We start from the raw sequence: 112,547 nt of genomic DNA, 5'->3' as shown, positions 1-112,547 counted from the left end.
CGAGGCGCCGTTCGTCCTCGGTGCGCAGCGCGTCGGCCTGCTGGGCGGCGGTGTGGGCCCGTTCCTCGGTGTCGCGGTCCACGTGTCCGTCGACCTTGCGCGCGGGCGCCGGGTGCTCGGTGGCGCCGCAGACCGCGCAGGGCTCCCCGGTGGTGAGGTGGGCGGCGAGTTCGGCGGCGATGCCGTTCAGGCGCTGTTCCTTGAGGTCGAGCCAGTGGGCGCGGGCGTCGAGGGCGCGCTGTCCGGAGTCGCGCACCCGCTGCTGGGCCTGCTCCAGGTCTGCGGCCAGCTGGTCCCGGGTGCGGGCGGCGGCGAGGCGCCCCCGCATGGGGTCGCGCCGGACGGCGAGCTGTTCGGCGCGGGTGGCGGCCTCCTGGGCGGAGTCGACGCGCGTCTGCAGCGCCGTGCGCGTGGTGTCCCAGTCTCCGAGCCAGGCGTCGGCCTCGCGGAGCACGTCCTCGTCGGCGCGCTCCTGCCGGTCGAGTCCGGCCCGCTCCTCGACCAGGCCGGCGAGCCGCCGCTCGGCGCGCCGGGCCGCGTCGAGGCCGCCCAGCTCCTCTGCGGCCCGGCGGGCGGCGGAGGCGAGTCCGGTGACGCCCGCGTCGGCGTGGGAGTCGGGCAGCATGCCCCGCGCGCGTGCCTCGGCGGCGGCGGCCCTCAGGTGCTCCTCCTCGGCGGCCTCCCGCAGCTCCAGCGCGGGCGCGACGGCCTCCGCCTTCCGGCCCCGCGCCATGCGTTCCTGTGCCGCCTGGTGGTCACCGGCCCGCTCCTGGAGGCGCTCGGCGCGCCGCCGCGCCTCACCGAACCTGCCCTGCAGCCGGGCGAGTTCGCGAGTCTCGTCCAGGGCGCGGCGGGCGCCGGCGTGGGCGGACTCGGCGGCGGCGAGCCGGCTGTGCGCGACGGCGAGGCGTTCGCGGGCGGTGCTCCGGGCGACGGCGGCGGCGCCGAGCACGGCCTCGGCCAGGCCCGGGTCACCGGGGGCCAGCTCGGGCAGCTCCATGGCGTCGCCGGACTCCTGCTGCATGCGGTGGGCGTCGGCGAGCAGTGCCGCGTCGCCCTCGCGTACGCGTGCCTCGGTGGCCCGGCGGCGTTCGGCGAGGCGCTTCTCGACGTCGGCGAAGCGCTGGGTGTCGAAGAGGCGGCCCAGCAGCCGGCCGCGGGCCTCGGCGTCGGCGCGCAGGAAGCGGGCGAAGTCGCCCTGGGGCAGCAGCACGACCTGGCAGAACTGCTCGCGGCTCATGCCGAGCAGCTGGGTGATCTCCTCGCCGATCTCCTGGTGGGAGCGGCTGAGGTCCTTCCAGGCGCCGGCCGCGCCGTCGTACTCGCGCAGCCAGGTCTGGGCCTTGTCGACCGTGGTGCCCTTGCCGCGCAGTTTGGCCCGCTCCCACGGCGGCTGCCGGGTGACCTCCAGCCGCCGTCCGGCGACGGCGAGTTCGAGGCGGACCTCGGTGCGGACGCCCGGCGCGGCGTGGTCGCTGCGCAGGGTCATGCCCTGGCCGCTCTGGCGGGCGCCGGGGACGGAGCCGTAGAGGGCGTAGCAGACGGCGTCCAGGACGGAGGTCTTGCCCGCGCCCGTGGGGCCGTGCAGCAGGAAGAGCCCGGCGGCGGACAGCGCGTCGAAGTCGACGGTCTGGGAGCCGCCGAAGGGCCCGAAGGCGGTGATGTCGAGCCGGTGCAGCCTCACCGCGCCACCTCCCGTACGGCCTCGCCCGCGCGCACGGCGTCGAAGGCCTCGCGCAGCACGGCCGCCTCCCGCTCGTCGGGCCCGGCGCCGCGCACATGGGCGACGAAGTCCTCGGCGATCTGCTGGTCGCCGCGGCCCGCGAGGCGGCGGGCGTAGGACACCTCGGGGTCGTCGGGGGCGCGCTCCGGGGCGAAGAGCAGGCTGAGGGTGTGCGGGAAGCGCTCGATGAGCCGGGCCATCGGGTCGGCCGGGCGGACCGGGTCGGTGAGGGTGGCCTCGACCCAGGCGTCCTCGTGCTCCGCGAGGTGCGGGTCGGCGAGGAGGTCCTCCAGGGTGCCCCGGAGGCGGGCCAGCGGGCGCGGCACCGGGCAGTCGACGCGCTCGGCGGTGACGGAGCCGTCGGCGGCGAGGTCGACCAGCCACATGCTCTTGCGGTGGCCGGCCTCGGAGAAGGAGTACGCGAGCGGGGAGCCGGAGTAGCGCACGCGCTCGGTGAGGGTCTGGCAGCCGTGCAGGTGGCCGAGCGCGGCGTAGTCGACGCCGTCGAAGACTCCGGCGGGCACGGCGGCGACTCCGCCGACGGTGATGTCCCGCTCGCTGTCGCTCACCTGCCCACCGGTGACGAAGGCGTGGGCGAGGACCACGGAGCGGGTGCCCGGCGCGCGTGTGGCGAGGTCGGCGCGGACGCGGTCCATCGCGGCGCCCAGCACGGCCTCGTGGCCGGCCCTGTCCACCGCGAACTCGTCCTTCACCAGGGCCGGTTCGAGGTACGGCAGCCCGTAGAAGGCGACGTCGCCGTGGGCGTCCGGCAGGACCACCGGGGTGCCGACGGCGGACGGCTCGGTGCGCAGGTGGATGCCCGCGCGGTCGATGAGTCCGGCGCCGACTCCGAGGCGGCGGGCCGAGTCGTGGTTGCCCGAGATCATGACCGTGGGCACACCGAGGTCCGCGAGGCGGTGCAGGGCGTCGTCGAACAGCTCGACCGCGGCGAGCGGGGGCACCGCGCGGTCGTACACGTCCCCCGACACGACGACCGCGTCCACCGCGCGCTCGCGCACGGTGGTGACGAGGTGGCCGATGAACCCGGCCTGGGCCCCGAGCATGTTCACCCGGTGGAAGGCCCGGCCGAGGTGCCAGTCGGACGTGTGCAGCAGTCTCATGATCCCCGAGACTAACGGCCGGGTCTGACATCACGGGCGGTTACTCCCGTATCAGCCCGTCATGACCGGCCCCCCGGCTGGCCGTTATGCCTGATTCCTTTTAATTGTCGGGAATCTCCTCAGGGTTGTGTCAGACATCTCCGTAGGCTTCGCCGCCCAGCTCGAAGCCCGCCGTGCCCGCCGTCACATCGGCGAGCCAGCCGCGGAAGGCGTCCACGTCGGCGTCCGGCAGGCCGATCTCGATGGTGACGGCCTCGCCGTAGCGGACGTCCCGTACTTCGCGGCCGGTGGCGCGCAGATCGTTCTGGACCTTGCCCGCGCGCTGGTGGTCGACGGTCACGGTGGCCAGCCGGAAGCGGCGCCGGGTGATCGTGCCGAGCACGTCCAGGGCCTCGCCCACGGCGCCGCCGTAGGCGCGGATCAGTCCGCCGGCGCCGAGCTTGACGCCGCCGTAGTAGCGGGTGACTACGGCGACGGCGTAGCGCATGTCGCGGCGCAGCAGCATCTGCAGCATGGGGACGCCGGCCGTACCGCCCGGTTCACCGTCGTCGCTGGCCTTCTGCACGGAGGCGTCGGCGCCGATGACGTACGCCCAGCAGTTGTGGCTGGCGTCGGCGTGCTCCTTGCGGACGGCGGCGACGAAGTCCTGCGCCTCCCGCTCGGTGGCGGCCGGGGCGAGGGCGCACAGGAAGCGGGAGCGGTTGATCTCGGTCTCGTGCACGCCCGTGCGGGCGACCGTGCGGTACTCGTCCTGCATCCCGCCAGCCTATGCGGAGTGCGGAGCGGCGCTGACCAGGGCCGCTACGGCTTCCTGCCGCGCGGCACGGTGAACCAGGTCAGCAGGGCGGCACCCGGGGCGAGGGCCGGCCAGCCGGTGCCGTACCAGGCGAGGAGGGCGACCGCGGACGTCGGGAACTTGGCCCGCACCCGGTCCAGCGTGTCGTCCAGACCGTCCCCGGCCAGTTCCAGGACCAGCTCCCCGAGTCCCGGGTTGTGTCCGACCAGCAGCAGCGTCTCCACCTCGCGCGGCACCTCCCGCACGATCTCCAGCAGCTCCGGCACGTCCGCCGCGTACAACCGCGGGTCGTGTCGCACGGGCGGCGGGGTGCCCCATTCGGCGGAGGCGAGCTCCCAGGTGCGGCGGGCGCGTACGGCGGTGGAGCACAGGGCGAGGTCGGGCAGGCAGTCGGCCTCGGCGAGGGCGCGGCCCGCGGCCGGGGCGTCCCGCAGGCCGCGCGGCGCGAGCGGTCTGCGGTGGTCCTCGACGCCCTCGGGCCAGGCGGACTTGGCGTGCCGCAGCACCACCAGCCGGCGCAGCGGGCGCGCCCCCGCCCGCTGGGTCACGCGAGCGTCCCGAGGTCGCGGGCGAGGTCCAGGGCGAGCAGCCGGTCGGCGTAGGCGAACGTCTCGAACCGGGCGCCGTCGGGCAGGTCGGGGGCGCTCTCGACGTCCCCGAGCACGTCCAGTACCCCGGGCAGGTCGAGGTCGTCCTCCCAGGCGTCCCGCAGCCGCCCGCGCACCGCCTCGGGCACCGGCCGGGAGGGCTGCCGCGCCCACCCGGCGACCGCCCGCCGCCAGCGCTCCAGCCGCCGTCCGGCCTCGGCCAGCACCACGGGGTCCAGCCTCACGGCCTCCCCCCGCGGCACGGCGAGCAACGCCAGCCGCAGCGCGGCGGGGTCGCCGAGCAGCGCGCCCAGCGGAGGCCGGGAACCGGGGAGACCCGCCCGAGAACCGCCCCCCGCACCCACGGCCTCATCGACCACCGGACCGACACCCGACCCATCCCCCGAACCCGCCGCCACGCCGGGCCCTCTGGCCCCGGCGTCCCCCGGTCCCGCTCCACCGGCCCCATCGGCCACCCGCCCGGCACCCGGCTCACCACCCGAGCCCCTCGGCGCCTCCACACTCCGCGCCCTGTCCGCCGACCCACGACCCGGCCCCGCCGCCACGCCGGACCGACCGGCCTCGGCATCACCCGGCGCCACCCCACCGGCCCCATCGGCCACCCGCCCGGCACCCGGCTCACCGCCCGAGCCCCTCGGCGCCTCCGCACCGCGCGCCCCGTCCGCCGGGCGATCCGCCTCCGGACCGGCACCCTCCGTATGCACCGTCCGGTGTCCGGGCTCCTTCGCCGTGCCTCGGTGGTCCGAGGAGGCGGCGTTGCCGTCGTGGGGGGCCGCTTCGTGCCACGTGGCCGGGGCCACCGTTGCGAGGGGGCCCGCGCCCGGGGGGACGGTGGTCGCCTGGTCGACGACGTGGATGGCCTGGGACTCGCCGAGGCCGGAGGCGAGGTCGCGGCCGTCCTCGAAGGGGCGGATCGCGAGGGTCGTCGCGGCGGCCCGGAGTTCCGGCTGGTCGCAGGAGGCGGCGAGGGTCGTCCAGACCGGCGTGCCGCCCAGTTCCAGCGCGCGGACCAGCAGGTCGGCGGTGAGCAGCACGCGCAGCGCCGTGAGGTCGAGACCCGAGGCGTGGGCCTCGATGCGGGTCAGGCCGCGCCGGGCGGGCGCGGCGGCGACGGGCTCACCGGTTCGGGCGTCGAGGATGCGCAGCACGGGGCGAGCGTAGGCGGCCCGGCGGCCGTACGCAGGCACCTTGCGCCGATTCCGGTCACCGTGGCGGGGTAGGGGGGCCGGGAATCAGCACCAGCGGGGGTGCTGTTGCCCGGACGACACTCCCCCGCGCAGCCCGAGGAGGCGGCCGTGTACGGCGACGAAGCGACGATCCGCAGGATCCTGACCGAGCTGGGTGACACCTGGGCCGTGGTCGGCCTGTCCGCCAACCGGAGCCGGGCCGCCTACGGCGTGGCGCAGGTGCTCCAGCGGTACGGCAAGCGGATCGTACCGGTGCACCCCAAGGCCGAGACGGTGCACGGCGAGCGCGGCTACGCGACCCTCGCGGACATCCCCTTCGACGTCGACGTGGTGGACGTCTTCGTCAACAGCTCACTGGCGGGCGCGGTGGCCGACGAGGCCGTCGCGAGCGGCGCGAAGGCGGTCTGGTTCCAGCTCGGTGTCGTCGACGAGGACGCCCAGGGACGGGTCCGCGCGGCGGGTCTCGACATGGTCATGGACCGCTGCCCGGCGATCGAAATTCCCCTCTTGACCTAGTGTCACTCCTTCTTCATCACAATTCGCCGCTGAATATTGACATTCGGGTTGGGCATCTGACCTGTGCAAAACCTGTCCCCAAGACCTACAAGATCCTAGGTCAAGATTTGGTAAGCAGTCTTTTGCCGACACGGAAAGCGTTCCTAGCCTGTGGCCTCCTTCCCCGTTAAACCTGCGTTTACGATCTGAGAGGCCCCTTGACATGGCGAAAGTCGACCAGGCTGCACCGGTAGCCACAAGCGACACCGGTGGTGGCCTGCGCCGAGACGTCGGACTCATCGGTCTGATGTGGGCCTCGGTGGGCTCCATCATCGGCTCCGGCTGGCTCTTCGGGGCCGAGAAGGCGGTCGTCGCGGCCGGCCCCGCTGCGATCATCTCGTGGGTGATCGGCGCGGTGGCCATCGTGCTGCTCGCGCTCGTGCACGCCGAGCTCGGCGGCATGTTCCCCGTCGCCGGCGGCACCGCGCGCTACCCGCACTACGCCTTCGGCGGCCTGGCCGGCATGTCGTTCGGCTGGTTCTCGTGGCTGCAGGCCGCGACGGTGGCCCCGATCGAGGTCGAGGCCATGATCGGCTACGCCAAGCACTGGCACTTCGCCGACGGCCTGCAGAACACCAACGGCACGCTCACCACCAGCGGCATCGTCGTCGCGGTGGTCCTGATGGCCGTGTTCGTCGCGGTCAACTTCCTCGGCGTCCGCATCCTCGCGCACACCAACAGCGCCGCCACCTGGTGGAAGATCGCGGTCCCGCTCGCGGCGATCTTCATCATCGCGATCGGCAACTTCCACCCGGGCAACTTCACCTCCGAGGGCTTCGCGCCGTTCGGCGCCAAGGGTGTCCTCACCGCGATCAGCTCCAGCGGCATCATCTTCGCGCTGCTCGGCTTCGAGCAGGCGATCCAGCTGGCCGGCGAGAGCCGCAACCCCAAGCGTGACCTGCCGCGCGCCACGCTCGGCTCCGTCGCCATCGGCTCCGTGATCTACCTCCTGCTCCAGATCGTGTTCATCGGCGCCCTGCCGCACGCCTCCTTCGCGAAGGGCTGGGCGAACCTGGCCTACGCCGGCATCAGCGGCCCCTGGGCGGGTCTCGCCACGCTGTGCGGCCTGGGCTGGCTCGCCTGGGTGCTGTACGCCGACGCGATCATCTCCCCCGGTGGCACCGGCCTGATCTACACCACCGCCACCTCCCGCATCTCCTACGGTCTGGCCAAGAACGGCTACGCGCCGAAGGTGTTCGCCAAGACGGACTCGCGCGGTGTGCCGTGGTTCGGCCTCGCGATCTCCTTCGTGACCGGCATCGTCTGCTTCCTGCCCTTCCCGAGCTGGCAGACCCTGGTCAGCTTCATCACCTCGGCGAGCGTGCTGATGTACGCGGGCGCCCCGCTGGCCTACGGCGTGTTCGCGGACCGGCTGCCGAACCACGAGCGTCCGTACCGGCTGCCCTTCGGCAAGTTCATCTCCCCGCTGTCCTTCGTGGTCGCCAACCTGATCATCTTCTGGTCCGGCTGGGACACCCTGTGGCGCCTGGGCTGCGCGATCCTGATCGGCTACGTGCTGCTCGGCTCCTACGCCGCCTACGCGATCCGCAAGGGCCTGCCCAACGCGCCGCGACTGGACTTCAAGGCCGCGCAGTGGCTGCTCCCCTACCTGGTGGGCATCGGCGTGATCTCCTACCTGAGCACCTTCGGCGGTACCGGTGACCTGCCGCTGTGGTGGGACATGCTGGTCGTGGCCGTGTTCTCGCTCGGCATCTACTACTGGGCCAAGGCGACCGCCTCCAAGGCCGAGCAGATCGAGCGCGACATCGACGAGGTCGTCGTCACCGACGCCCCGGCGCACTGATCCGCTCCACCCCGTGGTGTCCCGTCAGCCGGTCTGCGGCTGACGGGACACCGTCATAATGCGGGGATGATCTCCCCTTCCCCCCACCCCGTCCCCGCGCCCGGGGAGCGCCGCACGGTCGTCGTCGTGGGCGCCGGTCCCGCCGGGCTCACCGTCGCCAACATCCTGCGGGCCGCCTCCGTCGACTGCGTGGTCCTGGAGACCGGGAGCAGGCGGTTCATCGAGACCCGGCAGAGAGCCGGCGTCATCGAGGACTGGGCGGTGCGCGAACTCGTCCGGCGCGGACTGGCCGGGCGGCTGCCGGCGCGCGCGGAGGCCCACACCGCGTGCGAGTTCCGCTTCGACGGCGAACGCCACCGCTTCTCCTACGGCGACCTGACCGGCAGCCGCCACCATGTCTACCCGCAGCCCCTGCTGGTCACGGATCTGGTGCGCGAGTACGCCGACGTGCGCGGCGGCGACATCCGCTTCGGCGTGCGCGACGTGCGGCTGCACGACCCGGACTCGGAGCGCCCGGCGGTGTCGTACCTCTGCCCGGACACGGGAGAGCGGCGGCTGGTGCGCTGCGACTACGTCGCGGGCTGCGACGGGGCGCGCGGGGTGACCCGGGACGCGCTGACGGCGCAGGGGGCGTGGATCGCGCGGCAGGACGACGGCATCGGCTGGCTGGCGCTGCTCGCCGAGACGCCGCCGTCGTCGGACTGCGTCCTGTTCGGTGTCCATCCGCGCGGCTTCGCCGGGCACATGGCCCGCAGCCCCGAGGTGACCCGCTTCTACCTCCAGTGCCCGCCCGGCGACGATCCGGGGAACTGGCCGCACGACCGGGTCTGGGCCGAACTGCGGGAACGTCTCGGCGCCGCCGGGGCACCGCCGCTCACCGAGGGGCGGCTGATCGAGAAGCGCGTGCTGGTCATGCACCACTACGTCGTCGAGCCCCTGGCGCGCGGGCGGCTGTTCCTGGCGGGCGACGCCGGCCACCTGGTCGCGCCGATCGCGGCCAAGGGCATGAACCTCGCCCTGCACGACGCCTTCCTGCTCGGTGACGCGCTAGCGGCGCGGGTGACGCGGGATGACGGCGGCGGCCTGGACGGCTACTCGCAGGCGGCCCTGCGCCGGGTGTGGGACTACCAGGAGTTCTCGCAGTGGCTGTCGGACATCTACCACGGCCTCGCGTCGGACGACGCCTTCCGCGCGGGCACCACCCGGGCGCGGCTGCGGCGGCTGTTCACCTCGCCGGCCGCCGCGGCGGCCTTCGCCGAGCAGTACCTGGGCACGGCCCCCGCCTACTGATCTCCCGTCGGCCGCTCGGCGAGGCGGTGGTCGGCCGTCTTCAGCGCCTCCTCGACGAGCCTGCGCAGATGCCCGTGCGGCAGTGAGTAGATCACCCGGCGGCCCTCCTTGCGGGTGTCGACCAGCCCGGCGAGCCGCAGCCGGGCCAGGTGCTGGCTGACGGCCGGGCGGGCGGCGCCGCATGCCCCGGTCAGCGTGGTGACGTCGGCCTCCCCCGCCGTCAGCGCGTGCAGCAGCGCGAGGCGGGTGCGGTCGCCGAGCAGCGACAGGAGTTCGGCGGCGAGCGCGAACTGCTCCTCGCCCGGGTTGCGCGGGTGCGCATGGTGCGCAGGTGACAGGTGCATGCGTGCGCTCATACGCACATAATGGGCCCGTGGACGCCAGGCGTCCACTCCCGCACGACGGAAGGGCAGACCCGTGAGCGAGCACCACGAGCACCGGCCGCACCGACACCCGCACGACCACGCTCCGGGCCGCGTGGGGCACCGGCTCGCGCATCTGCTCACCCCGCACTCCCACGAGACCGCAGACAAGCTCGACCCCGCGCTGGAGTCCTCGGCGCAGGGGATGCGCGCCCTGTGGGTGTCGCTGGCCGTGCTGGGCGCGACGGCCCTGACGCAGGCGGCCGTGGTGGCCGTCTCCGGGTCGGTCGCGCTGCTCGGCGACACGGTGCACAACGCCGCCGACGCCCTGACCGCCGTGCCCCTCGGCATCGCCTTCGTGTTGGGGCGGCGGGCGGCGACCCGGCGGTTCACCTACGGCTACGGGCGCGCCGAGGACCTCGCGGGGCTGGTGATCGTGCTGACGATCGCGGCCTCGGCGGCCTTCGCCGCGTGGGCGGCCGCCGGACGGCTGCTCGATCCGCGTCCGGTCGACCACGTGCCGGCGGTGGCCCTGGCCGCGCTGGTGGGCTTCGCCGGCAACGAGTGGGTGGCCCGGTACCGGATCCGGGTGGGCCGCCGGATCGGCTCGGCCGCGCTCGTCGCCGACGGGCTGCACGCCCGGACCGACGGTTTCACCTCGCTGGCCGTGCTGGTCGGCGCCGGCGGCTCGGCGCTCGGGTGGCGACCGGCCGACCCCGTCGTGGGGCTGGCGATCACGGCCGCGATCGCGCTGGTGCTGCGGGACGCGGCGCGGGAGGTGTTCCGCCGGATGCTGGACGCCGTCGACCCGGCGCTGGTCGACCGGGCCGAGCGGGCGGTGCGTACGGTGCCCGGGGTGCGCGAGGTGGGCGAGCTGCGGCTGCGCTGGATCGGGCACCGGCTGCGGGCCGAACTGGCGGTGGTGGTGGACGGCGAGGCGACGGTGCGGCAGGCGCACGCGATCGCCGTCGACACCGAGCACGCCCTGCTGCACGCCCTGCCGGGGCTGACGGCCGCCCTGGTGCACGCCGATCCGGCACCGGCGCCCGGCGAGACGGATCCCCACCTGGCGCTGGCCCATCACCTCACGGCGTGAGCGTCACGCCCAGCCCGTCCAGCACCACGGACCCCGGCAGCTCGGCGAAGACCTTGCCCGGCACCAGCAGCTTGCCGCGCCGGCGTCCGCTGCCGACCAGGACATAGGGGTGGTCGAGGACGGCCGGGTCCACCAGCAGGGGCCAGCCCTCGGGCAGTCCGATCGGAGTGATGCCGCCGTACTCCATGCCGGTCTCGCCGGTCGCGGTCTCCATCGAGGCGAAGGAGGCCTTGCGGACGCCGAGGTGGCGGCGGACGACGCCGTTGACGTCGACCCGGGTGGTGGAGAGCGCGAGGCACGCGGCGAGCGTGGTCTCGCCGCCCCGCCGGCCCGCGACGACCACGCAGTTCGCCGAGCACTCCAGCAGGTCGCGGCCGTAGTGCTCCACGAAGACGGCGGTGTCGGCCCAGCGCGGGTCGGTCTCGACGTAGAGGACGCGGTCGGTGGGGATCCCGCCCAGCCGGTGGCGTACGGCGTCGGCGACCGGAGCGCTCAGTTCGTCCAGGCAGTCCGGGACCGGGATGGCGGTGTCGAAGTCTCCGATGGGTGCGCGCATGCCCGCACGCTAACAAAGCGCGCTCGCCCACCGGGGCCCGCTCACTGCACGGGCGGTACGGAGACGGCCATCATCATCTCCATCGGGGCGTCGCCGAGATTGCGGTAGACGTGCGGGATGTTCGCCTCGAAGGAGGCGCTCGCGCCGGTCGGGACGAGGTGGTCCTCGCCGTCGACGGTGAGCGTCAGCTCGCCCGCCGTGACATGGACCAGCTCGACGGTGCCGGCCGGGTGCGGCTCCGACGGGCTCTGCTCGCCCGGCATCAGCCGCCAGTCCCAGATCTCCAGCGGGCCGGGGGCCTCCGTGCCGGCCAGCAGGCGGCTGTAGCTGCCGGCCTCGGTGTCCCACAGCCGCACCGCCCGCTCGGCGGGGACGACGCGTACCCGGGGGCCTCGCTCGTAGTCGAGCAGGGTGGTGACGCTGACCCCGAGCGCGTCACCGATCTTGACGACCGTGCCGATGCTCGGGTTGGTGCGGGCCTGCTCGATCTGGATGAGCATCCCGCGGCTGACGCCGGCCCGGGCGGCGAGCACGTCCAGGGTGAAGCCGCGCACCGAGCGCCAGTGCCTGACATTGCGCGCCAGGGACTGGGTCAGCAGTTCGAGGTCCGACACGTTCCGTCCAAAAGCCGAGATGGGACACTATTCTGAATGACACGGTCCAGTTCACTGGACTACGGTGAAGCACACCCGTTCGTGCAACAAACTGTACTGCGAGGCACCGTGACCGCCTTCTTCGCCCTGACCACCAGTCTCCTGTGGGGACTGGCCGACTTCGGCGGCGGGCTGCTGACACGGCGCACCCCGGCGCTGACGGTGGTGGTCGTCTCGCAGGCGATCGCGGCGGCCGTACTGGGCGCGATCGTCCTCGCCACGGGCGGCTGGAGCGAGGCCGGGCCCCGGCTGTGGTTCGCGTTCGCCGCGGGCCTCGCCGGACCGGTGGCGCTGCTCTCCTTCTACAAGGCCCTGGCGCTCGGCCCCATGGGGGTCGTCTCGCCGCTCGCCACGCTCAGCGTGGCCGTCCCGGTCTGCGTGGGCCTGGTCCTCGGCGAGCGCCCGGGACCGCTCCAGCTCGCCGGCATCGCGATCGCCGTCACCGGGGTGGTCCTCGCGGGCGGGCCCCAGCTGCGGGGCGCGCCCGTGCAGCGGCGCACGATCCTGCTGACGCTGGTCGCCGCACTCGGTTTCGGCACGGTGTTCGCCCTGATCGCCGAGGCCTCGACCGATGTCACCGGGCTGTTCCTGGCGCTGTTCGTGCAGCGCCTGACGAGCGTGGCGGTGGGCGGGGCGGCGCTCGCCGTCTCGGTCCGGCGCGGCGGCACCGCCGCGCCGGAGCGCGGTTTCCCGTACGCCTCGCTGCCCGCGCTGGCCTTCGTCGGCCTCGCCGACGTGGCGGCCAACGGTACGTACGCGGTCGCCGCCCAGCACGGCCCGGTCACCGTCGCGGCCGTATTGGCCTCGCTGTACCCGGTGGTGACCGCGCTGGCCGCCCGGGGCTTCCTCAGCGAGCGGCTGCGCGCGATCCAGGCGGCGGGCGCCGGGCTCGCCCTGCTGGGCACGCTGCTGCTGGCGACCGGCTGACCCCTGCCCGGACCCGGACTCAGCCCTCGGGCTCCAGCGCGGCCAGCCGGGCCACCGTCTCCTCGTCCAGGTCCGCCAGCGCCCGCAACTGCTCCGGTGTCGTCCCGTCCGGTATCGGCACCGGCGCGGGGGTCCTGAGCGGCGGCTGCCAGCCCTCGTCGGGGGTCCAGCGCCGTACGACCCGGGCGGGCGCCCCGGCCACCACGGCGTGGTCGGGGACCGTGCCCCGCACCACCGCACCGGCCGCCACCACGACGTTCCGGCCGATCCGCGCGCCCGGCAGGATCACCGCGCCGGTGCCGATCCAGCAGCCCGGGCCGATCTCCACCGGCTCCATCCGGGGCCACTGCCTGCCGATGGGCTCGTGCGGGTCGTCGTAGGAGTGGTTGGTGGAGGTGACGTAGACGTACGGCCCGAAGTAGCAGTCCCTGCCGATGGTCACCGTCGTGTCCGCGATGACATGGCTGCCGCGGCCGAGGACGACCCCGTCGCCGATGCGCAGGATCGGGTCCGGGCCGAGGTCCAGGTCGGGCATCAGACCGGCGGTCAGGGTGACCTGCTCGCCGATGATGCAGCAGGAGCCGAGCCGGATCCAGGGCTCGCCGAAGACCGTGCCGAGCGGGAAGGCGAGCCGGGTGGCCTCGCCGATCGAGCCGAAGCGGAAACGGCCGGGGTTCTCGGCCGTCACGGAACCCGCGCGCTGCGCCCAGGCCCAGCCCGTGTGGACGGCGCGCTGCGCCAGGCGGCGTCGCCAGGACGAGAACGTGTTCTTGGGCTTCGGCACGGGCTCACGTTACTCACCGGTCGGCGCCGGCAAGAGGCCGGGCCGCTGTGATCTTCGCCCCAGGGCGTGTCGTACCGTGCGGGGAACTACGCACGCGAGGAGACGGTGATGACGCAGCAGGCGCTGATCATGGGTATCGGCGGCAGGGAGCCCCAGGTCGATCCGGAGGCGTTCGTGGCGCCCACGGCCTCGGTGATCGGCGACGTCACGCTGCGTGCGGGGGCCAGTGTCTGGTACGGGGCGGTCGTGCGCGGTGACGTCGAGCGGATCACCGTCGGTGCGGACGCGAACGTGCAGGACAACGTCACGCTGCACGCGGATCCCGGGTTCCCCGTGACGATCGGTGAGCGGGTGTCGATCGGGCACAACGCGGTGGTGCACGGGGCGACGGTGGAGGACGACTGCCTGGTCGGGATGGGGGCCACCGTGCTGAACGGTGCCGTGATCGGGGCCGGTTCCCTGGTCGCCGCTCAGGCCCTGGTGCCGCAGGGGATGGTGGTGCCGCCGGGGTCCCTCGTGGCGGGGGTTCCGGCGAAGGTGCGCAGGGAGCTGTCGGAGGAGGAGCGGCAGGGGGTCACCCTCAACGGCACGTTGTACGCGGAGCTGGCGAAGACCCACCGGGATCTGCACCGGTAGGGGCGCTGCGCGGGTCCCCGCGCCCTCGGGCGGCTCAGTCGCCCGCGCCCACCGGCTCCGCTTCCGGCCGGCTCTCCTGGGCCTTCTTCGCCTTGCGCTTCACGACCAGCATCGAGGCGACGCCGATCAGGACCGCCGCCGCGAGGCCCACGTACGAGAACTTCTTCAGCCAGCCCTCGGCCACGACACCGACGTAGTAGACGACGGCCGTCGTGCCGCCCGCCCAGCAGATGCCGCCGAGCACGTTGGCGATCAGGAACTTCCAGTACGGCATCCGCAGGACACCCGCGAGGGGGCCGGCGAAGATCCGCAGGAGGGCGATGAAACGGCCGAAGAAGACGGCCCACATGCCCCACTTCTGGAAGGACCGCTCGGCGGTGGCCACATGGCCCTCGCTGAAGTGCTTCGGGAACTTCGCGCCCGCCCAGGCCAGCAGCGGGCGCCCGCCCTTGCGGCCGATCGCGTAGCCGATGGAGTCGCCGATCACCGCCCCGGCCGTCGCGCAGGCGCCGAGGACGAACGGGTTGATGTCCGAGTGCTGGGAGGACATGAGCGCCGCCGAGACCAGGACGATCTCGCCCGGCAGCGGGATGCCCAGGCTCTCCACACCGATCACCAGGGCGACCGCGGCGTAGACGGCGACCGCGGGCACCGAGTCGAGCCATTCCTGGACGTGCACCGCCGGTTCCTCCCCTGTCGTCTGTCCCTGACCGGGCGCCGCATGCGAAGCGCGTCCCAAGGGAAGGCTACCTGGTCGGCGGTGAACGGCGGCTTGCGCGCACCTGCCCGGCGGCACCGTCCCGCCCTCGGCCATTGGGTTTTCGGACACCCCGGTGTCACACGGGAGGGGAAGGCTCCCCGCGGTTTCGCCCGCCCCGCCTCCCCCAGGTCCCCGCCGCGGGACCCGCTGCGGAAGGACGACGTCCCCGTGTCCTCACTCACCCCGTCCCCGTCGCTCTCCCCCTCCGGCTCCCTCGCCGCTCCCCCCTGCCCCGGTGCCCCGCCCGCGGCCCCGGCCCGGCCCGCGCCGCTGATGTCCGCCCGGCCCGTGCGGCTGTTCCTCTGCCTGGCCCCGCTGCTGCTCGCCGGCGGCTGGGCCGCCGCCAACCGGCCCGTCCTGTACGCGGGTGTACGGCGGCTGGTCTCGGCCGACCCGGGCTGGCTGCTCGCCGGGGCCGGATGCACCTGTCTGAGCTGGGTGGCGGCCTCCTGCGTCCGGCAGGGCGCCCTGCCGGACCGGCTGCCCCCGGGGCTGCTGCTGGCGTCGCAGTTCGCCGCCGGTGCCGCGAACCACGCACTGCCCGGCGGGCTCGGCGCCCATGCCGTCACCGTGCGCTTCCTGAGGGCGCGCGGGGTGCCGCTGGACCGGGCGACCGCGTCGATCGGCCTGTACTCGCTGGCGAAGTCGTCCGCGAAGACGGTGGTGCTGCTCGTGTTCCTGGCGGCCTCCCCGGCGTGGCGGCGCCTCGGCGATCTGGTCCCGGACGAGCGGCTGCTGGTGCCGGTGGCCGCGGGCGCGGGCGGGGTGGTCGCGGGGGCGGGGGTGCTGGTGACCTTCGTACGGCCGGTGCGGCGGCCGGTGACCGGCTTGGTGCGCACCGCCCTCGGCGACGCGCGGGAGGTGCACACGCGGCCCGGCCGGGTGCTCGCGCTGTGGGGCGGGGCCGTCGCGATGCCGCTGGTGCAGGCGGGCACCCTGGTCTGCGTCGGGGCCTCGCTGGGGCTCGGGCTGCCCTGGGAGCAGGTCGTGCTCGCCTATCTGGCGGCGGGCACGGCCGTGGGCGCCGTGCCCGCGCCCGGCGGGCTCGCGGTGGACGCGGCGCTGGTGTGGACGCTGGCCGCCTTCGGCTCGCAGCCGGCGGTGGCGACCGCGACCGTGATCGGCTACCGGCTGCTGACCGACTGGCTGCCGCTGCTGCCGGGCGCCCTGGTGCTGTCGGCGCTGATCCGGGCCAAGGTGCTGTGAGCGCCGGTCAGGTGCGGCGGGCGACCAGCCGGTAGGCGTTGCACAGGCCGAGGCGGTGGGCGAGCGCCCGCGGGGCCAGGCGGTCGAGCAGGGTGGCCGTGAGGAGCACGGGCACCCCGGCGAGGAGGAGCGCGGTGCGCAGGCTCCGCCGGAGCGCGCCGGGCGGCTCGGGGAGCCAGGGGGCGTCCTCGGGCGGGGCGATGTGGTCCAGGGCCAGCCAGACGGCGGCGAGCAGGTCGACCGGATCGTGCGGTTCGGTGTGCTGCTCCGCGACCACCGTGAAGCCGAGAACGGTGAGCCGGCGGCGCAGGTTGGCGACCGGCATGAGGTGCAGATGCTGCGGCTGGAGCCAGGGCAGCCACCAGCGGCCGAGGAGACGGGCGTAGCGGCTGGCCGGGTCGGGCACCTCGATCAGCAGGTGGCCGCCGGGGCGTACGACCTCGTGGGCGGCGCGGAGTTCACGGTCGGGGTCGGTGCTGTGCTCCAAGTAGTGGAACATGCTCACCACGTCGTAGCGGGCGGTGAGTTCAGGGGCGAGGCTGGGGAAGGCGCCGCGGTGGGCGTGGTCCACGCGGCCCTCGCGGGCGGCGAGTTCGACGCCGTCGGTGAAGTCGAGTCCGTCGAAGGAGGTGCCGGGCAGCACGCCGCGGGCGGCCGCGCAGAAGTGGCCGTGGCCGGTGCCGACGTCCAGCCACGTCTTCGGGGCCGGATCGTGCGGCAGCATGGCCTCGGCGCGGCCCCGGTACATGGACGTACGGCGGCCGAAGGTGCCGCTCATCCGCTGCTCACCGAGGCCGTCGTAGAAGTCCCGGTAGTAGAACTCCAGCCCCTCCTCGGTCAGTTGGGGGTTCTGGAAGACGTGGCCGCAGTCGGTGCAGCGGTCCAGGGTGAAGCGGCCCGGCTTGTGCTGGAGCAGGTCGGTGGTGCTCAGGCGCCGGGTGAGCCGGTCCGAGCCGCACCAGGGGCAGGTGGTGCGCCGGGGGCCGAGGAAGCGGTCGGTGCCGGCGGCGAGGTCGGCCTGGTAGGCGGGGCGCAGGGCGCCGATACGGTCGGTCTGCTCTCTGTCGTCGCTCATCGGCTCTCCGCGTTCGGGGCGTTCGTCGGCTCTGCGCCGCTGCAGGGGTTGATCGGCCCGGCTGTGCCGCCGTGGTTCATCGGCGCTGCTCTGCCGCAGGGGTTCACCGGCTCGGCTCCGCCGCGGGGGGCAGGGGCGCGGGAGTTCATCGGCCGCTCCCCGCCGCCAGTCGTTCGAGGTGTGCCGCCGCGGCCGGGGCGCCGCCCGCCGTACGGAACGCGGTGCGGATCCGGGCGGCGGCGGCCCGGTGGGCGGGTTCGTGCAGGACGGTGTCGAGGGCCGCGCCCAGCCGGGCCGCGGTGACCCGGCCGAACCTGACCCGCAGGCCCGCTCCCGCGTCCACGACCTGGGCGGCCACCACCGGCTGGTCGTCCCGGATCGGGGCGACGACGAGCGGGACGCCGTGCCACAGCGCCTCGCACACGGTGTTGTGCCCGGCGTGGCAGATCACCGCGTCCATCCGTTCCAGCAGGGCGAGTTGGGGCACGGACGGCAGGATCAGCGCGTCCTTGTCGCCCGCGACGACGGGGAGCGCCCCGCCTGGGTCGGCGAGCACCGCCTGGACCCGGTCGGCGCGTTCCCGCAGGGCGGCGAGGCACTCGGCGAGGAAGCGGCCGCCGGCGTCGGCGTTGGCCGTGCCCAGGGTGACCAGGACCTTCGCCCGGCCGGGGTCGAGCCGGTCCCAGGGGAAGCGGGGCCCGTCGGGACGGCCCGCGAGGGAAGGGCCGACGTAGTGCACGTGCGGCGCCGACGGGGCCTGCGGGCCGACCAGTTCGGGCGTGCTGAAGACCAGCAGGAGATGCGGCGAGAAGCGCGGGTCGGCGGTGCCGGACGGGTCGCCGACGCGGGCGCGCAGTTCGGTCAGGCGCTGCCGCAGCCACTCGGCGACCTTGGGCAGGCCGTCGTAGGCGCCGCTGAACTCGGCCGAGGTGGTCGCGGAGGTGGCCCAGGGCAGGCCGAGGCGCTCGGCCACCAGGGCGCCGGCGAAGGCCTGCTGGTCGGCCACGACCACGTCCGGCCGGAACTCCGCGACGGCCGCGCGGACGCCCGGGGCCATCTCCTCGGCCAGGGGCAGGAGGTACCACTCCCACAGGAACCTCAGCGCCTCGGCGCCCCGCAGGTCCGGCGGCCGTACGGCGCCCTCGGCGCCCGGCACCGGGCCCGCGCAGGGGAACACCACGGCCTCGTCGCCGGCGAGCCGGCACACCAGCGCGGGGTCGGCGCAGGACCAGGCCACCCGGTGGCCGCGGGCGGCGAGCCGGGCGGCGACCCCGACGGCCGGGTTGATGTGCCCGGTCAGCGGCGGGACGACGAAGAGGAAGGCGCTCACCGGACGCCCGCCCCCGTCCGGATCAGGTCCAGGATGTGCCCGCCGACGGCGCCGGGCGCCTCCACCAGCACCGAGTGCTCGTGTCCCGGCAGCACGACCGGCCGGAAGTCCGCCAGCCGTGCCTGCTGCAGCGGCACCAGGTCCACCAGGTCGGAGTCACCGCCGTACACGCCGAGGACCGGGCAGCGTACGGCCCTGATCTGGTCCTCGGTGAGCACCCGGCTGGCGGGCACGTCCCGGCCGAGGGTGGTCTCGCGGGCGAGCCGGGCCGCGCCCTTGGCGAGGCGGGCGCTGTGGTGGCCGCGGTGGGCGGTGATCCAGGCGAGCGTCTCGGGCTCGTTGTGCGCGAGTTCGGTCACCACCCGGCGCAGGATGCGGCCCAGTTTGGCCGCCCAGGCGGGCGTCGCGGGCTCGGACTCGACGAGGGTGAGGGTGGCGGCACGCTCGGGGTGGCGCACCGCGTAGCCGAAGGCGATGGTGCCGCCGTAGGAGTTGCCGACCAGGTGCACGGGCCCGGTGACGCCCAGCCCGTCGAGGAGCGCCGTCAGGTCGTCGATGTTGTGGTCCAGGGTGTAGCCCTGCGCGGGGCGCTCGCTGCGGCCGTGCCCGCGCAGGTCGTACATGACCACGTCGAGGCCGGCCGCCGCGAAGGCGGGGGCGACGGTGAAGTAGTAGCTGGCCAGGCTGTCGGTGAGCAGTCCGTGCACCAGGACGACCGTGGCGTGCGGGGCGCGGCCGCCGGCGGGGCGCATGCGCTGGACGTGCAGCCGGACGCCACCGGTGTCGAGCATCGCCATGGCTCAGCCCGCCTGCGAGGTCTTCAGGCTCCACACCACGTACTCCACGAGGCGGCCGACGGTCAGCTCGATGATCTCGTCGAACTCCATCCCGGCCAGGAACTCGGCGAGGTTGACCCGGCCTCCGTAGCGTTCCTCCAGCAGGCCGGCCAGGGTGACGAGGTCGATGCTCTCCAGTTCGAGGTCGCGGTTGAAGCTGGTCGACATGCCGATCACCGCGTCGTCGTCGCCGTACTCGGCCAGCACCTCGCGGAGCATGCCGCTGATGTCGGTGAGCACGGTGTCGGCGGTGGGCTGCGCGGGGGCCGGCTGGGTCGGGTTCATCGGGCGTACTCCTCGGCTGCGTCTCGGGGTTGTCCGTCGTCGGCTCCCGGTCCCGTCGTCCAGGCCACCACGTAGGTGCGCCTGGGCAGGGCGGGGGGACTGGTCTCGGGCGCGCAGTGCACGGTGTAGGCGGGTTCCAGACGGCCGGAGACCAGCAGCCGGCTGCCGTCCGCGGCGGCCTCCAGCACGGCGAAGTCCCTCGGCCGGCCGCCGAATCCGACGCCCTCGGCCTTGGCGACCGCTTCCTTGGCCGCCCAGAAACGGGTGAACCACAGCGCCTGTGGGTCGGCGCCGTCCTCCACCCGGGCGCCGAGCAGCCGCAGTTCGGCCGGGCCGAGCGCGGTGGCGAGGGTCGCCGGGTCGCGCTCGGTGACCTCCTCGATGTCGATACCGGGTCCGGGACCCGGCCCGTGCGGCCGTACGATCGCCACGCCCGCCTCGGCCCGGTGGGCGAGCGAGACGTCCAGCGGGGGCAGGGCACGGCCGTGCACCCCGGTGACGTAGGGGCGGCCGAGTCCGTCGTTGTGGACCCGGATCTCCGCCGGGAAGACGGGGCCTTCGCCGTGCCGCCAGAGCCACTGCCGTACGGCGTCCTTGACGGCGATCCGGCCGAGCAGCCACTGCCGGCGGCCGCGCGGCGGGCGTTCGGCGTACTCGGCGCGCTCGGCACGGCCCAGCGAGTTGCGCATGATCAGCTCGCGGGAGGCGAGGTCGGGCCAGCGCTCGTGCAGCAGCGCCCAGCCGCCGGGGCGGGCCGTGGAGAGGGTGTGACGCTCGGGGAAGCGTTCGACGGGCCGGGTCGTCGGGTCGTTGTCGAAGCGGCGGTCCTGCCAGCCGTCGATGACGGCCCACACCCGGCCGCCGACGGTCAGTTCCGCGTCCGCCTCCAGCACGGTGTCCGTGAGGGAGGTGATCCGCACCAGGCAGTCGACCCGTGTGCCGGGCGCGGGGTGCGGGCCGTGGAACCTCGTCCGCCGCATCTGCACCGGGAAGACGACGGTGCGTTCGGTACGGGTCGCCATGATCCAGTAGCCGAGCAGCTGGCCCACGTTGTCCAGCAGGGCGCCCGGTGCGGCGGGCGCGGTGATCACGCCGCGGATGTGCCGCTCGCCGATCGCGGTGAGGTCGGTGAGGCCCTGGAACCCCGGGCCGTGGAACATCCAGCGGTCGCGGTAGAGCTGGGCCGCGGTGTGCTCGGGGACGCGCTCGGGCGCGTCCGGGCGCGGGCTCGGCGGAGGTGGTGCCGGGTGGTGCGGAGCGAGTTCGACCACCGCGCGGGCCGTCGGGCCGAAGGCGACGGTGACGCGGTCGGGATGATCCGGGTCCGGTACGACCGTGACCGGCACGTCGACGGCCGGTACGGCGGTCAGCCACCGGTGGAAACGGGCGCCGTGCACCCCGACCGCCCGCAGCCCGGGCGCGGCCGCCTCCGCCGCGTCCGTCATGTGCCGCACGATCGTGGTCGCCGGCACCACCGGCCAGCGGTCCTCGACCTCCGGCCAGCCGTCCCGCTGCGGGAAGAAGCAGTGATCCATGAGGTGGGGCATGGCTCGGGGGGAGATGTGGAGGGTGGTGGTCGTGGCGGGGGTGACGGTCGTGGCGGGGGTCGTGGGGTCGGGCGGGGTCGGGGTGGTCGGGCGCGTACCGGTGGCGGCGGTCGGGCGCGTCCCGGCGCCGCTGGGGGGAGGGAGCGTGGCGGGGGCGGGCGGGTTGCCCCCGGTGGGGCCGGTCGCGCGGGGCGTGGCGAGGTCCGTCGGGCGGGGCGCGGTCGCGGGCGGGAGGCGGCGGTGGCTCGCCGCGATCAGTTCGGCCGCCGTGTCCGCGGTGTCCCGCAGGAGGGCGGTCAGCTCGGCGGCGGCCGGGGAGCGGGTGGCGAGGTCGTCGAGGGTGGGCCGACCGGAGGGGGCGGGGCGACCGGAGGGGGCGGGGTGCGCGGCCGACGGTCCGCGCCGCAGTTCGGCGCGCAGTTCGTCGAGGACGGGTCCGTCCAGCGAGACCAGCGCGGCGCCCAGGTCCAGGGGGACGGGCGGGAACTCGGGGGCCGCCGGGACCGCGTGGGTCGCGGCTGCCGCGGGAGATGCCGGGAAGCCGGACGCTGTCGCCCGAGCCGACGCGGAGACCGGGGAGCGCGGTGATGCGGCGGGCGCCGTAAGGGACTTGGGCGTTGTCGCCCGAGCCGCTGGAGCCGTCGAGTCGGCCTCGGACGCCGGCCGACCCGGTGCCGTGCCCGGGACCGCCTCGAAGCCGGACCGCGTGCCGGACGGCGTCGCGGAGTCCGGGCGGGCCGGCGCGGTCGGCCGAGACGGCGGGGACGGCAGCGGTATCGCCGGGGCGACCGTCGCACCCGCCGTCCACAACGCCGTTGCCAAGCGCCGCAGTTGGGGCATGCCTCCATGGTGTGGCGAGGTGGCGGCGACGGAGAGGTGGTCGCGGTCGCCGAGGGTGTCGTCGATCAGGGAGGTGAGGCGGCCCGGGCCGGCCTGGACGAAGACGCGGTGGCCTTCGGCGTACAGCCCCTCGGTCAGCTCGCGGAAGCGGACCGGCTCCAGCAGGTGCCGCACGAACAGCTCGCGCACCCCGGACTCGGCCCGGGGGAACGGCGCCGCGGTCGTCCCCGACCAGACCGGCACGGTCGGCTGATGGAGCCGGAAGCGGTCCGCGGCCTCCTTGATGGGGGCCAGGTACGGTTCGAGCATCGGCGTGTGGAAGCCGGACCGGAACGGCAGCACCTGGCAGATCACACCCTGGGCGCGTAAGGACCGTACGAACTCCTCGACCGCCGTGCCGGGGCCGCAGACCATGGACTGGCGGGGCGCGTTGTCATGGGAGAGCACGATCCCGGAGTCCGCCCAGTCGGCGGCGAGCGCCGCCCGGACCTGGCCGGCGGAGGTGCCGAGGGCGGCGAAGGCGAGCCCGGGGACGGCCACCGTGTCGGGGTCGAACTCCGCCATGAAGGCGTCCACCTGGTCCGCCGAGTACAGCCCGGCCGCCGCCATGGCCGTCCACTCGCCGACGCTGTGCCCCGCGACCGCGTCCGGCACGATGCCCATCCGGCGCAGCGCGCGGTCCAGCAGCCGGCCCACGCCGACGACGTCGAGACCGTGCCGCCCGACGTCTGCGGCGCTGGTCCGCGTGCCGGTGCCGGAGAGCGGCGGCAGGCCGAAGTGGGCCGCCACGTCATCGGTGTGCGGCGGGGTGAAGTCGCCCTCCAGGCCGGGGAAGACGAACGCCAGCCTGCCCCCGGTCCGACCGAGCAGCGGGCCGGGCCGCCACCAGACGTCGCTGCGGCCCTGCCACGCGCGACCGCCCTTCCCGGCCACCCGGCGTGCCAGGGCGAGCCGTTTCGCGGTCGGCTCCACGATCCCGAGGCGTACCGGCCCCGCGTCGCCGTGCGCCCGCCCGGGATCGAGCCCGGCCGCGAGCACGGCCGGATCCTCGACCGCCAGCAACGCCGCCATCCGGTCCACGCTGTCGGCCGCGAGCAGAAGGATCCGCTCGGGTTCGCGGACGAGGAGAGGGCGCCGACGGGTCTCGGCGCCGGGGCCACACCCCGGGCCGGCGGCAGCGCGCGAGGCCGCCACGGACACGGGTACGGAGCCGACGACATGGGCCGCGAGGGGGGCCGGGCCCGGATCGAGGTCGAGCCCGCGCCCGGGATCGGCGGCACCGGCGGGTCCGGACGCGGCGACCGCGTGGGCACCCGGCGCCTCCTCCAGGACGACATGGGCGTTGATCCCGCCGAAGCCGAAGGCGTTCACGGCGGCGCGGCGGGCCGGCCGGTGGGGGGCGCGGGGCCAGGGGCGGGCCCGGTCCAGGGTGCGGAAGCGGGTGGCGGCGAGGCCCGGGTGGGGGTCGTCGCAGTGCAGGGTGGGCAGGAGCGTGGCGTGGTGCAGGGCGAGCGCCGTCTTGACCAGGCCGGCCACTCCGGCGGCCGGCATGGTGTGGCCGATCATCGACTTCACCGAGCCGAGGACCGGCCGTTCGCCGTCCCCGTCGGCCGTGCCGGGCCCGAACACTTCGGTGAGCGTGGTGAGTTCGGCCGCGTCACCGGCGGGCGTCGCGGTGCCGTGGGCCTCCAGCAGGCCGATGGAGTGCGGTGCGGCGGGGTCGAGTCCCGCGGCCCGCCAGGCCTGGCGCACGGCGCGCGCCTGGCCGCCGGGGTCGGGGTTGACGAGCCCCGCCGTACGGCCGTCGCTGGCCACGCCCGTGCCGCGGATCACGGCGTAGACGCGGTCGCCGTCGCGTTCGGCGTCCACGAGGCGTTTCAGTACGACGACTCCGGTTCCCTCGCCGATGAGGATGCCGTCGGCGTCCCGGTGGAAGGGCCGGATGCGCTGGCTCGGCGACAGGGCGCGCAGCTGGGAGAAGACGCTCCACAGGGTGATGTCGTGGCAGTGGTGCACTCCCCCGGCGAGCATCATGTCGCAGCGCCCGGAGGTGAGTTCGGTGACCGCCTGGTCGACGGCGACCAGGGAGGACGCGCAGGCCGCGTCGACGGTGTAGGCGGGGCCGCGCAGGTCCAGCCGGTTGGCGATGCGGGACGCGGCGAGGTTCGGGACCAGGCCGATCGCGGACTCGGGGCGGTCCGGGCCGAGCCGCTCGGTGAACGCGTCGCGGATCCGGTCGAGTTGGGAGGCCGCCAGGTCCGGCAGCAACTCGCCGAGCGTGCGCACGAGCTGGCCCGCCGTACGGACCCGCTGGTCGAGCCGGACCAGGCCGGGGGTGAGGTATCCGCCCCGGCCGAGGGCCACTCCGATCCGGTCCCGCGGCGGAAGCCGTTCGCTCCCGCCCGCGTCGGCGAGGGCGGCCGCGGCCACGTCGAGGGCGATCAGCTGGTCGGGCTCGGTGCCCGCCACGGAGGCGGGCATGATGCCGTAGCGGGTGACCTCGACCTCGGCCGGGCCGTCCACGAAGCCGCCGCGCCGGCAGTACACCTGGTCGGGGGCGGCGGGCCCGGTGGCCGCCCCGGGCCGGTAGTAGTCGGCGTCCCAGCGGTCCGCGGGCACGTCGCCGATCGCGTCGACGCCGTCCCGGAGGTTGTGCCAGTAGGCGTCGAGTCCGCGGGCGCCCGGCAGCAGCACCGCCATCCCGACGATGGCGACGGGCAGTTGTTCCGTCATGTCACCGGTCCGACGCGGTGTAGACGACGGCGCGGGCCGCCGGGTCGCCCCAGGCGAGTTCCCGGAGCAAAGCCGCGGTGCCCTCGTCCGGGTCGATCATCCCCACCCCGCGGCGGGCGTACTCGCGGCCGAGTTCCGCGCCGACCATGCCGGTGTGGAGGCCGGACGGCGCCCAGGGTCCCCAGTGCACGGTGAGGGCGCGGTGCCCGGTGCGGGCGGACCAGTCGGCGCCGAGCACGGCCAGCGCGTCGTTCGCGGCGGCGTAGTCGGCCTGGCCGCGGTTGCCGAGGACGGCGGCGACGCTGCCGAACAGCACGGTGAACGCGGGCGCGGCGGGCAGGTCGTCGAGGGCGGCGAACAGGGCGGTGGCCCCGGTCGTCTTCGTGCCGTACACCCGCTGGAAGGAGTCGGCGGTCTTCTCCGCGATCAGCCGGTCCTCGATCACTCCGGCGGCGAAGACGACCCCGTCCAGCCGGCCCTGCTCGGCGTGGATCTCCTTGACCGCCTGGAGCACCGCGTCCCGGTCCCGGAAGTCGACCGAGCGGTAGCGGGCCGTGCTGCCGAGGGCGGTGAGTTCGGCGAGGGTCGCGCTGATCTCGCGCTGGGCGAGCAGGAGTTGGACGCTCCGGTTGATCTCGGCGGGTTTTGGCGCGCCGGGGCCGGCCGCGAGGGCCGCCCGGAGTTCGGCGGCGGTGCGGGCGGCGGCGGTCCGCGGTGGTTCGGGCGCGGTGCCGGCGGGCGTGCGGCCGAGCAGTTCGACGCGGCAGCGGCAGGCGCCGGCCAGTGTGGCCGCGAACCGGGCGGTGATACCCCGGGCGCCCCCGACGAGCAGCACCACGGAGTCCCGGTCGAGCCCGAGCGCGGCCGCCTCGGCGGCGCCCACCCCGGCGGGTCCCGCGCCGGTGCCGCCGAGCGGTCCGAGGGGCGCGGGCACCAGTTCGAGAGCCTGCCTGAGCCCCTGGGCGGTCCGCAGGACGACCGGGGCGGGTGCCGGTGCGCCCAGCTCGGCGAGCACGGCGTCGGCCACGGCCGCCGGGGTGGTGTCGCCGACGGCCACGACCCGCGCGAGGACGTCGGGGTACTCGTGGCCGACGGTGCGGAACAGCCCGTCGAGTCCGGCCGCGCGCAGTGCCCCGGGGCCGTCGGCGGCGCGCACGGCCAGCAGCCGGGCGGTGCCGCGGGCGAGCGCCGCCCGGAGCACCGGGAAGGCGTCCGGCAGCACCGGGAGGTCGGGGCCCGGCAGCGCGCCCAGGTACACCACTGCGTCGACCGTGCCGTCGGCCGCGCCGAGCACGTACCCCTGGTCGAGGAGCACGGCGTCGGCACTCTGGGCGGCGAGCCGCGCCGCCAGTTCAGCCGCCGCTCCCCCGCCGGACCCGAGCAGCGCGAACCGCTTCCCGGACAGGTCCGCGACGGTGCCGGGACCCGCGTCCGGAAGCGGCACGGGCCGCAGCTCGCCGCGCCGGGGAGCCACGCCGGCGGACACGAGGTCGCCCGCCTCGGCCCGCTCCTCGGTCCGCGCGCCGGCGTCCGCGTGCTCCGTGCCCAGCCGCGCGGTCAGCCACCGCGTCACCGCGGCCGCCGTGCGCGCCTTGGTCAGGTCCTCCAGCTCCGCGTCGTCCAGGAGGTCGGCGCCGCCGGACATGCCGAGGCGCTTGGCGAGTTCGCCCGCTATCTCGGCCCGTTTGATCGAGTCGATGCTCAGGTCCGCCTCCAGGTCGAGGTCGGGCTCGATCATGTCGACGGGGTAGCCGGTGCGTTCGCTGATGATCTCCAGGACGGCCCGCGCCACGTCGTGCACGGGCTCGGCGGGTGCGGCCGACGGCGCCACGGGCGCCTGCGTCCCGGGGTCCGCCACCGGTACGGCGTCCGCCGCGGGCAGGGCGGCGGGCGCGGGCGGCGGCACGGCGGCGACGGGGGCCGCCGGATTCCCGCCGAAATAGGTGAGCAACACGTCCCGTTGGGCGGCGATCATCTCCCTGCCGGTGCGCAGGAACTCGGTGATCAGCGCGTCCCGGTCGGCCGGGGCGTCGTACGGCTGGTCGGTCGTCACGGACCTCTCCACGACTCGTCGGGCCGGTGCGAGGGCACCGGAGAGCAGGGCTCCGTCGGCGGTGCGGACGAGGTGTCCGTCGACCGTCCAGCCGGGCCGGACGGGCGCCGGGGTGCGCAGCGCGTCGACGGCGTCGCGGCCCTGGAGGAGCCAGGCGGTGCGCACCGGCAGCCCTGCCACGGCGAGTCGGGCGAGTGCGTCGAGCCAGCCGGGCAGTCCGCTGCCGGCCCCGGGTTCGCAGGCGACCGCGCGGTGCGGGCGGTCGCCGAGGATCTGCCCGACGAGCCGGGTGAGGACGGTGCCCGGGCCCGCCTCGACGAAGATCCGCGCTCCGGACTCGTACATCGCCTCGATCTGCGCGGCGAACACGACCGGCGCGCCGATCTGGGCGGCGAGTTCGGCGCGCACCGCGTCGGGTTCCTGCGGGTACGGGGCGGCGGTGCGGTTGGCCCAGACCGGGAACTCGGGCGGGCGGACCGGCTTGTCCGCGAGGACCTTGGCGAACCGTTTCCCCGCCGGGGCCACCAGCGGGCTGTGGAAGGCGCAGGCCACGGGGACGCGCCGGGCGCCGAGACCGGCCGCGCGCAGCAGTCGTACGGCGGTGTCGACGTCCACCGTGGGGCCGGAGATCACCGTCTGCTCCGGCGAGTTGAGGTTGGCGACGACCACGGAGCCGGGCGCCCCGGCCGTGCGCAGGGTGTGTTCGACCTCCTCGGCGGAGCCTCCGACGGCGGCCATCGTGCCCGGGTCGTCGCCCGCCGCCGCCAGGATCGCGGCGGCCCGCTCCCCGCTCAGTTCCGGCAGGGTCTCGGGGTCGAGGGCACCGGCCGCGGCGAGGGCGGCCAGTTCGCCGTAGCTGTGTCCGGCGGCCAGGTCGGGGTGGACGCCCGCGGCGGTGAGGAACGCGTGGGCGGCGAGGCCAGTGGCGCCGAGCGCGGGCTGGGCGGCCCGGGTGTCGGTGAGGGCGGCCCGGCGGCGCTCGCGGGCGGTGTCGTCGAAGGCGGCCGGCGGGTGGACGACGTCGGCGTGGGCCGGGTCCAGATGGTGGCGCAGCTCGGGCAGGGCGACCAGGAGGTCGGCGAGCATGCCGGTCCGCTGGCTGCCCTGGCCGGGGAAGAGGAAGGCCACCTTGCCGTCGACCGGGTCCGCGAGGTGGATCCCGGCGGCCGGATCGTGCTCCCCGGCGAGCAATCGCCTTAGCCTCGCGGCCAGTTCCTCGGTGTCCCGGGCGACGACGGCCGCCCGCACCGGTTCGTGGGAGGTGTCGGCGCGACGCGCCGCGGCGAGGGCGAGGTCGCGCAGGCGCCAGGGGTGTCCGTCGGTCTCGGCGGCACGGAGGATCCCGGTCGCCTCCAGGTGCGCCGCCGCCGTGTCCCGGCCCCGGAAGAGGAACAGTTCGGCGGGCCAGGCGTCCAGGGCCTGCCGGGGCGGTACGGCGTTCTCGTGGGCGGCGAGCACGGCGTGGAAGTTGGTGCCGCCGAAGCCGAACGCGCTGACCCCGGCGAGGCGCCGCGCGGCCGGCGCGGTCCAGGGCCGGGCGCCGGTGTGGAAGGCGAACGGGCTGCCGTCCTCCGTCCAGGCCGGGTCGGGCCGCTCCAGGTGCAGGGTGGGCGGTGTGACCCCGGTGTACAGCGCGAGGGTCGCCTTGATCAGGCCGGCCAGCCCCGCGGCGCACTTGGTGTGCCCGATCTGCGACTTGACCGAGCCGAGCGCGCAGCCGCCGGTCCGGGCGCCCGCATCGGTGAACACCTCGCCGAGCACGGCGAGTTCGGTGCGGTCACCGACGACGGTGCCGGTGCCGTGCGCCTCGACGAGGCCGACCTGGGCGGGTGAGACCCCGGCGTTGCGGTAGGCGCGCAGCAGGGCGGCCCGCTGGCCTTCGGGGCGGGGCGCGGTCAGGCCGAGGGAGCGGCCGTCGCTGGCGGAGCCGAGGCCCTTGACCACGCCGTAGACGCGGTCGCCCGCGCGTTCGGCGTCCGCGAGGCGTTTGAGGACCACGCAGGCCACGCCCTCGCCGAGGGCGATGCCGTCGGCGCCGGCGTCGAAGGCCCGGGAGCGTCCGGTCGGGGAGAGCGCGTGGACGGAGGAGAACAGCACGTAGTCGTTGATGCCGTTGTGCAGGTCGGCGCCTCCGCACAGGACCACGTCGCTGGTGCCGGAGACGAGTTCCTTGCAGGCCACGTCGAGGGCGGCGAGCGAGGAGGCGCACGCGGCGTCGACGGTGTAGTTGGCGCCGCCGAGGTCGAGGCGGTTGGCGATCCGGCCGGAGATGACGTTGGCGAGCATGCCGGGGAAGGAGTCCTCGGTCAGCCGGGGCAGTTGCCCGTCCAGTCCGTCGGGCACGGTGCCGTAGTACGACGGGAGCACGGCGCGCAGGGTGACGGCGTTGGCCAGGTCGCTGCCCGCCTCGGCACCGAAGACGACGGAGGTGCGCGAGCGGTCGAACTCCCTTCCCCGTTCGCCGTACCCGGCGTCCTCCAGCGCTCGTCGGGCCGCTTCGAGGGACAGCAGCTGGACGGGTTCGATGCTGCCGAGGGAGGCGGGCGGGATGCCGTAGCGCAGCGGGTCGAAGGGGATGGGGGGCAGGAAGCCGCCCCACTTGGAGGCGGTGCTCCCGGCGGTGTGGTGCACCTCGGGGTCCCAGCGGTCGGGCGGGACCTCGGTGACCGCGTCGCGTCCGGCGACGATGTTCGCCCAGAAGGTGGCGAGGTCGGGGGCCTGCGGGAACATGCAGGCCATGCCGACGATCGCGATGTCGAGCGGCGCGGGCGGCTCCGGTTCGGGCTCGGGGCGGGGGCCGGGCCGCGGCGTGCGGGCCGCGAGGAAGTCGGCGGCGCCGTCGGTCACCGAGCGGTGCAGGGCGGCCACGGTGGTGGGTGCGGAGCGCAGGACGGCGACCTCGCCCGCCATGAACATCCCGTCCGCGAGCTGCCGTTGCTCGCCGACGGCACGCAACTCGCCGTCACCGGAGCGCTCGACGCCCTTGCTGGCGATGCGCAGCCGGCCCACGTTGAGACGTTCCAGCGTCTCCCACACCTCGCGGTCGGGCACGCCGCCCGACCGCAACTCGGCTTCCCTTTCCCGGTAGTCGAGCGTGAAGGGGCTGGGCAGGCACCGGGTCGCGTGGCCCGGCGCCGTCTCCAGCAGGGCGGTGGCGGTGGCGGTGAGGACCTGCCGCTGGAAGAGCGGCTGGATGGCGCCGTGGGCGACGGCCTCGTCGGTGAACAGGTAGGCGGTGCCCATCAGGACGCCGATCGCGGCCCCCCGGTCGGTGAGCGGCGCGGCCAGGGCGGCGACCATCGCCGCGGAGCGCTCGTCGTGTATGCCGCCCGCGAAGAACACCTCCAGCCGTGCTGCCGTCCCGTCGTCGGCGTCGGCCAGGAAGTCCTCGAGTACGGCGAGTTGGGCCTCCCACAGCGGGAACGAGGCCCGGGGGCCGACGTGCCCGCCGCACTCGGAGCCCTCGAAGACGAACCTGCGCGCGCCGGCCTCCAGGAACTGCCTCAGCAGCCCCGGCGAGGGGACGTGCAGGAAGGTGCGGATCCCGGCCTGCTCCAGCGCCTCGGCCTGGGCCGGGCGCCCGCCCGCGATGATCGCGTGCGTGGGCCGCAGCTCCCGTACGGCCTCCAGCTGGGCGTTCCTGACGTCCTCGGGCGCGAAGCCGAGCACGCCCACGCCCCAGGGCCGCCCGTCCAGCACGGCCCGCGCCTCGGTCAGCATCGCCCGGGTCCGCGCGCCGTCGGCCAGGGCCAGCGCCAGGAAGGGCAGCGCCCCGTCCTCGGCGACGGCGGCGGCGAACCCCGCCTGGTCGCTGACCCGCGTCATCGGCCCCTGAGCCACCGGCAACCGCGTCCCGAGCGCCCGGCTCATGGCACCACCGGCCCGCAGCGCCCGCCCGGGCCCTTCCGCGCGGCCGGCACCGGGATCGGCGGACGCCGTTGGTCCCTCGGCGGGTCCGGCCGGTGCCTCCTCCGTGGGCGCCTGCCGGACGGCCGCCGAGAGTTCGCGCAGCACACCGCGTACGTCGCCCCAGCGGTCGGCGAACCGGGCGGCCAGGAAGCCGTCCTGGCCGACGGGGAGCAGGTCGTGGCGGAGGTCCCGGGCGCCGAGGAGCGGGGCGACCGCCTCGGGATCGTCGGCCGGGGGCTGTGGCGCGTCGGGGCCGCGTCGCCGCAGGACCCGGTGCCCGCCCAGCACCACCGTCTCCGATCCGTCCAGGGACCGCAGCGCCGCCCGGACCGCCTCGGGCAACCGCGACTCGGGCAGCAGGGCGAGTTGGCTGTCGAGGACGACACCGGCGGCCCCGCCCGCGACGGCGGCCGCGGCCGTACGGGGGCCGACGCCGCCGCAGGCCCAGACGGGCGTACCGGCCAACTCCTCGTCTTCCAGTAGCTGTTGGAGCAGGACGAAGGTGCTCAGCTCGCCGATCCGGCCGCCGCTCTCCGTACCCCGGGCGATCAGCCCGTGCGCTCCGGCGCGCACGGCTGCCCGGGCCTGCCCGAGGTCGGTGACCTCCGTCAGCACCCGGTGCTCGCCGGTCAGTTCGGCGACGCTCCACGGCGCGTCGCGGGCGAGGACGACGGTGCCGGGTGCGCCGCCGAGTTCCGTGGGGGTGAGAACGCAGCGTCCGGTGACCCGTACGCCGAACGGTCCCGGGGCGGCCCGTCTCAGCCGGGCCAGTTCCTGGCGGGATCTTCGGTCGCCGGTACCGAGGTCGAGGACGCCGAGTCCGCCGGCACCGGTGGCTGCGGCGGCTAGGCCTGCGTCGGGTTCTCCGAAGGGGGTGATGCACAGGATCAGGTCGTGGGCGCGCACAGGCGAGGTCATGAGGCTCCGACACAGGGCGAGAGAAGCACGGTGGGGGGTTTGTGCGGCGGGACGCTCTGGTGCGAGGGCACCGGAAACTAGCGAGGGCCTACTCACGGGTCAATAACGTCGCGCTCTTTTCGCGTGCCGTGGCCGTGATTCGGCCAGGCCACCGAATTCCCCGCAAGCGGCGCGAAAAGCGGCGATTCCCGTCAGCGGGGAAAGGGCGCGCTCACCCGGGAACACGCCCCACACCGCCATAAGCCACTCAAAGCGAGCGGGTGCTTCACCGCTCACTCATCCGCCCGCAACGCGCCGGGACAATCGGACCGCGTCTGTAAATTCCGCATGACTTCGGCCCCGTGGCTCGAACACGGGCCGCCCGATTCGCCCCACCTCACGGCCGGATGCGGGGCCGCTCCGCGGAGGGACCCCGCACCGGCCGACCGCCGGCGACAGCCGCCCCGGAGACGACGGCGCGGATCACCGCCAGGCGACGCACGGACGACCGCCGGACCGGAGCCCGCCGACTCCCCCGGGACCGGCGACCGCCGCACAACAGACCTCGCCAACCCCGCGAACCGACACCCCCCCCCGGACCCGCGACCGCCGTACAACAGACCCGCTAACCCCGCGAACCGACACCCGCCGGACCGGAGACCGCCGTTCGGCCCGGGGCGCCGAGGAGTGTCGCCTTGGACGCCGTGGCGCGAAGCCCCGGCGCACCCGGCTCGCGGAGGGCCGTCGCCCCGGTGGTGGCGGCGTGGATCAGCGGCGAGTCCAGCGCGCCGGCGACCGGCACGGCGACATGGCGTACCGCGTCCACCGCCCGCGCCGCGGCGCCGGACAGCGCGGGTCCGGCCGGTGCCCGTTCACCGGGAGCGGCGACCTGGGCGATGTGTGTCTCGCCGTAGCCGCCGGGCAGCCCCGGCTCGTCGGGGCCGTCATCGACGCCACCCGGCCGCCCGGGCGTCGTCCCGGCTCCCCCGGGGGAGGGCCCCGGCGATCCCGCGTCCGGCGGGCCGGGCGCCGCCGTGGGATGCGGCCGGCCGTCCGCGTCCGGCTCCAGCACCCACCGCTGGGCCGGTGTGCCGTCGCGGGCGACCACCTCCACCCGCGCGCCAGGACCACCGGACGCGGGGGCGACGGCGAGGCCCTTGACCCCGCGCGGCAGGAGCTCGCCTTGCAGGGTGAGGTCGTACGACACCTCCCCGGCGTGGACGAGACAGCCGTCCAGCACGACGTTCTTCGAGCCGGGGTCGGCCGCGAGGCAGAGGGCGGGGTCGGCGGCGCTGCGCAGCAGTCCGTCGTCCCGGTACGACCACTGCTGCGAGGGGGCGGAGGAGCACGCCGCCAGCCGGACGCCCGCACCCGCCGCGACCCGTCCGCCGCGCACGTCCAGGCAGCGCCCGGAGACGAGCGCGCGCAGGCTGCCGTGGGCGATCTCGGCGGGTTCGCCCACCGAGGCGGCGGACGGGGTGGTCGCGTGCCGCGAGCCGGTGCCGTGCGGGTGGGTGGTGTGGCCGGCCGGGGCGCCCCAGGTGGCGCCGGGCACGGGGACACCGTTGTCGTCGGACCAGCTCCTGGCGACGAGCACCGTGGCGAGCAGCGCGAGCGTGGTCAGGCCGGCACCGACGAGCACGGCCGTGCGGTGCCGCCTCTGCGGCCCGGTGCGGTCCCGGCGCCCCGCCCCGGTGCGGTGGCGGCGCTCCGGCCCGATGCGGTGCCGGCGCTCCGCCCCGATGCGGTGCCGACCGCCGGTCACGCGGTGCGCCGGTTCCGGCGGGGGCGGTGGCCACTCCTCCGCGGCGCCGCGGCCCGGGCGCGAGTCCAGGTAGCGGCGGGCGCCCCAGCCGAGCACGGCCTCGGCGAGCAGCAGGGCCGAACCGCCCTCGATCCGGCCGAGTTGGTCGGCGGCGTGGCGGCAGTGCGGACACCCCGCCAGGTGCTGTCGCACGTCGGGCAGCAGATGCCCGCCGCGGCGCAGAGGAACGTCGAGGAGCCGGTTGTAGAAACGGCATTCCCTGGAGGGGGCGAGTTCCCGGTGGGCGCGTACGCAGCCCGCGCGGAATTGCTCGCGGGCCTGTTCCAGGGCGGCCGTCGCAACGGCCGCGTCGATCCCCAGCAGACCAGCGGGTATGTTTATGGGTTCGGCTTCGACCTCGGCATGCCAGAGAAGGCATTGGGAGGCGCCGGGCAGGGCCCGGAAAGCGCGTTCGGCGAGCCGTAGCCTTTCCGGTGTGCCGGGGTTCGTGGCGCGCAGACCGCGACCGCCGGTGGTTTTGCGCAATTCCGGCAGCGCGACGCGGGCCGCGTCGTCCGCGGCCCAGGAGCGGACGATGTCGCGGACGGCCACCAGCAGTTGTGGGCGCAGGGCGCCGCCGAGGACTCCGCGCCCGGCACGGCCGAGCACCTCGTGGAAGGCGGCGACGGCCACCAGCTGGGCGGCCTGTCCCGCGGCGGCCAGGCAGACGACGGCGTGGTCGCGCGTGGCCCGCCAGTGCCGGGCCAGCAGCAGGGCCACGGCGTGATGGCGGGTGTCGTCGGGGCCGTTCAGCCGGGCGAGGAGGGAGCGGTCGGACTCCCCGGCCGGGCCGGGGCGGGGCGGGTACGGCGGGCGTGGGGGGTGGGGGGACTGCACGGAACCATTTCCTTTCCAGGCGCAGGAGGCATGCGAAATGGCTTGTGCCGGAAAGCAGTGCCTGGCGGTGCGTACCTGATGGGCCGGCCGTGCCGCGCGACGCCGGCCATTGCCCTCCCGCGGGGGAGGCTCACTTTCGCACACGGCCCTCACGGGAAACAAGAAGTTGGATTGACACGACGTCACCATCGATCAATTGCAGAAGAGTTACCGGCGGTATCCATATGTACGTGCGAATCCACGGTCGCAGAATGAATCAACTCGTGTACACAGAGGGAGGATGGGCGCACAGGATCTCCAACTTCCCGGCACCGACTGCCGGTCCGCACCCGCACGGGGCCGCCGCGGGCGCGGGCGCGCCCGGCCGCACGGGCCGGAACATGCGAAAGGAGGGGCCCTCAGGGGCCCCTCCTCGCGTCTTTTCGGCTCAGCCGTTCGGGCGCAGGGTCCACAGGACGGTCATCTCGCCCGTCACGGCACCGTCCGCGCGCCGGATCTCGATCGTCACCGGGAACTCGGGACGCTGCCCCGCGTCCAGTTCGGCGACGACCTCGGCGGCCGGCCGGCCCAGGGTCGCGGTCGCGGTGACGGCGCCCATCGCCAGCTTCTTGTAGGCGATCTCGGCACGCACGGCCAGCGGCACCGCGCGCGAGAGCTGGTCCCCGAAGGCGGCCAGCACGATCGCGCCACTGGCCGACTCCCCGAGCGTGAACATCGCACCGGCGTGCGGCCCGCCCACGTGGTTGTGGTACTCGCCCTGGTCCGGCAGGGACACCACGGCCTGGTCCGGAGTGGTCTCGAGGAACTCCAGGTTCAGCGTCCGGGCCATGGGCACGGTGGCGGCGAGCATCTCGCCGATCGACATCTGGTCTGCGCTCATGGCCGCCATGTTACTCACGAGTAGAAGCCCCTGACCAGAACACGACGGCAACGCTTCTCCCACACTTCTTCTCCGTTTCGCTACGACCCTGACGAGGACCGGTGACCGAAACGTGTCCACGGCCGCACTAGGGTTACTGGCCATGTGGCCAGATCAGCAGCCGCCAGGGGGCGCGCAGAACCCGCAGCAGAACCCGTACCAGCAGCCGGGTTACCAGCAGCAGAATCCGTACCAGCAGCCCGGATACCAGCAGTATCCGGGGGCCGGTCCGCACGGGCAGCAGCCGCAGTGGGGGCAGCAGCCCCCCACCGTGCCCATGTCCCAGCCTCCGAAGGGCGGTGGTGACCGCACCAAGCTGATCGCGATCATCGCGGCCGCGGCGGTCGTGGTCGCCGCGGGTGTGACCGGTTTCCTGGTCCTCGGCGGCTCCAAGGACGACAAGGCGGACAGCGGCAAGGGCGGACAGCACCCGAGCCGGTCGCCGGCGCAGTCGCCCTCGGCCACCTCGTCCACGACCGACAACCCGCGCGCCGCCGGCAGCGAGAAGCCGACCGTCGCGGGCTGGAAGGTCGTGGTGAACCCCAAGTGGGGCATCGCCTACGACGTGCCCGCCGTCTGGACCGTCCAGTCCCCCACCCTCGAGATCGGGTTCGAGGACGACAAGTCCAGCGACGGCAAGCCCATCATCGTGATGTCGGGCACGGCCGAGGACCAGCCCAAGTGGTGCTCCTCGGACGACGACAAGGACGGCCGGCTCAGCGACACCGCGCTGGCGGCGGTGGGCTCCAAGGGCGCCAGCGGCGCCAAGAACACGGACCAGATCGCGGTCAACACGCCCGCCTGGTGGGTCTACGGCGGCTACACCCAGCCGGACAAGAAGAGCATCACCTTCGACAAGAAGGCCACCCCCTTCACCACCGCGTCCGGCATCAAGGGCAGCTACGCCTGGGCCCGGTCGACCGGCACGCCCAGCAAGGGCAAGTGCGCGAGCGACGGCAAGGCGCTCACCTTCGGCTTCCAGAACTCGGTCCACGACTACGTGTCGTTCGACTTCTACGGCGCCAAGGGTGTCAAGGGCGAGGTCCCCGAGGCGACGGTCATGAAGATCCTCAGCACGGTCCGGCTGCACGGCACGCCGACCTCCGACTGACGCGGGACCCCCGGGGGGCGTCTCACCCGTGCCGGGTGAGGCGCCCCCCGCTTCGTGCGCGCAACCTGATCGGGTGGGGAGGAATCCGACTACCGGGGCCGTGATGGAGAAGCGACAATGACCCAGCACATGTACCTGGCGTACGACTACCCCTTGCTCAGCGCCTTCTGGACCATGCTGTGGTTCGCTCTGTGGATCCTGTGGTTCTTCCTGCTGTTCAGGATCGTCCTCGACATCTTCCGCGACGACGATCTCGGCGGCTGGAGCAAGGCCGGCTGGCTGACCTTCGTCGTCGTACTGCCCTTCCTGGGTGTCCTGGTCTACCTCATCGCCCGCGGCAAGGACATGGGCCGGCGTGAGGTGGCGCAGGCGAGGGCGCAGCAGAAGGAGTTCGACTCCTACGTCCGCGAGACGGCGGGCGCCGGGCGGCCCAGCAGCGCCGACGACCTGGCGAGGCTCTCCGAGCTGCGCGCGCACGGCGACATCACCGAGGAGGAGTTCGCCCGCGCGAAGCAACTCGTCCTCAGCGGCAGCCACCAGAGAGTGTGAGGACCGGTGGCGTGGGAGCGGCGGCCGGCCGCGGGACGCCCGCGGCCTGGGCCCGGCTGGCGCTCCTCGCCCTGCTGGGCAGCGTGCTCGCGCTGCTCGTCGCTGCCGGGCCGAGAGGCCTGCTCTGGGTGGTGATCGCGCTGGCGGGCGTGGCCGCGACGGCCGCCGGGCTCTGGTGTGTCCTCGCCCACTTCGGGGTGCTGCGGGCCGTGGGCGCGCTCCTGGTGGTGTGCGTCCCGCTCACGGTCCTGGCCCTCTTCGCCGCGTACGGCATGCTGGTGCCGGCCTGTGTCTCGTTCGGTCTGTGGGTGCTGGCGCTGACGGCCGCGCGGATCGCCGTGACCCCTGACAGGGCCGCCGGGCGCGGTGGGGCGCCCCGTCCGGTCGCCGCCGCGCGGCATCCGTGGGTGGTGATGAACCCGCGCTCCGGCGGGGGCAAGGTGGACCGCTTCCAGCTGGCCGGGAAGGCGGAGGCGGCGGGTGTCCGGGTCGTCGTGCTGGATCCGGCGCGGCACCAGGACGTGGCGGAACTGGCCCGGCGCGCGGTGGCCGAAGGAGCGGATCTGCTGGGTGTGGCAGGCGGGGACGGCACCCAGGCTCTGGTCGCCGAGGTCGCGGCCAGGCACGATGTGCCCTTCGTGGTGATCCCCGCGGGGACGCGCAACCACTTCGCCCTCGACCTCGGGCTCGACCGCGACGACCCGGCGGCCGCCCTGGAGGCGTTCACCGATGCCCTGGAGTTCCGGGTCGACCTGGGGTTCGCGGCCGACCGGGTGTTCGTGAACAACGCCTCCTTCGGGACCTACGCCGAAGTGGTCGCCGACCCGGGGTACCGGGACGGGAAGCTGCGTACGACGCTCCAGGCGCTGCCCGGCCTGCTCGGTCCCGAGGCGCCGAGGCTGCGGATCCGCGCGGGCGGGACGCGCGCCGAGGGCCTGCAGGCCGTGCTCGTCAGCAACAACCCGTACCGGCCCGTCGTCGACTCGGCCCATCCCGGGCTGCGGGAACGCCTGGACTCCGGACGGCTGGGCGTGCTCTGCGTCCGCATCGACGACTCCGCCCAGGCGGCCCGGCTGCCGGCACCGCTGCTGATCGGCCGGCGGTCACCGTCCCTGACCCGGCTGACGGCCGGCGAGGTCGTGGTGGAGGCCGACGGGGACACCGTCGCGGTCGGCATCGACGGGGAGTCCGTCGTACTGCCCGCTCCGGTGGTCTGCCGGGTGGCGCCCGCGGCGCTGCGCGTCCGTGTCCCCCGCCACCGCCCGGGCACACCGCCGAACCGGCCCCCCGCCGACTGGCGCCACGTGATGCGGCTGGCCCTGACCCCTCCCACCCGGCAGCGGACCCCGGCGGCCCACTGACGGACACGGCTCACCGCGCGTCGGACCACTGAGCGCTCTCTTCACGGGCCGCGTCCCTCCCGTGCGGCCGGTCCGGCGGCCGGGCGGCGTCACCGTCGTACGGAGGGACCGCCGTTCCATCGGGCGAGGTACTTACCCAGCTCCCAGAGCGCCAGCAGGGCGAGCGGGGGCAGCAGCGTCCAGCCGAACTCCGCCAGGTCGAGGCGGGTCGTCCCGAGCAGCCTGCGGAACCCGTCCAGCTGGGTCACCAGGACCGCGAGGGCGAACTCGACGAACATGGCCCAGTTCATCTGCTTGCTGTCGAAGCTCGCGGTGGTGAGCACGGTCCCGGTCTCGCTGCGGCACTCCAGCGCGGCCACGATCAGGCAGAGCGCGAAGGTCGTGAAGGCCATCGACTGACCCACCGCCACGCTGCCGTAGCGCGTCTCGCCGAGCCTGATCAGGATGAGCAGGCAGATGGTGATCACCAGTCCGGAGAGTCCGACCGTGACCATCACGCCCCTGGTCATCACGGGTGTACCGCGGTGCCGGGGCCGGCGGGCCATGAGTCCGGGGCTCTGCCGGTCGAAGCCGAGCGCGAAGCCGAAGGCGGCGTTCACGAAGAAGTGGATCCACAGCACCTGCGCCGGGGTGAACGGCTCTCCGGCCGCGATGTCGAACACCGCCGCGCCGAGGAACGTCAGCACGAAGACCACGAGGAGGACGAGGACGAAGCGGATGTACTTGGTGAGGTTGTCGTAGATCTTGCGGCCCTGCTCGACGGCGAAGACGATCGTGGCGAAGTTGTCGTCGGTCAGCACCATGCGCCCGGCGTTCTTGGCGACCTCGGTGCCGGAGCCCATGGCGATCCCGATGTCGGCGGCCTTGATCGCCGGGGCGTCGTTGACGCCGTCGCCGGTCATGGCCACCACCCGGCCCCGCTTCTTCAGGGTGTCGGCGAGCAGCACCTTGTGCTCGGGGGCGACCCGGCCGACGACGCCGATGCCGTCGATCCTGGCGAGCCGCTCCTCCTCAGGGAGCGCGGCGAAGTCCGCGCCGAGCACGGCCTCCCCCTCGATCCCCAGCTGCCGCGCGATGGCCGCGCCGGTCACGATGTCGTCCCCGGTGACCATCCGCACCCGGATGTGCGCGGCCTGCGCGTCGGCCACCGCGGCCCGCGACTCGGGACGCGGCGGGTCGACCATCCCGACCAGGCTCGTCATCTGCAGCTCGGTGACATGGCCGAGCAGGTCGCCCTCCGGGTCGAAGGCGGCGGGGTCGAGGTCGCGCTGCGCGGCGGCCATCACGCGCAGGCCCTCCCGGCCCATCCGCTCCACGTGTTCCTGCGCCCGCCCCCGCAGACCGGCGTCCCACGGCACGGAGGTGCCGTGCGACAGCGCGGTGGCGGCCCGCGCCATCATCGCGGGCGCCGCCCCCTTCACGAAGCAGCGCACGACGGGGCGGCCCGTGACGTCCGTGGCCGCGTTGAAGGTGGCCATCAGCTTGTACGAGGGGTCGAAGGGCAGCGTGGCCAGCCTCGGCAGCCGGGCCCGGGTGGCCTCGATGTCCAGTCCGGCCTTGTGCCCGAGCACCAGCAGGGCGCCCTCCGTGGGATCGCCGACGACCCGGCCGTCCACCAGCCGGCCGTCGTTGGCGACGAGGTACGGGAGGATCGCGCTCTCCATGTCCGGCGCGCTGCCGACCGCGTGGTGGATGGTGCCCTCCAGGCCGTATCCGGTGCCGGAGACGGTGTACCGGTCGCCCGGATCGATCACTTCCACGACGGTCATCTGGTTCATGGTGAGCGTGCCGGTCTTGTCGGAGTTGATCGCCGAGGTGAATCCCAGCGACTCCACCGAAGGCAGGTCCTTCACGATCGCCTCGCGCCGCGCCAGGTCGACGGCGCCGATGGACAGGATCGTCTGCGTCACGGTCGGCAGGGCCTCCGGGATGGCGGCGATGGCCAGCGAGACGGCGCTCACGAACAGCGCGTCCCACGCCGTGCCCCGGCCGCGCCCCAGGACGAACATCACGATCATCGTCAGCCCGGCCGTGGCCGTGATCCACACGGTCAGCCGGTCCATCTCCTGCGCCAGCGGCGAGGCCTCGCGGGGCGTGGCGGACAGCATCCCGGAGATGCGCCCGAGTTCCGTGCGGGCGCCGGTGGCCGTCACGATCACCGTGCCGCTGCCGTGGGTGACGGGGGTGTTCATGAACGCCATGTTCCGGCGGTCCCCGGGGGACAGATCGGTGCCGGTCAGCGTCCCGGACTCCTTCGCCGCCGGCACGCTCTCCCCGGTCAGCGCCGACTCGTCGATCTGCAGGGCGCTGGCCGTCACGATCCGGCCGTCGGCCGGCACCTCGTCCCCCGCGGAGATAAGCACCACGTCGCCGACGACCACCTTCTCGGCCGGGATCTCGGACTCGGTGCCGTCCCTGCGCACCCGGGCGGTGGCCTTCAGCATCGACTTGAGCGCGTTCATGGCGCTCTCCGCCTTGCCCTCCTGCCGCATCCCGACGACCGCGTTGAGGACGGTCAGGCAGAGCAGCAGCACCCCGGTGCTCCACTCCTTGATCACGAGGGACACCACGGCGGCGCTGACCAGGACCAGCTGCATGTAGCTGCGGTACTGGACGAGCCAGCGGCGCCAGCCGGGCACGGGCCGCTCCTCCGGCAGCGCGTTCGGGCCGTCCGCCCGCAGCAGCTCCTCGGCCCGGGCCGAGGACAGTCCCGTCGCCGGGTCCACGCCGAACGCGGCGGCCACGTCCTCGGGGGGCAGCGCGTACCACGTCCGGCCGTCCGTCGCTCCCCCGTGCGGGGTGTCTGTCTGCGCGGTCATGGATGGTGCCTCCGTTCGAGCCGTCCGGCTGTGATCGGCTGCCCGCGTGCCGCGTCCCGTTCAGCGCCGGGGCCGGAAGGGGCGGAGCAGGTCATGGCCCGCCTGGACCATGCCGTAGCTGCTCTCCGGCACTTCGTGCCACGCTCCCGGGAGGTCGCCCAGCGGCTCGGAGACGACCAGGCGTGTCTCGTCCGATATCTCGCGCAGGAACGCGGCGTCCGGGTGGAGCGCGCGCAGGGAGTCGACCCTGGTGCTGAAGTACAGCGACCGCGACGCGCCCTCGCTGGAGTAGCGGAAGGCCCACAGCCGCTCACCGTCGGCGACCGCGACGGTCATCTGGAGGGGGTGCCGCACGCCGTGCGCCTCGCCCGTCTCCTCGATCAGGCCGGCCATGCGCTCCACGGCTCCGGGCGGGTCCTCCGTGAGCCCGAACGTGAGCGCGAGGTGGAACATCAGCTCGGAGTCGGTGGAACCCTCGATGTCCGGGTAGAGGCCGGGGTCGACGGCCAGGGCGAGGTCACGTCTGAGCCGGTCGAAGTCGTTGATCATCCCGTTGTGCATCCACAGCCAGCGGTCCCTCCGGAAGGGATGGCAGTTGGTCTGCTGTACGGCCGTTCCGGTCGTGGCCCTGATGTGGGCGAAGAACAGGCCCGAGCGGACGTGGTGGGCGACCTCCCGCAGGTTCTGGTTGTTCCAGGCCGGGCCGACGTCCCGCAGCACTGCCGGGGTGATCAGGTCCGGGGTGTACCACCCGACCCCGAATCCGTCGCCGTTGGTCGTCTCCACGCCCATGCGGGAGTGCAGACTCTGGTCGATCAGACTGTGCTCGGGCTGGAACAGGACCTGGCTGAGCAGCACAGGCGTACCCGAGTAGGCGATCCAGCGGCACATGTGCGAACCCACCTCCCTCCGGCGGAGGACGGCGACCGTGTGACGCGGATCGGGAGGATCGTTTCCGCCGCTGCACTCGAGACGGGTCCCGACAGCCGGGCGGCGCGTGCGGACGCGGCGGAGCGGATGCCGCGGCTGCTGTCCGTACGAGCCACTACAAGTATGGTCTGCACGGCTGCCCACGGCACGCCCAGCCTTTCGGGAGGGGCCCTCGTGGAGCCGCGGCGCACCGGCGCGTCCGGCACCCCACCCCGCCGGGCCCGGCCACGCCGCTCCGGGCGGATCAGCCGATGCCGAACGCCCCGCCGGGCGGCACGGGCGACGGCACGGCGTCCGCGTCCTCGACGGGTCGCGCGGAACCGGTGAACTCCCGCACGGCCTCGCCGTGTTCGATCCGGGCGGGGAAGGCGTCCGCCGCGACCCTGCGGGCGAGCGCGGCGACGTCGAGCGGCCGGTGGGAGGCGAGCAGCACCGCGTTGCCGAACCGGCGGCCGCGCAGCACGCCCGGCTCGGCGATCAGCGCCAGCTCCTCGAAGACCTCGGCGAACGTGGCCAGTTGGGACCGCAGGAAGGGGAACGGCGCCGCGTCGGCGAGGTTGGCCAGATAGACACCGTCGGGCCGCAGGACCCGCTCGGCCTCGCGGGCGTAGGCGAGCGTGGTGAGGTGGGCGGGCACCCGGGAGCCGCCGAAGACGTCCCCGATCAGCACGTCGGCGAGGTCGTCCGGCGCGGCCTCCAGCCAGGCCCGGGCGTCGGCGGGATGCAGCCTGACACCCGAGTCCTCCGGCAGCGGCAGATACTCGGCGACCAGCTCCAGCAGCCCCCGGTCGGCCTCGACGACGTCCTGCCGGGAGCCCGGCCGGGTCGCGGCCACGTACCGCGGGAGCGTCAGCGCGCCCCCGCCCAGGTGCACCACGGCCAGCGCCCGCCCCGGCTCCGCCAGCGTGTCCAGCACGTGTCCCAGCCGCCGCGTGTACTCGAACTCCAGGTGCGTCGGCTCGTCCAGGTCCACGTACGACTGGGGCGCCCCGTCGACCGTCAGCAGCCAGGCCCGCTCCCGGTCGACGTCGGGCATCAGCTTGGCGGTCCCGTGATCGGTGGCACGCGTGACGGGTATCGATTCACTCACCCGACCATTGTGGGCACCGGCCGCCCTCCGCCGACACGGGGCGGCCCCGGAACCCGACACCGGCCGACGATGCCGCCCCGGCCGCCCCCACTCCTGGCGACGCCGGCCGCGGCACGCGGGGAGCCGGCCACTCCGAACCCAGCAGCCACCACACCCCCGAGACACGCGTCGCCGCACGCGGGGACGGCCGGCCTCCACGAGCCGGCCGTCCCCATGCGCCCTCCCCCGCTACTCCACGGCCGTCACGGTCCCCGCTCCGACGGTCCTGCCGCCCTCGCGGACGGCGAACCCGAGCCCCGGCTCCAGCGGTACCTCGCGCCCCAGTTCGACGGTCATCTCCACCGTCTCCCCAGGGCGGGCGACGGCCGCCACGCCGAGGTCGACATCGCCCACCACGTCCGCCGTGCGGATGTAGAACTGCGGCCGGTAGCCGGTGGCGATCGGCGTGCTGCGACCCCGTTCGCGCTCGGAGAGCAGGTACACCCGCGCGGAGAACCGCCGGGCGGGCACCACGCTCCCGGGCGCCGCGACGACGTGCCCGCGCCGGACCGCGTCGCGCGGCACCCCGCGCAGCAGCACCGCCACGTTGTCCCCGGCCTGCGCCTCCTCCATCGGCTTGCCGAAGGTCTCCAGCCCCGTGACGACCGTCTCGATCTCCGCGCCGAGCACCGAGACCCGGTCCCCCAGGCGGAGCGTCCCGCGCTCCACGGCGCCCGTGACGACGGTGCCCCGGCCGGTGATGGTGAGCACGTTCTCCACCGGCAGCAGGAACGGCGCGTCCAGATACCGCTCCGGCATCGGCACGTACGTGTCCACCGCGTCGAGCAGCGCCTCGACGGACGCCGTCCAGCGCGGGTCGCCGTCCAGGGCCCCGAGTCCCGAGACCCGTACGACGGGCACGGCGTCCCCCGGGTAGCCCTGCGCGGTGAGCAGCTCGCGCACCTCCAGCTCGACCAGGTCGGTCAGCTCCTCGTCGCCCGCGTCGGCCTTGTTGAGGGCCACGACGACGTGGTCGACGCCCACCTGACGGGCGAGCAGCACGTGCTCGGCGGTCTGCGGCATGATCCCGTCGAGCGCGGAGACGACGAGGATCGCCCCGTCGAGCTGCGCGGCGCCGGTGACCATGTTCTTGACGTAGTCGGCGTGGCCCGGCATGTCCACGTGGGCGTAGTGCCGGGTGTCGGTCTCGTACTCGACGTGCGCGATGTTGATGGTGATGCCGCGGGCGGCCTCCTCCGGAGCGCGGTCGATGCGGTCGAACGGCACGAAGGTGCCGGTGCCGCGCTCGGCGAGGACCTTGGTGATGGCGGCGGTCAACGTGGTCTTGCCGTGGTCGACATGACCCATGGTGCCGATGTTCAGGTGCGGCTTGGTGCGCACGTAGGCCGTTTTGGACATGGCTGTACCTCGAAGCCTCTGCTGTCGTGAGGGAACGCGGGACCCCGGGGGACTGGCCGACCCTCCCCCTGCGGGGTCCGCCGGACGATCCGGAGAGGGTCAGCTTCGGGCGCCGTCGACAGCGGCCGGGAGAGCGGGCACGGCAGCCTTCGGCGCATCCGCGACTGCGGATGCTGCCAGGAGGAAGGCGTACCGGAACATGTCGTCGATCATCGCCGACGGACCGTTCGGAGTCGAATGGTTTTCCGCGCGGCCGGGTTCAGGCCCCGATGTTCTTCAGCGCCTCACGGACCGTCAGCGGCGCGAACCGGCCCCGCTCCCGCGCCAGGAAGGACCGTACGGCTTCCGGATCGGTCTTGGCGTACTCGCGCAGGCACCAGCCGATGGCCTTGCGGATGAAGAAGTCAGGGTGGCCCGACTGGTGCAGGCAGTAGGCGAACAGGCGCTCCTGGTCGGTGCGTTCCTTGTACCGCAGCTGGTGGAGCAGCGCGGTGCGGGCCACCCAGAGGTTCTCGTCGAGGATCCACCGGTCCATCTCGGCGGCCGGCGCCGGGTCAGCGGCGGCCAGGGCCCCCACGACGTGCGCGGCGAGCAGGTCGACGGTGTCCCACCAGGGGACCGTGGTGACGAGGTGGCGCACCACCGGCAGGAAGTCCGGGGAGCAGCGGCCGACATGCCGGCGAAGGTAGTCGACGGCGAAGTAGTGGTACTCGCGTTCGGGCAGCGCCCAGCAGCGCAGGGCCAGCGCGGTGCAGTCGGACTGGTCGGGGCGGGGCGTGCCCGCCAGCACGGTCCGGGACAGGGCCCGGCGGTCCGGGGTCGGGATGCCCAGGAAGGGTGCGACGTCCTTCATGTACGCCCGCATCGCCGCCGCCCGCCCCGGGTCGGCGGCGGCCCCGTACACGGTGGTCAGCCGCGCCAGCAGGGCCTCGGCGAGGGCGCTGCGCGGCACCTCCGGCGGCGCAGGCTCCGTGACGGTCATGAGACGTACCATACGGCGATCACACCCGTGCGTCGGTTAGTGTCTCCGGATGCCCGATGCCACCAACCGCTCCGGGGGCACCGCGACGGTCTCCGCCCCGGTCGTCGCCGCGGAGCCGGCCGGATCCGCGGCCGTGTCCCTCCCGGCCCTGCCCGGCTCGGGGTTCGGCGCTCGCTGCACGCGGGTGCTGCTGTCCCCGTACGCCAGGCTGGCGCTGTTGCTCGCACTCCTGGCGGGTGGCGCCGCGTGCGTGCTGGCGTTCGAGCCGCAGCGGCTGCTGACACAGGGCTGGCCGCCGCAACTCGGCGGTGCCGCCGCGGCGCTGGTGTTCGGGGCGGCGTACGGTCTGTGCACCGTGGCGTTCGTGCCGCGCCCCCTGCTGAACCTGGCGGCCGGCGCGCTGTTCGGCTCGCAGGTGGGTCTGGCGACGGCGCTTGCGGGCACGGTGCTCGGGGCGGGCGTGGCCTTCGGGCTCGGCCGGGTCCTCGGTCAGGACGCGCTGCGCCCGCTGCTGCGCGGCCGTTGGCTGAAGGCGGCGGACGGGCAGCTCAGCCGGCACGGGTTCCGGTCCATGATGGCGGCACGGCTCTTCCCTGGGGTGCCGTTCTGGGCGGCGAACTACTGCGCGGCCGTGTCCCGTATGGGCTGGCTGCCGTTCCTGCTGGCCACGGCGCTCGGCTCGGTCCCGAACACCGCCGCCTACGCGGTCGCCGGCGCGCGCGCCTCGGCGCCGACGTCCCCCGCGTTCCTGATCGCGATGGCCTGCATCGCCGTACCGGCGCTGGTGGGCACGGTGGTGGCCTGGCGCAAGCGCCACCACCTGCGCGGCCGGTGACGGCTCAGACGCCTTCGAGGATCATCGCGTTGGCGAGTCCGCCCGCCTCACACATGGTCTGCAGCGCGTAGCGGGCGCCGCGCTCGCGCATCGCGTGCACCAGGGTGGTGGTCAGCCGGGTGCCGCTGGCGCCGAGCGGATGACCGAGGGCGATGGCGCCGCCGTGCACGTTGACCCTGGCGAGGTCGGCGCCGGTCTCCTGCTGCCAGGCGAGGACCACACTGGCGAAGGCCTCGTTGACCTCGAACAGGTCGATGTCGTCGAGCGCGAGTCCCGCCCTGCGCAGCACCTTCTCGGTGGCCGGGACGACGCCCGTGAGCATCAGCAGCGGGTCGGAGCCGGTGACCGCGAAGCTGTGCAGCCGGGCGAGCGGGCGCAGGCCGAGCCGGGCCGCGGTGTCGCTGGACGTGATCAGGACGGCGGCGGCTCCGTCGTTGACGGGACTCGCGTTGCCCGCGGTGACGTTCCACTCGATCTGCGGGAAGCGCTCGGCGAAGCCGGGGTCGTGGTAGGCGGGCCTGAGGCCCGCGAGGATCTCCGGGGTGCTGTCGGGGCGTACGCACTCGTCGCGGGCCACGCCGTCCAGGGGTGCCACCTCGGCGTCGAAGAGCCCGGCCTGCCAGGCGGCTGCGGCCCTGCGGTGGGAGGAGACGGCGAACTCGTCCATCCGCGCGCGCGTGAGGGACCATTTGGCGGCGATGAGTTCGGCGCTGATGCCCTGCGGGACCAGGCCCTCCGGGTAGCGCTCGGCGACGCCGGGCCCGAACGGGTCCTTGCCGGCGGGCACGTTGGACCACATGGGCACCCGGCTCATCGACTCCACGCCGCAGGCGACCACGAGGTCGTACGCGCCCGAGATGACGCCCTGCGCGGCGAAGTGCACGGCCTGCTGGGAGGAGCCGCACTGGCGGTCGACCGTGGTGGCCGGGACCGACTCGGGCAGGCCCGCGGCGAGGACGGCGTACCGCGTGGTGTTCATGGCCTGCTCGCCGACCTGGTCGACGGTGCCGCCGATCACGTCGTCGATCAGCTCCGGGTCGACCCCGGAGCGCTCGACCAGGGTCCGGAGCGTGTGGGCGAGCAGCTCCACGGGGTGGACGTGCGCGAGGGCGCCGTTCGGCTTGCCCTTGCCGATCGGGGTGCGTACGGCTTCGACGACGACTGCGTCTCGCATGGTGCGGCCTCCTGCCTGGACCGGGCTTCATGGGCGCGGCTACTAGTGAGTAGGAAATCCAAACCCACCATAGCTCGCCGAGTTGGAAAATCAAACCCTCCCTTAGACTGGGCCGCATGGCCGCCACGAAAGACCCGCGCCCCTGCTCCATCGCCGACGCCCTCGCGCTGGTCGGCGAGAAGTACTCCCTGCTGGTCCTGCGGGAGGTGTGCCTGGGCAACGGCCGCTTCGACCAGCTCGTGCGCAACATCGGCGCCCCGCGCGACATCCTGGCCGCCCGGCTGCGCCGGCTCGTGGACGCCGGGATCCTCACCAAGCGCGTCTACAGTGAGCGCCCCCAGCGCTTCGAGTACCGGCCCACACCGGCGGGCCTGGAGCTGGAACCCGTTCTGATGACCCTGAAGGAATGGGGCGACCGCCATCTGCGCCAGGGCGCCGACCTGCCCATGGTCGTCGAGCACTCCTGCGGCGACGAACTCGTCCCGGTGGTCACCTGCCGGGCCTGCGGCGCCCCCGTCCACCACGACGACCTGACCGCCCACCCCCAGGCGCCGGGCTGGACGGTGTCGGGCCCGACGGCGGCCTGAACCGGGACCCCAGCCGGGCGGAGCCGACCGACGGACGACGCCCTTTCGGACATCTTCCGGACTTCCGGCATCCTGCCTCCCACCTGCACAAATCCCGTACTGTCCCAGGCACTTGGCACATGCGCACAGCTGACATCGCGACCCCGGTGACCAACCCCATACGTTCTGCGTAGCCACGTGGTAGCGCTGTGTCAGTGCTTGCCCCTAGGCTGTTCCGCATGTCCCCCGATTCCATGCCCCCTGGTTCCGTGCGGTCTGCTGCCGAGGTGAACGAGCAGATCCGGGCGCTGTGGCTGCGTGCGGGCGGATCCCTGTCGGCCCAGGAGCGCGCGGAGTACGAGCTGCTGGTGGTGGAGTGGGCCGAGGCCATCCGCGAGACGGTCATCAAGGCGGCCTGAGCCGCCACCCTCGATCGGCCTCAGCCGGTGTGCGGCGCCGGTCGCCAGCAACGCCATGTCACCCGCTCCGAGTCGTAGCCGCACCCCCTCGTCCACGAACAGTTCGACCGGACCCCGTTCGGCGATGTACAGCAACCGCTCGCCCGACGCATGCCGGACATCAGTCCCTCCGGCCGCGTGGACAACGGTCAGCGCCTCGCCGCGCAGTTGGATCAGGTCGAGTACGTCGGACAGCGCGTCGACCGACGCGTCGAGCGGGGCGGCACAGTGTTCGACTGGATCACTCATACGTCCTCGGCCTTACGTCCCGTGCGGTGCTTGCGCCCCTGGTATCAGCGAAACGTCCGCGCCGAATCAGTGGATCGCACCCCGCGTGCCCGGCGCCGCCGCCTGGGCCTCTTCAGCCACAGTGCGACACAGCTCGGCAGCATGAAGAGCAGCCCCACCAGTGCCAACCAGGGCGGCCGACCGGAGAAGTCGCCCACGAGGAGCACGATCCACCCCACCAGAAAGGAGAGGGGCGCCCACCCGCCGAAAACGATCACACGTCGCCGAGCCATGTCCCCCCTGCGGATCGAGCCCGCTTCCCGCGGCCGGCACAGGATCGCCGCCCCCGACACCCCGGTCAAGCCTTTCTCGCGGCGTCCGGCCGGCACCGGCGGCCGAGGTCTGCCGAGTCCTGGCGCAGGGCTGCGGCGACGAGGCCTTCGAACGCCTCGCGCGGCGGTTCCCCCCCGGACACCAGTGCGTCGAAGACCAGCCCGTCGATGCAGGTCAGCAGGGTGTGCGTGCGGTTCTCGACGTCGGTCACGCCGTGTCCCGCGAGGAACGACCGCACGGCCTCGCGGCCGGCGTTCTCGCGGGGTACGAGGATCTCGCGCAACTCCGGGTCGCGCACGCTTTCGACGGCGCAGGCGTAGCGGGCGAGCGAGCGGCGGCGGCCCTCGCCGGTGAGCCGCTGCCGGGCGAGCAGCGTCATGCCGTCGACCAGTTCCCCGGCGGTGCGGATCGGTGCGAGCCGCTCGGCCGTCACCTGCAGCTCCGTCTGGTCGAGTTGGACCAGGCGTGTGACGAGCGCGGTGAGCAGCGCGGCTCGGGTGCGGAAGTACGCCGACGTGGTGCCGGGCGGCATGGCCGCCCTGCGGTCGACCGCCCGGTGGGTCAGTCCGCGGACCCCCTCGTCGGCGAGTACGTCGAGAGCCGCGTCCGCGAGGAGGGTGCGCCGTTCCGTAGCCATGGCCCTTTTCTACACCTGTAGTACTAGGATCGCTCCTCTACAGATGTAGAAGAACGGGGTGGGTCATGAGCAGCACGGCAGTGGTCGTCGGAGGGGGCATCGGCGGACTGGCCGCCGCGATCGGTCTGCGCCGCATCGGCTGGGACGTGACGGTCGTCGAGCGCGCGCCCGTGCTCGCCGACACCGGGGCCGGCATCTCCCTGGCCGCCAACGGCCTCCGGGCGCTGGACGAACTCGGCGTCGGCGAGGCGGTGAGGAAGGCGTCGCGGGGCCAGTACAGGGGCGGCACCCGCACACCGGAGGGCCGCTGGCTGACCAGGATGGACGGCACGGCGCTGGAGAAGGCGGTGGGCACACCGATCATGGGTGTCCCCCGCGCCGCCTTGCACCGGCTGCTGCGCGAGTCCCTGCCCGCCGGGACGCTCCTGATCGGCCGCGAGGTGGACTCGGTCGAGCAGACCGGCGCCGGGAAGGTCCGAGTCGGCTGTGGGGACACGACCCTGGACGCCGATGTGGCGGTGGCGGCCGACGGCATCGGCAGCAGAGTCCGCGGACTTCTCTTCCCACACCACCCCGGCCCGGTCTACAGCGGCTCGACGGTGCTGCGCGCCATCACCGGGCAACCGGTCGAACTGCGCACCGACTTCGAGCTGACCTGGGGGCACGGCGCCGAGTTCGGGCACGTCGCCCTCTCGGACGGGCGCGCCGAGTGGCACGCGGTCCTCAACCTCTGCGCAGGGACGCGGTTCGCCGACCCCCTGGCCGAACTGCGCCGACTGTTCCACCACTGGCACGACCCGATCCCCGCCCTGCTCGACGCGACCCGGACCGACGCCGTGCTGCACCACGACGTCAACGAGCTCCGGGCACCGCTCCCCTCGTACACGGCCGGCCGGATCGCGCTGCTCGGTGACGCGGCGCACGCGATGACCCCGAACCTGGGACAGGGCGCCTGCCAGGCGCTGGAGGACGCGGTCACCCTGGCCGCCGCACTCGCCGCCGAGCCCGACGTCGGGGCCGCACTGGCCCGGTACGACGCCGAGCGCCGCCCACGCAGCCAGGCGGTTGCCCGGGCCGCACGGCAGGCCGGACGGATGGGCCAGCAGCTCTCGCACCCACTGGCGGTGGCCCTGCGGAACACCGCGATGCGCATGACGCCCTCCCGCGCCGCCACCCGCATGATCCTTCGGCACCACTCCTGGGTCCCACCGAAGTTGGGCTGAACGGATTCGCACCGGGGCCCCCGCACGGACGACCCGCGGGCCGGCCTGTCCCACACTCGGCTGACCTGCAGAGATGGCCGATCAAGTTGGGCTCGCCCCGTAGATGTACGAGACAGTCATCGCTGGATAGAGTCGTTCCGTCACAACTGGTTGTGGGGACAACCGGAGCGCGTTCCTGGGGAGGGCCTGCAGCACATGAGTCGCCGCTCTAACGGCTTGGTCGGCGTCTGGGCCGAGATGCAGAGGCAGCAGCAGCGCCAGGTGGAGGCCGAAGCCAGACGACAGAGGCAAGAGGCACAGCAGGCACGTGCCTACCAACGGCGAGCCGCCCAGGACTACCGCGAGTACCGGCAGGCGGAGGCGCTGCGTCGCACTCAGGAACTGGACGCGCAGGTCACGGCGCTGCAAAGCCTGCTCGCCTCGGGCTGCCAGGCCCCGGCGTTCCGGGCTTCGTCCCTCATCCGCCCCGAGGACGTCGAGCCCTTCTCCCCGGGACCGCTGGCACAGCCCGTGACCATGCCGGACTTCAGTCAGTACGCGGCGCAGAGCGGGTGGACCGCCGGTCGCCGCGCTCAGGCCCAGGCCGACGCCCGGGCCCGCTTCGAGCGGGACTGGCACGCGGCCCAGGCGGCGGAGGCGCGGCGGCGGCAACAACTGGCGTCGTACCAGCGGGACTACCAGGGGTGGGCCGACGCCCGGCTGGCAGAAATACGGCAGCACAACGCCGGCGTCATCGAACTGACCGAAGGAGTCAGGCGCCGCGATCCCGATTCCGTGGTCGAGTACTTCTCCGCCGCCCTCTACGCCTCGAAGGCGTGGCCCGAGGGGTTTCCCCGTCAGGTGCAAGCGGCCTACGACGCGGCGGCCGGACAGCTGGTGCTGGACTGGGAGATGCCCGCCTTCGACGTCGTTCCCGAGATCAAGTCCGTCCGCTACATGTCCGGCGCGGACCAGGACAAGGAGACCCTTCGCCCGGCAGGCCAACGGCGGTCCCTGTACCGGGATGTCCTGGCGCAGTGCATGCTGCTCGTGCTGCACGAACTCTTCGCGGCGGACGAGCCGGGGGCGCTCGAGTCCGTGACCCTGAACGGGTTCCTGGACGGACACGACCCTACGACGGGCCGACCGGGCCACATCTGCCTGGCAACCGTCATGGCTCCCGGTGCCAGGTTCCGCGACCTGCACCTGGCACAGGTCGACGCCGGCAGCTGCCTTGCCGACGCGCTGCGCGGGCAGCTCTCGGCCCGCCCCGACCAGCTCGTGCCGGTGCGGCCGGGCCGCCGGCCCCAGGAGGTCGGAAACCGCGTCGTCACACACGGCGGCGACGAGGACCCAGACCTGTACGAGATGGATCCGATCGCGTTCGAGAACCTCGTGGCCGATCTCTTCCGCGCCATGGGGATGCAGGCGGTCACCACTCAACGCTCCAACGACGGCGGAGTGGACGTCGACGCGCTGGATCCGACGCCGATCCGGGGCGGCAAGATCGTCGTACAGGTGAAGCGCTACCGCAACACGGTGCCGCCCACCGCCGTCCGCGACCTGTACGGCACCGTGCAGGACGCCGGCGCCAACAAGGGCGTCCTTGTGACGACCTCGAAGTTCGGCCCCGGCTCACACACGTTCGCCAACGGCAAGCCGCTGGAACTGATCTCCGGAACCCAGCTCGTCGACCTGCTGCACCGCCACGGCCTGCGGGGGCGCCTCGGCGACCGAGCCCCTCGACAGGCCGCACAGCCGACGCCGACGGTTCCGGACACGCGACTGCCCGGCGACTACAACGTCCTCGGCATGTCGTGGACCGGAAGCGTCGCCCTGGACGTGTGCGCTCTGGTCTGCCGTGGCGACCGGGTCCTCAGCGACGATCACTTCGTCTTCTTCAACAACCCGCGGACGCCGGATGGTTCGGTCCGTGCCCTCCCCGCCACCGCACCCGACAAGGCGGCGCTCTGCGTGTCCTTCGACGCGTTGCCGGACGAGGCGGACCGGCTGGTACTCGTGGCCGCCATCGACCCGGAGGTGAACCCGGACGCCGATCTCTCCCGCTTCACGGATGCCCGCATCCGTCTGCTCGACCCGAGGCTCACCGAGTTGGGACGACTCGACGTCTCCGACGGCCGGGCGCACGAAACCGCCCTGGTGCTAGGCTCGTTCCGCCGCCGGGCGAACGGGGACTGGGACTTCGTCCTGGGCGGCAGGGGTTACGCGGGTGGCCTGGAGGAGCTCCTCCAGGACTTCGGCATCGAGGTTCACTGAGGCGGCGAGCACCGCTCGGTGATCCGCATCAAGCCGGCCGCAGTGGGCATCCGGTGCCGACGCGCGTGGCCAGGTCGGCCCGCAGGGAGGTCAGTTCGGCAATTCGGCTGTCGATGACCTGAAGCTTCTCCTCGAAGAGCAGGGACAGCGCTTGTGCGGTGTCCGGCGCCTCGCGCAATGCCTCGCAGTTCCGCGCGATCTCCGCCAGGGAGAAACCGAGTGCCTGCGCGGTCCGGACGTACTGGAGCCAGACCACCGTCTCGGGCGGGAAGTCGCGGTAACCGTTGGGCAGACGCCGGCCTGTGACAAGACCGACCTTCTCGTAGAACCGGATCGTGTCCCTGCTCACGCCCGCCTGTGCGGCGAGCTCACCGATGCGCATGCCCCTCCCTCGGACACCGGGCTTGACCTTGGAGCGTGCTCCACTGTCTAGCGTGAGGCGTCGCCGTCACGAGACCAGCAGGAGCCTCGTCGTGAACCGTCTTCGCACCCCCGCCCGCCCAACCTACCTCCGCGTCGTACGCGCGAGCGGCTGGTACGACCTGGTCGTCACCGCCGGTTTCGCAACGCCGTGGACCTATGCCCTGGTACACGACACGCTGTCCTCGTGGGGCGGTGCCCTCGGGCTCGGCGCTCTGCCCGAACTCGACCCCTGGCAGGTCCTGTTCGCCAATCTGATGGGCTCGGTGGTGGTCGTCTGGGCCGTCCTGCGCATCGTCAGGCCGCTGCCGGAGCACGGACTGTTCGACGGCATCGCGCGTACCCTGTTCGCGACGTGGCAGGCGTACGCACTGGCCCACGGCGTGTCGCGGCTCCTGTGGCTCTTCTTCGGCGTCGAGGTGGCGTTCGGCGTCCTCCAGCTCGTGCCGTGGAGAGGGGGCCGAGACCCGGACCTCGCAGGCGACGACGCGGACCCGGCCGACGGGACGCCCGCTCGCCGGTGGACGCGCGGAGCCGGTCGCCGCCGGACTCGTCTCCCCGGATCCGGCTGATCACCGATCGCCGCCGCCGGGGCCGTGTCCGGCGTCGCGGGTCCACAGGGACAGGTCGCTGCTCGTCGCTACGGCGAGGGTCCGTCCGGAGGGCGAGAATCCGGCGGCACGGAGTTCGGAGTAGTCGGAGTGGAAGATGTGCCACCAGCGCTCCCCGTGCGGACCGGAGTGCGGCAATCCGCCGTCGCGCGAAAGCAGTACCCGCTCGTTCGGCCAGGCCGGGGCAACGACCTCCAGTTTCCAACCGCCTTCGCCCGTGGTGTGCAGTCCTCCGCCGAAGAGCCCGGAGACACGCACCCTGATTCCCGCTGCCGGTCCCAGTCCGGGACACGACACAGCGGGATCCGCCTCGGCGCCGCTGTCCTCGGGGTCAGGGTCACGATCCCGCGCGATCTTCTCGCCCGTCACGGCGTCGAAGAGACCATGACCGTCGTGCGAGACGACCATCACCAGGTCCCGGCCGGTACCGGGGTGCGAGGCGAAGCCGATCCCGAGAAGTCCGCCGACCGGGGCGTAGGCGATGCGCCGCCACGGCTCGGGCGCCGGCACGACCGGGGCTTCGAGAAGCCTCTGCCGCATCGCCCGCTGGTACGGGGAGAGCTCCGGTTCAGGTGCCGGCTTCCCGGCGGGAGGTTCGTTCGTCGTCCACTTCGTCACGCATCCATGATCCATGCTTCGCCGGGGCGGCCCGAGACGGCACGGATCACCCGCCGCGTATGAGTTGTCTCGGTCAACTCTTCTCGATCGACGGCCTGTTGCACGCAGGTGCCCATTCCGGGACACGGATGCCGGGGAAGCGGTGCGGGCCGTCCGCCGTATTCGCGTCACAAGTGGCGGCCGCGATCGCCGACTTGGACAGCACGCCTTGCCGGGGGGCCGGCCGGAGTCCCCCTGTCCACTGGTGTCGGCGCGCCGTTTCGGAAAGGCTGCGGCACATGGACTGGATGCCCTTGCTCTCCACACTGGCCGGTGCCGCCATCGGCATAGCGGCAACCCTGATCGCCGATCGCAGCCGGTGGCAACGGGAAGAGGTCAGGCACGCGCTCGAAATACGGCGCGAGGTGTACACCGTGTTCGTCTCCGCCCTCAAGGCCGCGGGTGAGGAGATACGGGCCGTCGCCCTGGGCGATCACCTGTCCGCCTCGGCACGTGACGCGGCCGTGCGGGAGGCTGTCCGCGGCACCGGCATCTACACGGCGAGTGAACGCCTTTGGCTCGTGGGTCCGCCGCAGGTCGTGGCGGCGGGGAACGAGGCGTTCCACGGCTTGCGCGCGCTGCGCGACGCCTACGCCCGGGGGGTGGAGGTCGGATCCGCCGAGGAAGCGCCCCTGATAGCCCGGCGACGCGCGGCCATGGCCGAGATGCGGCACGTCATGCGTGAGGACCTGGGGATCGGACCGCTGGGCATCGAGTGATCGTCACCGCTCCGGCCCCTGAATCGCCGCCTCGCATCTTCCGGGGAGACCCCGCCGCGGGCACCGGCGTGACTCCAGGGACCCCGAGCCGCCGGCGGCGACGGGCGTGCGTCCGGCGATGCCGGCACGCTCCCCGTTCGGGTCATCCGGCGTGCCGCCGTTTGCGGAAGGGCCGACTGTGAGAACGGGCGGCCCGCGTCGCCGACCGTTGTCCTGCCCTGTCACATGGCCGATGGCCTGGCCTCGCCTACGCTGGAGCTTGTGATGAGCCCGTCCGTGACACATCTGGCCGTCATCTGCGACTGGCCGCTGCTCCAGCTCGGTCTCACGCAGGCCCTCCAGGCGCAACCGGACATGAGGATCACGACGCTCGCCACGTGCGTCGACGAGTTCACCCTCGAAGCGGCCGACGTCGAGGTGATTCTCCTGATCAACCTGCAGTCCCGCGATCAGGTGACCTCCCGCCACGTGGCTCGGCTGTACCGGCAGGGGCACGCCGTCATCGTGATATCCGCGTCGGGCGCACAGTCCGATGCCGTCCTGTGCATCAAGGCCGGCGCTCGCGGATATCTAAGCCGACAAACCGATGCCTCCGAGTTGGTCACGGCCGTGCGCGCCGTCGCCTCGGGAAGCGACTATTTCGGTGCGAGCCTCGCCGGGCGCAGCATCCCGGCACCCCCTCCGCACATCACCGGCCGAGAGAGACAGATCCTGCAGTTCGTTGCCGATGGCGCAACGGATCGCGAGATCGCCGCGAAGTTGAACATCGCCGAAAACACGGTTCACACGCACCTGGAGCGGCTGCGGAGAAAGAGCGGTTCTCGCCGCAGGACGGAACTCACCCGATTCGCTCTGGAGAACGGGATCATCGGGGGCGATCTCCTGGAGTGACTACGGGGCCGTCGGAACCGAGTCCGGACGAATGTCGTTCAGGCTGTTGACGATGACGACGGAAGAAGGATGCGCGGGCGCGGGGACCTGGATCAGCATGGGGACATAGACCATCTGCCCGTGCCGGAACTCCGCTTTCGCCGAGAGGCGGTAGCAGACAGGGGCTTCGGGGTTGCTCGACGTCGCATAGCACCGGAGTACTGAATTCGCTCCGGTCGGGACGGTTCCCTCGGTCGCCGATGCGTCCCACGCGCCGGCCGCGAGGCACGCGACGGCAGCGGCTGCGAGGAGGGCACTTCGCACGGCTGCTCTGGCCAATTTGCATCACTCCAAAGCGACGAGTGATCGGCACCTCGCGGAGGTGTGACCTCCGCGAGGTGCCGACTCTTCTGGAGACCCTTCAACGGTCAGCCCTGGGTCCCACCTTGCGTGTTGCCGGTGCCGCCCTGGGTACCGCCCTGGGTGTTGCCGGTCCCGCCACCCTGCGTGCCGCCCTGGGTGTTGCCGGTTCCGCCACCCTGGGTTCCACCCTGGGTGTTACCACGGCCGCCACCCTGGGTTCCACCCTGAGTGTTGCCCGTGCCGCCACCCTGGGTTCCACCCTGGGTGTTGCCCGTGCCGCCACCCTGCGTACCGCCCTGGGTGTTACCGGCGCCGCCCTGGGTCCCGCCCTGGGTGTTACCGGCGCCGCCCTGGGTCCCGCCCTGGGTGTTACCGGCGCCGCCCTGGGTTCCACCCTGAGTGTTGCCACGGCCGCCACCCTGGGTTCCACCCTGGGTGTTGCCCGTGCCGCCACCCTGGGTTCCACCCTGGGTGTTGCCCGTGCCTCCACCCTGGGTTCCACCCTGAGTGTTACCGGCGCCACCCTGCGTACCGCCCTGGGTGTTGCCCGTGCCTCCACCCTGCGTACCGCCCTGGGTGTTGCCGCGACCGCCACCCTGGGTTCCACCCTGAGTGTTGCCCGTGCCGCCACCCTGCGTACCGCCCTGGGTGTTGCCCGTGCCGCCACCCTGCGTACCGCCCTGGGTGTTGCCCGTGCCTCCACCCTGCGTACCGCCCTGGGTGTTACCGGCGCCGCCCTGGGTACCGCCCTGGGTGTTACCAGTGCCGCCACCCTGCGTACCGCCCTGAGTGTTGCCGCGACCTCCACCCTGCGTACCGCCCTGGGTGTTACCGGCGCCACCCTGCGTACCGCCCTGGGTGTTACCGGCGCCACCCTGCGTACCGCCCTGGGTGTTACCAGTGCCGCCACCCTGCGTACCGCCCTGAGTGTTGCCGCGACCGCCACCCTGGGTTCCACCCTGGGTGTTGCCACGACCGCCACCCTGCGTACCGCCCTGGGTGTTCCCGGGCTTGGGCGGCCTGGGCTTCTTGTTGCAGTTGCGCTTGCACGGCTTGTCCGGGAGCAGGCGGTGTGCCTGTGTACCGTTGCCGACGTGCACCTGAGTTGCTGAGACTGTGCCCGTCGGTGCGGGCGCCGCCGAGGCAGGGGTACCGATGGTGAGAATTCCTCCCACCATTGCCGCCGACGCTATCGCGGTCGCAATCTGCTGCTTCTGGCGTTTCCGCACGAGCCTGCTCCTTTCTCCCAACACAATTGTGTCTACTGTCGCTTTCAGGGATTCATGCGTCGGAATGATGGAAAATGGAGTCCGGTCATCTGGGCGCAGGGCCGACCCTCAGAACCTCTTTTTCGTGTAGCTTTCTTGAGCTTCCATTTTTTCCGTCGCGGGCAGCTACAGAAGGTCACTCCACGCATTGGACGGGCTACCTATTCAGAGAAGGAGGCTGCTCGCTGCACTTGGATCCCGCCCGGTTGGCCCTCAAAGCCACCACGACACACGAGGCGGGGCAGTACTTATGCTCCCCTCGTGTTACGGCGTCGTCAAATCAAGTCGAACCCGAAATAGATCTAGCGTCTGCACTTGTAGTCAGAAATGACTACAGGCGGCCCGCGGAAATATTCAGGACGCGATCACGCAGAACGGGGAGTTCGGAGCGGACCCCGGCGATCCGGGCCAGGTCCAGGTCCACCGTCACCGTCTCCTCGGCGGTACCGGCCTCGCCCAGGACGTCTCCCCAGGGGTCCACGACCACACTGTGTCCGCCCTGCCGCATTCCGCCGTGGGCGCCCGCCGCGCAGCAGGCGAGGAGGAAGACCTGCTCCTCCAGGGCCCGTGTGCGGGTGAGCAGCCGCCAGTGGCCGAGGCGTGCCGCGGGCCATGCGGCGGGAACCACGATCAGCTCCGCTCCTTCGTCGAGCAGGGCCCGGAAGAGTTCGGGGAAGCGGAGGTCGTAGCAGATGGCGAGGCCGATCACGCCGAACTCGCTGGGCACGGTGACGATGTCGCGGCCGCCGCCCATCATGGTCGCCTCGCCGGTGTCGAAGCCGTACCGGTGGATTTTGCGGTAGCTGGCGCGCAGCTCACCGCTCCGGTCGAAGAGGAGAGCGGTGTTGTAGAGCGTCCCGTCGCCGTCCCGCTCGACGACCGACCCGGCGTGGAGCCACACTCCGGCCCGGCGGGCCGCCGCGGACATGACCTCGGCCGTGGGGCCGTCCACCGCCTCCGCATCGCGTCCCCAGCCGTCGTACGACCAGGCGCCGGCCGTCCACAGCTCCGGCAGGACGGACCACCAGATCGTCGCCCGCGCGGCCGTGGACGAGCGAAGCCGCCCTGCGGCGGCGCTCGTCGGCGGAGTCCGCCGAGTCCACGGACAGCTGTATCAGTGAGGCACGCATCGCCGTCACCTCGGACCGTCCGTACACGGTCCGAGGGAATCCGTTCCTTTCGAGCGTAGGGAGCCCCGGGGACATCGCGCGTCCCGTGCGCACCCCGCCCTGCGCGGTCGGCCGGTCCGCGGGCCGGGCGTCCGCCGTACCACTGAATTTCACCGCACGCCTCTTGGCTCCGCCCGCCCCGTGCCCAACACTGTGCCGATGACGCAGCGTGCCGAGCTGGCGACCGTGATGGACCGGATGGCCGTGGACGAGCTGATCACCGCGTACGCGGTGGCGGTGGACGACGGCGACTGGGCCGAGTACCGGAAACTGTTCACGACGGACGGGCGGGCCGACTACCGCTCCGCCGGCGGCATCGAGGGCGGGGCCGGACAGGTCGCGGGATGGCTCGAGGACAACCTGGCGCTGTTCGGCGTGCGGCAGCATCTGATCGTCAACCGCCGGGTGCGGTTCGGCACCCTGGAGCACGACACCGGGGACACCGCGCGGGTCCGGGCCGACTACTTCAACCCGATGCGCCTCTCGAACGGCAACGGTTCCGCCGCCCCGGACCTGGAGTGCGGCGGCCGGTACGACTTCGGGCTGCTGCGCACGCCCGAGGGCTGGCGGCTGCGCGAGGTCGTCGTCCAGGAGAAGTGGCGGCGGATGCCGCACCGGACGACCGCAGGGGCGGACTGAACCGGAGGGCCTCTGTCGTAGATCGCTCCCGGCGCGCACACTGGAGCCAGCCCGGGGTAGGGAGGGTCCGTATGAGGACGATCGACCATTGGCTGACCTCTCCCTGGCGACGCTCCACCACCGCTGCCGTCGCGGGCGCCCTGCCCGTGTTCGCCTTCCCGGCGCCCTCGCTGTGGTGGTTCGCGTACATCGCCCTGGTTCCCTGGATCCTGCTGGCCCGTTCCGCGCCGACCGGCAGGCGCGCGGCGTACGACGGCTGGTGCGGAGGCTTCGGGTTCATGGTGGCCGTGCACCACTGGCTGCTGCCGAGCCTCAACGTGTTCATCTTTTTCATAGGCGCCTTGCTGGGCCTGCTCTGGGCGCCCTGGGGCTGGCTGGTGCGCCGGTTCCTCGGCGGGACGCCCCCACCCGGCCGGTGCGCCGCCGCGCTGCTCGTGCTGCCCTCGGGCTGGCTGGCGATCGAACTGGTCCGCTCCTGGCAGGGGCTGGGCGGTCCCTGGGGCATGCTCGGCGCCAGCCAGTGGCAGGTGGGCCCCGCGCTGCGGCTGGCCTCGGTCGGCGGGGTGTGGCTGCTCAGCTTCCTGGTGGTGGCCGTGAACGTGGCGGCCGCCGTGCTGGTGTCCGTGCGCGAGTCCCGGGTGCCGGCGGTGGCCTCGCTGGTCGCCACGGCCGCCGCGACCTCGGCCGCGTGGGCGTGGGCGCCCCGCCCGGACGTCGACGGCCGGACCCGGATCGCGGTCGTCCAGCCGGGGATCGTGGACGGGCGGGACAGCGGCGAGCAGCGCTTCGACCGCGAGGAGCAGCTGACCCGGCAACTCGCCGGACAGCACGTCGGCCTGGTGGTCTGGGGCGAGTCCAGCGTCGGCTTCGACCTCGCCCACCGTCCCGACCTGGCCCGGCGGATCGCCGCCCTGTCCCGCGAGACCGGTGCGGACGTGCTGGTCAACGTGGACGCCCGCCGCGCCGACCGGCCCGGCATCTACAAGAGCTCGGTACTGGTCGGACCGGACGGACCGACCGGTGAGCGCTACGACAAGATGCGCCTCGTGCCCTTCGGCGAGTACATACCGGCGCGCTCCCTCCTCGGCTGGGCCACCTCGGTCGGCAAGGCGGCCGGCGAGGACCGCAGGCGCGGCACCGAGCAGGTCGTGATGAACGTCGGGCACGGGCTGCGGGTCGGCCCGCTGATCTGCTTCGAGACCGCGTTCCCGGACATGAGCCGGCACCTCGCCGAGGACGGCGCGGACATCCTCCTCGGCCAGTCCTCCACCTCGACCTTCCAGGGCAGCTGGGCGCCTGAGCAGCACGCCTCGCTGGCCGCGCTGCGCGCCGCCGAGACCGGCCGCCCGATGGTGCACGCGACCCTCACCGGCGTCTCCGCGGTGTACGGGCCGGCCGGGCAGCGGCTCGGCCCGTGGCTCGGCACCGACGCGAGCACCGCGCGCGTCTACGACCTACCGCTCGCGCACGGCGTCACACCGTACGTGCGGTACGGCGACTGGCCGGTGCACGGCGCCCTGCTGGTGCTGGCCGCGCTGTGCGCCACCGAGGGCGTGCGGGCGCTCAGGCTGCGCCGGAACGGTCCTGAACCGCTCGCACCATCCGCTCGCACAGTTCGTGAGTCGCCAGCGCGTCCCGGGCGCTGAGCACCTTCCCGGCGCGCACGGCGTCGAGGAAGGCGAGCACCGCCTGCTCGATGCCGCGCTGCCGGGCCACCGGCACCCAGTCCCCGCGCCGGCGCAGCGTCGGCTGGCCCTTGTGGTCGATGACCTCGGCGAGGTTGACCACCTGGCGCTTGGTGTCCTGACCGGAGACCTCCAGGATCTCCTCCGCGGAGCCGCTCAGCCGGTTCATCACACCGAGCGCGGTGAAGCCGTTCCCGCCGAGCTGGAGCACCACGTGGTGCAGCAGCCCGTCCTCCACGCGGGCGCGGACGGTCACGTCGTCGACCGGCCCGGGCGCCAGGAAGCGCAGGGTGTCGGCGACGTGGATGAAGTCGTCCAGGATCATCGAGCGGGGTTCCTCGGGCAGCCCGATCCGGTTCTTCTGCATGAGGATCAGCTCGCGGGGGTGGTCCAGGCACTGGGCGTACCCGGGGGCGTACCGCCGGTTGAATCCGACGAAGAGGGAGACGCCCCGCCGCTCGGCGAGGCTCACCAGCCGTTCGGAGTCGGCGAGTTCGTAGGCGAGTGGCTTGTCCACGTACGTCGGGACGCCGGCCTCCAGCAGCCGGGTGACGATGTCCGGGTGGACGGTGGTGGGCGCGTGCACGAAGGCCGCGTCGAGGCCGGCGGCGAGCAGCGAGTCCAGGCTGTCGTGCCGCTGCTCCCGGGACAGGTGCAGGGAGTCGGCGACCCGGGCGAGGGTCGCGGGCGTCCGGGTCTGCAGATGGAGCTCGACCTCGGGCCTGCTGCCCAGCACCGGCAGATACGCCTTCCGCGCGATGTCCCCGAGTCCGATGCAGCCGACCTTCACGTGCTCTCCCCTGGCGCTTGCCCGCGTGTGCTTCCCCGGCAGCATACGGGGGCCGCCGGCCGGCGACGCCGTCGAAGCCGCGGGGGTGGAGCGCGGGCCCGGCCTCCGACCCGCGGGGTGCCTGCGGGTGGCGGCGGGCGTCATCACGGGCACCGGGAAACCCTCCGTACGGGCAACGAGATCACCCGTGCGGGGCACGGACCTCCGCTCTCCCGTGCCGAGCGGGTGGCCGACCCATCATTGTTGCGCGGGTGCATCTGAAGACGACCACCGCAGCGCTCCTGGTCACCGTGGCCGTCTCGGCCCTCTCCGGCTGTGTGACCGTACAGAGCCGGGCGACGCCCGCGCCGTCCCTGCCCGGCGGCAGGGCGCCGTTGCTGCCGACGGCGCCCCGGCCGGACGGCAGCACCGAGCCGCGGGGGGTGCAGGCTCCGGCCCGGGAGGCGCTCCAGATGGTCGGCCCGTCCAAGCACCCGGAGCACTCGGCGTCGCCGTCGGCACCTCGCCCGCCCGCCGCCCCGCCGGCGGCCGGGCGCCGGGCACCGGCCCCGGCGGCGCCGTCGCACCCCCGCTCGCGCGCGCACCGCCCCCGGCATGCGGACGCCCATGTCCCGGACCTGCCGCGGTCGGCTCCGAAGGCGCCGGACGTGTGCGCCCTCGGCAAGCAGTACGGCGGCTGGCGCAGGGACAGCCCGGAGGCGGTCATCTGCGAGGAGGCGTACGGCCACTGACACGCCTCGCCGACGCGGCGAGAGTGCGTGCACGGCGTCGCGCGGCAGACGGAAATGGTCAGACAGGCCCTAGCGCTGCCGGGGTGGCCCCCACGGCTCCCCGTCCGCCGTCCCGCCCTCCCCGCCCTGCCCCAGCCGCAGCTCCAGTCGGCCGATCGCGGCCCGGACGCCGTCGCCGTAGCCGTCGTCCGCGAGGGAGCCGGCGGCGGTGCGGGCGTGGCGGAGGTGGCTGCGGGCGGCCTCGGGGCGGCCCAGCTTGACGTAGTCGGCGGCCAGGTTGAGGTGCAGGGAGGGGAGGAATCCCCGGACACCCCCGGGGTCGCCGTCGGCCAGTTCCCGGGCGGCCGAGAACGCCCGCAGGTCCCAGGCGAGTTCGTCCTCCGGGTCGTCCTGGGTGTCGGCGAGGTAGTGGGCCAGGGTGCAGCGGTGCAGCGGGTCGCCGTCCTCGCCGATCTCCGCCCACAGGCCGAGGAGACGGCTGCGGGCCTCCTCCCGGTCGCCACCGTGGTGCAGCATCACGACCTGCCCGATCCGCGTCAGCACGGCATCCGGTGCCGTCCGTTCCCGTCGCTCCGCCACCGCGTCCTCCGGCCGTCGTCCGCTGTCTGCTCCCGACGCTAACCGGAGGCATGCGCAATCCCGGTCAGGCGGCCCCGGACGGCACGGCGCCCGAATCCGGGGGTGGGAGCCGGAGCCGCTCGGGTACTCGCCTCCGGACAGTAGACCCACGTAACGGAGGCACACTGATGAGCACGGTCAAGGAAACGGTGGAAGTCGACGTGCCGGTCCACACCGCCTACAACCAGTGGACGCAGTTCGAGTCGTTCCCGGAGTTCATGGAGGGTGTCGAGGAGGTCCGGCAGCTCGACGACCGCCACAACCACTGGACGACGAAGATCGGCGGAGTCCGGCGGGAGTTCGACACAGAGATCGTCGACCAGCTTCCCGACGAGCGCATCACGTGGCGCACCACCGACGGTGACACGGCCCAGCGGGGCAGCGTCCGGTTCCAGCGCGTGGACGACATGCACACCCGGGTGGAACTCGTCATGGACATCGAGCCCAGCGGGGCCGCCGAGAAGACCGCGGACATGGCCGGCTTGCTCGACCGGCGTGTGAAGGGCGACATGAAGCGCTTCAAGAAGTACATCGAGGAGCGCGGCGGAGAGTCCGGCGCGTGGCGCGGACGCATCAGCCCGGCCGGCTAGCCGCACGGCCCCGGGACGACCGCCCGCCCGGCAGCGTCACACCGGGCAGCGGCAGGTCCGGCGACGCACGGGTCCGGCAGCGCCCGGGTCCGCCCACGCGTACGTGGCGGGCCCGGGCGCACGCTCAGGCGCGGCCCGTGAGCCCCGTACTGCGCAGGCGTTCGGGCACCGCCCACCACTGGTCGGGGCGGTCCACGACGGGGGCTTCCGGGCCGGCCTCGCCGTATCGGGCCAGGCGCAGGAGGTAGGCCGCGATGCCCGCGGCTCCCTGCATCCAGGCCGTGCCGGGCGGCAGCAGCGGCGGGTCCTCGCGGTGTTCGACGAAGCGCCAGCGGGCGCCCCTCGCGTCCCTGACGGCGCGCTCCAGCAGCGCGTCGCCCATCCTGTGCGCCGCCCGCAGCAGCGTCTCGCCTCTCAGGGGGTCATCGCAGTCCTGGGCCGCGTCCAGCAGCACGTCTCCGACCCCCGCCGTTCCGCAGCAGCGGCCGTCGTTGTCCCAGAAGCCGGGACGCAGGCGCTCCGGCACCCCGGACGTGAGGATCGAGGTCAGGCAGCGCTGCCGCAGCTCGCCGACCTCGAAGCCCGCCACCTCCCTGACCCCCGCGTGCGACAGCGCCGCGAACAGGTGCGAGGTGCCCGCCGGACCGTGGCACCAGGTGTACGTCACCGGTTCGACCTCCCGTCGCGAGGGCGGGATCGTGTGCGGGACGACGAGGCCGCCGCCGTCGAGCGAGCCCACCGACAGGACGTGCCGGGCCCCCTCGACCGCTGCCTCGACGAAGTCGGGCCGGTCCAGCGCGGTGCCCGCCACCGCCAATGCGGCCGCGACCCCGGCGGTGCCGTGCGAGTAGTTCGGCGCCTTCGACTCGCTGCGCGGCGTCATGCCCCAGTCCAGGCCCGCCTCCGTGCGCTCCGCCGCCCGCAGCAGGGCCTCGCCGCCCGTCGTCGCGATCTCCTTCGTGAACGCGCTGTTCGCCCAGACCGCCGTCATCACCACGCCCGCGGTGCCCATGACGACGTCGGTGAGGGGCGCGTCGGAACCCGGTTCGAAGTCGAGCGTGGTCCGCCATCCCTCGTCGGTGGCCAGCTCGGCCAGCCGTCGCAGCGCGGTCGTCTCGGTGCCCGGGGCGAGCAGCCTGAGCGCCATGGCGTCGCCCGCGAGGCCGTCGTACAGGGACGGTTCCGTCGTCTCCCCGGCCTGGGCCGACAGCCTGGTCACGATGCCGGTCGCCAGGGCCTGTTCCCGCGCGTTCAGCTCCCGGTACCGCGCGATCTCGGCGAGCACCGGGGCGAGGCCGGCGATCCCCGCGTACAGCGAGTCGCGGTCCTTCGCGGGTGCCTCCGCCGCCGGGCCGTCCTCCGGGACCGCCTCCGGCAGCCACGGACCCTCGTCCTCGCGCACCTGGTCCAGCACCCATGACCAGGCAGCCTCGCCCACGTCCCGATACGCGTCGCTCCTCAGCATCCGGCCCACGCTACAGCCCGCCGGAGGGCCGCGGGATCCGGAGCGGCGCCGCGTGCCCGTCAGAGCCGGAACAGCCTCGCCGCGTTGCCGTGGCAAACCGCCCGCAGCCAGTCCTCGCCGAGCCCGAGCCGCTCCAGGGCCTGGAGCTGGTGCAGGTAGGGGTAGGGGATGTTGGGGAAGTCGGTGCCGAACAGGACGCGGTCGCCGAGCGCGGCGAGCCGGGGCAGGGCACGGCGCGGGAACGGCATGAACCCCTCGGAGAAGTCGGTGAACGCCATCGTGGTGTCCAGCCGCACCTGCCCGAAGCGCTCGGCGAGGCCGAGGAAGTCCTCGTACTCGGGCATGCCCATGTGCGCGACGATCAGCCGCAGTTCCGGGTGGCGCGCCAGCACGCGGGCGATGGGTTCGGGGCCGGTGTGCTTGCCGGGCGCGGGCCCGGAGCCGCAGTGGATCACCACGGGGATGCCGGCCTCGGCCAGGATCCCCCAGGCCTGCTGGAGAAGTGCGTCGGCCGGGTCGTACGCCCCCACCTGCACATGCGCCTTGAAGACCCGAGCGCCCGCCTCGACGGCCTCGCGGACGTAGGTCTCGACGCCCGGCTCGGGGAAGAGGGTGGCGGTGTGCAGGCAGTCGGGGGTGCGGCGGGCGAAGTCCGCCGCCCATCCGTTCAGCCAGCGGGCCATGCCGGGTTTGTGCGGGTAGAGCATCGAGGTGAAGGCCCGGACGCCGAACTGCCGGAGCAGGGCCGCCCGTTCCGCCTCCTCGTGCCGATAGGTGATCGGCCACTCGAGTCCACCGGTCAGCGGTCCGAGCGCGTCGAAGTAGCCCCACACCTTGTGCAGCACGCGTTCGGGCATGAAGTGCGTGTGGACGTCGACCAGTCCGGGGAGGCCGAGCCGTTCCCAGAAGCGGCGGACCTCCTCGGCCTCGGGCGTCACGATCTGTGGGGGCGCACTCTCCAGTGCCTCGGCGACCAGGTCGTGGATCAGGTACTCCCCCGGTGAACGGTTCTCCTTGAGCCGGTGCAGCGTCGTGGGGCCGAACCAGCCGTAGGCGGAGTGCTTCGTCCACTCCAGCTCCGGGTGGTCGAGGTCCCCGTCGACCTCGACCAGGTAGTCGGCCTCGTGCCGTACTCCGGCGCCGTCGTCGCCGGTCCAGGTGGAGACGCCCAGCAGCCGGCGCACGCGGCGCAGCCGCCAGCCGGTCTCCTCCCGGATCTCGCGGGCCAGGGCGGCGAGCAGCGGTTCACCCGGCTCGACGTGTCCGCCGACGATGTCCCAGCAGTCGGGGAAGAGTCGCCGGCCGGGGCCGCGTCTCTGGGCGAAGGCCTCACCGCGGTCGTTCAGGATCACCGCGCCGACGGTCCAGTTCTCACCTTCCGCGGGCACCGGAATCTCGACGCCCGCTTCCACCGCGATGTGGGGATCGTCCATTGGCATGAGCGTCAGCTTAGGGGGCGGTCCCACGCACCCCGCGGACACGTCCGCACCCCGCGGCACGTCCACGGCCTCCCGGGGCCCGGCTCGATCGGCCCGGGCCCCGGCGTCCGTTCAGCCCAGGTCGGGGATGCGCCAGTCGATCGGCTCGTGCCCCTGGCGGGCGATGCCCTCGTTGATCTGGGTGAAGGGGCGGGAGCCGAAGAACTTCTTCGCGGACAGCGGCGAGGGGTGCGCGCCCTTGACGACCACGTGCCGGGTCTCGTCGATCAGCGGAAGCTTCTTCTGGGCGTAGTTGCCCCACAGGACGAAAACCGCCGGGTCGGGCCGGTCGGCCACCGCACGGATGACGGCGTCGGTGAACTTCTCCCAGCCCTTGCCCTTGTGCGAGTTGGCCTCGCCGGCCCGGACGGTGAGCACCGCGTTGAGCAGCAGGACCCCCTGCCCGGCCCACGGCATCAGGTAGCCGTTGTCGGGGACGGGCAGTTCCAGCTCGGCCTGCATCTCCTTGTAGATGTTGCGCAGCGAGGGCGGGGTCTTCACACCCGGGCGGACCGAGAAGCACAGGCCGTGGCCCTGGCCCTCGCCGTGGTACGGGTCCTGTCCGAGGACGAGGACCTTCACCCGCTCGTACGGCGTCGCGTCCAGCGCCGCGAAGACCTCCTCGCGCGGCGGGTAGACGGGACCCTTCGCCCGCTCGTCCTCGACGAACTCGGTCAGCTCCTTGAAGTAGGGCTGCTGCAGCTCGTCGCCCAGAACCCCGCGCCAGGACTCGGGCAGCATGGCGATGTCGGTCACGTCAACGTCCTCACGATGTCAATCAACTACGGCCTGCACTTCCAGGGTTCAGAACCTACAGCCGACCACTGACATCCGGTGCGGGAAGGGCCGTTCGCGGCTCTCACCAGCTGGTCTTGCGGTGCAGCGTCCACATCATCATGATCGTCGAGGGGTCGAGGGCCTGCTCGCCGCCGGAGACGTCGTCGCTCGCCGCCACGTACTGGCGGCCCTGCCAGAGCGGGATCAGCCGGGCGTCGTTCACGATGATCTGCTGGGCCTGCTCCATGTCCTTGACCGTCTGCGCGCGGTCGCTCTCGGCGCGCGAGTGCGGCAGCAGGCTGTCGGTGATCTCCTTGGCCTGGTACGGCGTGCCGAGCGCGTTGTGCTCGCCGACGAACGGGGCGATGAAGTTGTCCGCGTCGGGGAAGTCCGGGAACCAGCCGCGTCCGAACACGGGGTACTCGCCCTTCTGGTAGCCGACCACGTAGGTCTTCCAGGGGCGGCTCTTCAGGGTGATGGTGAACAGCCCGGAGCCCTCCAGTTGCCGCTTCAGCTCCTGGAACATCAGGGCCGTCTCGGACCCGTAGCGGTCGGTGGTGTACCAGAGGGTGAGCGGGACCCGCTGGTGGATGCCCGCGTCGGAGAGGATCTTGCGGGCCTTGGGGACGCTCGGGTCGCCGTAGTCGTCGAAGAAGCCGGTGGTGTGGCCGGTCAGGCCCGCGGGGACCATGGAGTACAGCGGGACGACGGTGTCCTTGTAGACCTTGTGGGCGATGGCGCCCCGGTCGACGACCTGGGCGATGGCCTTGCGCACGGCGGGCTGCTTGGCCCAGGGGTCCTTGGGGTTGAACACCAGGTAGCTGATGTCGGTGCCGGCGCCGTCGATGAGCTGCAGGTCCGCGTTGCCGTGCTGCTGGAGGGCGAGGATGTCGTCGGCGGCGAGACCGCGGTAGGTGACGTCGATCTGCTTGTCGCGCAGCGCCTTGACCATGCTGGCGGAGTCCTGGAAGTAGCGGATGGTCACCGCGTCGTTCTGCCGCTTGGCGAAGCCCTGGTAGTCGCCGTTGCGGACCAGGACCGCCTGCCTGTCCTCCTGGTACGACTGGAGCTTGTACGGCCCGGAGCCGACGACGTCGCCGTCCTTGCGCAGGGTGTGGGCCGGGTAGTCGGCCGGGTCGACGATCGACATGGCGGGGGTGGCCAGCACGAACGGGAAGGTCGCGTCGGACTTGTTGAGGTGGAAGACCACCTCCTGGTCGCCCGAGGTGTCCACCCGGTCCAGGCTGCCGAGCAGCCCGGCGGGGCCGCTCGGGGCGTCGATGGCGCGGATGCGGTCGATGGAGTACTTGACGGCTTGGGCGTTCAGCGGGTTGCCGTCGGTGAACTTCATGCCGGAGCGCAGCTTGCAGCGGTAGGTGCGGCTGCCCGAGTCGATGAAGGAGCAGCTCTCGGCGGCGTCGGGCTGGGGGGTGGTGGCGCCGTTCGGGTAGGCGAGGAGCGTCTGGTAGATGTTGCGGTACAGCTCCCAGGAGCCGTCCCAGGCACCCGCCGGGTCAAGCGTGCTGGGGGCGCTGGTGGTGCCCACGACGATCGGGCCCTTGCTGCCCGAGCCATTGCCGGACAGCAGACTGCATCCGGCCACCAGGGATATGGACGCGATCGCCGCGACTCTCCGCAGGAATCGGTTCCGGTTGAACACGCGCACGCTCCTCGATCCGCCGTACCAAGGGTCGGCAGACCATACCGCAGCGTTTGGGCGCCCGAACCTCCCGTGAAACAGGCCTTCTTGATCGACTGAGCGGTGACGACGTTGTCATGCGACTGTGCGCCCGCTGTGCGGTTCTCCGGGCGCCGATCCGTCCGAAAATCGGCGCCCGGAAAGCGTTTCTCACACGCCGGCGTTGAGGAAAAGCCCTCCGTCGACGACGAGCGTCTGGCCGGTGATCCAGTCGGACTGCCCGGAGGTGAGGAACGCGGCGGCGCCGCCGATGTCGGACGGCACGCCGAGCCGGGCCAGCGGGTAGGAGGCGGCGGCCTCCTCCTCCCGGCCCTCGTACAGGGCCTGCGCGAACTTGGTCTTGATCACGGCCGGGGCGATCGCGTTGACCCGGACCTTCGGCGCGAACTCGTGCGCCAGCTGCTGGGTCAGGTTGATCATCGCGGCCTTGCTGACGCCGTAGGCGCCGATGAAGGGCGAGGGCGCGAGGCCCGCGATCGACGCGATGTTGACGATCGAGCCGCCGTTGTCCTTCTGCCAGGCGTGCCAGGTCTTCTGGGCGAAGCCGAGCGCCGAGATCACGTTGGTCTCGAACACCTTGCGGGCGACGTTCAGGTCCAGGTCCGCGATCGGGCCGAAGACCGGGTTGGTGCCCGCGTTGTTGACGAGGTGGTCGAGGCGGCCGAAGGCCTCCATGGTGCGCTCGACGGCCTCGGTCTGGTGGTCCAGGTCGTGCGCCTTGCCGGCGACGGCGATGACCCGCTCGGAGCCGAGCTTCTCGACGGCCTCCTTCAGCGCGTCCTCGTTGCGTCCGGTGATGCACACTCGGTCGCCGCGCGCGACCAGGGCCTCGGCGACGCCGTAGCCGATGCCGCGGCTCGCGCCCGTGACGAGGGCGACCTTGCCGGAGAGTTCCACGGAAGTCATGTACCTGTTCCCTTTAGTCGAGCGGTCCGCCGGCGACGTACAGCACCTGGCCGGAGACGAACCCGGCCGCCTCGCCGGTGAAGAAGGCGATGGCGTTGGCGATGTCCTCCGGCTCGCCGACGCGCTGCACCGGAATCTGGGTGGCGGCGGCCTTCTTGAAGTCGTCGAAGCCCATGCCGACGCGGTCGGCGGTGGCCTTGGTCATCTCGGTGGCGATGAAGCCGGGGGCGACGGCGTTGGCGGTGATGCCGAACTTGCCCAGTTCGATGGCGAGGGTCTTGGTGAAGCCCTGGAGGCCCGCCTTGGCGGCCGAGTAGTTGGCCTGGCCGCGGTTGCCGAGCGCGGAGGAGGAGGACAGGTTGACGACCCGGCCGAAGCCCGCGTCGACCATGTGCTTCTGGACGGCCTTGGTCATCAGGAACGAGCCGCGCAGGTGCACGTTCAGGACGGTGTCCCAGTCGGAGACGCTCATCTTGAACAGCAGGTTGTCGCGCAGCACGCCCGCGTTGTTGACGAGGATCGTCGGGGCGCCCAGTTCCGCGGCGATACGGGCGACGGCCGCCTCGACCTGCGCCTCGTCGGAGACGTCGGCGCCGACCGCGATCGCCTTGCCGCCGGCCGCGGTGATCTTCTCGACGGTGTCCTTGCAGGCGGCCTCGTCGAGGTCGATCACGGCGACCGCGTGACCCTCGGCGGCCAGTCGTACGGCGGTGGCGGCGCCGATGCCGCGCGCCGCGCCGGTGACTACCGCGACCCGCTGTTCAGTGGTGGACATTACTGCTTCTCCTCGCCCTTGAGAGAACCTGTGTGGCCCTTCGGGAGGGCCCCTCGTGCGGTGAGCGACCGCTTAGTACCTTCGGTACACGTGACGCTAGAAGCCCTGGCACCCGGTGTCAACGGCACACCGCACCGGTGTGATCCATTACCTCACCAGGAGGTCCAGCAATCGTTCCGTCTCGGCCGCCGGGTCGGTGGTCAGTCCGGTGTGCACCGGGCCGGGCTGGACGACGGTGGACCGGGGCGCGATCAGCCAGCGGAAGCGCCGCCCGGCGTCGTCGCGGGCCGCCTGCCCGGCCTCCTCCCCGCCCGCGCAGACCTTCTCCACGGCCGCGAGCGCGGCCCGGATCCCGGCCACGTCGGCCTCCGGGTCGAGGGCGCGCAGCCGGGTCTCGTCCAGATGGGTGCGGGCGCCGACGTAGGCCTTGGCCCGGCAGTAGAGGACGACGCCCGCGTTGACGCACTCGCCGCGCTCCACGCGCGGCACGACCCGCAGCAGCGCGTACTCGAACACGTCCCGGTCGCCGCCCTGGCCCGCCCGGGTGATGTGACGCTCGGTCACGTGGCCGGCCATGTGGATGTGGGTCTCGCTCACTTGGTCCCCTCGATGCCGGTGATGCGCTCGTGGACGGCGGCCGCCCGCGCGAGCAGCGGACGCGCGTAGGCCCGGCGCAGGTCGTCCGGGGTGTCGAAGCCCGGCTCGCCGTCGAGCCAGACGTCCGGGATCTCGGCGGTGACCTCGGCGAGGAGGTCCTCGGTGACCCTGGGTGCCAGGTCGGCCGCCGCGGCGGCGACGTCCGGGGCGAAGCGGGCCAGGGCGTGGTCGGCGGCGTCGTAGGCGCGGGCCGCGGAGGCCTCGGCGGAGGGCCAGTTGTGGTGCCAGATCATCGTGGCCCCGTGGTCGATGAGCCACAGGTCGCCGCGGTGCACGAGCAGGTTGGGGTTGCGCCAGGAGCGGTCCACGTTGTTGATCAGCGCGTCGAACCAGACGATCCGGCCGGCCTCCTCGGAACCCACGGAAAAGGCGAGCGGGTCGTAACCGAGCGCACCGGAGAGGAAGTCCATGCCGAGGTTGGTGCCGCCGCTGGCCCGCAGCAGCTCCTGCACCTGCTGCTCGGGCTCGCCGAGCCCGAGGACCGGGTCCAGCCGGACGGTGACGAGGCGGGGCATCCGGAAGCCGAGGCGGCGGGCGAGTTCGCCGCACACCACCTCGGCGACCAGGGTCTTGCGGCCCTGTCCGGCGCCGGTGAACTTCATGACGTAGGTCCCGAAGTCGTCGGCCTCGACGAGCCCCGGCAGCGAGCCGCCCTCCCGCAGTGGCGTGATGTACCGGGTCGCGGTGACTTCCTTGAGCATCGCCCCAGGCTACTGGGGTGGGTCCGGGCTCCGGCGGACGGCCGGCCCACGGCCGCGGCGCACGGCGTTCCCGGTCGCCGGGGCGCGGGGATCCGGGTGCCGTCTGAACAGGCGGCGCCCGGGGACCGTACCCCTGGGCGGACCACATGAAGCTCCGCGGAAGGGAAGCCCACATGACCAGCGCATCGCCCCAGCCCGAGACCGGACCGGCCCGCCGTACCGTCATGGCGGCGGCCGGAGCGGCCGGGCTCGCCGCCGCGCTGACCGCCTGCGGTTCGAGCGACGACTCGTCCGGCAGCGCCAACACCGGGTCCGGCTCCGCCGGCACGACCGGCTCCACCGGGACGACCGGTTCGGGCGGGTCCACCGGGGCGTCGCAGGGCGGTGGCGCCGCCGGTGGTGGTGCCGCGCTCGCCAAGACGTCCGACATCCCCGAGGGTGGCGGGAAGATCTTCAAGGACCAGGGCGTGGTGGTCACCCAGCCCGCGGCCGGCACGTTCAAGGCGTTCTCGTCCAAGTGCACCCACCAGGGGTGCGCGGTGGGCAGCGTGACGGGCGGCGCGATCGTCTGCCCGTGCCACAACAGCCACTTCTCGGTCGAGGACGGCAGTGTGAAGCAGGGCCCCGCTACCCAGCCGCTGCCCGCGGCGAAGATCACCGTCTCCGGCGACGAGATCAAGCTGGCCTGAGCCGTATCAGGACCGTCCGCGCGGCCGTTCGAGGCAGCCGATCACCTCGTCGGTGGTCGTGACGGTGGCGACCAGCGCGAGGGTGTGGCGGATCATCGCGGAGGTGTAGTCGGCGGGCACTCCGGCGATGGCGTCGGCCGGGACGACGGCCGTGTAGCCGAGGTTGACCGCGTCGAACACCGCGTTGGGTATCGCCACGTTGGCCGAGACCCCGGTGACTATCAGGGTGCGACAGCCGAGGTTGCGCAGCAGGGCGTCCACGTCGGTGCCGTGCAGCGGGGACAGCCCGTGCAGCCGCCGTACGACGAGGTCCGCCTCGGTGACCTCGATCGGGGGCGCGACCCGGACCGCGGTGCTGCCGGTCAGCTGCCGCACGGGGAGCCGTTCGGCGGCCCGGAACAGCCGGGCGTTGCGGCTGGCGCCCCGGCCGTCCGGGCGGCGCTCGGCGACCGCGTGGACGACCTGGACGCCGGTGCGGTGCGCGGTGGCCACCAGCCGGGCCACGTGGTGCAGGGCGCCGCGCGAGCGGGCCTCGCGGGCGAGTTCGGGCAGGGCGCTGTCCGGGCCCACCACCCCCTGCTGGCACTCCACGGTCAGCAGGACGGTGCTCGCGGGATCGAGGAGTTCGCCGAGCCGTTCGTGCGCCGTCATCGTGCACTCCTTCGCCGTCGCCGGTGGCCGGGCGGCGAGAGTAGCCACTCGCGGCAGTGAGCGGAAGCCGGGCCATTCCCTTTTCTGACGTGATGTCAGAGGATCACCGGCAGAGGGACGTTCCTCTGGCACGACGTGGGAGAAGAGGGGGCCGCATGACCGTCACTCAGCAGCGCCGGGGCCGGAAGATCATGATGACACCGGGCGAACTGGACGAGTTCCTGACCAGCCAGCGCACCTGCCGGGTCGCGACCGTCTCGGCCGACGGCGCTCCGCATGTGAGCGCGCTGTGGTTCGCCTGGGACGGAACCTCGCTGTGGCTGTACTCGGTGGTGCGCAGCCGGCGCTGGACGCAGCTGCGCCGCGATCCGCGGGTGGCGGTGGTCGTCGACTCGGGCGAGGAGTACGACCAGCTGTGCGGGGTCGAGCTGTCGGGCCGGGTGGAGTTCGTGGGCGAGGTGCCGCGCACCGGCGAGTTGTGCGCCGAACTGGACACGGCGGAGACGCTGTTCGCGCGCAAGAACTTCGGCCTGGACGAGATGCCGCACGACGGCCGGCACGCCTGGGCGCGGCTCACCCCGGAGAAGGTCGTCTCCTGGGACTTCCGGAAGCTGGGCGGGGCATAGGGGCTCAGCCGAGTTTCCGGGCGGCGGTGCGCAGGGCGTCGACGGCCGCGCGGATCGAGGGCCGGCGGTCGGCGTCCGCGCGCCACACCACGTACACGTGCCGGCGCACGCGCTGCCTGAGCGGCACCAGGGCCACGCCGTCCGGCACCGGGTGCCGGCCCAGCAGCGGCGCGATGCACACGCCGAGACCGGCCGCGACCAGCCCGAGCTGGGTGTGGGTCTCGCCGGCCCGGTGGCCGACGATCGGCTCGACGCCCTTGGAACGCAGGGTGAACATCAGCCACTCGTGGCAGAACTCGCCCTCGCCCCACGTGATCCACTCGTCCTCGGCGAACTCGGCGAGATCCACCTCGTCCCGGCCGGCGAGCCGGTGCCCGGCGGGCATGGCGACGTCGGCCGGGTCGTCGAGGAGCGGCGCCTTGACCAGACCGTCGGGCACGGGCATGGGCTTGTTGTACCAGTCGAGGACCACGGCGAGGTCGAGGTCGCCGCGGACGACGCCCGCGATGCCCCGCTCCGGCTCCAGCTCGCTGGAGCGCACCCGCAGCCCCGGGTGCTCGGCGCGCAGCGCCCCGAGCGCGTCCGGGAAGAGACCGCGCGCGGCGGTCGGGAACGCGGACAGCCTCAGCTCACCGGCGACCTGCCCGCGCTGCGCCTCCAGGTCGGACTGCGCCAGCTCGACCTGGGACAGGATGCGCGCCGCGTGATCCGACAGCAGCCGGCCCGCGTCCGTGAGCCGCACACCGCGGCCGTTCCTGGCGAGGAGCTGCTGGCCGACCTCGCGCTCCAGCTTGCCCAGCTGCTGGGAGACCGCGGAGGTCGTCACGTGCAGGGCGTCGGCGGCGGCGCTGACCGAGCCGTGCCGGGCGAGGGCGTCCAGGGTGCGCAGGCGCTCGAGGTTCAACATGTAAGCGATCCTAAGAGATATCAGGCGCGTATTCTCGATTGTGCTAAGAAGTTTCCTCCAGCATCGTTGAGGCCATGAGCACGGTCACCGCATCCCGGACCCAGTCCCCCGCACCCACCCGCACCCGCGCCCGCCTCGGCTGGCGGCTCCGTTTCGGCGCGCTGTCCCTGATCTGGGGCTTCAGCTTCCTGCTGATCAAGGTGGGCACGGGCGGGTACGCCCCCTTCCAGGTGACCCTCGGGCGCCTGGTGTTCGGTACGGCGGTGCTCGCGGCGGCGATGGCCGTCAAGCGGGAGCGGCTGCCGCGCGGGGGCCGGCTGTGGGCCCACATGGCGGTCGCCGCGTTCTTCCTGAACGCCCTGCCGTTCTCCCTCTTCGCCTACTCCGAGCTGACCATCCCGTCGACGCTGGCCGGCATCTGCAACGCCACCTCGCCCCTGTGGGGCATGCTCCTGTCGCTGGTCGCCCTCTCCGAGGACCGGCCGACCCGGGTCCGGGTCGCCGGGCTCGGTCTCGGCTTCCTCGGTGTGCTGACGGTGCTGGGCGCGTGGCAGGGCTTCCACGGGCTGGACGCCACGGGCACGGCGATGGCGCTGCTTGCGTCGCTGAGCTACCCGGTGGGCTGGATCTACGTGCGGCGGACGCTGGCCGGCACGGGCAACTCCCATCTGTCCATGACCGGTGGGCAGTTGCTCATCGCGACGGTCCAGCTGGCAATCGTGACGCCCCTGTTCACCGGTGTTCCGGACCACTTCGCGCTGGTCCCGCTGCTGGCGATCGCCGCGCTGGGCGCGCTGGGCACCGGTCTCGCGGTGCTGATCCAGTACGGGCTGGTCGCCGAGGTCGGGCCGACCACGGCCCAGATGGTCACGTACTTCATCCCGGTGATCGCCACGGCCGCCGGGGTGGCGATCCTCGGCGAGTCGCTGCGCTGGACCACGCCGGTCGGGGCGGTGATCGTCCTGGCGGGTGCCGCGCTCACCCAGGTACGGCCGAGGAAGGCCGCGTAGCCCCGCGGCCGGAGCGGCGGCGGGCTCTACAGTGATCGGCATGCCGATACCCGTACACGCCCTCGCCCACCGCCCCCTGACCGTCGAGGCCGTCACGGAGTTCGTCGCGCTGCCGGCGGGGCCGTACATCTCCGACGATGACGACGACGCCCTCGACGAGGAGCTGCGGCGGCGCGGTTGGCAGTGGGAGGACCGGCTGGTCTGCGAGTCCTTCCGCACCGCCCATGAACACGTGCTGTGCAGCGTGGGCTTCAGCCCGTTCGGCACCCCGGACACCCGGAGCTTCCTCGTCTTCGGCGAGCTGTACCCCGTCGATCCGAACGACGAGCGGATGGCCAACGAGTCCTGGCTGAACGCCTATGTCGACGCGTGGCACAAGCTTCCCGGCTGGCGCTGCGCCAGACCGAGCAGCGACGAGGACTGCGAAGCCGTGCTCGCCGCGGCGGCGCGGTCGGTGACGGAATGTCTCGGCTCGGCCCCCGAGCGGACGGTACCGTCCAGCGCCGCCGTGGCCATGGGCCCCACGCTGACCCAGCGCATCTGGCGCACTCCCACGCACGCTCTCGTCCTCGGACCCGCGGCCGACAACGGCCCCTACGGCTACCTCACCCATCTCCAGCTGTCCTGCACACCGCTCTCCTACGGCCCCGACCTGCCCCCGGCGGACGACGAGGCCGGCCTGGCCGCGTGGATCAGCGCGCACATCCACGGGTGAGGCTCCGCCGCGGGTCGTGCGTCAGTAGCGCTGCGCCTTGGCGAGCACGGGCGTCAGCTTCGGCTCCGGCGGCTGGTGGCTGAAGGCGATGGGCTGTTCCTTGTCCCCGGGCTTGAGGTGCTCCGCGCCGACGTACCGCGTCTCGACCACCTTGCCGTCGGGGTTCTTGAAGTCGATCTGCACGGCGTAGGAGGCCTCGCTGTGCGTCCTGTTGGTGATCGAGACCACCACGGCGAGCACTCCGCCGGTCTGCGCTCGGGGCATGCCCGTGATGGACACCTCGGAGAGCGCGTTGCCCTGGCCCTGGACGTTCTTCAGGGCCTCCTGCGCCGCCATGCTCCTGCGCTGGGTCTCGGCGTCCACCGACGCCTCGAACTCGGAGGCGCGGGCCGAGGCGGACGACGCGGCGGCGGACGCGGAGGCGCGGGCCGAGCTGATCGCCGCGGAGGCCGAGGACGCCATGGCCGACGGCGGTGTTCCGGAGAAGGACGAGGCATTCGGCGTAGTGGTGGCCTGGGGCGAGGAACCGGTCTGCTGACCGCTTCCGCCCCCGCAGGCGGCGAGCCCGCCGGCGAGGAGGAGGGTGCCGAGCGCACTGCCCAGGGCCGTCCGGCGCCGGGCCCTTCCGGAGCCGCAGAGTCGTCTCACGGACATGGTGCCGTCCAAGGGGTCGATGGTCATCTTCCTCCATCGTCGGGGCCGGGTTCCGCGCTCGCGACTCGAGCGGCGGGGCACCGGCCCCGCTCCCGCGCCCGGTCCACGAGGTGTGCGCCGCCGGTGGGCCGGCGCCCTGGCCGGGGAGGTCTGCCGGAGGCGAGCCGGTGAACCTCTCCGGTCGCGGCACTTGGGCCTGTCTGACCATTCCCGTCTGCCGCGTGACGCCACGCACGCACGCTCGCCGCGCCGGCCCCAGACCCAAGTACTCCACAGTACGAGGGCCTGGGGCCGGCACGCCGAGAGCACGCACCTGACGCCGCGCGGCCGCCCTTCGGGCGACGACGCGAACTGTCGGACAGGCCCTAGCCGTAGACGCGGGCCGGGGACGGGCGTACCGCCGCCGCCACCGCGTCAGCGAGCGGGACGATGTCCGCCGGGGTGAGCGCCGAGACGGTGACGCGGATACCCGGCGGAGAGCCGAGGCGGAAGCGGGCGCCGGGCGCGACCGCCCAGCCCGACTGGAGGAGGCGGGCGACCGCTCCGGTCTCGTCGGGGACCGGCACCCAGACGTTCATGCCGCTGCGGCCCCGGGCGGCGACCCCGCGCTCCGCCAGCGCCTCGATCAGCGCCTGCCTGCGGGTCCGGTACGACCGCGCGACCGCCGCCCGGTCCACCGCGCCCTCGGTCCACAGATGGACCACCGCGCGCTGGAGCAGCAGGCTCACCCAGCCGGGCCCCAGGCGCTGCCGGCCCCGGACCCGGTCGACGGTGACCGGGTCCCCGACGAGGACGGCGAGGCGCAGGTCGGGGCCGTAGGCCTTGGCTGCGGAGCGGACGAGGGCCCAGTGCCGGGTGACGCCCGCGAGCGGGTGCAGCGGCAGGTCGACGATGCCGTGGCCGTGGTCGTCCTCGATCAGCAGGGTCCCCGGGTGCTCACGCAGCACCGCGCGCAGGGCACGGGCCCGGGTGGCGGTCACCGAGGCGCCGGTCGGGTTCTGGACGCGGTCGGTGACGATCAGGGCGCGGGCCCCGGACTCCAGGGCGCGGCGCAGCTCGTCGGGGGACGGTCCGTCGTCGTCGACGGCCACGGGCACCGTGCGCAGGCCGAGCGCCGGGATCAGATCGAGCGTGGCGCCCCAGCCGGGGTCCTCGACGGCGACGGCGTCGCCCGGCTTGAGGTGGGCGGCGAGCACGCGCTCGATGGCGTCGAGGGAGCCCGAGGTGACGGTGAGCGGAGCCGCCGGGACGCCGTCGGCGTCGAGTTCGGCGCGGGCGATGCGGGCGAGGTCCGGGTCGACGGGGTCGTCGCCGTACAGGACGGGGCGCCGGTCCCCCGCCTCGGCGGCCGCGGCCAGGGCCGGGGCCAGGCGGGGCAGCAGGTGCGGGTCGGGGTTGCCCGCGGACAGGTCGCGGCCGCCGGCGGGCACCTCCACGCGCAGTTCCCTGCGCCCGGTGGTGGCCGGTCTGGGCCGGACGCGGCTGCCGCGGCGGCCGGCGGTCTCGATCACCCCGCGCTCGCGCAGGGTGCGGTAGGCGGCCGCGACCGTGTTGGGATTCACCCCCAGCTCCGCGGCCAACTCCCGCATCGGGGGCAGGGGTTGGCCCGGCCCCAGCTCCCCGGCCCCGACCGCGCGTTCGACGCTGGCCGCGATCTCTGCTGCGCCGCGCCCTTCGATCCGATACTCTCCTAGCACAAAAGACATTATGCACTAGTGCAATAGCCACCGCCATGGAGGGACCGTCATGCCGGGCACGACCGCGGAAGCCCAGTCCGCCGCCTACACCCCGACCGACCGCACCGTGCCCACGCGCTCCGCGGACCGGGCGTCGTACGACAGGGAGCTGGTGCACGCGATATTGGACGAGGGGTACGTCTGCCACCTGGGCTTCGTCCGGGACGGGGCACCCGTGGTGCTGCCGACGCTGTACGGCCGGGTCGGCGAGCGGCTCTACGTCCACGGGTCCACCGGTTCCCGCCCGCTGCGGATGACCGGTGCGACCGATCCGGGCCTGCCGGTGTGCCTGACCGTCACCCACGTCGACGGTCTGGTGCTGGCACGCTCGGCCTTCCACCACTCGATCAACTACCGCTCGGTCGTGGTGCACGGCGTGGCGCACGAGGTCACCGACCCCGAGGAGCGGCGGCTCGCGCTGGACGCGCTGGTGGACCACGTCGTACCGGGGCGGGCCGCGGACTCGCGTCCCGCCAACAAGAAGGAGCTGGCCGCGACCGCGGTGATCCGCCTGGACCTGGAGGAGGTCTCGGCCAAGGTCCGCACCGGCGGCGCCAACGACGAGCCCGAGGACCTCGCCCTGCCGCACTGGGCCGGCGTCGTCCCGCTCCGCAAGGGCTACGACTCCCCCGTCCCCAACGCCGACCTGACCCCCGGCATCGCCCTGCCGGACTACCTGGCGGAGCGGTAGGCACCGGGCACGACGACCCGGGGCGGGCCTCGCGCACGGCGAGACCCGCACCGGGCACGGGCGGTCCGGTGTCCGGATCTAGGCGGCGGTGCCGCGGGCCGACAGCTCGCGTTCCGCGCCGCCCGAGGCGACCGGCTGCGGGGAGCCCTTCGCGGGGGCCGAGGACTGGGCTATGAACGCGCCGACCAGGACGATCACACCGCCGGCCACCTGCGGGGCCGACAGGTGCTCGCCCAGCAGCACCCAGGCCAGCACGGTCGCGATCACCGCCTCCAGACAGGCGACGACACCGGCGACCTGCGGGGACAGCCGCCGCACCGACACCACGCCCGTGACGTAGGCGATCACCGTGGCGACCAGCACGATCCAGGCCAGCAGCGCGAGGGCCGGTACGGCGGTGCCGTTCATGTGCGCGGAACCGGCCAGGACGGACCAGCGCATGCTCCAGGGGCGGGAGACGACCGTCAGCACGGCCGCGCCCACGAGCAGGCCGTAGGCGATGACGCCGAGCGGGTCCGGCGCCTCGTCCCCCGCGTCGCCGCCCTGGTCGGACAGGACGAAGTAACCGACCTGGCAGCAGGCGGCGCCGAGCGCGCACAGCAGGCCCAGGGGGTCGAAGCTCAGCCCCGACCAGACCTCCACCACACAGGCGAGGCCGCCCACCGCGAGGACCACGCCGAGCGCGGCGGCGCGTGTGACGGGCCGCCGCTGCACGAACCGCACCCAGCCGAGCACCAGGGCGGGCGCCAAGTACTCGATGAGCAGCGCCACGCCGACCGGGATCCGGGAGAGGGCGGCGAAGTAGCAGGCCTGGACACCGGCCACGGCGAGCAGCCCGAACCCGACTAGCAACGCGGGGCGGCGGCGCAGCAGGGCGCGGTGCCGCACGGCGAGCGGCAGCATGACCACGGCGGCGCCCGCCACCCGCAGCCACACCACGTGCAGCGGGTCGAGTCCCGCCTCTATCAACGGCTTGGCGGCCACCCCGGACCCACCGAAGGCCAGCGCGGACACCAGCGCGAGACCGAGTCCCACACCCCTGCCACGGCTGCCCTGACTGCTCTCAGACGTATGCACCGGCACATGATGACAGGGGACGACAGGAGCGTCACCCCCGTTGACACCTGTCTCAGGGGATGGACGCCGCGGTCAGGGCCTCAGCGCGTCGCGCCGTCCTCGCCTGCGCACCTCTGGGAGCCTGCCCCCACGCGGGCGCGCAGGTCGGGGGCGGAGATGCCGGCCCGTTCGAGGACCTCGACGGCACGGGACGCGGGGTCGGCGACGAGCCCGGCAAGCAGGTCGGACCCGGTGGCCCGGCCGCCACCGCGGCGCCGCGCCCGCTCATGGGCGTGCGCCAGGGCAGCGGCCCCGGCCGGGGACCAGTCCCCGGAGCCGGTCGCCCCACCGTCGCCGGGAGCCGGTACGACGGCGATCGCGCCGGAGTCCTCCACGCTGCCCTGCCAACGCAGGCCGTAGCCGATGCTGCGCTGCACGAGGTAGCCGAGGAGCCGGGCGAGCTGCGGCGGGCCGCCCACGGCGGAGCGGACCTCCGGGTCGTGCTCCAGGAGGGAGTGCAGCAGGTGGGCGGTGTCGACGTGCCGGTCCCCGTCTCTTACGGCCCTGCGGCGGGCACCCGCGACCACCGCTGCGAGCTCGGCGCCGAGCCCGGCAGCGTCGTCCGGGTACGGGTTCGCCTCGTCATGGGCGGTCCGGCGGGCTGTACGGGGCTGCACGTCTCCACCCCATCAGCCTCAGGGGACCGAGTCATCCACGGGCGGAACCATTCGTGCGTCCCACACCGAGTGGACATCGCCGACCGGAATCTCATCCTTACGGAGGAGATTCAGCCGAAAAGGCCCGACAGGCCGCGCCGCCTTGCCATGCGCCCTGTACACAACCCGCGCACGCCGCCGAATATGACGGTTCATCAGTATTGAATGTTCGCGGCCCCCCGGCTACGTTCCGCGACACCGTAGCCGGATACGCCCGAACCGAAGGGGTGGTCGCATGGCCGAAGTCAGCGCTGAGGCAAGCATCCAGGCGCCGGCCGAGAAGGTGTGGGCGCAGCTCACCGACTGGTCGTCGTACGGTGAGTGGAACGCCACCCACACCAGCTTCCCCAAGGGCGGCCCCCAGACCCTGGCGGTCGGCGGCACGTTCCAGGAGAACATGAAGCTGATGGGCTTCCCGGCGGAGGTCGACTGGACGATCGAGGAGCTGGAGCCCGCCCGGGTGTTCGCCATCCGCGGCAAGGGCCCGATGGCGGTGACCGTCGCCACCCGCTACACGCTCACCCCGGACGGGGACACGACGACCCTGCGCATCGACGGCGAGTTCACCGGCGCCGCGGTGTCGCTGATGGCGGGCAAGCTCAAGGACTCGGCGACGGCGGCCCTGAACGAGTCGCTGCGCAAGCTCGGCGGCCTGGTCGCCTGAACCCGGACACGCGAGGGCGCCCCGCGGAGTGCTCCGCGGGGCGCCCGGGCCGCCGTACGGGCCTCAGTGCTCGTCGGCGAGGATGAGGTACAGCTTCCTGCGGGCGTCGTTGATGACGACCAGCGCCTTGTCCCGCTGTTCCTTGCTGCCGGTCTTCCAGACCTGCCCGAAGGCCTCCATCAGGCCGAAGCCGGCCTGCCGGATCTCACCGAGGGCCTCCCAGTCGACCCCGCGCGAGGCCTCCTCCCAGGGGGCGTCCGCCCCCTCGTCGGCGGCGGTGCGGCCACTGTCCGTGAGAGAGAACAGCTTCTTGCCGCCCTCGCTCTCACTGGCGATCAGGCCCTCGTCCTCCAGCAGCTGCAGAGTGGGGTAGACCGAGCCGGGGCTGGGCTTCCACGCACCGCCGCTGCGTTCGGCGATCTCCTGGATCATCTCGTAGCCGTGCATGGGCCGTTCCTTGAGCAGGGCCAGGATGGACGCCCGCACGTCACCGCGCCGCGCCCGCCCCCTCGGGCCGCCCCGCCCTCGGGGCCCCCAGGGGCCCGGACCGAAACCGGGGCCGCCGGGACCGAACCCCGGGCCACCCGGACCGAACGGCCCGAAGGCGGCCCGCTGGCCCTCGAACCCACCCATGCCCCGCCGACCGGGGCCCTCGTGCCGATGTCCACGCTCGAATCCGTGGGTACGCATCGTGATCACTCCATTCCATCGTCGATCTGTCACGTATGCATCGCGTATCGTTCGTGATGGCTCAACGATATATCGGAACCCGATCGCATGACAAGCCCCTTCCCGTGGGAGGTCGCGACGGGACTCAGCCGCCCCGGTGCCCGCCGCGCCGAGCGCGGGAAACGTGCCAGGATTCGCGAATTGGCCTTGGCTGAGGGCCTGTCGGAGCCACTAGCGTCGGGGCATGCGCATGCGAATCGTGGACGCCTTCACCGACCGGCCCTTCGCCGGCAACCCCGCCGGGGTCCTGCTCCTGGACGACGTCTTCCCGGACGACGACTGGCTCCAGAACGTCGCCATGGAGGTCAATCACGCCGAGACGGCGTTCGCGCACCGGCTGCCCGGGGGCGGCGAGGCCGACTGGGCGCTGCGCTGGTTCACGCCCGTCGCCGAGGTGGCGATGTGCGGGCACGCCACGCTCGCCACGGCCCACGTCCTGCACACGTCCGGCGCCCACGAGGGCCCGGTGCGGTTCGCCACCCGCAGCGGCGTGCTCATCGCCACGCCCGCCACCGACGGCTCGATCACCCTCGACTTCCCCACCGCGCCGCTCACCCCCGTCGACGTCCCGGCCGGGATCTCCGACGCGCTGGGCGCGGCACCGGTCGCCGCCTTCGACACCGGGGCGAACGTCGGCGACCTGCTGGTGGAGCTGGCGGACGAGAAGACCGTCCTCGCCCTCTCCCCCGACCACAAGTCCCTCGGCGCGCACTCCTCGCGCGGAATCATCGCCACCGCCCGCGCCGACGATCCGTCCCGGGGCTACGACTTCGTCTCGCGCTGCTTCTTCCCCAACGTCGGCATCGACGAGGACCCGGTCACCGGCAGCGCCCACACCGCGCTCGCCCCGCACTGGTCCGCCCGGCTCGGTCGCGACGACCTCACCGGACTCCAGGCCTCCCGCCGCACCGGTCTGGTGCGCACCGGACTGCGCGGCGCCCGCACGCTGCTCACCGGCCGCGCCGTGACCGTCATCGAGGGCGAACTGCGCGCCTGAGCGGCCGGGCCGCCGGTCCTCAGGCCGTCGGCAGCCAGCCCACCTTGCCCGCGAGCAGGGCGTAGCCGACGAACGCGCCGATGTCGAGCAGGGAGTGCGCGACGACGAGCGGACCGACCCGGCCCCAGCGGCGGTACAGCCAGACGAAGACCACGCCCATGACCATGTTGCCGAGGAAGCCGCCGACGCCCTGGTAGAGGTGGTACGAGCCGCGCAGGACCGCGCTGGCCACCAGTGCGGTCCCCGGGGTCCAGCCCAACTGGCCCAGCCTGCGCAGCAGATAGCCGACGACGATGACCTCCTCGAGGACCGCGTTCTGCACGGCGGAGAGGATCAGCACCGGGAACTTCCACCACACCGCCGGCAGGGCCTCGGGCACGACCGTGAGGTTGAAGCCGAGGCCGCGCGCGGCCAGGTAGAAGGCGATCCCGGTGCTGCCGATCACGGCGGCGATGCCGGCGCCCCTGGCCAGGTCGGGCCAGGGGCGGGTGCGGTCGAAGCCGAGGGTGCGCAGGCTCCTGCCCTCGCGCATCAGCAGGTGGGCGACCAGGGCCACCGGGACCAGGGCGGTGGCGATGCCGAACAACTGCCAGGCGAGGTCGAGCCACGGGCGGCCCGGCGCGGCCGAGGCGTTCAGGGTGGCCGCCTGGTCCTTGAGACCGCCCGGCTTGGTGACCGAGCCGATGAAGCTGATCAGCGCGGAGACTCCGCTGGCGCCCAGCGAGAGCGCGAGGACGAGCAGCGTCTCGTCCCGCAGGATCCGCCTCGGGTCGCGCTCCCGCGCCCCGGAATCGGCCACCGAGTCAGCCTCCACCTGCACCCCTGCCTCCAGCCGCCTCACGGGCCCATGGCCCACCTCTGCCCGCAAGGATCGCAGAAGGAGATGTGAGGACGGCGTACGGGCCGCACGCGGGGCGGACGGGACGGGCCCCGGGGCCCGGACGGTCCCCGGGGCCCGGCGCGGACCGCGCGGACCGGTTGCCGGGGCGGCGCACCGGTTGCCGGGACGGCGCGGACCGGTTGCCAGGGCCGTCGGCCTGTATGCCGTACAGACCCGCGGCCTGTATGCCGTACAGACCCGCGACCTGTATGCCGTACAGAGCGCGGCCTGTACGGCGTACGGACTCCCGACGGCCGGTCCGGGCGGACCGCCCCCGCCCGCCCGGTGGGACGGCTCGGGGAGCGGCCGGGGCTCACCCCAGGGGGACCGGCTCCGGCAGGCCCACCGGCCACGTGTGGACCGGTTCACCCACGTGCATCAGCTCGGCATAGCGCCGCGTGGTCGCGGCGAGCGCCGCCTCCCGGCTCAGCCCCTGCTCCAGGGCCCGGTGGAAGGTGGCCGCCTGCCAGGACGCGCCGTTGACCCGGCGGCGGCAGCGCTCCTCGATGACGCCCAGATAGAGGTCCCGGTCGGCGGCCTCCACGCCCCACGCGTCCAGTCCCGCCGAGGCCAGCGGCAGCAACTCGTCGCGGACCAGGGTGACCGCGTCCACCTCGCCGGTGCCCCCGTAGCGTCCCCGCCGGGGCCAGACGAAGCGCGCGTCGATGCCGTCCCGGCAGGCCGCGTCGAAGTTGGCCTCGGCCGCGCTGAACGGCAGCCGCGTCCACACCGGCCGGGAGTCCTCGGCGAGGGCCCGGACGAGGCCGTAGTAGAAGGCCGCGTTGGCGATCACGTCGGTGATGGTCGGGCCGGCGGGCAGCACCCGGTTCTCGACGCGCAGGTGCGGCACGCCGTCCGCGATGCCGTACACCGGCCGGTTCCACCGGTAGATCGTGCCGTTGTGCAGGGTGAGTTCGGCGAGACTGGGCACGCCGCCGGCGTCCAGGACCTCCAGCGGATCCTCGTCGTCGCAGATCGGCAGCAGGGCCGGGAAGTAGCGCAGGTTCTCCTCGAACAGGTCGTACGCCGAGGTGATCCACCGTTCGCCGAACCACGTGCGCGGCCGCACCCCCTGCGCCTGGAGTTCCGGCGGGCGGGTGTCGGTGGACTGCAGGAACAGCGGCGGCCGGGACTCGCGCCACAGTTCGTGGCCGAACAGGAACGGCGAGTTGGCGCCGAGGGCGATCTGCGCGGCGGTCGCCACCTGGGCCGCGTTCCACACGTCGGCGAACCGGCCCGGGGTGACCTGCAGATGCAGCTGCACCGAGGTGCACGCGGCCTCCGGCACGATGGACTTCGAGGTGCAGACCAGATGCTCCACGCCCTCGATGTCCAGCCGGAAGTCCTCCCCGCGCGCGGCCACGATCTGGTCGTTGAGCAGGGTGTAGCGGTCGACCTCGGACAGGTTGGACGACACCAGGTCGTCCCGGTCGAGCGTGGGGAGGATGCCGATCATGACGATGCCCGCGTCGACCTCGCCGGCCTTGCGGTCCGCATAGGCGAGCGAGGTGCGCAACTCCTCGGCGAGCCGGTCGAATACCCGGCCGCCCAACCGGTGCGGCGCAATGTTGACTTCCAGGTTGAACATCGCCAGTTCCGTCTGGAAGTCACGGCTCGCGATGCGCTCCAGCACCTGACCGTTCAACATTTTCGGCATGCCGTCAGGGCCGGCGAGATTCAGTTCGATCTCCACGCCCAAGAGGTTCTTGGGGCGGTCGAATCGCTTCTCGACCAGCAGCCGCTCCAGCCCCGTCAGACACTTTTGGAGCTTTTCGCGGTAGCGCTGGCGATCGGACAGGTCGAACCGCCCTGCCACGACCTTCTCCCCCATCTAGGTGTCCCTCCTCGGACGGGCGGGCCGACGATCCGGCCGCCGGGCTCCCAAGTCAGGTGGGATGATGCCCAGCCGAAGCGATCGATAACGTCCCGCGCGGGCTCGGCGCCCGCTACTCTGTCGGAATGTTCCCCGCGGCACATTCACGGGGCATGCCGCAGGTCGCACATCCGTGTGCCCCGAACTCCTCGTGAAAAACGCCGACGACATTCGGCCGACCGCTACCGGGGCGTATTGCGAGGTCAGCGCCGGGCTACCGGTCCGGAAATCGGGATGAGATCCGCAAATCGACGGCGTATTCACGCCTTGCGCGACTTACCGGAATGCGATAGACGAAACATCGGCTGAACACGCGTCGTATAAACTTCGTCCACAAGGCGGGAGGGTGGCGCCCGCGGTCCTGGTCCTGCCGTTTTCCTGCCGTCCGGGTCGACGGCCGGCAGACCGAGCCGCACTTCGTTCTTCACCGACCCGGACCCCACCGCTCCGCCTTCCCCCGTGAGCAGACAGCGCCGTCCGCCCCACCCTCCTCGCGCCGTCGCGCCTGTCGAACGAGAGGCGACCCACATGCCGCTGCACGTGCCCCCTGCCCCCGCGCCTGCCCTGCGCTCCGTCCTCACCGCCCTCGGTTCCCCCACCGCGGTACGTGAGGCCCGCACGCCCGCCCTGCGGGCCGCGCAGGCTCCCGCGACTCCCGAACTTCCGCTGCCCGTCCACGTGTTGGACCGGATCACCGCCCAAGGCCTGACCGCGACCCGGCTGGCCGGCTGGCGGTTCCTGATCCGCTGCGGCGATCGGGCGGTGGCCGCGGCGGAGACCATGCTCACGCCCGACGGCTGGGCCTTCTCGCACTTCTTCGAGGGCCCGTACGTCGCCTCCACCGAGCTGGCCCTGAAGCAGGCCGAGGCGCTGCAACAGCCCTACCAGGCGCGGCTGCTGTCGATGCCCGGCCTGTACATGCTCACCCTGTGGCTGCACGGCGACTGCACCGCCGACGGTGCGGAGGGCCATCCGCTCGGCACCGATCTGCTCGTGCCGCTCGCCCCGGCACCGCCCGGCATCTCCGCGCACCGGCCGCACCGGGTCGCCGAGCTGCTGCCGGTGCTGACGCATCGCGCCACACGCCTCCCGCTGCTCGGCTCACCGGCGGCCTGACCTGGCATTCCGTGTACCCCGCCGCCCCCTTCCGGGCGGCGGGGTACACGTGCGTGACGCCCCCGTGACGGCCGGACTAGTCCGCTTCGGCCACTGCGAACCACCCAAAGGGACAGTGCAGTTGGACTGAACCGTCCGGCCGGGTGACGCGTCATCAACCTGTGAGAAGCGGTGCTGCGAAATCCCTGCGGAATGACGCCCAGAGGGCAACACTGGGTTCCGACCGACTTATCACCACGGGGGACGGCCATGACCACGACAGAGCGAGAGATCCCACCCATGTGCCAGCACCAGCCGCCGTGCCCGCCAGCAGAGTCCGCCGACCGGGAGTCCGCCCGTCTCGTGGCGCACCACCCGGAGCAGGGGTGGAGCCTGCTGTGCAACGGCGTCCTGCTCTTCGAGGACACCGGTGAGCTGCTGCCCGACGGCCGCATCATCGCCCCGCACCGACCGCTCGGTGCGGACGAGGTGATGACCGCAGCCTGAGCAGGGCAGAGACCTGAGGGGCCGGCCGCACCCACCCGGTGCGCACCGGCCCTGACGCATGTCCGGGCCCGACTACGGCCCGTGTCCGGCCGCTGGCCCAGCGCTTCCCGTCCCGCGCACCAGGCATTCCTCCTCCCGGCTGGTCGTATCTCCCGCGCGGGAGTGGGATGGAAGAGAAGGCCTTGCTGCGGGCGGCTCCGCGACGGTCGCGCGGACACCCGCGAGAACGGTGGAGTCATGTCCGGTTACGACGTCTCGGCGGTCGCACGGGTGGTGGTCGGCGTGAGCGGCTCCCTGGGCAGCGTCACGGCCCTGCGGCGGGCCACCGCGCTCGCCCGCCGCCTGGGGGCCGAACTGTGGCCGGTGCTGGCGTGGGAGCCGCCCGGTGGTGACCAGGCGGCACGGCGCTCCCCCGCCGCGGGACTGCCGGTCGAGGAGTGGCAGCGGCTGGCCGGGCAACGGCTGATCTCGGTACTGGAGGAGATCTTCGGCGCGGTGGGCCCGGGGGTGCCCGTGCACGCCCTGGTCGTCCGGGGCACCCCGGGCCGGGCACTGGTGGCGACGGCGGACCGTGAGGACGACGTCCTGGTCGTGGGCGCGGGCCGGCGCGGCCTCCAGCGCGCCTTCTCGGGCCGGGTCTCCCGGCACTGCCTCGCCCACGCCGTCTGCCCCGTCCTCGCGGTGCCCCCGTCCCCCCTGGAGACCGAACTCCTCACCGTCCACCGCCGCAACACCTGGCACCTGCGCATGGACACACGGGGGCTGTGAGCGCCGGGGACGGGACGGTGCGGCCGAAGGGGAAGTCCCCCGCACGTCGGAGTGTCGTCGAGGTGCGGCCCTGCCGTTCTCCGTCGGACCCCCGGCTGCTTACCGTCTGCCTCATGGAACACAGCGACGCGCCACAGCCACGGGTGGCGGCCCGTCACTCGTCCGGCACCGGTTTCGTCGCGTACGAGCGCGGCTGGGCCGGTGAGGTGCGTGGCTCGGTCCGCCGCGCCGGAGCACTGCTCGCGCTGCTGCTGTTTCGTCGACGGGGCGGCCGGCTCCCTCACCTGGTGGCGGGGTCTCCTGTGGTCCGTGCTCGCCCTGCTGCTGCTCCTCGTACTCCTCCCGCCCAGGGTGTCGGCCGGCGACGGCCGGCTGACCGTCCGGCGCCTGTTGCGCACCCGCGGCGTCCGCACCGATCAGCTGACCTCGGTGCGGACGCCGGACGGTGTCGCGCCGCGCCTGGTCCTGTGCCACTCCCTGGGCAACCACGTCGAGTTCGACCCCGACGCCCGGATCCGCAACCCCGATCTCCGGTACCGGCTCGACCAGGGCGTCCGTAGGTCCGCGGCATCCGGAACGCGGCCCCACGGCATGGTCGCCCTGCAGGACCTCTCCCGTCGCCTGGACCGCGAGACGGCCCTGGGGGTGTTCCGGGTCTCGGGCCTGGAGTGAGCGGACACGCTCGCGCGGGTGCCGCAGGCGGGCGATCCGGTACGCACCGAGCAGGTCCGAAGCGAGACCGTCGGACGGGTCGGGTCCGACCCGTCCGGACTCGACGCGGGGGCCCGCGCAGGGCCCGGCCGCAATGAGCGCCCCGCACTCCCGTGGGGCAGGATGGAAGGACCGGCGGTGACACGCGGCCGGTACCGGGCGGCGGCCGCGGTCGCCGCGCGCCGCTCGGCAGACCGGCCCCCAGGGCCGCCGGCCAGACCTCACTCCACCTCAGGAGATGACACTCGGTTGCCACTCCCCGGTCGGGACCACGTCGAGCCGCCCGTTCGCCCCTCCAGGGCCGACGGCCCCGGCCTCGTCTTCTTGATGCGGCACTGATGTGGCCAGGCCATTCTTAACGCAACGTTGACGCACCCGGCCCCCGTATCCGTGGGCCCAGGCGTCACGCTCTGCATACGCTGGTGCCGCCGTCCGCGTGATGGCCGGAAAGAACTGAGCCACACATCAGGAGCACGCCGATGGCCACGACCGAACACCCTCCAAGTACCAGCCGCCTGCGCGCCTGGATGCTGGAGGGCCTGTCCGACATGGGCAAGAGCGGCGGCCTCACCGGACCGCACGCCGAGCCCGAGCCTCCGCACAAGGGCCAGCGCTGGTGGCGGGTGATGTGCCTGACCGGTGTGGACTACTTCTCGACCCTCGGCTACCAGCCGGGCATCGCGGCCCTGGCCGCCGGCCTGCTGTCCCCGGTGGCGACCATCGTGCTCGTGATCGTCACCCTCGCCGGCGCCCTGCCGGTCTACCGTCGCGTCGCGGAGGAGAGCCCGCACGGCGAGGGCTCCATCGCGATGCTGGAGCGGCTGCTCTCCTTCTGGCAGGGCAAGCTGTTCGTACTGACCCTGCTGGGCTTCGCGGCCACCGACTTCCTGATCACCATCACGCTGTCCGCCGCCGACGCCTCCACCCACCTGGTGGAGAACCCGCACCTGACGAGTGCCCTGCACGGCCAGCAGATGCTGATCACGCTGTTCCTCGTGGCGCTGCTCGGCGCGGTGTTCCTCAAGGGCTTCCTGGAGGCGATCGGTGTCGCCTTCGCCCTGGTCGGCGTCTACCTGGCGCTCAACGTCGTCGTGGTGATCGTCGGCCTGTACCACGTGGCCACCGCCGGGCACGTGGTCACCGACTGGACCGGCGCCCTGACCGCGGAACACGGGAACGTGTTCGTGATGATCGGCCTCGCGCTGATCGTGTTCCCCAAGCTCGCTCTTGGTCTGTCCGGCTTCGAGACCGGCGTCGCCGTGATGCCGCACGTCCAGGGCGACGCGGGCGACACCGAGGAGCAGCCGACGGGCCGGATCCGGGACACCAAGAAGCTGCTGACCACCGCCGCCCTCATCATGAGCGGCTTCCTGATCACCACGAGCTTCATCACCACGCTGCTGATCCCGGAGAACGAGTTCAAGCCGGGCGGCGCCGCCAACGGCCGTGCCCTCGCATACCTCGCGCACCAGTACCTCGGCGGCGCCTTCGGCACGGTCTACGACATCTCCACCATCGCCATCCTGTGGTTCGCCGGCGCGTCCGCCATGGCCGGCCTGCTCAACCTGATGCCGCGCTACCTGCCCCGCTACGGCATGGCCCCGCACTGGGCGCGTGCGGTGCGCCCGATGGTCATCGTCTTCACGCTGATCGCGTTCCTGGTGACCTGGATCTTCGACGCCAACGTCGACAAGCAGGGCGGCGCCTACGCCACCGGTGTGCTGGTGCTGATCACCTCCGCGGCGATCGCGGTGACCATCGCCGCGCGCAAGGCGAGGCAGCGCCGCTGGACGATCGGCTTCGCGGTCATCGCGGTGGTGTTCCTGTACACGACGGTCGTGAACGTCATCGAGCGGCCGGACGGTGTGAAGATCGGTGCCTGCTTCATCGTCGGCATCATCCTGGTCTCGCTGCTGTCCCGGCTGGCCCGCGCCTTCGAGCTGCGCGTGACCAGCGTGACCCTCGACCCGCTGGCGGAGCGCTTCGTCCGGGACATGGCCAGCCGCAAGATGCGGTTCATCGCCAACGAGCCCGGCCACCGCGACAAGGCCGAGTACCGCGACAAGATAGAGCAGATCCGCGCCGACAACGACATGCCCGAGCAGGAGGACTTCGTCTTCGTCGAGGTCACGGTCACCGACCCCTCCGAGTTCGAGGCGGGCCTGACCGTGCGCGGCGAGGTGCTGCACGACCGCTTCCGGGTGCTGACACTGGAGTCCGCCTCCATCCCGAACGCCCTGGCCGCGCTGCTCCTGCACGTCCGCGACATGACCGGCTGCACCCCGCACATCTACTTCGAGTGGACCGAGGGCAGCCCGTTCGCCAACTTCCTGCGCTTCTTCCTCTTCGGGCAGGGCGAGGTCGCCCCGGTCACCCGTGAGGTACTGCGCGAGGCCGAGCCCAACCGGACACGGCGGCCGCGGGTCCACACGGGCTGAGCGAGGCACCCGGACGTACGGCCGCGCATCCGGCCGTGCCGCGTGGCCGTCCCCGCGCTAGCGGCCGAACCGGCGTCCGCGGGGCCGCACGTCCAGCCGCCCGAAGCTGAGGCGCCCGTGTATCTCCACCCGGAGGTGCACGGGCGCACCTGTGTCTCCGGGGGCCCGCATCCTGACCTTGCCGTAGCCGATCGCCAGCGAGTCGGCGTCCACGACCATGCCCGGCCGGGTGATCAGCCGCAGCGTGCCGCCGCGCATCTCGACGTCGAGGCGCAGGGTGTCCTGCGTGATCACCGCGCGGCGGAAGTCCAGGGTCACGTCTCCCCAGTCCGACGCGATCTCCATCCGGCGCGGCACCGTCCAGCCGTCCGCGCGCGTGGTCGACGCGCCCTGCTGCTCGATCCGGACGACGTCCCTGGCCGGGGCCGCCCCGGGCTCGTCCGGCAGGTCGGCGGTCAGTGCCGCCAGTTCGCCCCGGGTCCGGGCGGTGAGCGCGGCCGCCACCCGCTCGTCCAGCTCCTCCGGCGTGATCCTGCCGTCTCCCGCCGCACCGCTCAGCACGTCCACCACACGGTCCCGGTCCGCGTGCGAGGCCCGCAGCCCCGGCGACCCGTCCGCCCGCACCAGTTCGGCCGACATCACTCTCACCCCGATTCGGACGCTCCCGCGGGAGCCGCTCGTCACGTACTAACGCTATATCGCGTTATACCCAACGGCCAACCCCACCGCCGTGGTTCCCGTGAAGTGGCCCTATCGTGACCGGCATGCAGTCCTACACGATCGGCCAGGCGGCACGGCTGCTCGGCGTCAGCCCGGACACCGCCCGCCGCTGGGCCGACGCGGGCCGGGTGGCCACCCATCGCGACGAGGCCGGCCGGCGCCTGATCGACGGCAAGGACCTGGCCGCGTTCTCCGTGGAGCTGGCCAGGTCGGGCAGCGGCGAGGAGGGCGCCGCCTACACCTCCGTCCGCAACGCCTTCCCGGGCATCGTCACCGCGATCAAGCTCGGCGACGTCGCCGCCCAGGTGGAGATCCAGGCGGGCCCGCACCGGCTGGTGTCGCTGCTGACCCGGGAGGCCGTCGAGGAGCTGGGCCTGGAGGTCGGCATGGAGGCCACCGCGCGCGTGAAGTCGACGAACGTGCACATCGACCGCGTCTGACCCGGCGCCGTCACCCGCACATCACCCGGGTCGCCCGGTCACCGGCCGCGGTCCCGAGCGGCGTGACGGCACCGCGGTGCAGGGCGGCGTGACGGCACCGTCGCCCCCCACCGCCACCGGCTTCCCCGGTGCCCCGATGGGCCGTGCACCGAGGAGCACTTCACGGAGCCGCCGCCGGCGCGCGACCGGACGTGGCCGGCGCCGGACCGCCGAACCGGTAGCGGCCGTCCACCCGGATCGCCGTGATCCCGCTGATGTGCCGGGCCCCGCACCGGTCCTGCGGGAGTACCAGCTGGGGTCCGGCCGCGTCCAGCGGGGTGTCGTCGATGCTGACGGCCAGCAGGACGGGCGCGTCGGCGAAGTCGGGGTCGATCTCGGCCCAGGACAGCACGGCGTGGTGGCCGTCGGTGCCGGTGACCGCGATGAGGAAGCGGAGCCGGTCCTTGCGCCGGGCCGGGTCGAACGCGGGTCCCGAGTCGGCGAGCACGTCGTACAGGCGCGGGCCGGCGAACCGGTGGTGCTGGATGCCGCTGGTCGCGCAGTCGAAGCTGACGGCCACCCGGTGCTGCGGCCAGTGGAGCAGCTGCGGCACGGTCAGCCGGACGGGCCGGGCCAGATCACCGGTCAGGACGAGTTCCGCGAGCGTCACCTGCGACCACCTCCCGCAGGACCGTACCCCCCGGCGAGCGCCGTGCAAACGCACATGCAAGCTACAAATCCCAAGTGCGCAGCTCATGCGATGCGACAGAAGACTTACACCTGGCAGATGCGGCAGTATCATCGCCGCACGGCCGTTGCCCGGCCGTGCCAGGGCGCGACACATGTTCCACAGAACCGAGGAGTAGAACCGTGATGACCCGTTCCGTGCGCCGGACCCGGCGGATGCTCCAGCTGGCCGGTGCGGGAGCCGCCGCCCTGATGGCACTCAGCGCCTGCTCCTCCTCGTCCGACTCGTCCGGCTCGTCGACCACCGAGTCCGGCACGTCGAACTCCGCCTCGCCGAAGCTCTCCGGCAACGTCACGGTGTTCGCCGCCGCCTCCCTCAAGGAGAGCTTCACGACCCTCGGCCAGGAGTTCGAGAAGCAGCACCCGGGCACCAAGGTCAGCTTCAACTTCGGCGGCAGCGACACCCTCGCCGCGAGCATCACCGGCGGCGCCCCGGCGGACGTGTTCGCCGCCGCCAGCCCGAAGACCATGGCGATCGTGACGGACAAGAAGGACGCGTCCGGCACCCCGGCCACCTTCGTCCGCAACCAGCTGGAGATCGCCACCCTGCCCGGCAACCCCGGCAAGGTCGCCTCCCTCAAGGACCTCACCAAGCCCGGCCTGAAGGTCGTCCTGTGCGACAAGACGGTGCCCTGCGGCGCCGCCGCGCAGAAGGCCCTGGAGGCCAGCAGCCTCAAGCTCACGCCGGTCTCCTACGAGCAGGACGTCAAGAGCGCCCTGAACAAGGTGGAGCTGAAGGAGGCCGACGCCGCGGTCGTGTACAAGACCGATGTGAAGTCGGCGGGTGACAAGGTGGAAGGCGTGGAGTTCCCCGAGTCGGCCAAGGCGATCAACGACTACCCGATCGTCCTGCTGAAGAACGCGCCGAACGCCGCGGCGGCCAAGGCGTTCATCGCCCTCGTGCAGTCCGCCGAGGGCCAGAAGGTGCTGAGCCAGGCCGGGTTCCTCAAGCCGTGACCTCGCTCGACAAGCCCGGCGCCGCGACCGACCCCCGCACGGGTCGGACGCGGCGCCGCCGCGCCGGTACGGGGGGCCGGCGCGGGGTGCCGTTGCCGCTGCTGCTTCCGGGCGTGCTGGCCCTGGCGTTCCTCCTGCTGCCGCTGGTCGCGCTGCTGATCCGCGCGCCCTGGCGCAGCCTGCCCGGCCAGCTGACCAGCACCGAGGTGTGGCAGGCGCTCCAGTTGTCGCTGGTCAGTGCCACCGCGGCGACCGCGGTCAGCCTGGTGCTCGGCGTGCCGCTGGCCTGGCTGCTGGCCCGCACGGAGTTCCCCGGCCGCGGCCTCGTACGGGCCCTGGTGACCCTGCCGCTCGTCCTGCCGCCGGTCGTCGGCGGTGTGGCCCTGCTCCTCGCCCTGGGCCGCAACGGGGTCATCGGCAAGTGGCTCGACGCCTGGTTCGGGATCACCCTGCCGTTCACCACCACAGGTGTCGTGATCGCGGAGGCGTTCGTGGCGATGCCGTTCCTGGTCATCAGCGTCGAGGGCACCCTGCGCGCCGCCGACCCGCGCTTCGAGGAGGCGGCGACCACGCTCGGCGCCTCCCGCTTCACCGCGTTCCGCCGGGTCACCCTGCCGCTGATCGCGCCCGGCGTCGCCGCGGGCGCCGTGCTGGCGTGGGCGCGTGCGCTCGGCGAGTTCGGCGCGACGATCACCTTCGCGGGCAACTTCCCGGGCCGCACCCAGACCATGCCCCTCGCGGTCTACCTCGCCCTGCAGAACGACCCGGAGGCCGCCGTCGCGCTGAGCCTGGTGCTGCTGGCCGTGTCGATCGCGGTGCTGGCCGGACTGCGCGACCGGTGGCTGACGGGGGCGTGAGCGTGCCGGAAGGATGGAAGCGGACCCTGCCGACGAAGGACCCTGTACGCATGACCGACATCGACGCCCCCGAGGCCGCCCTCCAGGTCGCGGGCCGGCAGGGGCTCGACGCCCGGCTCGTGGTGGAGCGCGGCGCGTTCCGGCTCGACGTGGCGCTGACGGCGGCGCCCGGGGACGTGGTCGCGCTGCTCGGCCCCAACGGCGCCGGCAAGACCACCGCCCTGCGCGTCCTCGCCGGTCTCGTCCCGCTGACCGACGGCCATCTGCTCCTCGACGGCACCTCGCTGGAGCGCGTCCCGCCGGAGTCCCGCCCGGTCGGCGTGGTCTTCCAGGACTACCTGCTCTTCCCGCACCTGTCCGCGCTGGACAACGTGGCCTTCGGGCCCCGCTGCCAGGGCATGGGGAAGGCGGCGGCCCGTGCCAGGGCCGCCGAGTGGCTGGAGCGCATGGGGCTCGCCGAGCACGCCGGTGCCAAGCCCCGCCGTCTCTCCGGCGGGCAGGCGCAGCGCGTGGCCGTCGCCCGCGCCCTGGCCACCCGGCCCCGGCTGCTGCTCCTGGACGAGCCGCTGGCCGCGCTGGACGCCCGTACCCGCCTGGAGGTCCGCGCCCAGCTCCGCCGCCACCTGGCCGAGTTCGAGGCGGTCGCCGTCCTGGTCACGCACGACCCGCTGGACGCGATGGTGCTCGCGGACCGGCTGGTGGTCGTGGAGCACGGCCAGGTCGTCCAGGAGGGCACTCCCGCCGACATCGCCCGGCACCCGCGCACGGACTACATCGCCCAGCTGGTCGGCCTCAACCTCTACCGGGGGCGGGCCGGGGGTCACACGGTGAAGCTGGAGGCCGGGCCCTCGATCACCACCACTGAGGAGCTGTCGGGGCCGGCCTTCGTGGCGTTCCCGCCGTCCGCGGTGACCCTGTTCCGGGACCGGCCCACGGGCGCCAGCGCCCGCAATCTGTGGCGCTGCGAGGTGGCCGGCCTGGAAACGCACGGCGACCAGATCCGCGCCGACCTCACGGGGGAACTCCCCCTGGCCGCCGACCTCACCACGGTCGCCGCCGCCGACCTGGACCTGCATCCGGGTGCACCGGTCTGGGCGACGGTCAAAGCGACTCAGACCCATGCATACCCCGCCTGAGCCGACCGGCCCTCTACGGTGGGTGCCCATGACCCTGAGCATCCGCAACCAGCTCCCCGGCACCGTCACCGCGGTCCAGCCGGGCGAGGCCATGGCCACCGTCCAGCTCCGCCTCGACGGCGGGCAGGAACTCACCGCGGCCATCACCCTGGAGGCCGCCGAAGAGCTGGCCCTCGCCCCGGGCTCGGCCGTCCGCGCCCTCGTGAAGTCGACCGAGGTCTCCCTCTCCACCCAGCGGGTCACGGGCCTGTCGATCCGCAACCAGCTCCCCGGCACGATCACCGGACTCAGGACCGGCGTCGTGATGGCCACCGTGAAGATCACCGTCGACGGCGGCAGGCTGACCGCGGCGATCACCAAGGACGCCGCCACCGACCTCGGCCTCTTCGTGGGCTCCGACGTGGTCGCCCTCATCAAGGCGACCGAGGTGGCCCTGGAGACGGCCTAGCACGGGCGAGGGCCCCGCCCGGAGATCCGGACGGGGCCCTCGGCCACGGCTCGCTCAGTCCTCGTAGGCGTCCAGCGGCGGGCAGGAGCACACCAGGTTGCGGTCACCGAAGGCCTGGTCGATGCGGCGCACCGGCGGCCAGTACTTGTCGGCGACCGAGACGCCGGCCGGGAAGACGGCGTCCTCGCGGCTGTAGGCGTGCGTCCACTCACCGCCGAGCGCGGCCGCGGTGTGCGGCGCGTTGCACAGCGGGTTGTCCTCCGCCGGCCACTCGCCCGAACCGACCTTCTCGATCTCCGCGCGGATGGCGATCATCGCGTCGCAGAACCGGTCCAGCTCGGAGATGTCCTCCGACTCGGTCGGCTCGATCATCAGCGTGCCGGCCACCGGGAAGGACATGGTGGGCGCGTGGAAGCCGTAGTCGATCAGGCGCTTGGCCACGTCGTCCACGCTCACACCGGTCGCCTTGGTCAGCGGGCGCAGGTCGATGATGCACTCGTGCGCGACCAGACCGCCGGGGCCGGTGTAGAGCACCGGGAAGTGCGGCTCCAGGCGCTTGGCGATGTAGTTCGCCGAGAGCACGGCCACCTGCGTGGCCCGCTTCAGGCCCTCGCCGCCCATCAGGCGGACGTACGCCCAGGAGATCGGCAGGATGCCCGCGGAGCCGAACGGCGCCGCCGAGATCGGACCGACGCCGGTCTCCGGGCCGGCCGCAGGCTGCAGCGGGTGGTTCGGCAGGTACGGCGCCAGGTGCGAGCGGACCGCGACCGGGCCGACGCCGGGGCCACCACCGCCGTGCGGGATGCAGAACGTCTTGTGCAGGTTCAGGTGGGAGACGTCGCCGCCGAAGTGACCGGGCTTGGCGAGGCCGACCAGCGCGTTGAGGTTGGCGCCGTCGACGTACACCTGGCCGCCGGCCTCGTGCACCTGGGCGCAGATGTCGGCGACGTGCTCCTCGAACACACCGTGCGTGGACGGGTAGGTGATCATCAGCACGGCCAGCTCGTCGCGGTGCTTCTCGATCTTCGCCCGCAGGTCCTCGACGTCGATCTCGCCGTCCTCGGCGGTCTTGACGACGACGACCTTCATGCCGGCCATGACCGCGCTGGCGGCGTTGGTGCCGTGCGCGGAGGACGGGATGAGGCAGATGGTCCGCTGGTCGTCGCCATTGGCACGGTGGTAGCCGCGCACCGCGAGCAGACCGGCCAGCTCGCCCTGCGAACCGGCGTTCGGCTGCAGGGAGACCTTGTCGTACCCGGTGACCTCGGCGAGACGCTCCTCCAGCTCGTGGATGAGCGTGAGGTAGCCCTCGGCCTGCTCGGCGGGCGCGAAGGGGTGCAGCTGGCCGAACTCGGGCCAGGTGACCGGCTCCATCTCGGTCGTCGCGTTGAGCTTCATGGTGCAGGAGCCCAGCGGGATCATGCCGCGGTCGAGCGCGTAGTCGCGGTCGGACAGCCTGCGCAGGTAGCGCAGCATCGCGGTCTCGGAGCGGTGCTCGTGGAAGACCGGGTGGGTGAGGTAGGCGTCGGTGCGCTGCATCGCCTCGGGCAGCGTGTCCGCGGCGACCGCGTCCAGCGCCTCGATGTCGCCCTCGACGCCGAAGGCGGACCAGACGGCGGCGAGCTGCGCCCGCACGGTGGTCTCGTCGCAGGCCAGCGAGACGTGGTCGGAGTCGACCAGGCGGAGGTTGACCCCGTTGTCCCGGGCGGCGGCGACGATCTCGGCCGCCTTGCCGGGCACACGAGCGGTCAGCGTGTCGAAGTAGGCGCCGTGGACGATCTCGACGCCGCCGGCCTTCAGGCCCTCGGCGAGGATCGTGGCGTAGCGGTGGGTGCGGCGGGCGATCGTCCGCAGCCCCTCGGGGCCGTGGTAGACGGCGTACATGCCGGCCATCACCGCGAGCAGCACCTGGGCGGTGCAGATGTTGCTGGTGGCCTTCTCACGGCGGATGTGCTGCTCACGGGTCTGCAGCGCGAGCCGGTAGGCCTTGTGGCCGTCCGCGTCGACGGACACACCGACGAGGCGTCCGGGAAGGCTGCGGGCGAACTTCTCGTGCACGGCCATGTAGCCGGCGTGCGGACCGCCGAAGCCCATCGGGACGCCGAAGCGCTGGGTGGTGCCGACCGCGATGTCCGCGCCCAGCTCGCCCGGCGAGGTGAGCAGGGTCAGCGCGAGCAGGTCGGCGGCGACGGTGACGAGCGCGCCCAGCTCGTGCGCCTGCTCGATGACGGGCTTGATGTCGCGTACGGCACCGGAGGCGCCGGGGTACTGGATCAGCACGCCGTTGATCTCGCGCGCCGCGATGTCGGCCGGGATGCCGTCGCTGAGGTCGGCGACGACGACCTCGACACCGGCCGGCTCGGCACGCGTCTCGATGACCGCGATGGTCTGCGGCAGCGCGTCCGCGTCGATCAGGAACAGGCCCTTCTTGTTCCTGCCCATGCGCCGGGACAGCGCCACGGCCTCGGCCGCGGCCGTGCCCTCGTCCAGCAGCGAGGCGCCGGAGGTGGGCAGGCCGGTCAGCTCGGCGACCACGGTCTGGAAGTTCAGCAGGGCCTCCAGGCGGCCCTGGGAGATCTCCGGCTGGTACGGCGTGTAGGCGGTGTACCAGGCCGGGTTCTCCATGACGTTGCGCAGGATGACCGGCGGGGTGAAGGTGCCGTAGTAGCCCAGGCCGATCATGGAGCCGAGAACCTGGTTGCGGTCGGCGAGCGAGCGCAGTTCGGCGAGCACCTCGGCCTCGGTGCGGGCACCCGGCAGGTCCAGGGCGTCGGCGTTCTTGATGACATCCGGAACCGCGGCGGCGGTCAGCTCGTCGAGGGAGCCGTAGCCGACCGAGGCGAGCATCTTGGCCCGCGCCTCGTGGTCGGGCCCGATGTGGCGCTGCTCGAAGGGGATGCCCGATTCGAGCTCGGCGAGCGGAATGCGGTGGGCGGTCATTGCGGAGGCCTCCTGGTCTGACGCGACCTTCGAGGGGCACCACGGCGCGGGTACCCCGACGGCCTCCCCCTCTGTCATCTCAACCTGAGAGCTTCACCAGGCGCCCGCGGACGCCGGCTTTCACCGTCGGTGAGGGCGGGAGCCGTCGACACCCGCCCTGCTTTCCAGAGTGACCTCGTCCGTGCGGTACGTGAGCCTGAGAGATTCCGGGGAGGATTTGCTCCTTCGGCGCCTCCGATGTGGTCGGAGGACTCTCCCGCACGGGGTCAGCAGCCGCTGTCAGCCTACCAGCGAGGTCAACACGGGAGCCCTCGAGTGGCCGCCTCCCTGAATGTGCTCTTTTGTAGTGCTTACGGATGAGTTGCGACCAAGTGGAGGGAGAGGGACCGTGCAGACCGACATCGATCCGCGCAACCTGATCGGCCGCAAGGCGTTCGACCGCGATGGCACCAAGATCGGCACCATCGACGAGGTGTATCTCGACGACGCCACCGGCGTGCCCGAATGGGCGGCCATACGCACCGGCCTTTTCTCCCGGGACGCGTTCGTCCCCCTGGAGCCCAGCGAACTCGTCGAGGGCACCCTCCACGTCCCGTTCGAGCGCGCCCTGATCAGGGACGCCCCCGACTTCGGCGTGGGCCGGCACCTCTCCCCCGAACAGGAACTCCAGCTCTACCACCACTACGGTCTCGACGTGGCCGGACCTCCCTCCGTACCGGACCACGACTTCGGCAAGCTGGCGGGCTCGGAGGAGGCCTGATCGCGGACCTCTTCCAGGGCCCCGGGCGGGTCGGCGCCCGACGGAACGAGCGGAGCCGGCGGGTGTGCGGGAGCCTGAACCAGCGGCAGGGGCTCGGCGGGCTCCAGCGCGGGATCGCCGACGGGGAACGTCCGCACGCGCCCCGGAGTGGCCTGCAGCGGCGTCTCGAACCGCACCGTGACCCGCCCCAGCCCGCTCCCCTGCACCCAGCCGGCTCCGTACTCCTCGTGCCGCACGTCCTGCCCCGCGCGCCAGTGCCGCTCGGCGGGTTCCGGCGGCACCGTCACGGCGTCGGCCACGGCCTCCCGCGGCTCCTCGGCCGCCCGCACCGGCATCGCCTGCGCGAACAGGTCCTCCTGTGTGTAGTCGGCGAGCCCGGAGACACCCACGCCGAGCAGCCGGACCCCGCCCGTGGTGTCCACCGAGTCCAGCAGCCGGGCCGCCGCCTCCCGGACGACCGCAGGATCGTCCGTGGGGCCTCTGAGAGTCTCCGAGCGGGTCAGGGTGGAGAAGTCGTACCGGCGCACCTTCAGCACGATGGTCCGCCCGGACAGCCCGGCGCCGCGCAGCCGGCCCACGCACCGGTCGGCGAGCCGCTGCACCTCCAGGGCGATGCGCAGCCGGTCGTGGATGTCCACGTCGTAGGTGTCCTCGACCGACACCGACTTCGCCTCGCGCTCGGCCACCACCGGCCGCTCGTCGCGAGCCAGGGCCATCGCGTACAGCGCCTGCCCGTGCGCCTTGCCGACCAGCCGTACGAGTTCGTCCTCACCCGCCTCGGCCAGCTCATCGACCGTGGTGATCCCCGCCCGCCGCAGATGGTCGCCCGTGGCCGGCCCCACCCCCGGCAGGGTGCGCACCGGCATCGGCCCCAGCAGCGCCCGCTCGGTCCCCGGCTCGATGAGCACCAGCCCGTCCGGCTTGGCCTGCTCGGAGGCGATCTTCGCGAGCATCTTGGACGCGGCCAGGCCCACCGACCCGGTCAGCCCCGTCACCGCGCGGATGTCCGCGCGCAGCCTGACGCCCGTCAGCTGCGCCGACTCCGCGTCCCAGGCCACTCCCCCGGCCTCCAGGTCGACGAACGCCTCGTCCAGGCTGAGCGGCTCCACCAGCGGCGACAGCTCACGCAGCAGCGCCATCACCTGCTCGCTGATCGACCGGTACAGGGTGAAGCGCGGCACGAGGTACGCGGCGTTGGGCGCCAGCCTGCGGGCCTGGGCCATGGGCATCGCCGAATGCACTCCGAAGACCCGAGCCTCGTACGACGCGGTGGCCACCACACCGCGCGGCCCGAGCCCGCCCACGACGACCGCTTTCCCGCGCAGGCTCGGCTTGGACGCCTGCTCCACCGAGGCGTAGAAGGCATCCATGTCGAGATGCAGGATCGTGGGCGCGTTTCTCACATCTCCGATGCTGCACCACGGCACTGACAACGCGGTGGCGCGGGAGCGCGCCCGGTGGGACCGGTTGTCAGACCGCCCGGTTGCGGCGCCGCGCCAGCTCGTCCGCGGGGTTGGGACCCACGAGGGTCTCGCCCGTGTCGACGCGCTCGCCGTGCAGCTGCGAGAGGGCGCTCTCCACGTCCCGCCACACCACGCCGACCGCGATCCCGAAGATGCCCTGACCGCCCTGGAGCAGAGCGTGGACCTCGTCCGGCGAGGTGCACTCGTAGACGGTGGCGCCGTCGCTCATGAGGGTCATGCGCTCCAGGTCACGAAAACCGCGCTCCCTGAGGTGCTGCACGGCCGTGCGGATGTTCTGGAGCGAGACCCCGGTGTCCAGGAACCGCTTGACGATCTTCAGGACGACGACGTCCCGGAAGCTGTACAGACGCTGGCTCCCCGACCCGTACGCGGGCCGCACACTCGGCTCGACCAGGCCCGTGCGGGCCCAGTAGTCGAGCTGCCGGTACGTGATTCCGGCCGCCGCGCAGGCCGTGGGCCCCCGGTAGCCGATCTCCTCGGACGTCATCGACGCCGCCCCTCCGCCGTCCGGCACCGCCGTCGGCCGCTGCGGAGCGTGATCCACCGCGCTGCTGTGAACCGGGTACGGACCGCTCTCCCCGAGACCGCGCACGGGAGCACCCCCAGCCGTACCGTCGCCGCTGGTTCTCACGCCGACCTCCGTCCTTGACCTGCCTTCTCGACGGTAGGCAGTCACCAGGGGTGCGTCAACGATCGCCACACTCGGCACGCCGAGTGATAATCACCCAAGGAGTGGTTTCCCGTGTCCCACCGCGGGGAAAGGCTAGCCGAATGCGCTCGCGGAGAGCCTTGAGACGCTCTCAATGGCCGGTGGCAATTGCCCGCGGGAGCAGTCCCGAAACACCCTCGGTCGAACCCTGGAAGGCCTGGTCCGGCGGGCCGAGCCGACTCTCGCCGACCGCCGGCGCCCGCCCCCGGATCGCGCTCACCGACCGCGCGTGCTCACTGGCTGCTGGTGCCGAAGTCCTCGGGCGAGATCTGGTCGAGGAACTCGCGGAACTTCTCCACCTCGTCCTCCTGCTCGTCCGGAATCGCGATGCCCGCGTCGTCCAGCACCGTGTCGCTGCCGTAGATCGGCGTCCCCGTGCGCAGGGCCAGCGCTATGGCATCGGAGGGACGGGCACTGACCTCGACACCGCTGGCGAAGACCAGCTCGGCGTAGAAGACGCCTTCCCGCAGGTCGGTGATGCGTACTTCGGTCAGCTCCTGGCCGACAGCCTCCAGCACGTCCTTGAACAGGTCGTGGGTCAGCGGCCTGGCGGGCGCCATGCCCTGCTGGGCGAAAGCGATCGCCGTCGCCTCCCCCGGCCCGATCCAGATGGGGAGGTAACGGTCGCCCCCCACTTCGCGCAGGAGCACGATCGGTTGGTTGGAGGGCATTTCGACCCGGACACCTACGACATCGAGCTCGTTCACACAGCAACCCTAGGCCGTGCCCGGGATGTTTGGGTAGTCGGGCCGGGAACAGGTGCCCGATCCGGTCGCCTGCGACGCCGTCCGTCAGGGAAGCCGCACCCCGAGAGCGTTCTTCACCATGGCCGCGTGCAGCTTCACCGTGAGCGCGGCCAGCTCCTTCGTACGAGCCTCGGCATGCGCCCTGGTCTGCGGGTTCCGATGGCGCTTGAGCGGCGCCACCACCTGGTCGACGAGGCCGGCCTCGCGGTCGGCGGCCGCCTTCATCACCCGGAGGTGGCGCGGCTCGATCCCGAAGCGCCCCAGCTCGGAGACGAGCGAGGCGACGGTGACGGCCTCCGCGTCGTAGGCCCCGTCCGCCAGCGGAGCGATGAGCCCGTAGGACTCCCACTCCTTCAGTTCGCCCTCGTCGATGTCCGCGGCCGCGAGCAGCTCGGCCCTGCCGAGCCGCGCCACCGTGCGCTCCTCCCGCGACTCCGGTGTCTCGTCCCCGGTGCGCTGGCGGCCCACCACGGGCAGCTGCACGGCCTCGCCGCGCTCCATGGCGTCCAGGTGCTCGCGGATCACCTTGAGCGGCAGATAGTGGTCCCGCTGCATTCTCAGGACGTGTCCGAGACGCTCGACGTCACCGGGACCGAACTTGCGGTACCCCGAAGGGGTCCGCTGCGGCTCGATCAGCCCCTCCGACTCCAGAAAGCGGATCTTGGAGATCGTGACTTCGGGAAACTCGTCGCGCAGCGCATTCAGCACCGCGCCGATGCTCATCAGCCCACTGTCCCTGGCGGCGGTACCGCTTCCGGCACCGCCGCTCGGTGTTTGAACCATGGACCTTCCCTGTGGGGTCCCCCCGGACCGGGTCCGGGGGTGGGTCAGATGCCCTGCCGGCTCGCGTAGAACACCAGCCGGTACTTGCCGATCTGCACCTCGTCACCGTTCTGCAGGGCGACCTGGTCGATCCGCTCGCGGTTGACGTACGTGCCGTTCAGGCTGCCCACGTCGGCCACGGTGAACGAGCCGTCCGGGGAGCGACGGAACTCCACGTGCCGACGCGAGACCGTCACGTCGTCCAGGAAGATGTCGCTCTGCGGGTGACGACCGGCCGTCGTCAGGTCGCTGTCCAGCAGGAAGCGGCTGCCCGAGTTCGGTCCCCGGCGCACCACCAGCAGGGCGGAGCCCAGCGGCAGCGCGTCCACCGCGGCCTGTGCCTCCGGCGACAGCATCGGCACCGCCGTCTGGCCGGTCACCTCGGCGTCGTAGGCCTCGATGCCGGAGATCGAGATCGTGGACGTCGTTTCGGAGGCGCGCTCGGGCGCCACTCCGGCGCGCAGCGGCGCACCGCAGTTGGAACAGAAGCGGGCGTTGTCCGCGTTGCGGTTGCCGCACCTCGTACACACCAGGGCCGACATCGACGGATCCTCCTGCCGCGGCTGCCCCGCCGGGGCGTTGGACGCGTACGGGTCCGGAGCGAACCCTCCACCCGTACCTGAGGTTGAAGGTTGCCCGAAACCTATGCCGCCGGACTGGGCAGGGTCAACTGACGGCGCGCCCTGACCTCCCGAAATGTCACCGCCCGGACCAGTCACCTGGTCCCGGAACAATGGGCGCTGGCCCTGCGCGTCGGGCTGTGCGCGATGACGAGCGGTCGCGTTGTCGCTGCCCTCTCGCGCGCTCTTGCCGAACAACTTCGCAAACAACTTCACGGGCGATTCCCCTTGACCGAAACAGACCCGCCCGTGGGGCAGGACGAACCCTGATTGCCTACACCGGACGACCCGGACATCCTCACAACGTCCGTGCCCACCAGACAGTTTCCACCACGCACCACCCCATTGATGCGCCGACCCCCCGCAACCTCATGCCCCTGTGGGACGTCCCCCATGCACCGCCGGTTCACTGGGAGGACGACCGAGCGTAGTCAGGCCGCTTCGCCTGCCGCAAGGCGTCCACGACGATCTTGTCCGACCGCTCCACGGTCACCGTGGCCTGCTCCTTCTCCAGAGTCTGCACCACGCCTCCCGGAATGTTCAGCGCCGGCTCGAGGTCCTCCGGCTTGCCGATGACCTTGAAACGATAGGGCGCGTTGATCTTGTTCCCGTCCACGTTCACACTCTTGCCCGAGTCCGTGAAGTAGGTGTTGGCCACCACACGAACCCCGTTGACCTGGATCGCCTCCGCGCCCGCCGCGCGCAGCTCCTGGATCGAATCGAGCAGCATGTCCGCCTGGACCGTCCCCTTCGTGTCACCGACCGTCATCGTGATGCCGGGACCCTGGGCCGCCACGGTGCCCGCCAGGATGCCGAGTTGCTTCTCCTTCTCGGCGGTCTGCTTGCGTGCCTCCGCGGCCTGGTCGGAGCTGCTCTGCAGCTCCTGACTCTGCTTCTCGAGCCCCTGCTTCTCGTCCTCAAGACGCTGGGTACGCGAATCCAGTTCATCGAGGATGCGAACAAGATCCTCCTGGCGCGCGCCGCGCAGGGCGCTGTCACTGTCGCTGTTCGACGCCACCTGAACGGCCAGGCCGAAGCCGAGACCGAACAGCAGCAAGGCGACTATGAGTTGGGCGCGGGTGAGCCGCGGCGGCCACAGGCCCTTGACCAGGCGGTCCCGGCCGGTGACAGGCTCCTGCGCCTGCTCCTCGGCCGCCTGACCGGCGCCGGGCGCCTGAGCCGGGACCTCGGCCGGCAGCTCCTTGCGCAGCCGGTTCTCCGGCGGCGCGCCCCGGCCGTCCCGCTCGCCCCCGGCGTCCCGCACGCTCAGGCCGTTCCGCGTGTCCCGGCCGTCCCGCTCGCTCACACCGTGCCGCTCACTCACGCCGTCCCGCTCGCTCCGGCCGTTCTGCTCGTCACGGCCCTGCTCGCCGTACCCGGCCGGCTGATCGTTCCGCTCCGGCCCGTCGTTGCGCTTGCTCTGCTCGTTCATCGCCTCACGCCCGGAACACGTGCCGCCGGATCGCCGCGGCGTTGGAGAAGATCCGGATGCCGAGGACGACCACGACACCCGTGGACAGCTGCGCGCCCACGCCCAACTTGTCGCCCAGGAAGACGATCAGCGCGGCGACGACCACGTTGGACAGGAACGACACGACGAACACCTTGTCGTCGAAGATCCCGTCGAGCATGGCCCGCAGACCGCCGAAGACGGCGTCCAGCGCCGCGACGACGGCGATCGGCAGATAAGGCTCGACGACCGCCGGAACCTCGGGCCGGACCAACAGGCCGGCCACGACTCCCACGACGAGGCCCAGTACGGCGATCACGATGTGCCCTTCTCAGTCTTGTCGGCCTTATCGGCGCTTGGCTGTGCTGTGCGTACGATCACACTCGGTGCGGCGGGCAACCGGACGTCGCCCTGCGTGGAGACGGTGGCGCGGATGCCGTAGTTCTGCTCCAGAGCATGCAGGTACAGCCCGTCCGCGCTGTTCTGGAACCTGGTGCTCAACCTCTCCCCGTCCCCCACCGCCAGCACCGTGTACGGCGGCACCAGCGGCCTGTTGTCGACCAGTATCGCGTCACCCGCGGCCCTGATCGCGGACAGGGCGGTCAGCCGCTGCCCGTTGACGGAGATGGCCTCGGCCCCGGAGGCCCACAGCCCGTTGACCACGCGCTGCATGTCGCGGTCACGCACCCGGCCGGTGTCGGAGAACCCCGCCGTCTCACGCGGATTGGTCCCGTCCCCGCCGGTGCTGGCCTCCTTGGCGTCGTTCACGACGAGCTTGACGCCCGGCCCGTGCACCTCGGTGGCACCCGACAGCATCCCCACCAGGTCCGCCTCGGCGCTGCCGCCGCTCGACCTCAGCGCCGCCCGCTGACGCGCGCTGACGTCGTCGCGCAGCTTGTCGACGCTGCCCTCGAGCTTGTCCGCGCTCGCCGTCTCGCTGTCGATGCGGTCGATCAGCTCCTGGCGCTCCTTGGCGACCACGGGCGCCGCCACATGCGCCTGTGCGGCCCCAACGGTCACGACCAGCGCCGCGAGCACGAGACCGGCCGCGAGGCCCAGCTTCGCCCTCAGGGTCTTCGGCAGACCGCCCTCACCCTCGGACTTCCTCCGGGCAGCGGCCTCGGCGTACCCGTCGTCGAGGCTGTGGTCCATGACGTTGGTGATCAACGACATGGAGGCGTCCGGGCGCTGCGGCCGCGTGGGGCTGCTCCGAACGGGGGGTTGCTGCGGCATGCCGCACATAGTCGCATGTCGCATGCCGTTACTCCGAACGGCCCCACCGGCGTGCCGGACAGGCCCCCTTGGGGACACTTGTCCGGCACGCACGCGTGCAGCGGTTTTTCAGCTCGTCCTACCGCCCGGCGCTGTCCACCACGGCCGACCACTCGTCCAGCAGGGCCTGTGCGGACGCGTCGTCGGGGCCCTCGGCCCACAGGTGGGTGACCGCCTCGGCCGGGTCGGGCAGCACCATCACCCAGCGCCCGTCCGTCTCGACGACCCGCACACCGTCCGTCGTGTCCACGGAACGATCGCCCGCCGCCTCGACCACCCGCCGCATCACCAGTCCCTTGACGGCCCACGGCGTGGCCAGGTCCCGCTTGAGGACGTGCGCCCGCGGGATCCGCGCGTCGATCTGGCTCAGCGTGAGCTGTGTGCGCGCGACCAGACCGATCAGCCGTACGAAGGCGGCCGTGCCGTCGTACACGCTGCTGAACTCGGGGACGATGAAGCCGCCCTTGCCGTCACCGCCGAAGATGGTGCCCTCCTCGCCACCGACCCGGGTGAGGTCGTCGGGCGAGGTGGTGGTCCACTCGACCTGGGTGCCGTGATACGCGGCCACCTGCTCGGCGATCCGGGTCGTGGTGACGGGCAGCGCCACCCGCCCGCTGCGCCGCTCCGCGGCCACCAGGTCCAGCATCACGAGCAGCGCCCGGTCGTCCTCGATGATCCGGCCCTTCTCGTCCACGAGCGACAGGCGCTCGCCGACCGGGTCGAACCGCACGCCGAACGCGGCACCGGAGGACGCGACGATCTCGCCCAGCCGCACCAGCCCGCTGCGCCGCACCTCGGCCGTCTCGGTGGGCCTGGACTCGTCGAGACCGGGGTTGATGGTCAGCGAGTCCACACCGAGCTTGCCGAGCAGGCTGGGCAGCACCAGACCGGCACTGCCGTTCGAGGCGTCGACGACGACCTTCATACCGGACTCCGCGATCCCGGTCGTGTCAACGTTCCGCAGCAGCGATCCGGCGTACGAGTCGAAGACGCTCGCCGGGAAGTACAGGTCGCCGATCTCACCGGGGAACGCCCGGCGGTACTCCTGCCGCGCGAACACCCGGTCCAGCTTCCGCTGGCTTCCCTGTGACAGGTCCGCGCCCTGCCCGTCGAAGAACATGATGTCGACCGAGTCCGGGACACCGGGCGAAGTACGGATCATGATGCCGCCGGCGCTGCCGCGCGCGGTCTGCTGCCGGGCCACCGGCAGCGGCACGTTCTCCAGGTCCCGCACGTCGATGGCGCTCGCCTGGAGCGCGGAGATGACCGCGCGCTTGAGCGCCCGCGCGCCTCGGGAGTGGTCACGGGCGGTGGTGACCGTGGAGCCCTTCTTGAGGGTGGTCGCATAGGCGCCGGCGAGCCTCACCGCCAGCTCGGGGGTGATCTCCACGTTCAGGATGCCGGTCACCCCTCGGGCGCCGAACAGATGCGCCTGTCCCCTGGACTCCCAGATGACCGAGGTGTTGACGAAGGCGCCGGCCTCGATGGTCTTGAACGGGTAGACGCGGACATTGCCCTGAACGATCGATTCTTCACCGATCAGGCACTCGTCACCGATGACCGCACCGTCCTCGATCCGGGCGGCACGCATGATGTCGGTGTTCTTGCCGACGACACAGCCGCGCAGATTGCTGTGCTGGCCGACGTAGACGTTGTCGTGCACAACGGCCTTGTGCAGGAAGGCGCCGCTCTTCACGACGACGTTCGAGCCCACGACGGTGTGCTCGCGGATCTCCGCACCGGCCTCGACCTTCGCGTAGTCCCCGATGTACAGCGGTCCGCGCAGCACCGCGTCGGGGTGCACCTCGGCGCCCTCCGCGACCCACACACCCGGGGAGATCTCGAAGCCGTCGATGTCGACGTTGACCTTGCCCTCGAGAACGTCGGCCTGGGCCTTCACATAGCTCTCGTGCGTGCCGACGTCCTCCCAGTAGCCCTCGGCCACATATCCGTAAATCGGCTTGCCTTCCTTCATCAGCTGAGGGAAGACGTCACCGGACCAGTCGACCGGAACATCGGCTTCGACGTAGTTGAAGACCTCGGGCTCCATGACATAGATGCCCGTGTTGACGGTGTCGGAGAAGACCTGGCCCCAGGTCGGCTTCTCCAGGAAGCGCTCGACCTGTCCTTCCTCGTCGACGATGGTGATGCCGAACTCCAGCGGATTGGGCACCCGGGTCAGACAGACGGTGACCAGCGCGCCCTTTTCCTTGTGGAAGTTGATCAGCTCAGTGAGGTCGAAGTCGGTGAGGGCATCACCGGAGATGACGAGGAAGGCATCGTCTTTCAACGCCTCTTCGGCGTTCTTGACGCTTCCGGCGGTACCGAGTGGCTTCTCCTCATTGGCATAGGTGAGCTCCATTCCGAGCTCCTCGCCGTCACCGAAGTAGTTCTTGACGAGCGATGCCAGGAACTGCACGGTGACCACGGTCTCGTTGAGCCCGTGCCTTTTGAGCAGCCGTAGCACGTGCTCCATGATCGGGCGGTTCGCCACGGGCAGGAGCGGCTTGGGCATGCTAGAGGTCATGGGGCGCAGGCGAGTGCCTTCGCCCCCGGCCATCACGACGGCCTTCATGTCGGAAGCGTCCTCCTCCAAGAGACGACGGTCTAGCCGACTTCACCCGTCCAGATTGTCCCGCACTTTTCCACCGCGGGCCATCGAGGCGTTACGTCAGGACAATGGGAGCTCAGTCGGCCATGGCGTCCGCACGCACCAAACGGCGGACCTGTACCACGTAGAGCACTCCTGCCCACCAGTAGAGGGTTGTACCCCACCCGGCGAACGCCCATCCGAAAATGGCAGCCAGTGACGCGATCCAACCATGTCCGTCGCTGAGGAGCAGGAGCGGGAAGGCGTACATCAGGTTGAACGTGGCGGCCTTCCCGAGGAAGTTCACCTGGGGCGGCGGATAGCCGTGCCGGCGGAGGATTCCCACCATCACCAGGAGCATCAGCTCGCGGGCGAGCAGGAGGGCGGTGAGCCACACCGGGAGGATCTCGCGCCAGGTGAGGCCGAGCAGCGTGGAAAGCACGTACAGCCGGTCGGCGGCGGGGTCCAGGAGCCGGCCGAGGCTGCTGATCTGATTCCACCGCCGGGCGAGCTTGCCGTCGAGGTAGTCGCTGATCCCGCTGAAAGCCAGCACGAGGAGAGCCCAGCCGTCGCTCTTGGGGCCCCCGAACTCCGGCCTGAGGATCAACCACAGGAAGACGGGTACGCCGACGAGCCGCGCCATGCTGAGGATGTTGGGGATGGTGAGGACCCGGTCCGTCTGGACACGGGTCTCCTGGACCTCCACCCGGGGGCCTCCTGAGGGAAACGAACCAACGATGCCCCCTGACCTTACCTCAACGCAAAAAAGCTCCGACTCTCGGGCGGTGAGCCCAAGAGCCGGAGCTTTAAAAGGAGTTCGGCGGTGTCCTACTCTCCCACAGGGTCCCCCCTGCAGTACCATCGGCGCTGTGAGGCTTAGCTTCCGGGTTCGGAATGTAACCGGGCGTTTCCCTCACGCTATGACCACCGAAACACTATGAAACTGTCAACCAACCACGTGTGGCAACGTGGGGCTGTTCGTGGTTTCAGAACCAACACAGTGGACGCGAGCAACTGAGGACAAGCCCTCGGCCTATTAGTACCGGTCACCTCCACCAGTTACCTGGCTTCCAGATCCGGCCTATCAACC

Annotated in this window: 100 protein-coding genes, 1 rRNA gene, 4 pseudogenes and 1 riboswitch (1 of these 106 running past the window's edge); of the genes and pseudogenes, 42 read left to right on the top strand and 63 right to left on the bottom strand. The window is 72.7% G+C overall.

All coding sequences use genetic code 11. The features are described 5' to 3' along the window. The 5 genes and pseudogenes from ACZ7FF_RS16390 to ACZ7FF_RS16370 all read right to left on the bottom strand — a co-directional run. Positions 1-1,684 carry the 5' portion of an AAA family ATPase gene (locus tag ACZ7FF_RS16390; RefSeq protein WP_470812868.1) on the bottom strand. 1,310 nt of this gene lie to the left of the window's left edge, so the window shows 1,684 of its 2,994 coding nt (coding positions 1-1,684); its start codon is at positions 1,682-1,684; the stop codon falls past the left edge of the window. Then, a complete protein-coding gene (locus ACZ7FF_RS16385) occupies positions 1,681-2,844 on the bottom strand; it encodes an exonuclease SbcCD subunit D (RefSeq protein ID WP_470812867.1) in 1,164 nt (387 codons plus the stop codon). The genes ACZ7FF_RS16390 and ACZ7FF_RS16385 overlap by 4 nt, the downstream gene beginning before the upstream one ends. Before the next feature lie 130 nt (positions 2,845-2,974). Continuing rightward, a complete protein-coding gene (locus ACZ7FF_RS16380; RefSeq protein WP_470812866.1) occupies positions 2,975-3,601 on the bottom strand; it encodes a YigZ family protein in 627 nt (208 codons plus the stop codon). A 44-nt stretch (positions 3,602-3,645) separates the two neighbouring features. Next, the gene (locus tag ACZ7FF_RS16375; RefSeq protein WP_470812865.1) at positions 3,646-4,188 is read right to left on the bottom strand and encodes a SixA phosphatase family protein; all 543 of its coding nucleotides are present in this window, start codon (positions 4,186-4,188) and stop codon (positions 3,646-3,648) included. A gap of 830 nt (positions 4,189-5,018) precedes the next feature. Continuing rightward, a pseudogene (locus ACZ7FF_RS16370) lies at positions 5,019-5,396 on the bottom strand (hypothetical protein); the annotation flags it as partial. Between the two features lie 147 nt (positions 5,397-5,543). On the opposite strand from ACZ7FF_RS16370, the gene ACZ7FF_RS16365 reads away from it, so the two are divergent. The 3 genes from ACZ7FF_RS16365 (at position 5,544) to ACZ7FF_RS16355 (ending at position 9,084) form a co-directional block, all read left to right on the top strand. Then, positions 5,544-5,951, top strand: coding sequence for a CoA-binding protein (locus ACZ7FF_RS16365; protein WP_470812864.1), 408 nt, complete (start codon positions 5,544-5,546; stop codon positions 5,949-5,951). 202 nt (positions 5,952-6,153) lie between these two features. Then, the gene (locus ACZ7FF_RS16360) at positions 6,154-7,794 is read left to right on the top strand and encodes an APC family permease (RefSeq protein WP_470812863.1); all 1,641 of its coding nucleotides are present in this window, start codon (positions 6,154-6,156) and stop codon (positions 7,792-7,794) included. A gap of 66 nt (positions 7,795-7,860) precedes the next feature. After that, positions 7,861-9,084: a 4-hydroxybenzoate 3-monooxygenase gene (locus tag ACZ7FF_RS16355; protein ID WP_470812862.1), complete on the top strand. Its 1,224-nt coding sequence runs from the start codon at positions 7,861-7,863 to the stop codon at positions 9,082-9,084. Here ACZ7FF_RS16355 and ACZ7FF_RS16350 read toward each other — a convergent pair. Continuing rightward, complete coding sequence (locus ACZ7FF_RS16350) at positions 9,078-9,440, bottom strand: ArsR/SmtB family transcription factor (RefSeq protein WP_470812861.1); 363 nt, start codon at positions 9,438-9,440, stop codon at positions 9,078-9,080. The genes ACZ7FF_RS16355 and ACZ7FF_RS16350 overlap by 7 nt on opposite strands. A 61-nt stretch (positions 9,441-9,501) precedes the next feature. Here ACZ7FF_RS16350 and ACZ7FF_RS16345 point away from each other — a divergent pair, with 61 nt between their 5' ends. Then, a complete protein-coding gene (locus tag ACZ7FF_RS16345; protein ID WP_470812860.1) occupies positions 9,502-10,542 on the top strand; it encodes a cation diffusion facilitator family transporter in 1,041 nt (346 codons plus the stop codon). Here ACZ7FF_RS16345 and ACZ7FF_RS16340 read toward each other — a convergent pair. After that, the gene (locus ACZ7FF_RS16340; protein ID WP_470812859.1) at positions 10,532-11,098 is read right to left on the bottom strand and encodes a YbaK/EbsC family protein; all 567 of its coding nucleotides are present in this window, start codon (positions 11,096-11,098) and stop codon (positions 10,532-10,534) included. The two genes, ACZ7FF_RS16345 and ACZ7FF_RS16340, sit on opposite strands and share 11 nt — an antisense overlap. 41 nt (positions 11,099-11,139) lie before the next feature. Then, entirely contained in the window at positions 11,140-11,712 is a 573-nt protein-coding gene (locus ACZ7FF_RS16335; protein ID WP_470812858.1) for a helix-turn-helix domain-containing protein, read from the bottom strand. 108 nt (positions 11,713-11,820) lie between these two features. Here ACZ7FF_RS16335 and ACZ7FF_RS16330 point away from each other — a divergent pair, with 108 nt between their 5' ends. Then, a complete protein-coding gene (locus tag ACZ7FF_RS16330) occupies positions 11,821-12,678 on the top strand; it encodes an EamA family transporter (protein ID WP_470812857.1) in 858 nt (285 codons plus the stop codon). Between the two features lie 19 nt (positions 12,679-12,697). Here ACZ7FF_RS16330 and ACZ7FF_RS16325 read toward each other — a convergent pair whose 3' ends face one another. After that, on the bottom strand, positions 12,698-13,462 hold the full coding sequence (locus ACZ7FF_RS16325; protein WP_470812856.1) for an acyltransferase: 765 nt from the start codon (positions 13,460-13,462) through the stop codon (positions 12,698-12,700). 108 nt (positions 13,463-13,570) lie between these two features. Between ACZ7FF_RS16325 and ACZ7FF_RS16320 the strand changes: the two genes are divergently transcribed. Further along, positions 13,571-14,098: a gamma carbonic anhydrase family protein gene (locus ACZ7FF_RS16320; RefSeq protein WP_470812855.1), complete on the top strand. Its 528-nt coding sequence runs from the start codon at positions 13,571-13,573 to the stop codon at positions 14,096-14,098. Positions 14,099-14,132: 34 nt separating this feature from the next. Here the strand turns inward: ACZ7FF_RS16320 and ACZ7FF_RS16315 are convergent, their stop codons facing one another. After that, a complete protein-coding gene (locus tag ACZ7FF_RS16315; RefSeq protein ID WP_470812854.1) occupies positions 14,133-14,777 on the bottom strand; it encodes a DedA family protein in 645 nt (214 codons plus the stop codon). Positions 14,778-15,026: 249 nt separating this feature from the next. Here ACZ7FF_RS16315 and ACZ7FF_RS16310 point away from each other — a divergent pair, with 249 nt between their 5' ends. Beyond that, on the top strand, positions 15,027-16,064 hold the full coding sequence (locus ACZ7FF_RS16310; RefSeq protein WP_470812853.1) for a lysylphosphatidylglycerol synthase transmembrane domain-containing protein: 1,038 nt from the start codon (positions 15,027-15,029) through the stop codon (positions 16,062-16,064). A gap of 7 nt (positions 16,065-16,071) precedes the next feature. Here the strand turns inward: ACZ7FF_RS16310 and ACZ7FF_RS16305 are convergent, their stop codons facing one another. From ACZ7FF_RS16305 to ACZ7FF_RS16270, 8 genes are all read right to left on the bottom strand, one after another. Further along, complete coding sequence (locus ACZ7FF_RS16305) at positions 16,072-17,139, bottom strand: methyltransferase domain-containing protein (RefSeq protein WP_470812852.1); 1,068 nt, start codon at positions 17,137-17,139, stop codon at positions 16,072-16,074. A 145-nt stretch (positions 17,140-17,284) separates the two neighbouring features. Further along, positions 17,285-18,469, bottom strand: coding sequence for a glycosyltransferase (locus tag ACZ7FF_RS16300; RefSeq protein ID WP_470812851.1), 1,185 nt, complete (start codon positions 18,467-18,469; stop codon positions 17,285-17,287). Next, positions 18,466-19,266 (bottom strand): alpha/beta fold hydrolase, encoded by an 801-nt coding sequence (locus ACZ7FF_RS16295; RefSeq protein WP_470812850.1) that lies wholly within the window; start codon positions 19,264-19,266, stop codon positions 18,466-18,468. Before ACZ7FF_RS16295 ends, ACZ7FF_RS16300 begins: the two co-directional genes overlap by 4 nt. Positions 19,267-19,269: 3 nt before the next feature. After that, the gene (locus ACZ7FF_RS16290; RefSeq protein WP_470812849.1) at positions 19,270-19,590 is read right to left on the bottom strand and encodes an acyl carrier protein; all 321 of its coding nucleotides are present in this window, start codon (positions 19,588-19,590) and stop codon (positions 19,270-19,272) included. Next, positions 19,587-24,710, bottom strand: a complete 5,124-nt coding sequence (locus tag ACZ7FF_RS16285) for a type I polyketide synthase (RefSeq protein ID WP_470812848.1) — start codon at positions 24,708-24,710, stop codon at positions 19,587-19,589. Before ACZ7FF_RS16285 ends, ACZ7FF_RS16290 begins: the two co-directional genes overlap by 4 nt. A gap of 1 nt (position 24,711) precedes the next feature. After that, positions 24,712-31,590: an SDR family NAD(P)-dependent oxidoreductase gene (locus tag ACZ7FF_RS16280; protein WP_470812847.1), complete on the bottom strand. Its 6,879-nt coding sequence runs from the start codon at positions 31,588-31,590 to the stop codon at positions 24,712-24,714. Between the two features lie 604 nt (positions 31,591-32,194). Beyond that, positions 32,195-34,210 carry an RICIN domain-containing protein gene (locus ACZ7FF_RS16275; protein WP_470812846.1) on the bottom strand — a complete coding sequence of 672 codons (2,016 nt, stop codon included), beginning with the start codon at positions 34,208-34,210 and terminating at the stop codon, positions 32,195-32,197. A gap of 427 nt (positions 34,211-34,637) precedes the next feature. Continuing rightward, a complete protein-coding gene (locus tag ACZ7FF_RS16270) occupies positions 34,638-35,090 on the bottom strand; it encodes a DUF4442 domain-containing protein (protein WP_470812845.1) in 453 nt (150 codons plus the stop codon). Between the two features lie 142 nt (positions 35,091-35,232). On the opposite strand from ACZ7FF_RS16270, the gene ACZ7FF_RS16265 reads away from it, so the two are divergent. From ACZ7FF_RS16265 to ACZ7FF_RS16255, 3 genes are all read left to right on the top strand, one after another. Then, entirely contained in the window at positions 35,233-36,240 is a 1,008-nt protein-coding gene (locus tag ACZ7FF_RS16265) for a DUF8017 domain-containing protein (protein ID WP_470812844.1), read from the top strand. Between the two features lie 117 nt (positions 36,241-36,357). After that, positions 36,358-36,789: an SHOCT domain-containing protein gene (locus tag ACZ7FF_RS16260; protein WP_470812843.1), complete on the top strand. Its 432-nt coding sequence runs from the start codon at positions 36,358-36,360 to the stop codon at positions 36,787-36,789. 11 nt (positions 36,790-36,800) lie between these two features. Next, positions 36,801-38,150, top strand: a complete 1,350-nt coding sequence (locus ACZ7FF_RS16255) for a diacylglycerol/lipid kinase family protein (RefSeq protein ID WP_470812842.1) — start codon at positions 36,801-36,803, stop codon at positions 38,148-38,150. Between the two features lie 89 nt (positions 38,151-38,239). On the opposite strand, the gene ACZ7FF_RS16250 is transcribed toward ACZ7FF_RS16255, so the two are convergent. The 5 genes from ACZ7FF_RS16250 to ACZ7FF_RS16230 all read right to left on the bottom strand — a co-directional run bounded on the left by ACZ7FF_RS16250 (position 38,240) and on the right by ACZ7FF_RS16230 (position 45,369). Continuing rightward, the gene (locus ACZ7FF_RS16250) at positions 38,240-40,969 is read right to left on the bottom strand and encodes a cation-translocating P-type ATPase (protein WP_470812841.1); all 2,730 of its coding nucleotides are present in this window, start codon (positions 40,967-40,969) and stop codon (positions 38,240-38,242) included. A 60-nt stretch (positions 40,970-41,029) separates the two neighbouring features. Further along, entirely contained in the window at positions 41,030-41,860 is an 831-nt protein-coding gene (locus ACZ7FF_RS16245; protein ID WP_470812840.1) for a class II glutamine amidotransferase, read from the bottom strand. Between the two features lie 283 nt (positions 41,861-42,143). After that, the gene (locus tag ACZ7FF_RS16240; protein ID WP_470812839.1) at positions 42,144-42,989 is read right to left on the bottom strand and encodes a spermidine synthase; all 846 of its coding nucleotides are present in this window, start codon (positions 42,987-42,989) and stop codon (positions 42,144-42,146) included. Positions 42,990-43,217: 228 nt separating this feature from the next. After that, entirely contained in the window at positions 43,218-44,387 is a 1,170-nt protein-coding gene (gene tuf, locus ACZ7FF_RS16235; RefSeq protein ID WP_470812838.1) for an elongation factor Tu, read from the bottom strand. Positions 44,388-44,646: 259 nt separating this feature from the next. Continuing rightward, positions 44,647-45,369 (bottom strand): DNA alkylation repair protein, encoded by a 723-nt coding sequence (locus ACZ7FF_RS16230; protein ID WP_470812837.1) that lies wholly within the window; start codon positions 45,367-45,369, stop codon positions 44,647-44,649. 49 nt (positions 45,370-45,418) lie between these two features. Between ACZ7FF_RS16230 and ACZ7FF_RS16225 the strand changes: the two genes are divergently transcribed. After that, positions 45,419-46,204 (top strand): TVP38/TMEM64 family protein, encoded by a 786-nt coding sequence (locus ACZ7FF_RS16225; RefSeq protein WP_470812836.1) that lies wholly within the window; start codon positions 45,419-45,421, stop codon positions 46,202-46,204. A 4-nt stretch (positions 46,205-46,208) separates the two neighbouring features. Here the strand turns inward: ACZ7FF_RS16225 and ACZ7FF_RS16220 are convergent, their stop codons facing one another. Then, positions 46,209-47,378, bottom strand: a complete 1,170-nt coding sequence (locus ACZ7FF_RS16220; RefSeq protein ID WP_470812835.1) for a thiolase family protein — start codon at positions 47,376-47,378, stop codon at positions 46,209-46,211. Positions 47,379-47,494: 116 nt separating this feature from the next. Between ACZ7FF_RS16220 and ACZ7FF_RS16215 the strand changes: the two genes are divergently transcribed. Next, positions 47,495-47,965 carry a winged helix-turn-helix transcriptional regulator gene (locus ACZ7FF_RS16215; RefSeq protein ID WP_470812834.1) on the top strand — a complete coding sequence of 157 codons (471 nt, stop codon included), beginning with the start codon at positions 47,495-47,497 and terminating at the stop codon, positions 47,963-47,965. Between the two features lie 218 nt (positions 47,966-48,183). After that, positions 48,184-48,363: a hypothetical protein gene (locus ACZ7FF_RS16210; RefSeq protein ID WP_470812833.1), complete on the top strand. Its 180-nt coding sequence runs from the start codon at positions 48,184-48,186 to the stop codon at positions 48,361-48,363. A gap of 27 nt (positions 48,364-48,390) precedes the next feature. Here ACZ7FF_RS16210 and ACZ7FF_RS16205 read toward each other — a convergent pair. Continuing rightward, positions 48,391-48,651: pseudogene (locus ACZ7FF_RS16205) on the bottom strand (cupin domain-containing protein); the annotation flags it as partial. A 337-nt stretch (positions 48,652-48,988) separates the two neighbouring features. Beyond that, entirely contained in the window at positions 48,989-49,600 is a 612-nt protein-coding gene (locus ACZ7FF_RS16200) for a TetR/AcrR family transcriptional regulator (RefSeq protein ID WP_470812832.1), read from the bottom strand. A 65-nt stretch (positions 49,601-49,665) separates the two neighbouring features. Here ACZ7FF_RS16200 and ACZ7FF_RS16195 point away from each other — a divergent pair, with 65 nt between their 5' ends. Further along, positions 49,666-50,823, top strand: coding sequence for an FAD-dependent monooxygenase (locus ACZ7FF_RS16195; protein ID WP_470812831.1), 1,158 nt, complete (start codon positions 49,666-49,668; stop codon positions 50,821-50,823). Positions 50,824-51,018: 195 nt separating this feature from the next. Then, on the top strand, positions 51,019-53,079 hold the full coding sequence (locus ACZ7FF_RS16190; RefSeq protein WP_470812830.1) for a restriction endonuclease: 2,061 nt from the start codon (positions 51,019-51,021) through the stop codon (positions 53,077-53,079). Between the two features lie 28 nt (positions 53,080-53,107). On the opposite strand, the gene ACZ7FF_RS16185 is transcribed toward ACZ7FF_RS16190, so the two are convergent. Further along, positions 53,108-53,461: a MerR family transcriptional regulator gene (locus ACZ7FF_RS16185; protein ID WP_470812829.1), complete on the bottom strand. Its 354-nt coding sequence runs from the start codon at positions 53,459-53,461 to the stop codon at positions 53,108-53,110. A 91-nt stretch (positions 53,462-53,552) separates the two neighbouring features. Between ACZ7FF_RS16185 and ACZ7FF_RS16180 the strand changes: the two genes are divergently transcribed. Continuing rightward, positions 53,553-54,071 carry a hypothetical protein gene (locus ACZ7FF_RS16180; protein WP_470812828.1) on the top strand — a complete coding sequence of 173 codons (519 nt, stop codon included), beginning with the start codon at positions 53,553-53,555 and terminating at the stop codon, positions 54,069-54,071. On the opposite strand, the gene ACZ7FF_RS16175 is transcribed toward ACZ7FF_RS16180, so the two are convergent. Continuing rightward, on the bottom strand, positions 54,072-54,728 hold the full coding sequence (locus ACZ7FF_RS16175; RefSeq protein ID WP_470812827.1) for a hypothetical protein: 657 nt from the start codon (positions 54,726-54,728) through the stop codon (positions 54,072-54,074). It abuts the gene before it with no gap. 278 nt (positions 54,729-55,006) lie between these two features. Here ACZ7FF_RS16175 and ACZ7FF_RS16170 point away from each other — a divergent pair, with 278 nt between their 5' ends. The 3 genes from ACZ7FF_RS16170 (at position 55,007) to ACZ7FF_RS16160 (ending at position 57,831) form a co-directional block, all read left to right on the top strand. Beyond that, positions 55,007-55,486, top strand: a complete 480-nt coding sequence (locus ACZ7FF_RS16170) for a hypothetical protein (RefSeq protein WP_470812826.1) — start codon at positions 55,007-55,009, stop codon at positions 55,484-55,486. Positions 55,487-55,762: 276 nt separating this feature from the next. Beyond that, positions 55,763-56,377 carry a LuxR C-terminal-related transcriptional regulator gene (locus ACZ7FF_RS16165; RefSeq protein WP_470812825.1) on the top strand — a complete coding sequence of 205 codons (615 nt, stop codon included), beginning with the start codon at positions 55,763-55,765 and terminating at the stop codon, positions 56,375-56,377. A 377-nt stretch (positions 56,378-56,754) separates the two neighbouring features. After that, positions 56,755-57,831 (top strand): hypothetical protein, encoded by a 1,077-nt coding sequence (locus tag ACZ7FF_RS16160; RefSeq protein ID WP_470812824.1) that lies wholly within the window; start codon positions 56,755-56,757, stop codon positions 57,829-57,831. A gap of 487 nt (positions 57,832-58,318) precedes the next feature. Here ACZ7FF_RS16160 and ACZ7FF_RS16155 read toward each other — a convergent pair. Beyond that, positions 58,319-59,117, bottom strand: a pseudogene (locus ACZ7FF_RS16155) (carbon-nitrogen family hydrolase). A 198-nt stretch (positions 59,118-59,315) separates the two neighbouring features. Here ACZ7FF_RS16155 and ACZ7FF_RS16150 point away from each other — a divergent pair. Both ACZ7FF_RS16150 and lnt read left to right on the top strand, forming a co-directional pair. After that, positions 59,316-59,795, top strand: a complete 480-nt coding sequence (locus ACZ7FF_RS16150) for a nuclear transport factor 2 family protein (RefSeq protein ID WP_470812823.1) — start codon at positions 59,316-59,318, stop codon at positions 59,793-59,795. Positions 59,796-59,866: 71 nt separating this feature from the next. After that, a complete protein-coding gene (lnt, locus tag ACZ7FF_RS16145) occupies positions 59,867-61,441 on the top strand; it encodes an apolipoprotein N-acyltransferase (RefSeq protein WP_470812822.1) in 1,575 nt (524 codons plus the stop codon). Here the strand turns inward: lnt and ACZ7FF_RS16140 are convergent. Further along, positions 61,359-62,270 carry a Gfo/Idh/MocA family protein gene (locus ACZ7FF_RS16140; RefSeq protein WP_470812821.1) on the bottom strand — a complete coding sequence of 304 codons (912 nt, stop codon included), beginning with the start codon at positions 62,268-62,270 and terminating at the stop codon, positions 61,359-61,361. The two genes, lnt and ACZ7FF_RS16140, sit on opposite strands and share 83 nt — an antisense overlap. Positions 62,271-62,521: 251 nt before the next feature. On the opposite strand from ACZ7FF_RS16140, the gene ACZ7FF_RS16135 reads away from it, so the two are divergent. Further along, on the top strand, positions 62,522-63,001 hold the full coding sequence (locus tag ACZ7FF_RS16135; protein WP_470812820.1) for a hypothetical protein: 480 nt from the start codon (positions 62,522-62,524) through the stop codon (positions 62,999-63,001). Positions 63,002-63,070: 69 nt separating this feature from the next. Here ACZ7FF_RS16135 and ACZ7FF_RS16130 read toward each other — a convergent pair whose 3' ends face one another. Continuing rightward, on the bottom strand, positions 63,071-63,580 hold the full coding sequence (locus ACZ7FF_RS16130) for a hypothetical protein (protein WP_470812819.1): 510 nt from the start codon (positions 63,578-63,580) through the stop codon (positions 63,071-63,073). Positions 63,581-63,747: 167 nt separating this feature from the next. Here ACZ7FF_RS16130 and ACZ7FF_RS16125 point away from each other — a divergent pair, with 167 nt between their 5' ends. Then, positions 63,748-64,209 (top strand): SRPBCC family protein, encoded by a 462-nt coding sequence (locus tag ACZ7FF_RS16125; RefSeq protein ID WP_470812818.1) that lies wholly within the window; start codon positions 63,748-63,750, stop codon positions 64,207-64,209. 124 nt (positions 64,210-64,333) lie between these two features. Here the strand turns inward: ACZ7FF_RS16125 and ACZ7FF_RS16120 are convergent, their stop codons facing one another. The 9 genes and pseudogenes from ACZ7FF_RS16120 to ACZ7FF_RS16080 form a co-directional block, all read right to left on the bottom strand. Next, positions 64,334-65,674, bottom strand: coding sequence for a lanthionine synthetase LanC family protein (locus ACZ7FF_RS16120; protein WP_470812817.1), 1,341 nt, complete (start codon positions 65,672-65,674; stop codon positions 64,334-64,336). Between the two features lie 59 nt (positions 65,675-65,733). After that, positions 65,734-66,636, bottom strand: coding sequence for an amidohydrolase family protein (locus ACZ7FF_RS16115; RefSeq protein ID WP_470813089.1), 903 nt, complete (start codon positions 66,634-66,636; stop codon positions 65,734-65,736). A gap of 51 nt (positions 66,637-66,687) precedes the next feature. Next, positions 66,688-67,107: pseudogene (locus tag ACZ7FF_RS16110) on the bottom strand (NUDIX hydrolase); the annotation flags it as partial. A gap of 117 nt (positions 67,108-67,224) precedes the next feature. After that, on the bottom strand, positions 67,225-67,908 hold the full coding sequence (gene ung / locus ACZ7FF_RS16105) for a uracil-DNA glycosylase (RefSeq protein ID WP_470812816.1): 684 nt from the start codon (positions 67,906-67,908) through the stop codon (positions 67,225-67,227). A gap of 103 nt (positions 67,909-68,011) precedes the next feature. Beyond that, a complete protein-coding gene (locus ACZ7FF_RS16100; protein ID WP_470812815.1) occupies positions 68,012-69,589 on the bottom strand; it encodes an ABC transporter substrate-binding protein in 1,578 nt (525 codons plus the stop codon). 189 nt (positions 69,590-69,778) lie between these two features. Next, on the bottom strand, positions 69,779-70,534 hold the full coding sequence (locus ACZ7FF_RS16095) for an SDR family oxidoreductase (protein ID WP_470812814.1): 756 nt from the start codon (positions 70,532-70,534) through the stop codon (positions 69,779-69,781). 13 nt (positions 70,535-70,547) lie between these two features. Beyond that, a complete protein-coding gene (gene fabG, locus ACZ7FF_RS16090) occupies positions 70,548-71,309 on the bottom strand; it encodes a 3-oxoacyl-ACP reductase FabG (protein WP_470812813.1) in 762 nt (253 codons plus the stop codon). Positions 71,310-71,456: 147 nt separating this feature from the next. Further along, the gene (locus ACZ7FF_RS16085; protein ID WP_470812812.1) at positions 71,457-71,906 is read right to left on the bottom strand and encodes a DUF3037 domain-containing protein; all 450 of its coding nucleotides are present in this window, start codon (positions 71,904-71,906) and stop codon (positions 71,457-71,459) included. Next, positions 71,903-72,667 carry a HipA family kinase gene (locus ACZ7FF_RS16080; RefSeq protein ID WP_470812811.1) on the bottom strand — a complete coding sequence of 255 codons (765 nt, stop codon included), beginning with the start codon at positions 72,665-72,667 and terminating at the stop codon, positions 71,903-71,905. Before ACZ7FF_RS16080 ends, ACZ7FF_RS16085 begins: the two co-directional genes overlap by 4 nt. 173 nt (positions 72,668-72,840) lie before the next feature. Between ACZ7FF_RS16080 and ACZ7FF_RS16075 the strand changes: the two genes are divergently transcribed. Further along, the gene (locus tag ACZ7FF_RS16075) at positions 72,841-73,356 is read left to right on the top strand and encodes a Rieske (2Fe-2S) protein (RefSeq protein ID WP_470812810.1); all 516 of its coding nucleotides are present in this window, start codon (positions 72,841-72,843) and stop codon (positions 73,354-73,356) included. A 6-nt stretch (positions 73,357-73,362) separates the two neighbouring features. On the opposite strand, the gene ACZ7FF_RS16070 is transcribed toward ACZ7FF_RS16075, so the two are convergent. Continuing rightward, positions 73,363-74,007, bottom strand: coding sequence for a cysteine hydrolase family protein (locus ACZ7FF_RS16070; protein ID WP_470812809.1), 645 nt, complete (start codon positions 74,005-74,007; stop codon positions 73,363-73,365). 155 nt (positions 74,008-74,162) lie between these two features. Between ACZ7FF_RS16070 and ACZ7FF_RS16065 the strand changes: the two genes are divergently transcribed. Next, positions 74,163-74,633 (top strand): pyridoxamine 5'-phosphate oxidase family protein, encoded by a 471-nt coding sequence (locus ACZ7FF_RS16065; RefSeq protein WP_470812808.1) that lies wholly within the window; start codon positions 74,163-74,165, stop codon positions 74,631-74,633. A gap of 4 nt (positions 74,634-74,637) precedes the next feature. Here ACZ7FF_RS16065 and ACZ7FF_RS16060 read toward each other — a convergent pair whose 3' ends face one another. After that, positions 74,638-75,540, bottom strand: a complete 903-nt coding sequence (locus ACZ7FF_RS16060; protein WP_470812807.1) for a LysR family transcriptional regulator — start codon at positions 75,538-75,540, stop codon at positions 74,638-74,640. Between the two features lie 74 nt (positions 75,541-75,614). Here ACZ7FF_RS16060 and ACZ7FF_RS16055 point away from each other — a divergent pair, with 74 nt between their 5' ends. Both ACZ7FF_RS16055 and ACZ7FF_RS16050 read left to right on the top strand, forming a co-directional pair. Beyond that, positions 75,615-76,550, top strand: coding sequence for a DMT family transporter (locus ACZ7FF_RS16055; RefSeq protein ID WP_470812806.1), 936 nt, complete (start codon positions 75,615-75,617; stop codon positions 76,548-76,550). A gap of 40 nt (positions 76,551-76,590) precedes the next feature. After that, positions 76,591-77,265, top strand: a complete 675-nt coding sequence (locus ACZ7FF_RS16050) for a hypothetical protein (RefSeq protein ID WP_470812805.1) — start codon at positions 76,591-76,593, stop codon at positions 77,263-77,265. A 21-nt stretch (positions 77,266-77,286) separates the two neighbouring features. On the opposite strand, the gene ACZ7FF_RS16045 is transcribed toward ACZ7FF_RS16050, so the two are convergent. After that, the gene (locus ACZ7FF_RS16045) at positions 77,287-77,601 is read right to left on the bottom strand and encodes a hypothetical protein (RefSeq protein ID WP_470812804.1); all 315 of its coding nucleotides are present in this window, start codon (positions 77,599-77,601) and stop codon (positions 77,287-77,289) included. Between ACZ7FF_RS16045 and ACZ7FF_RS16040 the strand changes: the two genes are divergently transcribed. Next, positions 77,600-77,803: a hypothetical protein gene (locus tag ACZ7FF_RS16040; protein WP_470812803.1), complete on the top strand. Its 204-nt coding sequence runs from the start codon at positions 77,600-77,602 to the stop codon at positions 77,801-77,803. The two genes, ACZ7FF_RS16045 and ACZ7FF_RS16040, sit on opposite strands and share 2 nt — an antisense overlap. A gap of 481 nt (positions 77,804-78,284) precedes the next feature. Here ACZ7FF_RS16040 and ACZ7FF_RS16035 read toward each other — a convergent pair whose 3' ends face one another. Next, positions 78,285-79,616: an aminotransferase class I/II-fold pyridoxal phosphate-dependent enzyme gene (locus ACZ7FF_RS16035; protein ID WP_470812802.1), complete on the bottom strand. Its 1,332-nt coding sequence runs from the start codon at positions 79,614-79,616 to the stop codon at positions 78,285-78,287. Between the two features lie 49 nt (positions 79,617-79,665). Between ACZ7FF_RS16035 and ACZ7FF_RS16030 the strand changes: the two genes are divergently transcribed. Then, a complete protein-coding gene (locus tag ACZ7FF_RS16030) occupies positions 79,666-80,346 on the top strand; it encodes a pyridoxamine 5'-phosphate oxidase family protein (RefSeq protein ID WP_470812801.1) in 681 nt (226 codons plus the stop codon). Positions 80,347-80,424: 78 nt separating this feature from the next. On the opposite strand, the gene ACZ7FF_RS16025 is transcribed toward ACZ7FF_RS16030, so the two are convergent. Then, entirely contained in the window at positions 80,425-81,429 is a 1,005-nt protein-coding gene (locus ACZ7FF_RS16025; protein ID WP_470812800.1) for an EamA family transporter, read from the bottom strand. 74 nt (positions 81,430-81,503) lie between these two features. Then, positions 81,504-82,079, bottom strand: a complete 576-nt coding sequence (locus tag ACZ7FF_RS16020; protein WP_470812799.1) for a Clp protease N-terminal domain-containing protein — start codon at positions 82,077-82,079, stop codon at positions 81,504-81,506. 274 nt (positions 82,080-82,353) lie between these two features. Here ACZ7FF_RS16020 and ACZ7FF_RS16015 point away from each other — a divergent pair, with 274 nt between their 5' ends. Continuing rightward, positions 82,354-82,782 (top strand): type II toxin-antitoxin system Rv0910 family toxin, encoded by a 429-nt coding sequence (locus ACZ7FF_RS16015; RefSeq protein ID WP_470812798.1) that lies wholly within the window; start codon positions 82,354-82,356, stop codon positions 82,780-82,782. Positions 82,783-82,845: 63 nt separating this feature from the next. Here ACZ7FF_RS16015 and ACZ7FF_RS16010 read toward each other — a convergent pair whose 3' ends face one another. Further along, positions 82,846-83,472 carry a PadR family transcriptional regulator gene (locus ACZ7FF_RS16010; protein WP_470812797.1) on the bottom strand — a complete coding sequence of 209 codons (627 nt, stop codon included), beginning with the start codon at positions 83,470-83,472 and terminating at the stop codon, positions 82,846-82,848. A 223-nt stretch (positions 83,473-83,695) separates the two neighbouring features. Here ACZ7FF_RS16010 and ACZ7FF_RS16005 point away from each other — a divergent pair, with 223 nt between their 5' ends. Beyond that, entirely contained in the window at positions 83,696-84,508 is an 813-nt protein-coding gene (locus tag ACZ7FF_RS16005) for a PhzF family phenazine biosynthesis protein (RefSeq protein ID WP_470812796.1), read from the top strand. A 19-nt stretch (positions 84,509-84,527) separates the two neighbouring features. Here the strand turns inward: ACZ7FF_RS16005 and ACZ7FF_RS16000 are convergent, their stop codons facing one another. Continuing rightward, positions 84,528-85,328, bottom strand: coding sequence for a CPBP family intramembrane glutamic endopeptidase (locus ACZ7FF_RS16000; protein WP_470812795.1), 801 nt, complete (start codon positions 85,326-85,328; stop codon positions 84,528-84,530). Between the two features lie 373 nt (positions 85,329-85,701). Then, a complete protein-coding gene (locus ACZ7FF_RS15995; protein ID WP_470812794.1) occupies positions 85,702-87,219 on the bottom strand; it encodes a glutamate-cysteine ligase family protein in 1,518 nt (505 codons plus the stop codon). 570 nt (positions 87,220-87,789) lie between these two features. Between ACZ7FF_RS15995 and ACZ7FF_RS15990 the strand changes: the two genes are divergently transcribed. From ACZ7FF_RS15990 to ACZ7FF_RS15970, 5 genes are all read left to right on the top strand, one after another. Continuing rightward, on the top strand, positions 87,790-88,377 hold the full coding sequence (locus ACZ7FF_RS15990; protein WP_470812793.1) for a hypothetical protein: 588 nt from the start codon (positions 87,790-87,792) through the stop codon (positions 88,375-88,377). A gap of 279 nt (positions 88,378-88,656) precedes the next feature. Then, positions 88,657-88,863, top strand: a complete 207-nt coding sequence (locus tag ACZ7FF_RS15985; protein ID WP_356344670.1) for a DUF5999 family protein — start codon at positions 88,657-88,659, stop codon at positions 88,861-88,863. Positions 88,864-89,100: 237 nt separating this feature from the next. Next, positions 89,101-89,631 (top strand): universal stress protein, encoded by a 531-nt coding sequence (locus tag ACZ7FF_RS15980; RefSeq protein ID WP_470812792.1) that lies wholly within the window; start codon positions 89,101-89,103, stop codon positions 89,629-89,631. Positions 89,632-89,841: 210 nt separating this feature from the next. Next, a complete protein-coding gene (locus tag ACZ7FF_RS15975) occupies positions 89,842-90,303 on the top strand; it encodes a hypothetical protein (protein WP_470812791.1) in 462 nt (153 codons plus the stop codon). A gap of 518 nt (positions 90,304-90,821) precedes the next feature. Then, positions 90,822-92,780 (top strand): APC family permease, encoded by a 1,959-nt coding sequence (locus tag ACZ7FF_RS15970; protein ID WP_470812790.1) that lies wholly within the window; start codon positions 90,822-90,824, stop codon positions 92,778-92,780. 57 nt (positions 92,781-92,837) lie between these two features. Here the strand turns inward: ACZ7FF_RS15970 and ACZ7FF_RS15965 are convergent, their stop codons facing one another. Then, positions 92,838-93,419, bottom strand: coding sequence for a DUF1707 SHOCT-like domain-containing protein (locus tag ACZ7FF_RS15965; protein WP_470812789.1), 582 nt, complete (start codon positions 93,417-93,419; stop codon positions 92,838-92,840). A 125-nt stretch (positions 93,420-93,544) separates the two neighbouring features. Here ACZ7FF_RS15965 and ACZ7FF_RS15960 point away from each other — a divergent pair, with 125 nt between their 5' ends. Further along, complete coding sequence (locus ACZ7FF_RS15960; protein ID WP_470812788.1) at positions 93,545-93,940, top strand: TOBE domain-containing protein; 396 nt, start codon at positions 93,545-93,547, stop codon at positions 93,938-93,940. 160 nt (positions 93,941-94,100) lie between these two features. On the opposite strand, the gene ACZ7FF_RS15955 is transcribed toward ACZ7FF_RS15960, so the two are convergent. Next, positions 94,101-94,589: a molybdopterin-dependent oxidoreductase gene (locus ACZ7FF_RS15955; RefSeq protein ID WP_470812787.1), complete on the bottom strand. Its 489-nt coding sequence runs from the start codon at positions 94,587-94,589 to the stop codon at positions 94,101-94,103. A gap of 203 nt (positions 94,590-94,792) precedes the next feature. On the opposite strand from ACZ7FF_RS15955, the gene modA reads away from it, so the two are divergent. From modA to ACZ7FF_RS15935, 4 genes are read left to right on the top strand one after another with little or no spacing between them, the layout of a single operon-like run. Further along, entirely contained in the window at positions 94,793-95,623 is an 831-nt protein-coding gene (modA, locus tag ACZ7FF_RS15950) for a molybdate ABC transporter substrate-binding protein (protein ID WP_470812786.1), read from the top strand. Next, positions 95,620-96,480: a molybdate ABC transporter permease subunit gene (modB, locus tag ACZ7FF_RS15945; RefSeq protein ID WP_470812785.1), complete on the top strand. Its 861-nt coding sequence runs from the start codon at positions 95,620-95,622 to the stop codon at positions 96,478-96,480. The genes modA and modB overlap by 4 nt, the downstream gene beginning before the upstream one ends. A 50-nt stretch (positions 96,481-96,530) precedes the next feature. Next, positions 96,531-97,616 (top strand): ABC transporter ATP-binding protein, encoded by a 1,086-nt coding sequence (locus ACZ7FF_RS15940; protein ID WP_470812784.1) that lies wholly within the window; start codon positions 96,531-96,533, stop codon positions 97,614-97,616. 28 nt (positions 97,617-97,644) lie between these two features. Next, the gene (locus ACZ7FF_RS15935) at positions 97,645-98,064 is read left to right on the top strand and encodes a TOBE domain-containing protein (protein ID WP_470812783.1); all 420 of its coding nucleotides are present in this window, start codon (positions 97,645-97,647) and stop codon (positions 98,062-98,064) included. A gap of 54 nt (positions 98,065-98,118) precedes the next feature. On the opposite strand, the gene gcvP is transcribed toward ACZ7FF_RS15935, so the two are convergent. After that, the gene (gene gcvP / locus ACZ7FF_RS15930) at positions 98,119-101,004 is read right to left on the bottom strand and encodes an aminomethyl-transferring glycine dehydrogenase (protein ID WP_470812782.1); all 2,886 of its coding nucleotides are present in this window, start codon (positions 101,002-101,004) and stop codon (positions 98,119-98,121) included. Between the two features lie 174 nt (positions 101,005-101,178). After that, positions 101,179-101,273, bottom strand: a riboswitch (glycine riboswitch). Between the two features lie 119 nt (positions 101,274-101,392). Between gcvP and ACZ7FF_RS15925 the strand changes: the two genes are divergently transcribed. After that, on the top strand, positions 101,393-101,764 hold the full coding sequence (locus ACZ7FF_RS15925; RefSeq protein WP_470812781.1) for a PRC-barrel domain-containing protein: 372 nt from the start codon (positions 101,393-101,395) through the stop codon (positions 101,762-101,764). Here the strand turns inward: ACZ7FF_RS15925 and ACZ7FF_RS15920 are convergent. From ACZ7FF_RS15920 to rrf, 11 genes are all read right to left on the bottom strand, one after another. Further along, the gene (locus ACZ7FF_RS15920; RefSeq protein ID WP_470812780.1) at positions 101,686-103,167 is read right to left on the bottom strand and encodes a DNA polymerase IV; all 1,482 of its coding nucleotides are present in this window, start codon (positions 103,165-103,167) and stop codon (positions 101,686-101,688) included. The two genes, ACZ7FF_RS15925 and ACZ7FF_RS15920, sit on opposite strands and share 79 nt — an antisense overlap. Positions 103,168-103,234: 67 nt before the next feature. After that, the gene (locus ACZ7FF_RS15915) at positions 103,235-103,879 is read right to left on the bottom strand and encodes a MerR family transcriptional regulator (RefSeq protein ID WP_470812779.1); all 645 of its coding nucleotides are present in this window, start codon (positions 103,877-103,879) and stop codon (positions 103,235-103,237) included. Positions 103,880-104,190: 311 nt separating this feature from the next. Further along, positions 104,191-104,664, bottom strand: a complete 474-nt coding sequence (locus ACZ7FF_RS15910; protein WP_026253112.1) for a bifunctional nuclease family protein — start codon at positions 104,662-104,664, stop codon at positions 104,191-104,193. Between the two features lie 84 nt (positions 104,665-104,748). Next, on the bottom strand, positions 104,749-105,486 hold the full coding sequence (gene ftsR, locus ACZ7FF_RS15905; protein ID WP_470812778.1) for a transcriptional regulator FtsR: 738 nt from the start codon (positions 105,484-105,486) through the stop codon (positions 104,749-104,751). Positions 105,487-105,530: 44 nt separating this feature from the next. Beyond that, entirely contained in the window at positions 105,531-106,361 is an 831-nt protein-coding gene (locus ACZ7FF_RS15900; RefSeq protein ID WP_470812777.1) for an FHA domain-containing protein, read from the bottom strand. 190 nt (positions 106,362-106,551) lie between these two features. Beyond that, positions 106,552-107,577 carry a DUF881 domain-containing protein gene (locus ACZ7FF_RS15895; protein ID WP_470812776.1) on the bottom strand — a complete coding sequence of 342 codons (1,026 nt, stop codon included), beginning with the start codon at positions 107,575-107,577 and terminating at the stop codon, positions 106,552-106,554. Between the two features lie 4 nt (positions 107,578-107,581). After that, positions 107,582-107,914 (bottom strand): small basic family protein, encoded by a 333-nt coding sequence (locus ACZ7FF_RS15890; RefSeq protein ID WP_003988855.1) that lies wholly within the window; start codon positions 107,912-107,914, stop codon positions 107,582-107,584. Beyond that, a complete protein-coding gene (locus tag ACZ7FF_RS15885) occupies positions 107,911-108,837 on the bottom strand; it encodes a DUF881 domain-containing protein (RefSeq protein ID WP_470813088.1) in 927 nt (308 codons plus the stop codon). The genes ACZ7FF_RS15890 and ACZ7FF_RS15885 overlap by 4 nt, the downstream gene beginning before the upstream one ends. A 109-nt stretch (positions 108,838-108,946) precedes the next feature. Further along, positions 108,947-111,442: a sugar phosphate nucleotidyltransferase gene (locus ACZ7FF_RS15880; protein ID WP_470812775.1), complete on the bottom strand. Its 2,496-nt coding sequence runs from the start codon at positions 111,440-111,442 to the stop codon at positions 108,947-108,949. Positions 111,443-111,554: 112 nt separating this feature from the next. Further along, positions 111,555-112,163, bottom strand: a complete 609-nt coding sequence (locus tag ACZ7FF_RS15875) for a CDP-alcohol phosphatidyltransferase family protein (RefSeq protein ID WP_470812774.1) — start codon at positions 112,161-112,163, stop codon at positions 111,555-111,557. Between the two features lie 109 nt (positions 112,164-112,272). Continuing rightward, positions 112,273-112,389, bottom strand: a 5S ribosomal RNA gene (rrf, locus tag ACZ7FF_RS15870). Positions 112,390-112,547: the final 158 nt, after the last annotated feature.

This window comes from Streptomyces sp. NPDC037126, from assembly GCF_055605965.1.
The sequence above is the reverse complement of the archived record's forward strand: the minus strand, read 5'-3'. Positions and strand labels throughout refer to the sequence as shown.

Excerpts from the sequence above, each read along its gene's own strand:
- ACZ7FF_RS15980 (WP_470812792.1), top strand. The coding sequence starts at position 89,101 with ATGTCCGGTTACGACGTCTCGGCGGTCGCACGGGTGGTGGTCGGCGTG.
- ACZ7FF_RS16380 (WP_470812866.1), bottom strand. The coding sequence starts at position 3,601 with ATGCAGGACGAGTACCGCACGGTCGCCCGCACGGGCGTGCACGAGACC.
- ACZ7FF_RS16050 (WP_470812805.1), top strand. The coding sequence starts at position 76,591 with ATGCCGATACCCGTACACGCCCTCGCCCACCGCCCCCTGACCGTCGAG.
- ACZ7FF_RS16220 (WP_470812835.1), bottom strand. The coding sequence starts at position 47,378 with ATGCGAGACGCAGTCGTCGTCGAAGCCGTACGCACCCCGATCGGCAAG.
- ACZ7FF_RS16270 (WP_470812845.1), bottom strand. The coding sequence starts at position 35,090 with ATGAGCGCAGACCAGATGTCGATCGGCGAGATGCTCGCCGCCACCGTG.
- gcvP (WP_470812782.1), bottom strand. The coding sequence starts at position 101,004 with ATGACCGCCCACCGCATTCCGCTCGCCGAGCTCGAATCGGGCATCCCC.
- lnt (WP_470812822.1), top strand. The coding sequence starts at position 59,867 with ATGAGGACGATCGACCATTGGCTGACCTCTCCCTGGCGACGCTCCACC.
- ACZ7FF_RS16095 (WP_470812814.1), bottom strand. The coding sequence starts at position 70,534 with ATGACTTCCGTGGAACTCTCCGGCAAGGTCGCCCTCGTCACGGGCGCG.
- ACZ7FF_RS15935 (WP_470812783.1), top strand. The coding sequence starts at position 97,645 with ATGACCCTGAGCATCCGCAACCAGCTCCCCGGCACCGTCACCGCGGTC.
- ACZ7FF_RS16015 (WP_470812798.1), top strand. The coding sequence starts at position 82,354 with ATGGCCGAAGTCAGCGCTGAGGCAAGCATCCAGGCGCCGGCCGAGAAG.
- ACZ7FF_RS15940 (WP_470812784.1), top strand. The coding sequence starts at position 96,531 with ATGACCGACATCGACGCCCCCGAGGCCGCCCTCCAGGTCGCGGGCCGG.
- ACZ7FF_RS16005 (WP_470812796.1), top strand. The coding sequence starts at position 83,696 with ATGCGCATGCGAATCGTGGACGCCTTCACCGACCGGCCCTTCGCCGGC.
- ACZ7FF_RS16045 (WP_470812804.1), bottom strand. The coding sequence starts at position 77,601 with ATGGCGGCGCAGGAGGCCCTGAAGAACGTCCAGGGCCAGGGCAACGCG.
- ACZ7FF_RS16075 (WP_470812810.1), top strand. The coding sequence starts at position 72,841 with ATGACCAGCGCATCGCCCCAGCCCGAGACCGGACCGGCCCGCCGTACC.
- ACZ7FF_RS16305 (WP_470812852.1), bottom strand. The coding sequence starts at position 17,139 with ATGAGCGACGACAGAGAGCAGACCGACCGTATCGGCGCCCTGCGCCCC.
- ACZ7FF_RS15970 (WP_470812790.1), top strand. The coding sequence starts at position 90,822 with ATGGCCACGACCGAACACCCTCCAAGTACCAGCCGCCTGCGCGCCTGG.
- ACZ7FF_RS16120 (WP_470812817.1), bottom strand. The coding sequence starts at position 65,674 with ATGCTGAGGAGCGACGCGTATCGGGACGTGGGCGAGGCTGCCTGGTCA.
- ACZ7FF_RS16215 (WP_470812834.1), top strand. The coding sequence starts at position 47,495 with ATGGCCGCCACGAAAGACCCGCGCCCCTGCTCCATCGCCGACGCCCTC.
- ACZ7FF_RS16195 (WP_470812831.1), top strand. The coding sequence starts at position 49,666 with ATGAGCAGCACGGCAGTGGTCGTCGGAGGGGGCATCGGCGGACTGGCC.
- ACZ7FF_RS15985 (WP_356344670.1), top strand. The coding sequence starts at position 88,657 with ATGTGCCAGCACCAGCCGCCGTGCCCGCCAGCAGAGTCCGCCGACCGG.
- ACZ7FF_RS16040 (WP_470812803.1), top strand. The coding sequence starts at position 77,600 with ATGCTCCTGCGCTGGGTCTCGGCGTCCACCGACGCCTCGAACTCGGAG.
- ACZ7FF_RS16290 (WP_470812849.1), bottom strand. The coding sequence starts at position 19,590 with ATGAACCCGACCCAGCCGGCCCCCGCGCAGCCCACCGCCGACACCGTG.
- ACZ7FF_RS16210 (WP_470812833.1), top strand. The coding sequence starts at position 48,184 with ATGTCCCCCGATTCCATGCCCCCTGGTTCCGTGCGGTCTGCTGCCGAG.
- ACZ7FF_RS16170 (WP_470812826.1), top strand. The coding sequence starts at position 55,007 with ATGGACTGGATGCCCTTGCTCTCCACACTGGCCGGTGCCGCCATCGGC.
- ACZ7FF_RS16350 (WP_470812861.1), bottom strand. The coding sequence starts at position 9,440 with ATGAGCGCACGCATGCACCTGTCACCTGCGCACCATGCGCACCCGCGC.
- ACZ7FF_RS16265 (WP_470812844.1), top strand. The coding sequence starts at position 35,233 with ATGTGGCCAGATCAGCAGCCGCCAGGGGGCGCGCAGAACCCGCAGCAG.
- ACZ7FF_RS16340 (WP_470812859.1), bottom strand. The coding sequence starts at position 11,098 with ATGCGCGCACCCATCGGAGACTTCGACACCGCCATCCCGGTCCCGGAC.
- ACZ7FF_RS16055 (WP_470812806.1), top strand. The coding sequence starts at position 75,615 with ATGAGCACGGTCACCGCATCCCGGACCCAGTCCCCCGCACCCACCCGC.
- ACZ7FF_RS16010 (WP_470812797.1), bottom strand. The coding sequence starts at position 83,472 with ATGCGTACCCACGGATTCGAGCGTGGACATCGGCACGAGGGCCCCGGT.
- ACZ7FF_RS16285 (WP_470812848.1), bottom strand. The coding sequence starts at position 24,710 with ATGACGGAACAACTGCCCGTCGCCATCGTCGGGATGGCGGTGCTGCTG.
- ACZ7FF_RS15885 (WP_470813088.1), bottom strand. The coding sequence starts at position 108,837 with ATGTGCGGCATGCCGCAGCAACCCCCCGTTCGGAGCAGCCCCACGCGG.
- ACZ7FF_RS16030 (WP_470812801.1), top strand. The coding sequence starts at position 79,666 with ATGCCGGGCACGACCGCGGAAGCCCAGTCCGCCGCCTACACCCCGACC.
- ACZ7FF_RS16245 (WP_470812840.1), bottom strand. The coding sequence starts at position 41,860 with ATGTGCCGCTGGATCGCCTACTCGGGTACGCCTGTGCTGCTCAGCCAG.
- ACZ7FF_RS16355 (WP_470812862.1), top strand. The coding sequence starts at position 7,861 with ATGATCTCCCCTTCCCCCCACCCCGTCCCCGCGCCCGGGGAGCGCCGC.
- ACZ7FF_RS16065 (WP_470812808.1), top strand. The coding sequence starts at position 74,163 with ATGACCGTCACTCAGCAGCGCCGGGGCCGGAAGATCATGATGACACCG.
- fabG (WP_470812813.1), bottom strand. The coding sequence starts at position 71,309 with ATGTCCACCACTGAACAGCGGGTCGCGGTAGTCACCGGCGCGGCGCGC.
- ACZ7FF_RS16060 (WP_470812807.1), bottom strand. The coding sequence starts at position 75,540 with ATGTTGAACCTCGAGCGCCTGCGCACCCTGGACGCCCTCGCCCGGCAC.
- ACZ7FF_RS16320 (WP_470812855.1), top strand. The coding sequence starts at position 13,571 with ATGACGCAGCAGGCGCTGATCATGGGTATCGGCGGCAGGGAGCCCCAG.
- ACZ7FF_RS16260 (WP_470812843.1), top strand. The coding sequence starts at position 36,358 with ATGACCCAGCACATGTACCTGGCGTACGACTACCCCTTGCTCAGCGCC.
- ACZ7FF_RS16295 (WP_470812850.1), bottom strand. The coding sequence starts at position 19,266 with ATGGCGATGCTCGACACCGGTGGCGTCCGGCTGCACGTCCAGCGCATG.
- ACZ7FF_RS16070 (WP_470812809.1), bottom strand. The coding sequence starts at position 74,007 with ATGACGGCGCACGAACGGCTCGGCGAACTCCTCGATCCCGCGAGCACC.
- ACZ7FF_RS16125 (WP_470812818.1), top strand. The coding sequence starts at position 63,748 with ATGAGCACGGTCAAGGAAACGGTGGAAGTCGACGTGCCGGTCCACACC.
- ACZ7FF_RS15965 (WP_470812789.1), bottom strand. The coding sequence starts at position 93,419 with ATGTCGGCCGAACTGGTGCGGGCGGACGGGTCGCCGGGGCTGCGGGCC.
- ftsR (WP_470812778.1), bottom strand. The coding sequence starts at position 105,486 with ATGGTTCAAACACCGAGCGGCGGTGCCGGAAGCGGTACCGCCGCCAGG.
- ACZ7FF_RS15880 (WP_470812775.1), bottom strand. The coding sequence starts at position 111,442 with ATGAAGGCCGTCGTGATGGCCGGGGGCGAAGGCACTCGCCTGCGCCCC.
- ACZ7FF_RS16200 (WP_470812832.1), bottom strand. The coding sequence starts at position 49,600 with ATGGCTACGGAACGGCGCACCCTCCTCGCGGACGCGGCTCTCGACGTA.
- ACZ7FF_RS15990 (WP_470812793.1), top strand. The coding sequence starts at position 87,790 with ATGCCGCTGCACGTGCCCCCTGCCCCCGCGCCTGCCCTGCGCTCCGTC.
- ACZ7FF_RS15895 (WP_470812776.1), bottom strand. The coding sequence starts at position 107,577 with ATGAACGAGCAGAGCAAGCGCAACGACGGGCCGGAGCGGAACGATCAG.
- ACZ7FF_RS15960 (WP_470812788.1), top strand. The coding sequence starts at position 93,545 with ATGCAGTCCTACACGATCGGCCAGGCGGCACGGCTGCTCGGCGTCAGC.
- modA (WP_470812786.1), top strand. The coding sequence starts at position 94,793 with ATGACCCGTTCCGTGCGCCGGACCCGGCGGATGCTCCAGCTGGCCGGT.
- ACZ7FF_RS16080 (WP_470812811.1), bottom strand. The coding sequence starts at position 72,667 with ATGCTCAAGGAAGTCACCGCGACCCGGTACATCACGCCACTGCGGGAG.
- ACZ7FF_RS16280 (WP_470812847.1), bottom strand. The coding sequence starts at position 31,590 with ATGACCTCGCCTGTGCGCGCCCACGACCTGATCCTGTGCATCACCCCC.
- ACZ7FF_RS16360 (WP_470812863.1), top strand. The coding sequence starts at position 6,154 with ATGGCGAAAGTCGACCAGGCTGCACCGGTAGCCACAAGCGACACCGGT.
- ACZ7FF_RS15995 (WP_470812794.1), bottom strand. The coding sequence starts at position 87,219 with ATGGGGGAGAAGGTCGTGGCAGGGCGGTTCGACCTGTCCGATCGCCAG.
- ACZ7FF_RS16250 (WP_470812841.1), bottom strand. The coding sequence starts at position 40,969 with ATGACCGCGCAGACAGACACCCCGCACGGGGGAGCGACGGACGGCCGG.
- ACZ7FF_RS16225 (WP_470812836.1), top strand. The coding sequence starts at position 45,419 with ATGCCCGATGCCACCAACCGCTCCGGGGGCACCGCGACGGTCTCCGCC.
- ACZ7FF_RS16385 (WP_470812867.1), bottom strand. The coding sequence starts at position 2,844 with ATGAGACTGCTGCACACGTCCGACTGGCACCTCGGCCGGGCCTTCCAC.
- ACZ7FF_RS16185 (WP_470812829.1), bottom strand. The coding sequence starts at position 53,461 with ATGCGCATCGGTGAGCTCGCCGCACAGGCGGGCGTGAGCAGGGACACG.
- ACZ7FF_RS16150 (WP_470812823.1), top strand. The coding sequence starts at position 59,316 with ATGACGCAGCGTGCCGAGCTGGCGACCGTGATGGACCGGATGGCCGTG.
- ACZ7FF_RS16190 (WP_470812830.1), top strand. The coding sequence starts at position 51,019 with ATGAGTCGCCGCTCTAACGGCTTGGTCGGCGTCTGGGCCGAGATGCAG.
- ACZ7FF_RS16230 (WP_470812837.1), bottom strand. The coding sequence starts at position 45,369 with ATGACCGTCACGGAGCCTGCGCCGCCGGAGGTGCCGCGCAGCGCCCTC.
- tuf (WP_470812838.1), bottom strand. The coding sequence starts at position 44,387 with ATGTCCAAAACGGCCTACGTGCGCACCAAGCCGCACCTGAACATCGGC.